Raw genomic sequence first — 115,343 nt, 5'->3', positions numbered from 1 at the left:
ACTGGAAAACCAAAATCATTTAACCAAGTCGTTATTCTTGAGTCAATCGGGATTTCATATTTCGTAAGTCCAAGTGCTTGAAGAAAGTTTCTAGCCTGTTTGGGTCCAAATCCGTCAAAATCATTGGCTAAATTGTCGGCAACCTTTCTCTCATCACTTTTTGAATCTGCGATTTTTAGCTTTTCAAGTTCTTTTATTATGTTCCAATTTCTATTAACAATTTGCCTGTAGTTTGAAGCAAAAAAAGAACCAATCCTGTTCACATATCTTGTCAGACCATTTTGTCGTAAAGTACCCTTTATAAATTCTTCCACATTGCTGGCGGTTGTCAATTTTTCAATCGTTATAGGAAATGGGTCAAGTCTTAGAAATTGTCCAACCGTGGAATTTGGCCCCGAACGTTGTTGTGAAGTCAGAAGGCACATAATCATTATCTTTACGATAGAGTCCTTATCAATCACAATATTTTGCTTTTCAACATTTCTTAATTGTCTGGCTCGTAAAAAGGCGTTTTGGTTGTCCGTTAATACCTTTTTTACTTTATCAATGTCAGCTTGTGATATGTTCCAATTAATGTTCAATGTTGTCTTTTTTTAGCTGCCGCACAACGTTTTGGCTATGCGCAGTATCCCGAAGGGTATTGCGTATAGGTTTTGTTGTAGAGCGTTTTTATAGACTTTAAAATGTATTTCGCCTTACATATTTCCGTTCAATATTACGATTGGTATCGGAAATTCCCACCATCAATAATTCTTTTTCGTTCACCTCTATTCTCCAACTTTCGGCAATTTTTCCTTCTGTATGAGGTAGTAAAGTTATTTCAGACCTATGACCGTGAATGTGCCAATAACCTGTGAAAATCTCACCTTCTGAATTTCGATTGCGATAAATTCTATCCCAACGAATATGTAAATAGTGTTTTCCATTAGGGTCAAACTGATCCAAAATAGATACTCCATCTTTTGTAATTGACTCAATCCCCCAAACTCCCTTTAGAAAATCAGCTGGAGACATAGGTAGCTCATTTACAGGCTTTAAAGTCACTTTTACTGGCATTCCGTCTTCTTCTCTTTCCCAATACATATACTCTTTATCAAAAGACACTTTAAAGGCACCAGCTTCATCCTTTATTCCAAGGGGATCATTACTGCCGAATGTGCTTTTTCCAGCGTCATATTCCCAAGTCCCATCGTAATTTTTTAGCCATCCATTTCCAGATTCGGTTGTTCCGTCTTCTTTGAAGCGAAACCACTTTGCTACTGGAGTCATATTTTCTTCTCCGACATCCACATTTATGGCTTCCCATAGTCCTATCATTCTGGATTTTTGACCATATGATGATTGGGTTAAAAATATTGATGAGATTATAAATAATTGAAGAATGTATTTCATGATTAAATATTTAAAAGATTTACAATTTGTTGTGCTAGTTGTATTTCATCGGTTCTATTACCCACATTGCTCAAAAAACTGATTACGTATTCACCTCTATTGATATTTATGAGCATTGCTTTGTAGCCCTCAGTACTGCCGCCATGGATGATGTAGGGTTTTTTGGTGCCTAAATCGACCATTCTACTTTTATTTTCACCGTCTATTACCACCCAGCCATAACCGTAGCTAAAACTTGCATCTATTTCGGCTTGGTGGTTTTGCTGCATCAAGTTTAAGGACTCTGCTGCTAGCCAACCTGGGTTATCCATTGCTTGCGCCCACCTGTTGAGGTCAGAAGCTGTAGAGAATACTCTCCTGCCAAGGCTCAAATCAATGAATAGATTTTGATGCCACTGTCCAGTTTCGTCTTGGTAGTTGTATGCATTTGCCAGTTTTGATATTACTACCTCGTTTTCACTTTCGGAAACAGTATTTTTCAAACCCAAGGGGAGTGCCAGTTTTTCTTCCAAAATCTTACTGAACGGCTTTTGGTAGGTTTCCTCCAATATGATTGGCAATAAATGATAAGCAAAGTTGCTGTAGTAAAATTGCTGGCCCGGAGTGTTAATAGGCTCAATCTTACTGATGAAGTCAACGTAATCCTCGTTGGTAAATCGCAGACGTTTGAAGGGTAAAAATTGATTAAGCTTCAAATCTTCAGCTACACCCTCATAATCGGGCAAGCCTGAACTATGGCTTAGCATATGATGCAGGGTAATTTCAGGGTGAAAACTTCCTTCGTAAGAAAAACCTGAAAGTAAATCAACCAGATTGTCTTCCAAATTCAGCCTTCCTTCTTCAGCCGCTTTTAAAACAAGTGCGGCAATTATCGATTTATTTACCGAAGCGATATCAAGCTTTACATCTTTATCAAAGGGAATGTTCCAGCCTCTATTTGCTAGTCCAAAATAGTTTTCATAGACCGTCTCACCACTGTGCGTAATGACAACACCACCATGGAACAAATCTTGGCTATGGTGAGCGTTGAATAGGGAATCAAACTTTTGATTGTACAGAGGCGCAATTTCCTTTTTTTTGTTTTGACACCCGTTACTTAGAAATAGAAACATCACTAAGGAAAGTGCCGTTATCATTTTCATCATTAGCTTACTTTTTTGCAAACATAAACCTTCAAAAAGCCTTTTGAGAAGTGCTATAACGGTTTAGGGATGAAAATTCACGATGAGGGATGAAAAGAATAGCTAGTCAAGAAAGTGTTTTTGAAATTGCTTTGATACGGGTAAGCTCGTCCCATTCATTTCTACAAATACTTTTGTTTTGAGTTGCTTTACCGCTTGAATGTTACGGCTATTCAACAAATAACTTCTGTGGATTCGCTTTACTTCAGGATATGCATTTAACTCTTGCTCCAAGACTTTTAATGGCTTGCGAATGAGGTGTTGCATACTCTTACTATTTGAAGTATAGAAAATCGTAATATAGTTTTCAGAAGAATTGGCGTACATAAAGTCCTGCAACCTAACCTTCAATTGGTCTTTATCATTTTCAGATTGAAACAATAAGTATTCTTCCTTAATGATGTTGGGTTTTATAAGTGCTATTAAGACTAAGTAAAAAGATAATGGCAGTGCCATCAAAAGCGGAAATTCTTTCACTATAAGCAGGTAGGCTTCAACGTTCCACTCCTGCCAATTCCAAAAGAAATTGAATAAGAGAAATATAAGTTGGCTGCCGATAATCAATAACCCTATATACCAAATTATTGAATGGCTGAGCCTAGTAATATTCAATTTTGGCTTCATCCAAGTTTCGAAAGCAGTCAGGTACATAAAGGTTAGTACCCCAAAACTTATACTTCTGAAAAGATGGGAATGGCCCGAATATGATATCCCTTTTTGAATACCATAAGCTCCGAAAAAAAATAAAAAGTAGAAAACAGAAAAGCCTGAGATAAGGCCAAGAGCCAAAGGAAATAGTCTGTAGAAATGTTTTTTTGTAAATGTCTTTACCATTGACCTTGAAAACACCTTATCCATTTTAAATCATCTTTTATATTCGGGAGTTTATTCGCTTTTAATGCTCTACAACTCGTATATATACCTGACTGAGTCAGGGTTATGGATCCATATTTGGGTGGATAACCCTTATAAAATCACCTTTTTTATCAGGAGATAATACTACTAAAAATTTCACTAAAAAGCCCAAAAAAGCTACCACTATCCCGTAAAAAACAGGTACGGGCACCCCAAACAAAACCCAGCCAGCAGCCAAACCGTCGTTTTCACAAAAAATTAACCCCCTCGCTTCCCATTCCCTGACCAAATTCGGTATCTTTATTCCACTAATTTGATCACCCTGCGCTCCATGAAACAATTCCTCGTACCGGTAATGATGGCCCTGCTTTTGGGGTTTTCCTGCCGGGAACCCCAGCTGCTCTCGGAAATCCCCGCTTCCCACTCGGGTGTGGATTTCCAAAATACGCTGCGCGAAGACGAGTTTATGAACATCCTTACCTTCGAATATTTCTACAACGGCGCCGGTGTGGCCGTGGCGGATTTTAACGGGGACGGGCTAGACGACCTCTTCTTTACCTCCAATATGGGGAACTCGGAGCTCTATATCAATACAGGGGATTTTACCTTCGAAAATCGCACGGCTTCCTCGGGAATCACTACCCAGGGAAAATGGGCTACCGGCGTCAGCATCGTCGATATCAACCAGGATGGCCTGCGGGACATCTATATTTGTTTTTCGGGGCCCTACGGTTCCCCCCAACGCGCCAACGAATTGTACGTCAATCAGGGCGACCTGACCTTTATCGAAATGGCGGAAAGCTACGGACTGGCGGACCGGGGATTCAGTACGCAAGCGGCCTTTTTTGACTTCGACCGGGACGGGGACCTGGACTTGTACCTGCTCAACAACATGACCGATGAAACGGGTCCCAATATCATCCGCCCAAAACGGCTTCAGGGGGAAATGCTCAACACGGACAAGCTGTACCGCAACAACGGGGACCAAACCTTTACGGATATTTCCACCGAAGCAGGCATCACCATCGAAGGCTACGGACTGGGGGTAGCCATCACGGATAGCAACCGGGACGGATGGCCGGATATCTATGTCAGCAACGACTACCTGTCCAACGACCTGCTCTACCTCAACCAACAAGACGGTACCTTTACAAATGTGGCGGGAAAGGCCTTTCCCCATACCAGCTATTCTTCCATGGGAACGGACGTGGCGGATTTCAACAACGACGGACTCCCCGACATCCTCAGCGTGGACATGCTGCCCCCGGATACCTACCGGCAAAAGCTGATGTTCGGAAAAACCGGCAACGACCGCTACCTGTCCGAACTCAAGACTGGCTACGAACCGCAACTGATGCGCAATACCTTGCAGCTGCACCGGGGCACCACTACGGAAAACCTACCCCTGTTTTCGGACATTGCCCCGATGGCAGGCGTCAGCGCTACCGACTGGAGCTGGGCCCCTTTATGGGTGGACCTGGACAACGATGGATGGAAGGACCTGCTAATCACCAACGGCTATCCCCGCGACATTACCAACCGGGATTTTGTGGACTACCGATCAAATTTTGCGCGGCTTAGCAGCCGGGAAATCAGCGAAGCCCTCAAAAACCTGGAGGGGGCGCATATCCCTAATTTTATCTTCCAAAACCGCCGGGACCTTACCTTCCGGGATGTAGGCGTTGACTGGGGCATGGCACAGCCCTCCTACTCCAGCGGGGCTGCCTATGCCGACCTAAACAATGACGGCGCCCTGGACCTGATCGTTACCAATACCTACGCAAACGCCGCCATTTACCAAAACAATGCCGGGAAAAAGGGCGCTCGCTTTCTGCAGCTCCAGCTAACCGGCAAGCGTCCCAATATCCAGGCGCTTGGAGCAAAGGTGTACCTATGGACGGATTCCCTGCAGCAGTTTCACGAGCAGTATTTAACCCGGGGCTACCAATCCTCGGTGTCCGAAACGATTCATTTTGGCCTGGGAACGGCCGAAACCGTGGATTCCCTACTCGTCGTCTGGCCAAACGGGGAGCACAGCCGGCTGACGGACATTCCCGCCAACCAAACCCTGGAACTGGATCAGGAAGCCGCTACCCCCGCTTCCAAGGAACCCGTCGGACCGCTTGCTGCGACCCCTACCCTTCGCCCGAAATCGGCACCGCAACTCCCGGTGTTTGCCCACGAAGAACGGTACTACGCGGATTTTAATCTGCAGCCCATGCTGCCCCACAAGCATTCCCAACTGGGCCCCGGAGCCGCTGTGGCGGACCTAAATGGGGACGGGTTGGAAGACCTGTATGTCGGAGGTGCCCACGGACAGACCGGGCAGCTTTTTATCCAAACCCCGGAAGGAAGTTTTGACCGCCGCTCCCTGCCGGAAGCGGATGCGGTGTACGAAGACATGGGCGCACTATTCTTCGATGCAGACGGGGACGGCGATCAGGACCTGTACCTGGTTTCGGGGGGAAACGAATTCAAACCCGGATCGCCCTATTACCAGGACCGGCTGTACCTAAACGATGGAAACGGTGAATTCCTCCGTGCGGAGGGATCACTGCCGGAAAATCCGGTAAGCGGTTCCTGTGTGATTGCCGGCGATTTTGACGCCGACGGGGACCTGGACTTGTTTATCGGAGGGCGACTGGCGCCCAATGACTATCCCCTTCCCGGAACCTCTCAATTGCTGCTCAACGAAGGGGGGAAATTCCGGGACGTAACAAAGGAGCGCGCGCCCGGACTGGCATCCATCGGCATGGTTACCGCGGCACTTTGGTCGGATTATAACAACGACGGTTGGCTGGATTTATGGCTAGTGGGGGAATGGATGGAAGTCACGCTTTTTGAAAATCAACAGGGAAAACTGGTTCGCAAACCTGGGGAAAAGGGATTGGCAAACAGCGCCGGCTGGTGGAACAGCATCACTGGGGCCGACTTGAATGGAGACGGACGCACCGATTACATCCTCGGCAACCTGGGACACAATAGCCGCTATCAGGCGCGGGAGGGCGAGCCGCTGCAGATCCACTGGGCGGATTTTGACGCCAATGGCAGTCGGGAGGCGATTATTTCGGAGGTACGGGACGGCAAGCGCGTCCCCCTGCATCCCCGGGACGATTTGTTTCAACAGCTGCCCTCCTTACGAAAAACCTACCCCAGCTACCAGGACTATGCGCGGGCAGATTTGGCCTCCCTGATTGCTGCCACGGGTGTAAGCGAACCGCAGCAGTTGTCCGCTGATCGATTCGCCTCCGGCATCCTCTTGAATACCGAAGAAGGTTTTCACTGGCTGCCGCTGCCAAACGAGGCACAGCTGGCCCCGGTTTATGGAGCCCTGGCTTCGGATTTTGACGGGGATGGACATACGGACCTTTTCTTAACGGGAAACAATCACCAGGCCGAAGCCATCAACGGTCCCTACGATGCCTCCTACGGGCTGCTGCTGCACGGCGACGGCAAGGGGAGCTTTACCTGTCCCCCACAATCGCCCTGGATCTCGGGGGACCACCGGGGATTGACCCATCTGCGGGTAGAGAGCCAGGGGAAAAACCTGGCCGTAGCCCTGAAAAACGATGCCCCCACGACCTGGCTGGATATCTTTCCGGACACACCTTCGGATTTTTCTCCACCAAACGTCGATCGGGCTGCCTATGTGGAGCTTCATTACCGATCGGGAAGGGTACGAAAAAAGGAATGCTACCGGGGAGCCGGGTACCTGACCCAACAACCCACTAGCATTCCCTATGAAAAAGAATTGATTCGCATCGACTACTTTGATCTGCAGGGAAATCGGCTTACCTCCTACCCCGTTCAATCAAATTTAGAGAAATAGCGAATCTCGAATCGATTTTGGTTGCCCCCCTTGAAGAGGGGCTGTTTTTCCGCGCGAAGCACCAGGTGATTCCGGTCCAATGCCAGAATCTCGTAGGTACTACTCGGTACCCCGGCTTCGTCCAGGTAAACTAATTGATTGCCTTCCAGCTCGTAAGCATTGGAAATAAAGGACCCTTGCGCCAGGGTACGGGTTTCTCCGCTTGGGAGAAACTCGTAGATCTCTTCCTGGTGCCAGCCGCCACTGCTGAAACTAAACTGGTTGTAATGGTAATACGCGGAGTCCAACTTCCATTTGCCCAGCAGCTGCTCCCCGGGAGTCCGGGTACAAGCAGCCATTGTTCCCAGGCCAAGGAGGAAGAAAAACGCAATTCGTTCCATCAATACCCGGGGTTTTGGGTCAACACACCGTTACTCAGATCAATTTCCCGTTGCGGAATGGCAAACAGATAATGCTTGGGCCGTTCGAAGGTTCGGGGTGGCTTCAAGGGACCCAGGTCTTTCTGATAGATGGCCACAATGTCCACGATGCCGGCCCGATCCCAGCGGATCAGGTCCTGATGGCGCTGGTTTTCACCGGCTAGTTCCACCCGGCGCTCGTGAATCAGGTGTTCCATGGTGGCATTGGTCAACGGGGCTCTACCGGACCGCTGCCGCACCGCGTTGATCTCGGCATCTCCGTTTTGTCCGGAGCGTATTTTCGCTTCCGCAACGATCAGGTACACGTCTGCCGTACGCAAAATGGGGTTATTGTGACTCATATTTAACCCGCCCTGTGGTCTCCAGGAACTGTATTTTCGAAAGTGGTAACCTGTCGAGGACAGGTCCTCGGTATAGGGTGTCAGCCCCCGGCTACCGCCCAGGTCCACCATGTCTCCGGGTTTGTAGACAGTGTAATCCAAGCGGGGATCCCCCTCTTCAAATTCATCGATCAAATCCTGCACCGGCTCGTGGAAATCCCATCCGCCCCAGGGTCTGGGAGTGGAATAGATCACGTGGTTATTTTCCCGCCAGCCTTGCAAACTTTGCACCGCAAACAGCATCTCGGGGTTGTTCTGAGTTTCCACCCGGAAGTTATCCCCAAAGTCATCGGCCAATGGATACGGACCATCCAGCACCTGCTGCCCGACCTGTATGGCGCCGGCAAAATTCTCCTGATACAGGTACAACTTTGCCAGCAATCCCCGGGCAGAGCCTTTGTGTGCCCGGCCCAAATCATCCGGACCGTGGGATTCCGGCAATAGGTCGGCAGCCGTGCTCAAGTCCGCCGCGATCTGCGCCTGCATTTCTTCCATGGTGGCCTTGGGTTTGTTGTACTCGTTGGCCAGTACATCTGCCTCCAAAATCAAGGGAGTGCCCCCATAAATGACCATCAACCGCCAGTACATAAAGCCGCGCAGAAAGTGTGCCTCGCCTAGTGTACGGTTTTTCAGGCTTTGGTCCATGGATATATCGGGTACGTTGATCAAGACCGCATTGGCGCGGGAAATGACCTCGTACTTGTGCCGCCAGCTGTAGTACAACTGGGGATTTCCTGCATCGAAGGTAAAGGACTCGATGGCCTGATCTTCGCCATGGTCACCGGCGCGAAATTGGTCGTCGGAAGGAATATCGAAGGTATGCTCGGCATGCCCGTAGAAATCATGCGTCACCAGGGGCTCGTACATGGCATTGGCTGCGGCGATGGCATCGTCCGCATTTCTCCAAAACTGGGAAGACGTCGATTGCCCATAAGGCACTGTCTCCAGAATGGAATCGTCACAGGCGCCTAGCAGCACCCCGGAAAGTAGTAGGTATAAAATCGTCTTTTTCATGGCTTGACTTAAAATGTAATGGTGGTACCGATGGTCCAGCTTCTGGCCTGGGGATATTGGGCAAAATCGGCATTCAACTGTAGGTTTCCGTCCGTATAGCCGAGTTCGGGGTCCATGCCGGAATAGCCGGTGAGGATGAATACGTTCTGACCGGTGACGTAAAACCGGGCCCTTGTGACCCCGATACGTGAGGTCAGCATTTCAGGCAAGGTATAGCCCAGCACCATGTTTTTGAGCCGGAAGAAATCGCCCCGCTCAAGGAACATATCCGAGGTGCGGTGATTGAGGTTGTCTCGCTTGGTGGTCATGCGGGGAATTTCATTGGTGCTTCCCTGACCGGTCCATCGATTGATGGTCTCGGCGTACATGTTGAACGGATAGGTGGGATCGATTCCCTGCATGCGGTCGGCATTGTAGATATCAAAACCTGCATTGCCCAGGAAAAACAAACTCAGGTCAAAATTTCCATAGCCCAGTTCGGCGTTCAGCCCGTAGACCACCTTGGGATGCGGATTGCCGATGACTTCCCGGTCGGTTTCGTCGATCAATCCGTCGTTATTCAGGTCGATAAAGCGTACGTCTCCGGGCTGAATCAAGCCGGCGGTCCTTCGGGGATCGTTGGCGATATTCGCATCGCTTTGGATCTCCTCGTTACTTTGATAAATGCCGTCTGCCCGCCAGCCATAAAAGCTGGCAATCGGAAAGCCTTCGTAGGTTCGGGACAACTCCTGGCTGGACCGGCCGTACAGCCGGGAACCGATGAAATTCCCGTCCGCTAGCTGGGTAACTTCGTTTTGGATAAAGGAAGCATTTCCACTAACGGAGTAGAACAACTTGCCCTTGGTTTCCCGGAATAGCAACTCCATTTCCAGACCCTGATTTCGCAGTTCCCCAATGTTTTGGTTGGGAATCTGAGCGGTGCCGATGCTACCAATGGTGGGCGGCGCAATCAGCATGTCCTTGGTGTTTTTGATAAAATAGTTGAAGTTGGCCAATAAGCGATTTTCCAGAAATCCGATATCCAGGCCAAAATTGGTCATTTGAGCGGATTCCCAGGTGATGTTCAGGTTGGGTATTCGGGTTTGGGCGGCACCAACCGTCTGGTTGCCGCCAAAGGAATACCTGCGTCCCGAACTGATGAGGGCCAGGTACTGCAGACCGGGCACGTTTTGGTTACCCAGGCTTCCCCAGCCCCCGGTTACTTTCAAATTGGAAATAAAGCCGATGTTCTGAAAAAAGTCTTCTTCGGATACCCTCCAGCCCAGGGAGAATGCCGGGAAGTACCCCCAGCGGTTGCCCGGTGCAAATTTGGAGGAGCCATCGCTTCGAAAGGTAGCTGTAACCAGGTAGCGCTCGTCGTAATCGTAGGCTACCCGACCAAAATAGGAGGCCAGGGCATCGTACGATTTCCCCCCGTTGATGGAATTCAGGGTTTGCCCCACATCCAAAAACCGCTGATCAAAAGACTCGTCGATAAAGTCCAGTTTGCTGGCGCTGAACCCATCTGAGTTAAAGGTCTGCGTGGTATACCCACCGACAAAATTCACCTTGTGCAGGTCGGCAAACACCTTGTCGTAGGATACAAAGTACTCGGCAAGTACGGAGTAATACTCGTTGTAACTTCTAGAAAGGGAGTTTCGGGGGTTAGCACGTATCTGGTCGTTGACGATGATGTTAAAATTAGAGCCGTCGCTGATGGCCCCTTCCAGGCCAAAATTCGCCCGCACTTTCAAGCCCTCCAGCAATTCGTATTCCGCCTGCACGTTACCGAGCAGCTTGTGGCTGGTATTGTTGTTATCCAGGTTTTCCTGGGTAAAAATGGGGTTGTTGATATCGCCAAACTCGCCGGAAATCTGGGAGGAGCTATAGCTTCCGTCCGGATTCTGAACGGGCAATCCGGGATGAAAGCGAATGGCACTCCACAAAACGCCCGTTTGGGCGGAAAGGGTATTGGGACTGACCTGGTCGATGGAAACCAATTGCAGGTTTTGCCCGATTTTGAACCGGTCGTTTATTTTGTGGTCGGAGTTCAGCCGAAAACTCAACCGCCTGAAATTGGAATTGGTTATCATCCCTTTCTCCTCAAAATAACCTCCGGAAAGCATAAAGGAGGAGTTTTTGTTGCCGCCGGTAAGGGTCAAATCCACGTTTTGCGTGGTTCCCTGTCCCAGCAGCTCTTCCTGCCAATTGGTTTGTTGGGTTTGGTAGGCGGGGTTTTCCCAGATGGGGTTGATGGCCAGGCCGTCGTTGGTATACCGTTCCCGCTTGAGCAAAGCCAAATCGGGGGCTTCCAGCACATCGATGGTCTTGATGGCATTCGATACGCCCGTGTAGCCGTTGAGCTCAAATTTCAGCGGTTGGTCAAAATCACCACGTTTGGTGGTCACGATCACCACGCCGTTGGCAGCCCGGGTACCGTAAATGGCCGAAGCGGAAGCATCTTTCAGAATCTCAATCGATTCGATGTTGTTGGGGTTCACGTCGTTCAGGTTTCCGCCCGGCACGCCGTCAATGATGATCAGGGGATCGGCATTGTTTAAGGTACCCGTCCCCCGGATACGGATGGACCCTTGATTTCCGGGAGCACCACCGTTCCGAACCACGTTCACTCCGGCAGCTCTGCCTTGCAGGGCCTGGGCAGCGCCGGAAACGGGTAAATTCTGAATGGCCGTTCCCTTGACGGACGAAACGGCCCCGGTAACGTCCCGTTTTTCCTGGGTACCGTAGCCCACCACCAGCACTTCGGTCAGGGAGGTCTCGTCAGGGGTCATTTGAATGGTAAATTCGGTTTGGTTTCCCACCTGAATGGTCTGTGTGGCGTAGCCAATAAACGAAACGACCAGGGTCGCATCGTCGGGTACCGTGAGGGAAAAGTTTCCATCGATATCGGAAACGGTACCTGCACTGCTTCCGGTCACCGTCACAGTGGCGCCGGGCAAGGGCTGTCCCGTCTCATCTAAAATGGTGCCCCGTATGGTTACATCGCGGACTGCTTCTCCATTCGCCGCAGAAACGGCGGGCAGGGGAAGACATACCGCAAGCAGAGCTAGCAGCTGAAATGCAAACAGGCAACGTCGCATTGCCCGTTCGATTGGTAGGGTTTTATTCATGTGTTTGTAAGGGTAAAGAACTGAAACATTGGTTTTAGAGAAATTGATTTAGGAAATTAAGTAATTGATACACTGTTTTTTACAGGCTAATCGTCGCGTTTTTGATTTCTTTTACCTGGCGGAAAAATCCCGCAAGGTGGATCCTTGGAGTATTTTCCAGAATGAATACTCTTTATTAGGCCGAATAGACTAAGCTTAATTCATTCGTTGTATTGGCTGCGACGGGCGCAACCTGCCTTCACCACAAACATCTTCATTAATCCCGGCGATTGACCTCAGGCCAGGGATTTTACCTGACCCCAAGGAAGAAACCAGTAACCCTTCTTGCTGGAGAAAACCCTTCTTCTTCCTCCATTGGGCTACAGTCAACCTCCCCTTCTCCTCCCTGCCAGCAACCACCTCACTTCTGCAAAACCTTTGCAATGGAGCGATGAATTTACAATTAAATTTTGTAAAAAAGCCTTCCCAAGCACCTTTAAATTGAAATTTAACGGTTGATTAATTAAAAATATTTATGATAATAATTTATTAAAGTAAAAAATTAGGAGTATTATCGAGAAATTCTAACTACCAGGGAAAGCTGCCCGGCCTACTGAGCCGACCGATCGGAATGGTTGCAGCAGTGCTCCTAAAAATCGCGCAAGTTTTACACGGTGGATAGTGGCGGTTTCGGGTAGTCGCGGCCCGTCCGGGTATTTAGGCGATACTGGATTTGCAGAGGTGTAGTTACCATCGGTAAAGGGCGTCCTATAATGGGCATTTCCCGGCCGACTTTAACGGCGTCGTTTCTTTGCCGCTTTCTTTTTGATGCCGGTTATTTCTTGCGAAATGATTCGGCCGCATCCGCTCCAAGGATTCATTTAGGACGGGGAGTTGTTCCGGTAATTCATAAAAAGTTCTTTCTTTGTAAAAAAACCAAACCCAACATGAACCGCCCTCTCCTTCTTTTCGGTATGCTTCTTTTCGCATCGGCCAGGCTCTCCCCGGCTCAAACTGTTCAGCAAGAGCGGCCCAACATCCTGGTAATCGTCCCGGACGATCTGGGATGGTCCGATGTGGGGTACCAGGGATCGGAAATCCGCACGCCCAACATTGATCGGCTGGCCCGAAACGGGAAGATTCTGGAGCAATTTTACGTCATGCCTACCTGTACCCCTACCCGGGTCAGCCTGATGACCGGAAAATTTCCCAGCCGGTTCGGCGTATTGGCTCCCGCTTACGGAGAAGTGATCGACTTGGGAGCACCCACCCTGCCCTCCCTGCTGCAGGAAGCGGGCTATTCTACCGCCATCGTAGGGAAATGGCACATGGGTTCGCCTCCCTATACCCCGCTGAAATACGGATTTGATCAGTCGTACGGGTACTTTGACGGACAGATTGATCCCTATACCCACGAATACAAAACAGAAACCCAACTAACCGACCGAAAATCCTGGCATCGAAACGACCGGTACCTGGAGGAAGAAGGCCACGTCACGGACTTGTTGACGGCAGAGGCTGTCCGCTTCATCCGGGAAAGGCGGGAAAACCCCTTTTTCCTGTACCTGGCCCATCACGTGCCGCACTATCCTCTGGAAGAACCCGAGGAATACCTCGACCTGTATGCGGATAAACCGACCATGCACCCTTCCCGAAAACTATTTGCAGCCAGCGTCTCCCACCTGGACGAAGGAATCGGCAAAATCCTGCAGGCCCTCGAGGAAACCGGACAACGGGAAAACACGTTGATCTTGTTTCTCAGCGATAATGGGGGACAAAAAAGCTGGAGCAGCACCGAGCAATACCGGGGAAAATATGCGGATAAACCCCATCGCGTTTTGGGAAATAATTTTCCGCTCAGGGGCTGGAAAGGAGACCTCTACGAAGGAGGTATCCGTGTTCCCGGTATTGTTAACTGGCCGGGCCGGCTGCCGGCCGGAAAAATCAGTACCCCCATCCATATGAGTGACTGGCTCCCTACCTTGTTGGAAGTATCCGGCACGGCCCCGCAAGCGGAAAACACTTGGGACGGAGCCTCTGTTTGGAAGTACCTGGCAGGCCTGCTGGAAAAACCGGCAAGCCCCCGTTCCTTTTACTGGAAGATAAAGGGAGCCTCCGCCGTGCGGCAGGGTGATTGGAAATTGATCGTACGGGACAACGGACAGCGGGAATTGTACCAGCTAAAAGACGATTTTCGGGAAGGCCGGGACCTGTCCGGGCAGCATCCGGAAATGGTAACCCTCCTCATGGCCCTGTTGGAAAACTACCGGAAGGACGATCGAAACTAGTCTACGCTACGGATGCAACAGGCCAGCCTGGCCAACCGTTTGTAATTTTTTGCAGCCTGCTTGGTTGATAGCCCATGCCATTGCCAAATCCGGCGTGGAAAAGCGCTCCCCCCCGGCGGGTACGTTGACCGGTTTTCTCCCATGTATAACCCAACCGAGCGTAGCTCCCGGGAGCCCTGGATTTTTCGGGAATAGCGAAAAGAAAGACGCAGCTAAACCGCTTGGAGGGAATGTTTTGCCTACACGTATCCCCACGGATCCGGCTGCCAACCCAACGTTTTTTATACACCCATTAAATATGTATTTTTTATATTTTTATTTACAATATTTTACTAATATAAAAGAATTATATTTGCTATGTTAATAAATCTTATAATTATTATAACGAAGCAACGTCATGAAAAAATCCCCATATTTTCGCCTAGTCATTAGCCTAACGCTCCTGATAGTGACCGTACTGGCGAGTACCAACAGCAGTTCTGCACAGAACAACAACCCCGGGCCCAAGTTTGGTATCAAGGGAGGGTTGAATCTATCCCAACTTTACGTGGAACAACCCGACGTAGAGGATGAAAACATGAAGGCAGGTATACACTTCGGGGTATTTGGTAAAATCCCAATCAACATTTTTGTGGCGGTACAGCCGGAAGTTTTGTACACCAATATGGGGTCCAAGGTTTCTTACGGGGGTTCCGATTTTGAAAACCGATTCGGTATCGAGACCGGTGAGATTCGGTTTAACCAGAATTACATACAGGTACCCATTGCATTGGCAGTAAATGTAGGACCACTGAATATTCACGCGGGTCCGTACCTAAGCTACCTGCTGTCGGCAAATGTCAAGAACTGGAATTCCTCCGAACTGAGCCCAAACGTCGTGCAGCAATTGGATACCAAAGATTTTAACCGAGTAGACTTCGGACTGGTAGTGGGCGTTGGATTTGATATTAAAAACGTCAATGTAGGAGCGCGTTACAATTACGGCCTTAGGGAAGTGGGAAATACCAATTTGGCCGGAAACCTAACCAATAACTCCAAAAATGGCGTAGGGCAGATCTACTTGGGTTTTGGTTTTTAATCGATCCTGACTTTTTCTGTCGACCATGCTTTTCTGAAAAGCATGGTTTTTTTTATGGCTTTACCGCCCGTGAAAAGCGGTCCTGGACCACCTGAAACATAAGCCAGCCAGGTATTTTTCACCCCCTTGATTCCTACAAGTCGGCACGGCAAACTTTCTACAAGGCTATTGCGGCTGATGGCCAAAAAATCCAGGTCTCCAGCAAGGAAAAAAGACCGAGATGATGTACACTAGATGGGATAATACAATCAATTTACAAGACATTCCAACAATTAGATTTTCTTTTTAGCGATTAACTAATATCTCTAGACCTGTAACCAATGGTGCATTTTTTACGATGTATAAAAAAAGCCTATCCGAACGGGACATTTGCACGAAGTTCATCACGCCTGCGCTGAAAAAGGCAGGGTGGGATATTCACAAGCAGGTCCGTGAAGAAGTTTTTTTTACTGATGGCCGAATCATTGCGCAGGGTTCCCTTCATACCCGGGGAACAAGAAAAAGAGCCGATTACATCCTTTATTACAAAAACAACATTACGCTGGCCATCATTGAGGCCAAGATTACAAAAAAGGGGTAGGTTCTGGCATGCAGCAAGCCTTGGAATATGCAGAAATTCTCCAACTGCTGTTTGTCTTTAGCTCGAATGGTGATTTGTTTACTAATTTGAATGTATTATGTGTACATTTTCACAAATTTATATTCAGGTGATATTCGCTGTTAAAGGGCGAACCAGTTTGATTGGTGCGTCGTGGGAGGAAGAATTGTATAAATACATCACCGGAATAATCACCAACAAGGGTCAAAAACTACTTGCAATTAACGGCATGCCGGACCATATTCATATCCTAATCGGAATGAAGCCCGCATGCTGCCTGTCCGATCTTGTGAGGGAGGTTAAAAAGGCATCCAATGCTTTTGTCAAAGAAAAGAAATTTGTGAAGTACAAGTTTGAATGGCAGGAAGATTATGGGGCATTTTCTTATTCCCATTCCGCTTTGTACAATGTAATTGCCTATATCCAAAACCAAAAAGAGCATCACAAGAAAATAACATCCAAGCAAGAGTATATCGGGTTTTTGAAAAAATTTGAAGTAGAATAGGATGAAAAGTATTTGTTTAAATGGATAGATGATGCGTACCATTAATTTGTTTACCGTCATTTACTAATCAAACGGATTAGGTAATAAACCAGACCTCGGAGAGGTCACATGTTTATAGATAGCATTTACGTTCAGCGAAATGCGACCCCGACGGGGTCGAACCAATCGATGCAAAAATTTCTATAAACATGTCATCCCTTCGGGATGAAAAATTCAATCAATATCATTGACTGCCCTTTCATCGTTCGTCTGTCCGTTGATTTCCCTGCCGACATTCTTTTTGTTCTTACCACCCCATTGTCTAAAGAAGAAAGCAACTTGGAATTGTCCGCCGGAAAAAGGAAAGAACACAGACCCGGAATGGGTCAAATGTTTATAAAGAAGAAGTCGGGATAGAACGATACGACCCCCTCGGAGTCGAATAAGGCGACAACTATCATCAAAGAGACGTACCTGGGTCAATATCAAAAAAAAACACCGACCCACGTTTTCCTTACCATCAAAATTTGGCTTTGCGAAAATATATCCGATAAATTGAGTTTTGTGAGAAATACGGTCAATTGATTCCTTTGGTCCATTTATGGACCTCATGACACATGGTCTATTCAACACTGGCTTTATTTTCCTAATAATTATTTGGGACAGGGTGCCGCCACTTCGATATACTCCATTGAGGTCTTGGAAAAAAGAGTTAAAATACGTCAATAAATATGTGATAAGACTATAATTTTAAATATATTTAAACTCCTGTTTTCCAGATTTTAAGAAGGATATTCGCCCGTAAAATGAATCCTAGTTGTTGACCGCAATCAATCCAAACCAATGAAAACTCCTGTACTTGTATTCAGTCTACTTATTCTTTTAGGCTGCTCAGAAAAAAAAAAACCGAGCCAGCGGCCCATGTTGATTTTTTATTGACACAGGATACGGTGGTCATTGATCCACAAGGCAGCATCATCAACCTGAAATACGGTCTTACCCACCCCGAGCTTTCCGCCGATGGTAACTACCTGTATCACTATAACTATGGCGAGGCCAGGTTTGATAAGGTCAATCTGACCGATTTGCTATTGGAGGAGACCCTCCATTATGAAAAGGAAGGCCCCGATGGAATGGGAGGATACATAGGCGGCTATGCATTGACCGGCAACGACCAGGTAATGGTCTGGTCCAATCGACTCAATGCCTTATTTGATCAGGAGGGCAAGAAAGTCAGGGACCTAAAGTTGACCAGAATTGCCTCGGAAATAGAGGGTCCGGAAACATTTCCCATACGCTTGATGGAGCATCCCAGTGATCCGAATACGTTTTATGGCCTGTACGGCAAGTGGCTGGACCACCAATTTTTTCTTATCCGGTTTGACCTAGAAACTGAGTCGTATGAAAAAATACCGTTGCCCGAGACCAGGAAGCTCAACGACTACCGGATGGAAATCGAACACGAGGGAAAACCCGCAGGAGGGTTCAGCCCAAAACCTATAGCACACGCGATCCAGGACAACAAAATCGTGATCACCAACGGCGCATTCAATGAAGCCTATGTGTACGATATCCGGTTGGATTCCCTGTACCTGAAAACCTGGGAAAGTCAGCTTACACCTAACCAAAATGAATACAAACTCCCAAAAACGGTGGAACTGCTGCAGGCGGAAGAACATTACATGAATTTCAATGAGTCGATTTATTTTTTACCTCCTAAATGGGACCCGGTATCTCAGCGTTACATCCGGCTATCGTTCACAACCCAATTTTCCGAAAACCTGGACGAATACGGAGAAGCAATCGAAACCGGCGCAGAAGTTTACCTCACCGTTTTGGACAAGGATTTAACGATGCTCGGTGAGACGTATCTGGAGCATTACCCTAAAAATCCAAGCCAACACTTTTTCACGGATAACAAAATCTGGTTGTACGAAAATATGGATGATGAATTGGGCTTCGTGAGGATTCGTCTAGACTGAAATACCGGATGGTTGTTTTACTTTACAAGATGAGGAGCCCTACATTTTGTAGACCTTTTACTTTTGTGGCTAGTTTTTAGCCATTGCAAATGACCTTTTAACAATTGCGTTGCTGAAGTATGTTCTCAAAATAGAAGGGTGTCGTGGATGCTACGCCCTGCGGGTGGTATCAACGAATGGAGCCCATGTATAGAAATTGCTCATTTAATGCGCATTTGCGGACCATACCAATTTCTGGTCTTAATCGGAAAACTTGCTTAAACAGGTTAAATGGTGTATTTTTACACCAAAATTGACGTAATGGCTAGACAAACAATAACAGTAAATGAGCCAAATGACCGTTGGATGAAGGAAAAAATTCAAGACAACGAATATGCTAGTAAAAGCGAGCTGATCAATGACTTGATCCGAAGGCAAAGAGAACATGAAGAACAACGAAATTGGTTACGTGCTGAACTAATTAAGGGAGAGGAAAGTGGATATTCCTCGAAATCAATGTCAGAGGTGTTGGAAGAGGCCAAGAAGCGAGCTAAAAATCGGCAATGAAGTTTGTACTGACACGTCAGGCTGAAGAAGATCTTATTGAAATTTATTTATATGGATTAAATGAATTCGGACCCATACAAGCTGAAAAATACCACAACTCACTGAAAAAGGCCTTTGAGCGAATCGCCGAAAACCATAAGATGTTTCCCTTGGCACTCAATATTCGTGAAGGATACGGGTACTGTGTCCACATTTCCCACACCATTTTTTTCACAGTGTCAGATCAGGTACGAATAGTAAGAATCATAGGCAGACAGAAATTCCCTTAATTTATTTTGGATTCTTTTTCACCCTCGACGTTGTTTGAGGTGTTAATCAACTATTATCTTAAAAAGACTTCAACCTCGAAGCTTGTTTATAAATCATTCCTCAATTTTTTTTTTCATTGCAAATGACCATTCGACGATTGCGTCACTCAAGTATGTTCTCAAAATAGAAGGGTGTCGTGGATGCAATACCCAGCGGGGATTTCCGTCCGATAATCCCTTGCTTAAACCATCAGACAAAAGGGGAATTGGATACGTGCGGTTTACCGATAACGGTATGCACGAGTAGTTTTTTCATTCCGTTTAAATGGTAGCTATTTTGCATTAATTGGGTAAACGTCTAGTCGATTTACATGCCCTAGTGGACCGCCAGCGTTTTCTGGTAGTGTAACTAAATCCCTCCGCCGCGGCGGAGGGAAAGGGGGATTTTCAGGCACAGATTTTCCAACCCGATTCGGAGCGATTTACCCAGCTCCATCCCTCAACCCTTCAAAAGAATACCAACTGATTCAAGATCACCTGTAAGGTAACTTCGTAAAAAAGCTTTCATTACTGAAAAGGAAAAAACAAATACATGTTGTAAATTGGTTCTCAATAGCCATGCGTATCCCTTGTAAATGGGTGAGTAATAAGCAACGAGGTAACCTTTTCGATTTCCGTGAAAAAAAAGCATCAACCGATCCCCCCTAAACCAAAGCCCTCCAACCGCAGGCGCTTCCTTAAAAGCAGTCTGTATTGCGGAGCGTTCGGAATGCTGAGTGGAAGCAGTTTGCTTCGGTTAGCACCTGAAACGAACGGCACGCCCCTTATCAAAACCAAACTCCGCCCGGTACTGGACGAAGACTGGTGGTTGATTGGTCCTCCCCCGGCACAGGGAAGCCATACAATCCCTGTCAAAATGGGTGATGACGGAAACCTCCTAAACTACGAATCGGTGGATCACCATCTCTTTCAGGCAAACGACGGGCAGTGGCACCTCTGGGGCTGTGTACGCCATACCGGATGGGGAAGAATCCTGTACCATTGGAAAGCCAAAAATCTAACCGACAGCCCTTGGGAAGACACCGGCGAGTTTATCCGGGCAAACGAGGCCTTTGGCGAGAGCATTAACGGATGGGGAAACGAAGAGTGGATCCAATCCCCTTTTTTCGTCAAAGAAAACGGCCTTTATTACATGTTTTATGGCGGCCACAGCACGGGAAGAAACCGGGAAGGCGTTCCGGCCCGGGGAAAAACCCGTAACGAAAGCTTTGACACCGAATGCCAGATTTGCATCATGACTTCCCCCGACGGGCTGCATTGGAGTAGGCATGCTTTTGATGACGGGCTCAGCCGGGCATTTACCGGTCCGGGAGAGGCACGGGATCCCTGCCTAATCAAGATAGACGGTCTTTGGCACCTGTACTATACCGGCCTGGAGGAAGGCGATCCGCGAAAAGGCGGGATGTTTGTGCGTACCTCCCGGGACTTGCTCCACTGGTCCAACTACCAACTGGTGCACCGGGCACATCAATATGGGAGTAACTGGTGGGAAATCGAATGCCCACACGTGGTGTACCGGGAGGGCTATTATTACCTTTTCCGGACCCAAAACTATGTGCAGGCGATTACCCATGTGTTCCGAAGTGACGATCCCCTGGACTTTGGCAGGGAGGATGCCTCTGCCGCGCGTAAATACCTGGGACAAATTCCCTGCGCCGCTCCGGAAATTTACGAGGTAGCTGGGGAGGAGTTCCTTTCCTCTAACCACAACCCCGCCTTGGGCACCCAACTGTGCCGGCTGCGCTGGGAGCCGGAAAGCTAAAGCTGCGAAAATCGTTTGTCAATGAATCTGCGCTGCTCATTGGCTAACTCTTTCGTTTTCTGATTCGTTCATGGCCGATGCAGCTGACTTTTTGCCGATTGAGGTGTTCAAAAAAAGATCTTGATGGAAAGGTGCCGGGTATACTACAGCCAGCGAGGTCTTCACTGCCTATCTGGAATAACTAGTATGACCCAATCTCCAGAAGCGCTATTTTTACAACGCATGTAATCAAGGTTCAACCCCATCCGGGGTTGGAGGTACTTGTTTGTTTCCTTTTCCGTGGGCTGCACCCACGGATAGTATTGTTCAGGCCCTTCAGGCCTGCTTTTACTGAGAGATTCGTCAACAGTCTAAATCAACGTCCATAGAAAATATTCTCCATTTAGCCCAATCCTCTGAAGTGAAGTCCCGCATAAACTTCCCAGAAACAAGCTTCCGTTCGCCTCCGAAGCCTGAAGGGCTTCAATACCAATAACTCCGGGCGAAACCCGGGGATCATGAGCAGGTCTATCCTGCCCGCAACCCCAGAGTGGGTTGAACAAGGTATAATCTTAAAAATTCATCTACTTCAGATTCAACCCCATCCGGGGTTGGAGGTACTTTTTTATTTCCTTTTCCGTGGGCGGCACCCACGGTTATTGGTATTCAGGCCCTACAGGCCTGCTTTTACTGAGAGATTCGTCAATAGTCTAAATCAACGTCCCTAGAAAATATTTTCCATTTAGCCCAATCCGATGAAAGGAAGTCCCGCATAAACTCCCCGGAAACAAGCTTCCCTTCGCCTCCGAAGCCTGAAGGGCTTCAATACCAGTAACCCCGGGCGAAACCCGGGGATCATAAGCCGGTCTATCCTAACCGCAACCCCAGAGTGGGTTGAACAAGGTTTGATCTTAAAAAGTCATCTACTTCAGGTTCAACCCCATCCGGGGTTGGAGGTACTTTTTTATTTCCTTTTCCGTGGGCTGCACCCACGGTTAGTATTGTTCAGGCCCTACAGGCCTGCTTTTTACTGAGTGAATACTTCCCCCAATAAAAAATACCTTTCTCGTGCCAGATTTCATGGATCAGAAATTTTTTCCAACTCCATCCATAGCGGAAAAATACTTCTTCCTTCCGTCACATAGTGGGGAATCAGGTCTACTTCCATTTCGGGCAAATAGACGTTCTCCAACGTAATTTCATCGGTAGGTACTGCTTCTATTTGCTCCTGAATAATTACCGAATTGGTTTCCAGCACCATTTTCCCCTTGGTTTCCAGGGGTTTGATAAATTTGAAGCGAATGTTATACCTGCCCTCCAGGGTCTTGACCTTCCACATGCCAAATACCTCTTCCTGGGTCCAAATGCCGCGCTCCCCACCGGCATCGTTGCGGTTGAGGTAAACCGGGTTTTCCTGCTCGCTGCCGATGATTACCCGCTGGGCCTGGTTGAGGTGGGGAGATTGCGTCAAATCGGCTATCATCGCATCCATTTCGGATTTCAGTGCTCGCGCAACCGGTTTATTCGCTTCCACGATCGAGTTTAATTCGTAGGGATCTTCCTTCAGATCAAATAGGTCAAACTCCCCCACCTCCGCATCAAAATCGGTATTCCCGACCAACTTATACTTTCCCTTTTGCAGGGCCACATTGGTGTACAATTCGGGGTACCTCCGGGTCCAGTAAAAGAACAAGGACCTTTCGTCAAAGCCGACCGCATCCCTTCCCTGAAGCAAGGGAACGAAGCTTTTGCCGTCAATTTTCCGGTCTGTCGGAAGGGACGCCCCGCATAGGTCAGCGAGCGTGGGCAGCACGTCGATATGGGCCAGGCTCGTGGAAATGTCCCTATTGCCTTCCAGTCGATCCGGTAACCGGAGAAAAAACGGTACACGTACCCCTCCCCGGAATACACTTCCTTTTCTACCACGCATCCCCCCCACGTAGCGGGCCTGCTGGGGACCGTTGTCGGTCATAAAGATCACAACCGTATTCTCCGCAATATCCAGTTCTTCCAACTTATTCAGTACCCTTCCCACGTTATCGTCGATATTGGATACCATGGCATAGACTTTTCGGGCAGCTTCTTTGTCCCGTTCGCTCATTTCCGGAAAGGGACGGCCGTCTTCGTCAAATCCGGCCGAGGGATCCAGGTCTTTGTACCGTTCATAATACTTGTCCGGAACCTGCAGGGGGGTGTGGGGAGCATTGAATGAAAGATAGAGGAAAAACGGCTCCGCTGCCTTTTTTTCTATAAAGGTCAAGGCCTCCGTGGTGAAAATATCCGAACAATAGCCCTGAAAGGCCTTTTGCTCCCCGTTGTACCAAAGAACGGGATCGAAATAACTACGGTCTCCTTGAAAATACGTGGTAAAATCTCCCGGCTGCCCCATGCCACCAGAAAGGTGAATCAGGGATTCCTCAAAACCCTGGTCGCCGGGTCGGGAAGGGTAATTATCCCCCAGGTGCCATTTTCCAAAAATACCCGTTCGGTAGCCGGTCGACTGCAGCATCTCGGCAAGGGTTACTTCTTCGGTAGCCATGATGGCTCCGCCGTTATAGGTATCCCGCACACCGGTACGCAGGGAATACCTCCCGGTCATCAGACTGGAGCGCGTAGGCGCGCAAACCGGTGACACGTAAAAGTTGGTCAAGCGCAGACTTTCCCTTCCTAGCTTGTCCAAGACGGGTGTTTGAACATGGGGATTGCCGTGAATACCCAGATCCCCGTAACCTTGGTCATCGGTGATAATCAGAATCACGTTTGGGCGCTCGGGCGCTTGAAATGCCAGCCCCTTATTTTCGTCAGCTAGCACCAATGCGAATGCCGCCAGCAATCGGAAGTAAATCGTTTTCCCCTTCATGTACGTACCTTTTTTTATGGATGATCGACGCATTTTCCCGTTTTCTGCAGATTGTGGGCTATTTTTCCAGTTGATTTTCTACCGGTACGACACCCGCCTTGTGTGCTTCCATGACCGCTCTGATTTCAGCGATGATCTCGGGATGTGCATCGGCTATATTGAAGCGCTCACCGGGGTCTACGTTGACATTGTACAGCAGCGGTGTATCCAATACCGTGGGTGTATTTTCCACAGTTACTTCCGGGCGGGTTACCGGATGTGCCGTAGGATTTCCGTATTCCAACTGCGTAATAAAATGTGCCTTGTAATCCCCTTTACGAACCGCATAAACCTGCTGACCCCGGTAATAAAACACCGTCTCCCGACCGCTTTTACCCGTACCTCGAAGCAACGGACTGAGGTCGTAGCCATCGTACACCCGGTCATCCGGCAATTCGGTGCCGGACAAGGCACAGAAGGTAGGCAGCAAATCCATCGTAGTGGCCATGTCCCGTACGACACCCGGTTTGATGCCTGCCGGCCACCAGAAAACCGTGGGCTCCCGCATCCCCCCTTCAAAGGTGCCTCCTTTTGCTCCTCTCAGCAGCCCGGCCGTACCCCCATGAGTTCGGAAGGTGTGCCAGGGGCCGTTATCAGAGGTAAAGACCACCAGGGTATTCTCGGCCACGCCCGCTTCTTTCAAGGCCTCCAAAATTTGTCCCACCGACCAATCGATTTCCTCGATCACGTCTCCGTAAATGCCAGCCAGGGATTGCTCCCGGAACTCCGCCGAGCGGAACAGCGGAATATGGGGCAGGTTATGCGCCAGGTAGATAAAGAACGGATCCTCTCCGAATTCATTGATTTTAGTCACCGCCTCTTCGGTATACCGGCGGGTGATGCTTCGCTGGTCCGTTGGACGTTCGATTATTTCCTTGTCTCGCAATAAGGGAACATTGTATGCCTGGTAGCGTTCCTGATCGGCCAGCGTATAGTGATCCGTTTTCTCTACCTTGTCCATATCGTTGGAATAGGGGATGCCAAAATAGCTGTCAAAACCATGATCCGTGGGCAAATGAGGAGATGAATGCCCCAAGTGCCATTTTCCGATAGCTGCGGTACGGTAGCCGGTACCCTTTAGAGCCCGGGCAATGGTAATTTCCGATTGGGGCAAGCCTCCTTTCGAATCCGGGAACAACACCCGCCGCCGATCGCTGGCCATGCCGGAGCGAATGGGCAATCTGCCGGTAAGCAACCCGGCCCTGCTGGGCGTACAGACGGGGGCCGCCACGTAAAAGTTGGTCCACTTCTGGCCTTCAAAAGCCATGCGGTCCAGGTTAGGGGTATGGATGGTCGGGTGTCCAAAAACCCCCAAATCCCCGTAGCCCAGGTCGTCGGCAAAGATAACGATGATATTGGGCGGATCGTTTTTTAGCCGGTCGGAAGTTGCCATTGAGGGCACGATGCCGTAAAAAAGGCTTAGCGCAAGGGGTAGTACATTTACTAAAATTGACTTCATGGTATATGTGTTTTTTGGGTTTTAGCTGCTATCCTATCAATCCGGGCGCTGCCAGGGGACTTTTCCACTTTCCTGAATCTGGAGCCGTAGCAATCGGTGCAATTCCTGGTAGACTTCCTGCTCGTCTTCGATGCGATTCGTTTGTTCCAGGGGATCTTCTTTCAGGTGGTACAGTTCCATACCCTGATAGGGGTTATTTTGCAACAGTTTCCAGTCCCCCAGCCGCAGGGCATGGTAGGCTTTCCCACCGTAGCGGGTTCCTCCTTCCCTTCGGACAAAATACAACGGACGATCGCTGGCAGGCATCTGTTTGCCCAGCAGCATTGGCAAGAAACTACGCCCGTCTATCGATTCGGGTAGGCTTGCCTCCACCAGTTCGGCCAGTGTGGGCAATACATCCATGGTCAGGTTTACCTGCGCGGATACCGACCCTGCCTGGATATGCCCCGGCCAGGAAATCAAGGCCGGCACCTTTAATCCCCCTTCGTACATGCTTTGTTTTCCGTCCCGCAAGGGTCCGTTATTTGCCTGACTTGGCAAATGCCCGCCGTTATCGCTGGTGAAGATGATGAGCGTGTTTTCGTACTGTCCGGTTTCCTTAAGCGCCTGCACCACTTGCCCGATTCCCTCGTCCATGTGTTCGATAAAGGCCAGCAGTTCGGCCCGGGTATCGGATAGGCCGGGTTCCCTGCGTTTTACCTTTTCCAGCCATTCTTCGGGGGGCTGTACCGGAAAATGGGGGGCATTGTAGGCCAGGTATAGAAAAAAAGGTGATTCGGCATCCTTCCTTGACTGAATGTAATCGACGGACCATTGGGTAAACAGGTCGGTGGCGTGGCCTTCCGCCTCGATGCTGGATTTGTTGAGCCGCAGGTAATTTCTCCCGTGCCGGCGGTGCGTCCAGTAGTCGTCCATCATGTCTTCCAACCAGCCATGAAAAAAATCAAATCCCCGTTCATTGGGCAGGTTGGGTGTTTCCAGGCCCAGGTTCCATTTGCCCACATGGGCGGTATGGTAGCCTTTTTCCCGTAGCAGCGCCGGGAGAAGTTTGGCCTTGGGGTCCAGGTATCCCCAGGTATTATCCGGAATCGAGCGAATCAGCCCAGGCACTCCCACCCGATCGGGATAGCGGCCCGACATCAGGGAAGCCCGGGTAGGGGCACATACCGGGGAGTTGGTGTAGAAATTATCCAGCCGCATACCGTCTGCACGGAGCGCATCGATATGGGGCGTTCGGATGTCCTTCGTTCCGTAGTAGGACACGTCGTGATACCCCTGATCGTCGGTTAAAATAATAAGAATATTCGGTTTTTCGGAGGGTATGGATTGTCCTGCCAAATGAATGGAGTAAAGAAACGGCAGTACCAGGAAGAATATTTTATAACGCATAGGGGGCCGGGACAGGTCATTTGAGCACGATTCCTAAATTACTGAATAATTTTTCAAATTGCCGTTGTACAACCTGATTTTATGCGAATAGGGCACATTTTCGATCCTGTAGGCGTCGAAAACCTCTTGCAGAGTTGCCGGTAAAAGAAAAAGCCAGGACCGGATGTCTTAGTAAAACCGGCCCTGACTGTTCTTCGATAAAAATTTAGGGATTTTTTTTGACCGAATTATATCACACCTTCCAGCCTTTTCGGTACGTTCTGGAAAGGTACCGATTGGCTTCTGCGGGTTGGCTGATTTTCATTCGGCGGGCATCCCAGGTAAGCAGGGTATTGGGCATGCGAATCGCCACGGTACCCAAAATCACCGTTTCGGACATGGGACCGGAAACGGCGAAATCGCTTTCGGTCTTCACCTTGCCCAGGCAGGCATCTGCAAAATGATGGTAATGGTCGCGTTCTTCGAGATCAGGATTGGCTACCGCTTGAAACTTGCTTTCCGGCAATAACACAGGCATTTTGGTATGGGGAATCAAGAGGGCTCCCTCGGTACCAATCAGCATGGCCGATTCCGCTGGATAGTCTTCCAGTGAATACAACGACCGAACGGCTTCGGGGGGATAAAACTCCCCGTCAAACCATTCTACCGTCAATGTATCGGATGCGGTCATGTCGTTGCCGGGAAACACCCAGGTGATGTGATTGCTCTGTGGCCAGGTATCCGCTCTCCGGGCGGGGGATTGCTCCCAGGATTCCTGCACCCGCGCAGTCACCGAAAGGGGTGCGGTCAATCCCATTCCTTTCCAGACAGCATCCAGAATGTGGCAGCCGATATCCCCCGACCAACCGGTTCCAAAATCCTGCCAGGCCCTCCATTTGGAAGGATGGTAAATTTTGGGTGCATAGGGACGCATGGGGGCTGTTCCGATAAATTGCTCCCAATGCACGTGGGCCGGGGGATTTTCACCGTTCGCCGGGCGGGGTCCTTCAAACCGGTAGGCCTCCGTGGCGCCGGGCCGGTTGGAGCAAAGGTACACCTGCTTTATTTTTCCAATATGCCCTTCCTTGATCCATTGCACAGCGGTGCGGTCTCCCTTACCGGAGGCGTGTTGGGTACCCAGCTGACTGACAATGCCTGCTTTTTTGGCGGCTTCGGTGAGTTTTCGGATTTCGGCCACGTCGTGGCACATGGGCTTCTGGCAATACACGTGCTTGCCTGCCTGTATGGCGCGGTAACTGATCGGAAAATGGTTGTGGTCCGGCACGCTGACATTTATGGAATCGAAATTCCCCATTTCATTAGCAAATAAGGTTCGCCAATCGGTATAGGTTTTTGCCTGCGGCAAGGCCTCCGATGCCCTGGCCAAATGGTTTTCGTCCACGTCACAAATGGCGACGATTTCCACTTCCGGATGGGATTTGAAGCGATTCAGATCGTGCCAGCCCATGCCCCCTACTCCTACACAAACATGCCGGAGTTTTTTCTTTCTCGTAAAAAAATTAGGGTAGTGCGAAAGCAATGGAGGCGTTAATGCCAATAGCGCTGAGCGGTTTAAAAATTTCCTTCGATTGATTTTTGTTAATTTATTCATCGTAAATGGGATTTTGGGTTTATTATGGAATATAATGTAAACTTCCCGAAAAACCGTAGTTTATCGGGAAGCTTTTACTAGTTAAAAACAAGGGGGCCGTTATTAGGGGAATCCCGGGTTTTGGGGTTGTAAATTGGGATTGTTCTGCATTTCAGGCAGAGGGTAGGGCATCAATAAATGCATGCTTTGCAAAGCCTGGTTGGAGCTCAGGTTGACATGGCCGACGAAATCGTCGAAACCGTCTGTCAACTCATTGTACGCTTTGCGCAAGCGCAGCATATCAAACCAGGTAATCTGCTCGTAGCAGAGCTCGTGCCACCTTTCCTTCCAAACAGCCTCTCTGAAAGAAGCAGCGGTAAATTCACCCAAGGAAGGTGTCGCAAGTTCTGCCCTGTCTCGGATCCGCTTCAAGCTTTCATGCGCCAATGCATCGGGGCCACCCACTTCATTTTGTGCCTCTGCATATATCAGCAGTACTTCTGCAAACCGGATCAACGGTACGTTGAGGTTATTCGCACGATTACCGGGCACGCCGGCTGTTCCCAATGCAGCTCGGTTGAAATGTTTGAATATATAAGGAGCTCCTAAATCAAATTCCTCGCCGCTTCCGTTTGTATAATAGGTGGTATAGAAGAAGCCTTCCTGATTTACCGCTCTCTTGTCACCCTCTTCATACGAATTATAGAATTCAATTGTAGGGACGGTGCTTCCAGTGCCAGAAGGACCTTGGAACGTTACAGGCTTAAAGTTCGGAAACATGTTGTTCATGGGATTGCCTGCTACGATCACATTGTATTGGAGCATAAACAAGTGTTCCAGCCGGTTGCCGTTGGTCTCATCGTGCAGGTCACCATACGTCGGGAATAAGTTAATTGAACCTGGATTCGCATTGGCATAATCGATCACCTCTTTGGATTTAGCTGCTGCTAGCTGGTAATGGGACGCACCCTTGCTTAACGGAAAACCCGCCATGGTCAGGTACACTTTGGCCAATTGGGCCTTAACGGCTGCCGCAGAAACCCGACCACTAGGATCCATCCAAGGCAAGCCCGCACTTTCGGCGGCTAACAAATCTTCTAAAATCAATTCATAAACTTGTTCCTGAGGAGCTGGTGAGGGTCTAAAATCCTCTGCACTTGCCGTTTGGGGAACTTTAATCAAGGGAACATTTCCCCAAAGCCGTACCGCATAGAAATACGCCCAAGCTCTAATAAAACGGGCTTCACCCAAAATTTTGGCCTTCTGGGCCTCGTCCATGGGCGTGATGGCCGGAACACGATCCAATACCAGGTTCGCCTGTGCAATCACCTTGTAAAGGCCGTTCCACCAGTTGATGATGTGCCCGGTTCTTCCGTCATAAATCAACCCGTACAGGTTATTCAAATCGGAATTTTGGGCAGTTTCTGTAGTGGAAGTCCCGGTAGTAGCTTCCAGAAGCTGCCAGGTGGAAGAGAAAATTCCCGAACCACCACCATAGAAACGCATGTCTGCATATACCGCAGCAAGTGCCGCTTCCGCATGATCCGGAATCGTGTAAAAGGACTCCGGCGTTAGGTTTGAGGGGTCCTCTTCGCTGAGAAATTCCTCACATCCTGTCGTAAAAATAAGCAGTGCCAGTCCTAGAGAAAGATAGGAATGGGACCATTTTTTTATAGTCAATTTCATTGTTTTTTTCATTTAGGTTATTCCAGATCAATTAAAGGGTTACCTGTAGGCCAAGCATGTACGTAGTAGGCTTGGGATAGGCATGCCAGTTCATGCCTTGAGAAAAGACATTGTTGTTATTACCTCCCCGTATGGGTGCCACTTCCGGATCACCGATAATTTCACTACCCGTGAGCAGGAAAAAATTCTGGACCGTGCTGTACACCCGTAACCTGCTTAACTTAATGCGGTTAGCAACTTCTGTAGGGAACGTGTATCCGATTAGCACGTTTCTACCCCTTAAGAAAGAAGCATCTTTTACCCAACGGGAATCTACGTTCGTTACGTAACCCGCACGGGTATCCCGGATCTCAGCCACCATGGTATTTTGGTTGGTAGGTGTCCAGGCATTCAACACGGTGCGGTAGCTGTTTGCCAGTGCCTGTCGATCTTCGCTGGGGTGCAGGTTCATATCCAGCAGGTCATTGCCGTACATGTATTGTAATTCAAGCGTCAGGTCCCAATTTCTGAACCGCAAGTTGTTGTTCAAGGCTCCCCACATGTTGGGGTTACCGTTTCCAATAATCATCCGGTCGGAATCGTTGATGGCTTTGTCGCCATTCACATCCAGGTACTTGACGTCACCCGGAAGGATCGTCAAGCCGTTTCTATAACTTACGTATTCTGCAGCCTCACTTCGCTCTTCTTCGCTCCAGATTCCCAATCGTACCAATCCCCAAAATGAACCCACAGGTTCTCCCACTCGGATAATATTTGTCGCATTGGTAAAGTTAGGTCCGCCCACGCCAAAAATATCTGCCGGGGTAGCCAGTGACAATACCTTGTTTCTATTGGCAGAAAGATTGAAGGAAGTATTCCAGGTAAAGTCCGCTTTCTCGACATTGACCGTATTAAGCGTAAATTCAATACCCTTATTCTCCATAGAACCCACGTTGCTTCGTATCGTCGCATATCCGCTAGTTCTTGGAACCGGAGCATCTAGAAGCATATCGGTGGTCTTTCGGTAGTAATAATCCATCTCCACCGTAACTCTATTCTGGAACAAGCCCAGTTCCAATCCAATATCACTTTGTGCCGTTTTTTCCCACCTCAAATCGGGATTGGCAAGTCGGTTGATGCCTGTACCTCCAACCTGAGATTCGTTATAGATCGCTGAATAGTTAGAGCTAAGCAAGGCAAGAGAAGAGTAGGGAGGTATTTCTGAATTACCCGTTAATCCATAGCTCGCTCGCAGCTTCAAGTTGGAAATGGTGCTGTTCCCCTTCAGGAAGCCTTCTTCAGATAATCTCCACGCCACCGCGGTGGAAGGGAAAAAGGCGTACTTGTTGTTCTCACCGAATTTAGAAGCACCATCCGCTCTTCCGGTAGCCGTAAAGAGGTATTTGTCATCCAGGATGTAATTGACCCGGGCAAAATAGGAGTTCAGTGAATGGCTATTGGCGCCGGATCCTACACGAGGTAACTGGGAACCTGCTCCCAGGTTATTAAACGTGAAAAAATCGGTAGCAAAATTTTGAATGCTGGCACTCATGGAGGTAAACGTATTTTCCTGCCAGGATACTCCCAATAAGCCGGTAAACGCGTGCCTGTCAGCGAAGACTTTGTTATACGTCAGGTAATTTTCCAAGGACCAAAAATTATCCCGCATCATGCTTTTGGAGGCAGTTCCGTTCTGTGCAATGGCGAGCGTTCGGGTGCTGGATTGGTTGTTTTCCTGGGTCATGATATTCACACCCAAAACCGTTCGCATTTCCAGTCCCTCGGCAAACTTGATGTTTGTATAGGCGCTACCAAGTGTCGTCTGGGTATTGAGCACATACCTTCGTCCATATAGCCGGTGCATGGAGCTCATGGTACCTTCGGCAAAGGGATAATCCCGGTTATTGGCAAAAACGCCATCCTCGTACCGAACAGGTAAGAAGGGGAAATCTTCCACAATTTGGCGGGGAACCGCATCACTAACATCCACCAGGTTTTCTTCCTGGGAGTTATAACTAAGCGTTCCTCCAATGGTCAACCACGATTTCACCTTATCTTCAATGGTAAATCGGGTGGAATAGCGGGTAAGGTACGATGTCTTCAACAAGCCCTGATCATCCCGGTAACCCAAGGATAAGGAGTAGGTCGTTCGTTCGTTTCCACCGGTAAAACCTAACTGATGATTTTGTGAAATTTTATTCTGTGTCGTTTCCTCCAGCCAATTCGTATCGTGCAGCGGGTTTCCCTGACTGTCAAATACCCGGGGGTCTGTACGCCTGAGGGCAGGATTCAGATACGCCCATCGGCCTGCATTCCATCCGACCGGATCGTATTTTTCCATGTTTCTCCAGGCAAGGTCTTCCACAGCCAGGTATTCTTCTGCATTGAGTACCTCCGGCCTGTTGGGCCCAATGGTATTCACACTCATGTCCACGTTATAGGTAAGGGTACCGTCGCCGGATTTTCCTTTCTTGGTGGTCACCAAAATTACCCCATTTGCGCCTCTGGATCCGTAGATTGCCGTAGACGAAGCATCTTTTAGTACTTCTACAGAAACGATATCATTGGGGTTAATATAATCGATTGGATTACTGGCTTGGGTCATCGTGCCCATGGGCAGCATTACCCCATCCACCACATACAAGGGGTTATTCGAGGAATTGATAGAACTGAAGCCACGAATACGCACATTGGTTCTTCCTCCTGGACGTCCAGAGTTGGTATTTACCTGTACACCGGCTACCCTGCCCGCCAAGGCTTGATTGAGCGAAGGGGCAGGACGCTCGCTTAATTCGGTCTCTCCCACTGAACCGACCGAACCGGTTAGGTCGGACTTTCGCTGGGTACCGTAACCGATCACCACCACTTCTTCCAAGGCCGAGGCATCCTGGCTTAAGCGGATGGTCAACTCGGACTGGTTGCTGACTTTGATGGTCTGGGCCTGGTACCCAATAAAGGAAATTACCAGGGTAGACTCCTCCGGTACGGTAATGGAAAATTTTCCATCCAGGTCCGTGACGGTACCCCGGGTGGTTCCTTGTACCGAGACGGTAGCCCCGGGAAGTGCTTCCTCATTTTCGTCCAGCACAGTGCCGGTAATGGTGATATCGGCCTCACTTTCAATCAAGTCGGGGCCTTCAGAGGTGGCAGCTGCAGCCTGAAAGGGCTGAATAAGCAACAGGCAGATCAGTAGGGGAAAAGCCAGAGCAACCCCTGCCCTTTGGAGCAGTGCTAATCCTGCCTTAGGTAATTTATTTTTCATTAGGATATTGGTTTATGAGAAATTGAAACGATCCGGGAAAATCATCAATAGCGCGCCGTGCTTTCCCAACTGATGGGGATTGCCAGACACTGCCGCAGAAAATTACCCAGATTTACTTTTGGGAATCGCCACTAACGGCGATTGAGCCGGGACTCGATCCTTGATGCCATCGTCTTGTTTGCAAGCTTCCCGCTTGGACTAAAGAAGCAGTCAATACTAAATACCGATGAAAAACACGTATCTCGGACCCGGATTGGGTCAAGATTAGGTACTGTTTTCCAGGTTCATTGGAGGGTTTGGTTTTTGTAGGTAGTTGGTTTTTCTTTCCATTGCCCATCTATTGTTGGCTAAAAGAAAGGCCCCAAACTGGGAAACCAGCGTGGAGGGCAAATTGAAAAGCATGTGATCCCAAAAAGAATTCGTTACTTTCCGGAATACCGGCCATTCCCTGAAGCGGAAATTGGACGGACATCCACGTAATGCAGCGGATCCAGTTGACGATTCAAGCCGTATACACCCGCACACAAAAAAGGAACGGGTACCCATTGGAAATTCGAAAAATAAGGAATTTCCAAAAACAAATGCTACCCGGATCAAGCAACAATTCAAGCAAAAAAGGCCGAAAAATGGGGAAAGATACAAGCTGTACGAAAGGAAAGGCTTGCTTTTCGTTCAATTTCAGACCGTAATGGCACAAACCAAGCGGATTTCGGGTTTAAGGCTAATAGGCTCGGGTTCCACTGCCCGGTAGGCCGCTGGCACTTCTGGCAACAGTGCTTCGCTGCAAACCTTTCCTAACTAAAAGAATTGATTGATAGGAAAATGGATTACTATAAAATTTACTTGCGAAATGTATAAATTTTTCAAATTATTCCCTAACTACGATAGATAAAATTAAAATTAATTTTTTGTTAACCATCCAACAATTAAGCAGCCCATACGGTCTCACAACCGAAAAGATTAAGCGGAAAGACAACCAAGAAATGGTCTTTTTTTAACCGAAGGAAAACTGGGAAAAGGGAATGCTTTCCTGCCGACTGGTACTTCGGCAGCATCGCTTAGGTTTTGGTAAGGGTCTCTTCCAGGTTGTACAAGGCCACGATGACCTGCATCAGTGCTGCTGGCCGCTCTGGAGTCTCGTGCACCTGTGAGGGGTATTCACCAGCGGTCAACAATTCGGTAGCGGCCGCTCGGTCATCGCTGTACCGTTCCAGTTCTTCCTGAAAAAATGCCAGCAGCGCCTCTTTTTCCGCTTGATTGGGAAAGCGGCACAAGACACGTACAAAGGCTTCTTCTATGGCATCTTCCGGGGAATCCCCGCTTTGCGTCAGGTTTTCAGCCAGCACACGAGATGCCTCCAATACCATGGGGTCGTTCAGAAGGGCTAGGGCTTGCAAGGGGGTGTTGGTACGGTTGCGGCTCACCTGACAAATGTCCCGGTTGCTGCCGTCAAAGATCAGCAGTGCAGGGGGAGGCAGGGTCAGTTTTATAAACGTATAAATCCCTCTTCGGTAGAGTTTGTTTCCTTTATCCTGCCGGTAGATGTTTAGCTCGCCCCTTCCGGAACTGGACGCTTCCCAAAGCCCTTCCGGCTGGTAGGGCTTCACGCTGGGGCCGCCGATTTCGGGTACCAGTAGTCCGCTGCTGGCGAGCACAAAATCGCGAATCAACTCGGCATGCAGCCGCTTGCGGGGATACCGGGCCAGGTACACGTTTTCCGGATCCTTTTCCAAGTGGTCGGGCGCAATCACGGCGGATTGCCTGTAGGTAGCAGAGGTAACGATGCGTTTGATCAACTGCTTGATATCCCAGCCATTTTCCCGAAAATCCACGGCCAGCCAATCCAGCAGTTCGGGATGGGTTGGCAATTTGCCCTGCATGCCAAAATCACCCGCTGAGGGTACCAGGCCGGCTCCAAAAATCTCCTGCCAGATCAAATTAACAAAAACCCGCGAGGTAAGTGGGTGGTCCGGTGCCAGCGCCCATTGTACCAAACCCAAACGGTTGCGTGGCAAGTCGCCATCAAAAGGCTTGATGACCGCAGGTGTACTTGCCAGGAGCGGCTCACCGGTTGGCGCATCGTACAATCCCCGGTCCAATACACGGGTAGGCCGGATCGAATCCGGGAGGTCCTGCATGATGGAAACCGCCACCCGGGCCGTATCCGGATGATTTACAAAGGACAGGATATCCTGTGTATCCTCTTCTTCTACCCAAATCAAGGGGGTTTTCGCGCGAACCGGCGAACCAGCCCCGCCTTCAAACCCTTTCTCCGGGGTATTGTTAAAAAATGCGTACAGGCTGAAATAGTCCTTCTGGGAAACCGGATCGTATTTGTGATCGTGGCATTGGGCACATTCCATGGTTATACCAAGCGTGACTTTGCTAAAGGTATTGGTTTTATCCAGTACGTATTCCACCCGGTATTCCTCGTGGATAACCCCTTCCTCCTCGGTGATTTTATGGTTGCGGTTAAATGCCGTGGCCAGCAACTGTTCCTTGGTAGGATTGGGCAGCAAATCACCCGCCAACTGCCAGGTCAAAAAGGTGTCGTAGGAAAGATTCTTGTTAAAGGCATGAATCACCCAATCCCGGTAAGGCCATTGGGTACGGATATTGTCGTTTTGGTAGCCAAAGGAATCGGAATACCGGGCGATGTCCAGCCAAAGCAAGGCCATCTTTTCCCCATACGTCGGCTTGCTCAGGTATAAATCCACCATTTCCTCCCAGCTACGCTGCCCCTCCACGAAGCTTCGGACCTCTTCCGGACTGGGGGGTAGCCCGGTAATATCCAGGCTTAGCCGCTTCAACTGATGGGCTTTGTCAGCCTCCGGGTTGGGTTGAAGGCCATTGGCGCGCATTTTAGTAAAAACAAACCGGTCCACGGGATGATCCGACCAGCCCGGATGGCCGTTTTCAGGAGCTGCTTGTTTTTGCGGAGGAACGAAGGCCCAATGGGGCTGGTATTCCGCTCCCTGCTGAATCCATTTCCGGATCAATTGCTTGTCGAAATCGGATAGTTTTAGATTGGATTCCGGTGGCGGCATCATTTCTGATGCCTCTTCGGAAGAGATCCGGGCAAACAGCATCGATTCTCCAGGCTTCCCAGGTACAATGGCATGTTTGTCGGGATTTTCCTTCAGGGCCGCGTAGGCGCCTTCCTCTGTATCCAGCCGTAATCCTGCCTCCCGTTTATTGGCATCCGGCCCGTGGCAGGCAAAACAATTGTCCGACAAAATGGGGCGAATATGAAAGTTAAAGCTAACCTGATCGGGCATTTCTTCCCGCGTATCCACATCTCCGCATCCGTGCATCGTTGCACCAACAAAAAGCAAAAACAAAATGCCTGAATAAGCGTAGAAACGGTTTTTTACTTGCATGGCCATCGTAAATTCAATACGAAGTCAAATTACACGGTATCTTGCAAAATACCAATTCCACGCATAAAAAATACGGCCGCTCGTCATGTTAAACAAATAACGTGCAAGCCGTAGATAATCGTTCGTTACCCCTACCCGACAACCTTATTTTACTCTCCTAACGCCGGATACCGCCACCGGGAATTGGCAGCAGGTACGTGCTCGGCCGCCACAATGGCTTCAATGTCCCGGACAATATCCGGGTATTCGGCGGCCAGGTCCTTCGTTTCAAGTGGATCTGCGGCGAGGTCAAATAGCGCCCATTCGGACTCTCCCGCGTGAATTTCCAGGCGTAGCGCTTTCCAATTACCCATTCGTACCGCCATCTGCCCCCCATAGGATGGGAATTCCCAGTAGAGGAAGGGATGCGCTGCTTGCTTGTTGCCTGTCATCACGGGTAAAAAGCTGATTCCGTCCGAATCGAAGGGGGCTTCTACCCCGGCAATTTCCGCCAGGGTAGGCATCAGGTCGTAAAACACCGCGGCATGATCCGTACTGGAACCCGCGGCAATGGTTCCAGGCCAGGAAGCAATCATGGGTACCCGTATCCCGCCTTCGTATAGAAATCCCTTGCCGTACCCTCGTTCTTCCCGAAACGGGCCACCGCTATTAAACCAGGGAGAATCCGTACCTCCGTTAAACGTGGGGCCGTTATCGGAGGTAAACACAATCAGCGTATTGTCGTAGATGCCCTGCTCTTTGAGTTGCTGCACAAGCTGCCCTACCTGTTCGTCCAAATAGCTGACCATCGCAGCATAGGTAGCCCGGGGATAGCGGGTGGGGAAATAGGAGCGTTCGCCCAGGTACGGTTCTTCGTCGCCAAACTTCTCTACGTAATGATCGATCCATTTCCTGGGTACCTGCAAGGGCACGTGCGGAATCGGCGTGGCCCAATAGAGAAAAAACGGATCGTCCTCCTGCCCGGCAACAAAATCCTGTATCCGATCAAACATCAGTTCGGGAGCGTAATCGGTTAGAAAATAATCGGCATAACTGGCTGGGTCGTAGGGGTCGGCTCCCTCCGGCAGCCGGGTATTGGGAGGAATGGTGTCATTGTCCAGATAGACCCGGCGATCGTTTTCCCAAAGGTGTACCGGATACAGGGTATGTGCCTGCCGTTGGCAATTGTATCCGTAGAAGTAATCAAAGCCCTGCTGATTGGGGACACCTACTGTATGCGGGGCTCCCAGTCCCCATTTGCCTACCATGGCCGTGGTATACCCGGCCCCTTGCAATAAGGTACCCAGGGTGGTGGTACCGGCGGCTATGGGACGCTGCCCTTCCAGGGTACTGTCTGCCAGCATGGCCCGGTAATCCCAAACATCTCCCCGCTCGCCCCACTCGTCATTGCCCCTTACCTGTGACCGGCCGCTGTGCTGTCCGGTAAGCAGCACGGCCCGGGCCGGCGCACATACCGGTGAACCGGAGTAAAACTGCGTAAACAACATCCCCGAAGCGGCCAGCGCATCCAGGTATGGGGTTTCGATCTTTTCCTGCCCATAGGATCCCAGGTCACCGTAGCCCAGATCGTCCGCCAAAATAAAGATTATATTGGGTTTGGACTCCGTAATCGGGGCATCGGAAGAACAGGCAAGGGCTGCACCCAGAAAACAGGCAGCCAGCAGGTAAGCGGGGGTACGTTTCATTCGTTTTTTCTGACGTGACTAGTAAATTTCAATTACGCTTGCAAGGGTTGCGGGATGACCTGCAACTGGTTTTCTTCCAGACGATCCAGTGTCAATCCGGAAAAAACCTGTTCCCTGTTCGCACCATCTTCCCAAACACGCACGATGTGTTTGGCGTCGGAAAAGACCCTGGGACGGAAGTGCTTTTCCCGCACGCGTAGGGAATAGACCAACTCCCCGCTTTCCTCGTCCCTAACCTGAACAATCGGTTGTCGACAGGCGCTTAGGTCCAGTTCCGGTAGGGTACCGACAGCCGCCCTGGCGTAATTGTCCTGCTGGGAAATGGTCATGGGCCAGCCTGCGTACTGTCCATCCGGATTCTCTTCCGGATCTACGTATCGGGGCCAGCATTCCAGGTGCATTTCCTTCTGAACTTTATCAAAGGTGACCAGGCCGTATCCCGTGGCCCGGTCGTAGATCAAGGCAGGTTCCCGGTCCCTCTTTTGAGGATTGGCCACGGCATGAACGGTCATCTTGTTACCAAAGCCGTCTTCAAAATCACCGGTATAGGCTGGTTTTCCCGGTAAAGGCACATGCCCTTCGGGCAATTCCGGCCACCAGCGTCTGGGAAAAAGATTGTTCAATGCCGGTCCGGCAAAGGCATAGCCGGCATCCCCGTGTTCGTCTACCCCGTAGTGCACCACCGAGGCCAGGTGTTGGTCTCCGGCCACGTGAAGGGCGAAAGCTTTTCGTATGATCCGAAGCGCTTCGTCTCTACCTTTTTGGGGCCATCCGTTCGAGTCCATGTCCGTGGTGGGGGCATCGCCGGAGACGTATTCCCCCGGAGGCGGGATGGGCAATTTGGGTACGATGCTATCGATGATGCTGCCTTTTGGTAAGGTGGCCACCGTACAGAAGTTGGTTTGCGACAAAACCGCTTTCATTTCGGCTCCCTGAGTCCAGTCCGTGGACCAGTGCTCCAGAAATTCCAGTTGACGTTCACCCAGTAACTGTGCGTCCACGTCGTAGTGCGCTTTGATATCGAATTCGGGATTTTGAATAAAGCCGTTGAGTACCTTGGCCTCTTCGGGCAGGACATTTTTGGGTGCAGATTTGAACTTTCTATCTTCCAGAATAGCAAAGCTGATGCCACCGTAAAGCCAATCGGTATAATAGGTACCGATTCCTTGCTTTACCGGACGGGGGTCGTAGGGGTCCGGCAGGTGCCCGGTTTGGGTCAACTGCACCATGTTCACCCATTCGGGAGGCATTTTGTAGCCTCCCTGATCTTGTGCCACGTAGCCCCATCCCTCGTCGGTTGGTGCTGATTTTCCGCCTTCACCCCAGACATTACCGTGGTATACGTCGTGGTCATCGGGTATAAAGGCGCTGGGAATATGGCGGAAAATTTCCCGGTAAGACCAGCCAAACAGGTACCATTTGCGCAGGTAATCCAGACTGGATTTTTCCAGGGGCGCTGTTTGGATGCCAAAACCCCCGGTACTTTCGTAAAACTGATCGCCCAGAAACACCGCCAGGTCCGGTTGCTGCTTGCCCACGTTTACAGCCACCTCCTGATCGGGAAACCCGTAGTCGGCATTACAACTAAACAAGGCCATTTTTACTTTTTCTTCGGAAGTAGGTTCCCGGGCAATGGTCCCTTCGTAGGTATAGGGTTTTAGGCCTGATTTCAACGGTAGGTCCAGTTTCACCCGGTAGAGAACGGCTTCTTCGGCGCTCCAGTTTTCCTGACGGAAATGTGCAACCCGGCCGAGGGGATCGGGTTTGCTTTGTTGCACTGTGGTCCATTGACCGTTCTTTTTTACCTGCAAGCTTACCTTCAGGCCGGGAACCTGATCTACAGGGGCCAGCTGAGCGGCCAGTTTCAAGGTGCCCCGGTGCAGCGTGTACTGCGCAAAGCAGATGGGGCCGAATACCTGCTCCGGGCTGCCGACAATTGCGTTGCCGGAAATCTGCCAATCGGAAAAGGCTACCGAAGGATCGCTGTTTCCTTCCAGTGGGAAATGGGCACACAGGCCCAGGTTGCCTTCCCAGTTTGCATTGGGTTGGGTATAGGTCAACATACCCAGCAATTTACCGTTACCGGCATGCAGGGCTTTGAGTTGCAGTTCATTGCCTGTTCCATCGAGGCGCAGGGTTACTTCCGCGTCAAGCGGGATGGGCTGGCTGCCGGTTTTTTCACCGACAAACAGGTAGCCCTGACCGTTGATACCCGCGTCCAGCCCCTGGCCAAAAACGGCCGCCGAGCGGTAATCGTCAAATTTCCCTTTGGCCGCCAGGCGAAATCCGGCATAGGCTTCGGGAAGGCCTTTGGCTGCGGCGTTGAGCCATTCCAGGCTTACTTGCAGGGTAAAATTCCCGGTTTCGGTTCCCAATTGATGGGTAAGGCTGTACAGGGAACGATTTTTATTAGCGATCACACACACGGCTCTCCCCTGTCTGATTTCCCAGTCCTGCAGTCGATTTCCCCAATATTCCGGGCCCACCCAGGGCATATCCGGCCATTGTTGCCAGGTACTGGCAAAAGGCGAAGCGGCCATCGTTCTAAGGGTCTGAGGGCCGGGTTTAGCTGCTGCGGATGCGCCCAAGAGCAAATGAGGAGTAACCGTTCCGAGTGCGATTGCTTTTACTGCGTGTCTTCGTTTCATTTGTTTATATTTTTCTACAAGCGGCCCCATACCCGCCTGGATAACGCCAGTCGGGGGGGCTCGGTTTTATAGGCGATTAATCGGCCAGGTTTGGATTAATGTTCGTTTCAGATTCCGGGATAGGCCATTTATCGTCGACGCCGGGCCGAAAGCTTTTCGAGGTGACGTACCATCTGGATTGCGGGTCCAACTTGATTGAAGTGGTTGGGTACCTTTCCGAATCGGGAAACGGGGCTCCCCAAAAATCACCATTTAAAACGTCATCTCCAATTTCCCATCGGAAAATATCCCATAAGCGGGTCCCTTCAAATGCCAATTCTATCCGTCGCTCGCGTCGGAGGATATCGCGGAAATCATTAAAGAGAGGTAAAACCAAGGCCCAACCTCCAAGCATCTACTTTGAGGTGGGGCTTCTCTAGATTGACCTACCTCAATGTTGCCCCCTGCAGCGACTTTACGCATCCCAATCGAGTTGTTTGAATTGAGATGCGCTCACTTTTTTCGTTACATACCAAAGGGAAACGTATTAATAATAAAGCAAAATATTAGGCTTTCAAAGAAAATTACGGTTTCAAATTATACACCTCACTGCCCCACCAATTATTGCCTGGGTCAAACTCTTTGGACAGGAATTCCATCCGCTGTTTTTCCAAGGCTGGCATTCGAACATTTCTGACCCTTTCCAGGTACTCCTGCTCCTTCGCCGGATCATACTGGGGGTCTTTTTCGGGGTACAACGCGCCAACTTCCTCCAGGTAGTCAAAAAGCTGATTACTCAACTCAGCGGCCAATTCCACATGATCAGCCGCCACATCATGGTCTTCTTCCAAATCCTGATCCAGGTTGTACAATTCTTCCCTGCCATCTTCGTAATAATGAATCAGCTTCCATTCGCCCAAGCGTATAATGGAGGACGGCTCTCCCCCCTGATTGCCATAATGGGGATAATGCCAAATCAGGGACCTTTCATCAATCGTTCCCCCAGTAAGCAGCGGGACCAAGCTCACCCCATCCGTATGCGCTTCAGGTTTTAATTCCTCACCGATCAGTTCCAGTAACGTGGGGTAAAAATCCGTTCCTGTCACTGGGGCATCTGAAGTTTTTCCCGCATTGTCCAAAAAAGGAGTTTTGATAAAGTAAGGCTCCCGTATTCCTCCTTCGTACTGATATCCTTTACCTCCTCGCAAGGGAAGATTCGACGTGGCAAAGGCGTCGCCTGCTGACACACCACCGTTATCAGAGGTAAAGATTACAATGGTATTATCGTCCAAACCCAGCTTATCCAGCGTTTGCAACACATGTCCAACGGCATCGTCCATGGTTTCCACAAGTCCAGCATAGACAGGATTGTCTTGCTCCTGCCGGATCGGAAGAAAGTGCCCCATTTTAAATCCGCTTTTAGCTACTCCTGACTCTTCGGCTTTCTGCCGGTATTTGGACCATTTCTCTTTGGTGGTCTGAATAGGCGAATGAACCGCATAGAATGATAGAAAAGCAAAAAAGGTGGTATCTTGGTTATCGGTAATAAATTTTGCGGTTTCCTTTGCCAATTTCATCGATAAACTCATTCCTATTTCATCTTCATGGTCCTCCATTTTGGGGTTATTGAACGGAGAGAAATATCCCCCTGTATACGGACCTCCTTGTTCAAATCCACCCTGGTTGATATCAAATCCATGGTCTTCCGGGTAGGAACCTTCGCCACCCAGATGCCATTTCCCGGCAAAAAACGTGGTGTACCCCGCTGCTTTTAAGGCTTCAGGAAGAATTGTGTAATTCAAATCCAAATGACCTTTATTTTCCGGGGGAAGTAGTTTATTAAATCTTCCAGCTTCTCTCCAGGTTTCCCCGGTTTTGGCACCTATCCAATCGGTAATTCCATGCCTGGCGGGAAATTTTCCAGACATGAGGCTGGCCCGGGAAGGACTGCAAACCTGACAGGTTGCATACCCATTCGTAAAAACCATTCCCTCCGCTGCGATACGGTCTATATGGGGAGTTTCGTAAAATGAACTTCCCATACAGCTCAGGTCATGATAACCTAAATCATCCGCAAGAATGAATACTACATTTGGCCTTTTTGTGACAAGCGACTGGTCCTTCCCTTGTCGGCAAGAAATCACAAATAAGACCGTTATCAGCGTCAACGTGTTTTTGAAAAGCATAAAGCGGAGACAGTAAGTTTTCTGGTAAAATTGTGAGATTCGAACATATAGTATCACGATGCGTCTTGCTAATACCCAGGATTTTGTTCCAGATTGGGGTTTCGGTCGATTTCATTTTGAGGAATTGGAAATAGAACATGGTAATCAAAGGCATTCTTACCCCGTTCTATTGCTAATTCAATAAATTTTCCGTGCCGTATTAAATCTTGTCGTCGCAATTCTTCGGTGAAAAACTCCCAGCCCCTTTCTTCAAGGATATGATCACGGAGTTCTTCTTTGCTGGAAAAATCAGCCAACATTAGCGCAGGTACTCCTGCAACCTCACGGACCTCATTGACTAGTGAAATTGCTTCCTCAGATGGTCCCGCTATTTCGTTTAAGGCCTCGGCCCTGGATAAAAGAATATCGGCATACCTTAAAATGGGGAAATCGTTTCCCATGTTTGTACCAACTCCACTAGGGTCCTCTCCAAATTTGAAACTTCTGGAATTGTCAGGTCCCAGATCTATTAAATTCCCATTAACGTCAATATACTCTTGGATAATCACCTGCTTTCTTTGGTCATCCGTGTGAAAAGAGTTTACAAATCCATCCAATAATTGGTATTGTGCGGCAAAGTTTCCCCGAGGGGGAAATTTAAACTGATACGAAGGTGGCGCCGCGTGAGCTAAATAACTAGTGCTTAATCCAGGAATTGGTAGGTTTGGACGAATGTAAATAAATTCGTCATTCTCCTCATTTTCTATATCGAAAAGCGCACTCCTGGAGGATCCGTTAAACAAACTATATTTATTTAAATCAATGACTTGCTGGGCTGTCGCCGCTGCTTCCTGCCATTTCTTATTGTTTAAGTAAAACTTCGTCAATAAACTCAGGGCAATGCCTTTATTCGCCCGCCCGTAGTTCCTTGCCTCCACAGGCAAAATTTGGCTTACAGCTTGTAATTCATCTTCAATGAATCCAATCATCTCCTCCCGACTGGCCCGACCAGGCCTTGCCTCTATTTCCAGATCACTATTGGTGATCAAAGGAACAGGACCAAATACATCAAAAAGGTAAAAATAATTACTTGCTCTAATAAATCGGGCCTCTGCAATTATTTGTTGCTTTCTCGCCTCATCCATTTCGATATCGGGAACTATATCAATTATTAGATTCGATCGATAGATAGCTGTGTAGTCCCTACCCCATTGAACATCTAAAAACGGGTGCGTAGAGTCCCAGGTAAAATCCTCAATTAACTGGGCACTCCTTCGAAGGCCTCCTCCTCTTTGTATCAAGAGGTCGGATGTCAATTCGGAGAGCAACAAATAATCCCTACTGCTTCTTCGTTGATCCGATGCATACGCAGAATTAAGTAATGATTCAGCGTCCTCCGCTGTTCGGAAAAAGTTGCTCGGCCCCAATACCGAATAAACTTCTTCCTCCAATAGATCTGCACACCCTTGGATAGAAATGGCTAAAAAAAGGACGGTAAGTATTTTTATATGACTGATTTTCATTTTTTTCACGGTTTAAAGTTCCAAATTGATTCCCAATGTAAACATTCTGGTAAACGGGTACGCATTGTAGTCGGCTCTGACATTGGACGTCCCAAATGAGCTGACTTCAGGATCCATTCCTGAATAATTGGTTAGCGTGACCAGGTTTTGACCGGATAGGTAAATGCTTGCGTTGGAAAAATACTTACTAGATAGGTTTGGAATTCGATAGTTCAGTTGTACGTTCCTTAATCTTACGAAGGAGGCGTCTTCAATAGCCCGGCTGTTGACAGGCCCCCCATAAGCCACGCTTACTGGCTGGCCGTTCGTATTTTCGTTAGTCGGGTTTTCTGGAGTCCATCGATCCGTGTAAGAGACCGCCAAACGGTTTCTTCGGAAAGAAATGGGATTCTCCGACTCTACCCTGTTGAAATTAAATATCTGGCTTCCCTGAACTCCCTGTATAAAGAAGGATAAATCGAAATTCCGGAAACTGAATGAGTTATTGATACCATAAGTGAAATCTGGAAAAGGTGAACCCAATATATCCCTATCAGCGGGACTAATCTGGCCATCGCCATTGACATCCCTGTATTTTAATTCACCTGGCTTGGCGAGTGGTTGAGGTGAATTTTCTATATCGTCATTCTGTTGGAAAATTCCATCCACAACAAAGCCAAAATAAGAGTTTAAAGGAAGTCCTTCTTGTATTATGGATATATTCTGGGTGAATCCTGCACCACCCTGCAAAATGAATGGTAGTCCAGAAATATCCAACACCTTATTTCTTATCACAGAAAAGTTCAAGGAGGTATTCCAGGAAAACTCCCCGACAATGTTCTTTGAGGAAAGCGTGAATTCAAATCCCTGATTCTCCATGCTCCCTACATTTTGTAGCGAACTGTTAAAGCCTGTCGTTCTTGGAATCGGCAGAAACATCAACAAATCATCGGTCTGCTTGTAGAAATAATCCACGGCTCCGTCGATCCTACCGGAAAGGAAACTAAAGTCCAATCCTAAATTGAGTTGTTTGGTCACCTCCCATTTTAGATTTGGGTTCTGTGCCTGGGTAGTGGAAATTCCAACAAATGGATTCCCATCAAATTGCGCCTGTCCTTGTGTACCAAGTAATATGAGCGAATTATAGTTTCCAATTTCCTGGTTACCCGTTAGCCCATAACTTGACCGAAACTTCAATTCAGAGAAAAAATCCTGATCGCTCATGAATGGCTCATCGATGATTCGCCAACCGAGCGCAACCGATGGAAAGTAGCCAAACTTATTGTTCTCCCCAAATCGGGAGGAACCATCTGCTCTGAATGAAACGGTCATTAGGTACTTGTCAGCAAATGAATAATTCGCCCGACCTAAGTAGGATAATAATTGGTTCCTAAATTTATTGGTACCAATTGCAAACGTACCTTGAGACCCCGCATCTAAATTATTTGTAAGGAAAGCATCGGAAGGAAAGTTTTGTCCACTGGACCTAACGAATCTTCCTACAAATTCCTGATAGGTATAGCCAGCTAAAAAATTAATTTTATGATCATTAATTTCTTTGGTATAGTTGGTCGTCAGTTCCAGCAAGTAATTGCTCCTTTCATTGGATCGGACATCGGCAATTCCACCGTTAAATCCCCCTCGTCTTGTTGAAGTCGCTACATAGTTATCCCGTCTGGATGTTTGCCTATCTGACCCCAGGTTTAATTTTATGGAAAATTCATCATTCAAATTGTATTGTCCATAAACATTTCCAAAGGTTCGATTCGTCTCAGCCATGTCGTATACATCGTTGGCAAACGCAACGGGGTTTTCCAAATTGACAATCGGCGACTGAAAATAATTTCCATTTGCATCGAAAATTGGCATTGTGGGATCCTGATAGATCGAAGAATTAATAACGCCCGCATTTTCATTGATTCCAATACCAAACGGCACAAAATTATCTTCAATAAAACTTGTGTTTAAGTTCATTCCGAAGATAAATTTTTCTCCCGAAAGGTGTTCAATATTCATCCTTCCGGTATATCGCTTAATTCCAGAATTTATTACTACCCCATCTTGATCAAAATAATTCAACGAGGCAAAATACCTCGTTTCTTCGTTTCCCCCGGAAAATGAAAGTTGGTGGTTTTGAACAGAGGCCGTTCTGTAAATCTCCCTCTGCCAATCGGTACCACTTCCCACCTCGCTTATTTCGCTTTGAGAAAACTCCGGAGCCTGATTATTCTCTGCTCTTAAATCATTGAGAAGGGACATGTATTGTTGAGCATCCAACATATCTATCCGATTCGCCACTTCCTGGGTTCCATAATACCCGTTATAGTTGACTTTCATTTTACCCTGTTGCCCTTTTTTCGTAGTAATCAGAATCACACCGTTGGCACCTCTGGAACCGTAGATGGCCGTAGCAGAAGCATCTTTGAGTATCTCAATGGATTGAATATCACTTGGATTTAACGCATTCAATGGATTCCGGGGTGTGGGGTTATTAATTACTCCCGAACTTGGCGTAGATGCGCCGTTATCAATGGGTAATCCATCAATCACATACAATGGCTCATTATTGGCATTTATGGAATTAGCTCCTCTAATTCGTATACTTACCCCTCCTCCGGGTTCGGCACTGGCCTGGGTTATTTGAACACCAGCAGCCCTTCCAACAATCAATTGGTCCACTGAAGTGACTACCCCTGGATTAAAACCTTCTTCCCCAATAGATGCGACAGAACCCGTAATATCTCGCTTCTTCTGCGTTCCATATCCCACCACCACCACTTCTTCCAGCGAGGATTGGTCTTCGCGTAAGGTGATGTTTAGGTTGGTTTGGCTGCCTACCGTGATCCGCTGGGATTCGTAGCCGATAAAAGACACCAGCAAAACGGATCCCTCGGCCGCTTCGATGGAAAAATTACCGTCGATGTCGGAAACCGTACCGGTACTGCTCCCTTCGATCAATACGGTGGCTCCGGGAACCGGCTGCCCCTGCTCGTCCACAATCCTTCCCGTGATCTCCACAAATTCAATGGTGATCGATATCTCCCGCTGCTGTGCAGACGAACTGCTTCCACCAACATAGATCGCATTATTGACCTGCCTGAACTTCAACTTGGAAGCCTGGGCCAGTTGTATGAGCACATCGTTCACAGATTGCTTTCCGGCTTTCAACACGACCGGATCCCGGTCGACAAGCAAATCGTCCGGAAAAATGAATACGTAGTCGGTTTTGGACTCCAGGTTTTTAAACACGTCGCTTAAACTCCAGGCTTTATCGGCCATCCGGAGAAAGGTCTCGTCGATGGGCTTCACCTGTGCTTTGGAGTCATTGGCCAACAAGGTGGTCATGAATAGGCACTGGATAATACAGCCGTAAAACAGGTTTTTCGATACCATCTTGATTAGGTATAGTATTTTTCTTTTCATAATTTTAGGTGTTTTATTGAATTGATTTCAGTAAAGCAGCAGGGTAAAATGTTTCATTTGGCGATGGGAATTTTATCCTGCTTTTTGATTTTTATCATAGGCAATCAAAATTTTATTCGAACATTCTTTTTATCAATTTCGTAGTCAAAACCGAGCGAGAAACTCAAACCGGTCAAAATAGCGTCCAGGCTTTCGTTCTTGAAAAGCCCCGTAACTTTTCTGTTCGTATCGCCGCTGCGCTCAAATCGGACACCGTACCAGTGCTCCAGGGATTGCAGGATCTCGCCAAAAGGCTCGCTTTGGAACCGGATCATCCCCTCCTTCCATAACGTTGTCTGCATGGGATCAAACGTCCCTTTGCGTAATGCAGAATGGGCATTCAATTGGACCGAAGCCATCTCGCCCGGCTCTAGCGAAAGCTGTTCGTCCTCCCTGGCAACGGCTACCTTGCCCTCCGTCAGTGAAATCCGAACGACTTCCTCTCTGGCATAGGCATTGAATGCCGTGCCCAAAGCCGTTGTTTTTACCGTACCGGTCTTCACTTCAAAGGGCCTTTCCTTATCCGGTGCAACGGTGAAGAACGCCTCGCCCTCTAACTCGATCTCCCGGGTTCGAACGCCAAAGTCCGAATAAAACGTGATGGTGGAAAGGGAATTGACAATCACCTCGGACTGATCCGGTAAGCGTAGCGTCAACTTTTCTCCGGCCTGCGTATGTTTCTGTATTTTCGTGGGAGGAAGTGCTGCCAGCGGTTCTACGGTGTCTCTTTGAAGGAACGCCTCGTGCAGGTAAAAGGCAGTAAAAGCAACCAATAAAAAGGTGGCCGCCATTCGGCCAAACGTAAAAAAGAATCCAAAAACCTGCGAAGCTGGCCGCTGCCTCTGGTGTTTCACAGTGGCCCGATGGATCTGCTCCAGCAATTGCCGTTGCTTGGACTCGGTCACCTGTGGGAGCGCTTCCGCTTCCCACGTCTTCCGAAGCATGTCGATAAAGCGGTCTTCCGCTCCATTTTCTGCCAGCCACTCGGTGACCTCCCGATTCTCTTCGGGCGAAGTGCGGTTATTCAAAAATCGGATCAACTTTTCTTCTTTCAAAACGCGGGTTGTTTCAAGCAATACACTTGAAACAAACATATTACGTAAAAAAATAAAAAAATTATTCTACCCCAGCATCAACCGGGCAGTTGATGGAAATTAAATTTGGAATTTACAGTATAAATTGTTAGAAAATTTGGTTGTTTTTCAACGCAATGGGACTCGAAAACAACCGGTACTTTACAGAAAAAGAAACAGCAGCGGTCCGTACAGGGAGGTTTTATGCATCAGTTCCCCCTTTAGGAATTTCGTAGCCAGGTAAATGTGGTGTTCAACCGTCCTTCGTGACAGGCACATCCGGGAAGCAATTTCATTGGGGCTCAAACCCTCAATCTTATTCAATACAAAAACCTGCTGCTGGGTTTTGGGCAAATTTCGAATCAGCTCTGTGGCTGCATCTTCCAGTTCTTTGTAGGTCAACTTTTCAAAAACGTTTTCCGTACTTACGCAATACTTTTCCGGAATATCCTCGATGGTACAGTTTTTCTTTTGGTTTCTTAATTTATTGAGCAGCTGATTTTTAACGGATTGGAACAAATAGGCTTTGAAGTTTTTGTTCTCGTCCAGGGATTTTCGTCCCTCCCAAATTTTTATAAATATCACTTGTACGGTCTCCTCCGCCTCCATTTCATCGCTCAGGTACTTGTAGGCAAAACCGAGTAGTTTGGGCAGAAACCGGTGGTACAATTCGTCAAAAGCCTTCATATCCCCTTGCCTAAGGGAACGTACCAACTCCTTTTCACTTTGGTGTATAAGCGGTCTCAATCTCCGGGTTTAAGTTAATCGATGAAATTCCTATCGGGCCCTATGGCTAAAAACCGCATAAGAGCATACCGACAAGTTTTTTCTCAGGGTTTCCCCTATGACAACTAAATGTAAAAAAAATAACTGAATAAACTAATCCTTCGCTTAAAATCCAGGCTTATCGTAGCGAAACCGGGACCTAACTTATTCCGGTAATTCGGTCCGAAACTCGTCCCGGTACAGACCCATTTGGTCGAAGGGTAGGGCCTCAAATCCCTCGATTCGTTTGAATACCTCGGCATGGGGTTTCAGGTTGAAATTCCCGTTTTCGTAATCAACAAATCCCGGATCTTCGTCTGTCCGAAAATTGTTCACCGATTCGAATTGCGCATGTTCCCCACCCATTCGGTGCACCGGGTCTTCAGGCCCACCCACGATAAGGTTTCCTAACAGGACATTTCTACGCGCCCGCATGCCTTCCCATTCCTCGCCTTCAACTATCGGATGCAGGTAATTTCGTAGCCCGGGATACCGCTCTGAATAGGGTGGCTGATCCACAGCGATATTTTCCAACAGGCGCCTTCTCAGGAGACCGGCTTCGCCAAACATGGAAGGGCCTCCGCCACTATACCAGGTGTAATAATGAGCCGATACGACCGCCGTATGGGCTAGGGGCTCGATGACCATATTGTTTTTCATGGTCAAATCCCAGCCACTATTGGTAAAAAGCACACCGTGTTTGGTATTCATCTTATAAAACACGTTGCCGTATACCAGTACATCGGTGGTGGAATCATCGCAGTAAATGCCCATGTTCATGCGCTCGGGGTTGCCGCAATGGTGAAAATAATTGTACCGTAGCACATTGCCGCGGTCACTGGGGTCCCGGCCAATGTACCAGGGAGAGGTATCGTCCGAATTGAGCGTCACGTGGTGGATGTGGTTGTACTCAAAAAGGTGTTCGTTTCCATGCACGTATATTCCCTGCCACTCGGAATCGAATATCTCGCAATGACTGATCCGGTTGCCCACGCCGTCAACATTGATCCCTGCCCACAGAAATTTGTTGCGCCGATTATAGGCGTGCACCTTACAGTTTTCTACATAATTATTACCCGGTATCAGCTTGCGCTTATTTCCCCCGCTTACATAAATCCCGCCGCTACCGGTGTTGTAGACGTCGCAGCTCAGAATTCCGTGATTGGTTCCGGCTTTTCGGTCCCAGTGGGTGTATTTGTAAATATGCCCCTGCAAATTGCCAATTCTACGGGACACCGGCACGCCCTCGTAGTCGTCATGGGTAATGAATGGGAAGGTTTGCATTGCCCCCTGCCCCATAAATATCCCACTGGTACCGACGTTACGAACGGTGCATCCCGCTATTAAATTTCCGGTTCCCCGTTCCAGGTAGATACCAATGCCTCTGCCCACTTCTACCGTCAGGTCCCGAATGACCACATGGCTTGCTCCTTCCAGGCTGATGATGGGGTCTTCCAGCAGGGAGACCATTACGGAACCCTCGGCAATCGAGCTTGGTGGCCAAAAATACACCATACCGGACTGCCTGTCCAGGTACCATTCGCCCGGACGATCGAGTTCCTCAAGAATATTGTAGGCGACGTAGTGCTGAAAATCCCGCCCGCTCCCTACACCGTACAGGGAAGGCATGGCCAGTCTCACCTGTTTCGTTTTTGGGTTGATCGATTCCACTCGTATATTATCGTCCGCAAAGCCGTACATAAAAGTTCCCTGAAACCACACATCGTGCTGACCGACCCAGGCCTCGTGGCGGGGATCGGTGTATTCGAAAACTCCGCCGCGGTTACTGTAGTCCTGATTTCGAGGCACGGAACCGGGGTCAATGACTGTTCCGATTTTCACGTATCCTTCGTTCGGGTACCTTGCCAGGGTCATGGCTTCGGCATTGAAGAACAGCTCCAGGGGCGCAGGAGTAACGGGCATGGCATGGCCGTATTGGCGGATCGCCCCGAAATCGTTCCTACCCAATTCCTTCAAATTGGCCTGAAGTACTGCGTTTCGGGCACCGGTTGAAAGCCGCTGGAGGACGGTGGGGTCCGACACCTTTTTGAATGCTTGCGCGGGAATGATTTTTCCTCCGGTGATGCGTACCTCCTCTCCGGGCATTGCCCGCCATACGATCGGCGCATCCGGCTTTCCGGAATCGTTTTCATTCAGGACCAGGGACTGCGTCTGCGCGTAGTGCCCGCCCGCAATCCAAATCGTTAGTCCTCCCTGGGGCAAGTCGTGGGTTACCGTGTACTGACGAAGCAGGTCGCGTGCTGCCTGCAAGCTGCCCACCGGTTCCTCCCGGGTACCGGGGTTGCTATCCTGCCCCCTACTGGAAACAAAAATATCCTGCCCCTGGGCTGCTACCACCAGATTGAATAAATAGATGAGGCTTGCAGTAATCGATCGTCTCATGGGATGCAAATGGGTTTTCATGGTGTAGTGGGGAGCGGAATTATCACTCCCGGCCTCCGCTTTCTTTTCTTGTTTTAAAACGTCTGCACGATGACTTCGCTCCGCATTTCGGGCGAAACGTGCAGGTAGGTGATTTTTCCGTTTTCCAGCTTTCCTTCCACGGTGGTGTTTTGCGGGGCATGCAACTTAAACGCCACGTCCCAGTGTTTGGGCCAGGCAGGAAACAGGTACAGTTCATCCCCCTCGTATTGCAGCAACATCCGCTGCAGAGCAATCATGGCAACGGAACCGTGGCATTGGTCGGGCGTCCAATCGTAATTTGGGCCCCACATGGTGGGAAAGCGGTAGGCAGTAGTACCGGCGTTGAAATAGGCAGCCATCAGTTCGGCAGCTTCCTCGGTAAGTCCCAGGTAAGCCGCCTTGATGGAATGCTGCTGCCAGCCCCGGTTTTCCCGGGACTCGCGGGCGATAAACGTACGTATGGCCAGGTCCAGGCTGTCTTTCCCAACGCCAAATCGACGGTAGGGAAAAATGGCATACAACTCTGGATTTTCAATATTCTGCTTCCCACTGTAGGCATGTGCCGGAGCCAATCGCTGCTCCCCAGCTATCTCCCGCACGGGAATTTCCGGTAGCTCTCCCAACAATCTGCGGTAGCTGGCTCGTTGGGCTTCGGTCAGGAATGACTCCGGCAATGCGAGTAATTCCGAACAAACCCTGGCGATCCCCACAATTTCCGGCAGGGGATTGACTGCCTGTTGGTAGGTCTCCAGGGCCATGGCCGGGTCAAACAGTATCTTGCCGTTTTCGTCCCGCTCCCAATGCTGATCAAAAAAGCGCATAACGGCGATGACCACGGGAAGAATCAGCGTTTTCAGGGTTTCATCGTCGCTGGTAAAGGCGTAGTAGTCCAATCCCATGAGCGAAAACTCCAGTCCGCTTTGCCAGTAATACCGGATAAAGGTATTAACCGGTGTACCCAGCGGAAGGCTATCGGGACGGTCAAGGCCGTAATTGGCCTCGGCAAATGTGCCCCAGTGCCGCATGGTCTCCAAATAAAAGGCCCCCTCGTGCCCGTAGTAGGTTTTCGTGGCGTATTTTCGGATGTCGAGGATTTCCCGGTATAAGCTGAAAAGCGGCTGCATCAAATCAAAGTCTCCTGCTTCCAGCATGGACCAATACGGGAGGCGGGTGTTTTGCCACCAGTAGGGCCCACCCCACTGACGGTAATCGGCGTCGAATCCTCCGTAGCGGTTGTCCAGGTGCTTGGTATCTACCGTGAAGATGGACCCGTTGAATTTGATCGGGTACCTGCCCCTTCCCGAACAGGCATGCATGTAGCGTTGAAGATTGTAATTCTTTGAGACATTGGCCACTTTTTCCTTTTCCTGTTCCTTTTGGCTGCTCACAAAAATATAGCTTCTGTCCCAAAAGGACTGCCACCAGTCGGCATGGGCTTCTCGGCGTTGTTCGCGGGATCGTGCAGTTACGTTTCGGGCGAGCTCACCGATCGCTTGTTCCCAATCACCCAGACTTTCGGTTTGGGCCGTCAATGCGACTACGGATACCGAGAATTGATTCAAGGCCTCCATTGATTCCAGTTTGCCGGGGGAGGTTTTTCGCAAGGCCTCCGAATGGATGAGCGCTCCAAAAGTCGCGTGTAGCAAAGGATCCTTTCCTTTCGCGATAAACCCTTCCAATCCTTGCATTTTGAGGTTTGCCTCCCATATGGACGCTTCGTTTCGGTGCGCCCAGACCAGGCTTTCCGGATCCCGGTCAAGGAGGCTGTCTTTCGCTACCTGGATGGACTGCAAGCCGTAGGCCGAGTGGATTTCCACCTTATCGGCGATCTCCCGTGGCTCGAGTCTCCAGGGTTCGGTGGTCACCGATGCGCTGATCTCCTTCCGGCTTTTTACGTCCAGTTCTACCACAGGGTGGTTGGCGTCGACCCAGACCTCTATTTCTACCCGGTCTTCTGAATTTCCCGCCTCAATGTGTATGTAGCCGTCCCGCAGGATCAGTTCCTGCGAAAAGGAATTTCCTTCCCGAAACGGGTTGGGAGACAGGGCCAAGCGCACCTTTCCCAACTTCAGCAAACGCGCATTCCCACTCCAGGCATCGGTTTTGGACAGGTAAAACACGACATCTCCATTTTCCTCCACCCAGAAGTTGATGCCGATATCGCCATTTCCGGCCGGCATGGAGCCCAGGGAATTTTTTGAGGGACTATCCCAGCGAACGTTGTAATCGTCCAGCCCGGGAAGGAACGGCTTGCCGGAGGGTTCAGCCGTCTGCGCCTGGGCCAGCTGCCCGGTAAAAAAGAGTAAAAGAACAAAAAGGGTCTGAACATACATGGTTTCGGTACGTTAGCGCGGGGTTATTTTAACACAAAATAGCGGTATCCCCGTGCAGGAATGGTGACTTCCACATTCAGGCTGTAATCGCGGGCTACGGATAGGGTCTTCGGTATTCCCCATTGGTCTTCCAGCTGCACCTGCTCGTGTAGCCCGGTATAGTATACCGGAACCCGAAGGGTTCGGGTGATTTCCTGGTTCAGGGGATTGTACAGCATAAGCAAGCCTTTTTCTTCCCCGCTTGGGTTTACGTGCAGGATACCGTCCCAATTGCGGCCATCCGGCCGCCTCAGGTGGATGAGGTCTGCATCCAGGACCTCCCGGTGTTTTTTATAAAAGCCCACCCATTTCTCAACCAATGCTTTGGTTTCGGGCGCATCGTACAATTGCGGACCACGGTAGCAGGCCTGCACGCCGGCGCCAAAGAGGTTGGCCAGGCGTTGTTCGTAATGCGGCAGGTGCGCTTTTAGTGGTTCGATCGTGGCGGCTTCCCCTCCCCCATGGTATTGTACCAGCGGCACAAACATCCAGCCCATGGAGGGCGTCTTGGTCCAGGTCCCGTCGTAGATATTTTGGCGCTCGATGATTTCCTGCTGGGCCCGGGGCAGGGACCAATTGGTTTCGCGGTAACCCATACCGGTTTTGTTGCTGCCTGTAAGAAAATAGTAATCCGGGACGTTCAGGTAAATCCCCCGGGAACGGGCCCATTGGTAAAATTCCGAAATCCGCCGGTATTGGTTCCATTGGGAATCGGCCAGTCCCTTGTGTCCGGGATGATCCGTTGCCGCACACACATCGCCTGGATACGAACCGTCGTGCTCCAGGATATCGAGTCCGGTAGTGCGGTATAGATTATACAGGGTTTCAAAATAATCGTGGCCCCATTCGCTTTCCAGACAAGGTGAATTGCCAAACCGGGGTGTCATCCCCTCGGGCATTACCACGTCGTTTCCACCTCCAACGCGGCGACTGGCCAATAACGAATACCCGCCCAGGGCGATTCCCTTTGCATGGGCGTAATCGGCCAATCCTTTCAACCTGTCCAGGTTTTCCGGACGGCCATCTTCGGCATTGAATCCACTGCCAAATGTCATGATCACCATTTCAAATCCCACCTCGGCACTCTGGTCAATCGCTTTTTTCACCGCTTCCGTGTCCGCCGAACGGACGTGCATCAGGATGGGGTTTTCGGTCACCCAGGGCGCCAGGGAGCGCATCATGCGCCGGTGCTCCAAGCCTTTTCGTTCGCGGTCCCAGCTATCGTGTAGCAGTTCCCATACCCGATACGATGAAAAGGAGGCCCCCGGGTTCAGCTCCTGCTCCGGCCCGTATTTGGGCGATACCTCCAGCAAAACGGGCATGGTGCGCTCGTAGTTGACCTGAGTTTTGTACAAGGGATCCGGTTTCCAGGCAATGCTGGAGCGCAAGACGTTTTCGGAGGTCATGCCGCCGAAGTTGTAATCGGTTTCGATCGTTACATTGGGAAGCTGCCACTGCTCCCGGCTATCGACGGTACTTTCGGGTTCAGTCACCGCCAGGATTTCACTGGTAAACGAATTGACGGTCACCAACCTGTCGGAGCGATTTTCAACGGTAATCCATTTGCTGAACACCGGGAGGCCGTCGTATAATTCGTAGTGCACGTTTACGGTTATACCCAGCAGGTAGCGGTAGGATGCCAGGCTGGCATCTTTTGCATTGGAAGAAATTTCCCCAAGCATAAAAAATTCGTCGATTTTGCTGCGGCCAATGGCTCCTTTTTCGGAATGGTCGGTATTACCGCCCGATGCATCCATTTTACCAATACGGACCTGTTGTGGCGCCTCCTGCTGTGAAACCGTACCCACTGCCTGCCAGTCCTCTTTGTCGTGGGACCAGCTCGCCTGCAACTGACCCTTGGTCCATTCCATCCGCAACCAAACCGGTTTCCCGCTTTCCGGGCCGGGCAGACGTTGCTCCTGCTGCCCGTTGTAAAACCCGATCGCGTTGTCGCCCGGACGAAGGTTGACTTTGATCACCTTGTCGGAAAACACCAGTCCGAGCCCGGGTCCCCAACTGCTGCTCCGGTCCGTACCCGGATCAATTTTCGCCAGAAAAACCCTGGCTTCCGGAAGCACCGGCTGCTCGGCATACACCGCCGTATGGGCCAAAGCCATGATTTCTCCCGCTTTCCCTTCGTTGATAAAGGAATTTCGTTCGTGGGCAGGTGATTCCATGCGTTTCCAATTTTCGTGCAGGGTAGCGAAAGAGTCTCCGAACAGGATTTTGCGACTTTCGTCCGCGATTGATCGTTCCGAGAGCACCTGTATCGCCTCTTCGTCCAATTGGTAACTAAAGACAAGTTCCTTTCCCGGTGCCGGCCAAGGCATGTCTTTGGGCATCCATTCGGGTCGTTTTTTCCAGGCAAAACGCTCCTTGGTGTTTTCGACGGTATGAGATACCAGTTTGAAGGACCCTGGATCTGCTTTCATGGAAGCGATCCATTCCGGAAGCAAATAATTGTGAATGGGCTGCCCGGTTAGTCCGCCCACGTCAAAAGCGATTCCGTTCAACTGAATGGCTGCTTCGGGACGCACCGAGCGCAAGAAGGACTCCCCGGTCTGCAGGTGTTCCAGTCCGATGGTCGCCCCGTTCGGCGCGGTGGCAAAGGTCCGGCTCACCAGGCCGTTGCGCAGCACCAGGTGACCGTCTTGGGTGGTTTGCACGCTGGCGGGCTGATTGGAGCGATAGAGAAGCCAGTCGCTTTCCGCGGCCAATGGTGCCTTTTGAGCAATGGGTGCTGCCTGCTGTGCCGGGGCAAAGAGAGGGCCTACGCAGCAAATTAGGAAAACAAAAAAGCTAATTTTCATCTGTTTTTACTTTGATTTTCTTAGGTCATACCTTGTTTTGTACCGAAGGTCGGGATGGAATCTCGCTTTCATTATCATCCCTTCCTGTGAAGGGTACGGCAGCCCCGATGTCATGTGCTTATCATGGCTTCTTGCCGGTCACCACTGCCACCGATTCCAGATCGGGAAGACCGCCTACAGATTGTAATCTTCCATAGCCGCCGATGTATCGCATTCGGTAGTAAACCAGGGATGGTGTGCGCCCTTCTTTAGGGCTACTTTTCTCTTGATCCGGTATTTAGGGAAGAATGGTGCCCAGCGGGTCGTTTACCGCCCGCTGTTGATCGGCCAGTAAAACCAACAACTGCCGTTTCACTCCCTCATAGGCCGGGTCGTCCGAACGATCCCGTAATTCTTTTGGGTCTTTTTCCAGGTCAAACACCAGGGTTTTATTCAATTTCGGGTAGAAAATCAATTTGTATCGGTCTGTCCGTACCATCCGTTGCAGGTTGAGGTAGGAACTGTAAATGCTCGGATAGGCGCTTGGCGCATCCTCCTTGATGTAAGGCATCAGGCTGTTGAAAACGGTAGTTTTTGGTTTTTCGATGCCAGCAAGGTCCAGGATGGTGGCACTGACGTCTTGCAGGTACACCTGTTGCTGGTATTTTTTTCCTTTCGGCACACCCGGGCCTACCAGTAGCAGGGGAGCGCGGACGCTGTGGTCAAACATGTTTTGTTTTCCCATCAAGCCGTGATGGCCCACCGCCAGACCGTGATCGGCCGTAAATAAAATGTACGTGTTGTCGGCTTTGCCGGATTGCTCCAGCGCATCCAGTATTTTCCCGATCTGCGCATCCATGTGGCTGATGATGGCGTAGTACTCCTGTATGTTTTTTCGGACCGAATAGGCGGTCCGGGGAAAGGGAGCCAGGGCTTCGTCCCGTAATTTTTCACTCAACCCGATGCTGTCCTTATACGGGTACCTATCCATATGACTGGCTGGTAAGGCAATGCTTTCCACGGGGTACAAATCGACAAATTCCTTCGGCGCCTGCCGGGGATCGTGGGGGGCATTGAATGCCAGGTACATCATAAAGGGCGATGCCCGTTTGCTCGCCTGATCCAGAAAACCCAACGCATCATCCGCCAACACCTCGGACCAGTGCTTACCTCCCTTCCAAAACCCCTCAAAGCGCGTATCCCAGGGTTGCCAGGTGGTATCTGTCTCGCTTTTGGGGCGGCTGTAGCCTTCAGGTGTTTGGTTGGGCATGCCGGGTCTGACGTGTACCACGTTTTGAAAAACGCTTTCTGCATCCGCTTTTACGTGCCATTTTCCCGTCATGTAGGTTTCATAACCTGATTTTTCGAGCAATTGGGGCCAAAACTGACCCGCATCGGCCATTTGCTGAAAGTTTTTTTCCTGCGCCTGCGCATCCCATACCGAAAGGCCGCTGATCATCATGGCCCGGCTGGCCACGCAAACGGCACCGTTCCAGGCGCCCATATTATAGGCATGGGTAAAGGCCGAACCTGCTTTGACCAATCGATCCAGATTAGGTGTAAGCACCTCCGGATGCCCAAGGGCGCCGATCAGGTCGTAGCGTTGGTCATCGGAAAAGATGAAGATAAAATTGGGTTTCTCCTTACCGGATTGCTGCGCTTGTGCTAGTTGCATAAGCGATAAGGTAATCCCTAGAAAGAGTAGTTTGATGTTCATGATTTGGGTTTCTGTTAAATACGTGTAGGAACAGGATCAATAATCTGCTCCGCGATTGCTTTTTTCACAAGAGAGGAGCCAATTTTCCAGTTCCCCGGATAATGCGGCTACTTTTTGAGGATGTGCCGCAGCGATATCGGTTGTTTCACCGGGATCATGGATCAAGTCAAATAAGGCGAAATTTTCTCCATTATCTGCCGAATACAATTTGAATTGGTTATCCATGATGACCTGTTGGTTTTGAAACCGAAAAGCGATGGTGGATGCTCGCGTTTGCTCATTTTCCTGAATTAGTGGAAAAACATCGGCACCGTCCAGGGGCTTCACTCCCTTTTGCTTATCAATGCCCAATATACCCAATAGTGTCGGAAAAATATCACTGGTAGAAATCGGAAGATTGGTTTTCTGTCCCCCGTCAATTTTTGCCGGCCATTCGATCAGGGCGGGAACGCGGATACCGCCTTCGTACAGGCTGCGTTTTCTCCCCCGAAACGGTCCGGCTGATCCCTGAGTCCGGTTGACCGGTTCCGGCCCCTCCGGTCCATTGTCGCTGCAAAACAGAATCAGGGTATTTTCGGCAATTCCCTTCTCCCGGAGAACGCTTCGTAGCCGTCCGATCTGTTCGTCCATGGCCGTTATGCTGCCGTAATAGTGTTGTTGGTCTTCGGACAAACCGGCATACAAATTTCGGTATTCGGGTCCTGCTACCACCGGTAGGTGGGGCGTATGAAACCAGATGACCGATAGAAAGGGTTGGCCCGTTTCCGCAGCCCGGTGGATAAAGGGAATGACCCGATCCATGATGACCCGGGAATCGTCTCCGGAGAGGTTATCCGTAACTTTTTGGTTTTCTCCCGACCAGTAGTAGGTACCAAAATGCTCGCCCGGCACCCGCTTGCCAATATCTCCCGCAGTAGGGCCCGGCGTGACCATGGGGTCCCAAGTGGGTACCTTGGATTCGGTAGAAAAGGAGACGTCGAAGCCGTTTTCCCAGGGCGGTGCATAATGGGCTGCTCCCCGGGGGCCTCCCCGATTGGCATCTTTTTCGGTCACCGTCAAGGTCCCCAAGTGCCACTTCCCAAAATGGCCGGTGGTATACCCTTGTACTTTTACCAGTTCGGCCAGGGTGAGTTCTTCTTTTTTCATGTGTCCGGTATTGGCATGGGTGATGCCGTATCGTTCCGGGTGCCTGCCGGTGAGCACACTTGCCCGCGTGGGCGAGCAAACGGCGGAGGCCGCATAAAAGCGACGCAAGACCAGACCATTTTGAGCCATGGCATCGAGTGCTGGGGTTTGGATCATTTCGTTTCCATTAAACCCCACGTCTCCCCAGCCCAGGTCATCGGCCATGATCAGGATGATGTTGGGGGAATCTGGGGTTTGCCCAAAACCCATGGTCCCCAAAAAACAAAAAGAAACCAGAAATACAAAACTAATTTTTCTTTTATTATTCATGTAGTTATACTTGTTACGTGACGATCACCTGCCTTGCCCAATGTGAAATCAAGAGGATCTCGCCTGTTTCCTCCGATATTTTTCTGGATTCGGCATCTTCAATTTTCCTGGCTGCATAGATTCTGGGTTACCTAAGCCGTCCACAACCAGTGCTTGCTGATGCCCCGTTTTCCGCCTTGGACAGAAACGACGGTCACTTTTCCAACTCACTAACGATCTCCTCAAATAGCGCTATCCGCTCCTTATCCAGACTTGCCAGTTTTTTCCATTCATCCGACCCATACACACCTGCCTTTGAATAGTCAAAAGGCTTGAAGCCAATTTTACGGGCTATGGACGGGGATTTCAGCCGGTAATCGTGGTTCTCCGCGTCAACAAACCCCGGGTCAGCCAGCAGGGAATTATTGTCTTTTTGTTTTTCCCAGTCCGAAAAGGACATGTTTTGGAAAAGTGGCTCCGCAGTACGGGTATCCCAATAGCAATTGTTGCCCATCTTGACGTTTGCCTCTTTCCAATCGCCCAGCAACATCTCACCGGTATGGGTGTAGACTATGTTGTGAGAAAATTCAAAAGACAGATGCGCTTCCACCCGGGTAAATTGCAGCTGCCCCTTCAAATTAGAGGCAAAAATATTGTTTCGTATTCGGTTCTCCTTTCCGTAATGTTGGTGGAAACCGGAATTTTTGCAAGCATAGACCAGGTTGTTCTCCATACGCACCTGCGTGGCCCCCTCGTCGGTATACAGGCCCCAGCCTCCGTAGGTGGCGGAATAGACGTGGTGAATGACATTGTGATGAACCTGCGTCCCGATGGCTTCGGACAGCACGTACACGCCCCCCATGTCGGAAAGCTCCCCCCATCCCAGGTGGTGGATGTGATTGTAGGCGATCTCGTTGCCCGTAGCGGGGCTCTTAAACGGTCCTTCCGTCCATTCCGGATTGCCGTTTTTATCCGGTATCTGGGTCACCACCCCGCTCGCTACATAACCCCACATCCAGCCAACCGAAACTCCGGAATAACTAAAATCCGCAATCTCATTATGGGAAATCTCATTGTCTCGGGAGTGAAAAATAATGACGCCTACGGCGCTTGGAAACAAATGCCCTCCATCCCGGATGATGCTGTTGTGGACAAGATTGTTTGCCGAAACATTCGTGTCTTCTTGATGGTAGAGAAAATCGCCGATCTTCACGCCACCGGCCCCCAAGTCGTGCAAGTAACTATGCCTGATCCGGCTGTTGGTGCATTGCCCCCTGAACCAGATGCCATACAATCCGGTATGCGCCACCTCACAGTTGTCGAACAGGATATTGTCTGCGTAATCGACCGTAATGCTGGCATCCACCGTAGCCGCCGCCTGTAGGGGATCGTGCCCCTGCCCGGGCATGTGATAGCCCGCCACTTTGAAGCGGATGTTTTTAAATGCTTTGTTGCTGACCGGATTCGATGGGTCTCCGCTGATGGTCATAAATTTGTCGGTAACGGGCACATAGGCAGCGATGGACTCCAACGCCTCTCCCTCCCTCGGGATGTAATACAGGTACCCGTCCTCTTTCCAAAGCCATTCACCGGGAGCATCCAATGCAGCCGGTACGTTTTCGATGGTATAGTTCGTACGGGCATCCAGCCGATTCCAGGGCTGCATGCCCTTTCCCCGGATGTATACCAGGGAAGAATCCGCATCAAAATGGTCGATGAATTTTCGGGTGACGTCCCACTTGTGGTACAAGGAAATCACGGCCTGCTGGATGTGCTCGGGATTTTCGTTTTTTAGCAAGGCAAGGTCCTCGGGGTTTAGCCGCAGCTTTTGGATGGCAAACTCCGGCAAACGCCCCTGCCCCTGTTCCAACACCGTTTGTTCGACACCCATCACCTGAAAAAACCCGGTGTTGGGCATCCTGGCCCGAATGGCTCGTTTATCGTTTACAAAGAGCTGCTCTACGGGGAAATTACCTGCATAAGGCGGGGGAACAGCCGCTCGCCACAGTCGGTCGCTTACCTTTTCCCAGCTGCTCACCGCTACGCCCCCATACAGATTGACCGGATCGCCCATTCCTTCAAAAACGATCGGTGCCGCATCGGCAGCGCTGAGCTCCAGGGGAGCCGTCAGGTAATAATCCCCCGGGGCAATTTTAACCCATACGGAATCGGCCGTACCCAGCTTCCGGATAAAATCCCTGGCTCCGGTCAGGGAAGCCAGCGGTTTCTCCAGCGTACCGGGATTGGTATCGGCCCCATGGGGCGCCACGTAAAGGATAGTTGTCCTGGGTACCCCGGAGGCCCACAGCGTAAGGAATAATGCAAGTAACCCGATCAGGTTCATTTTTGCGACTCGTTTCGGTTTGTATGAAAATCCAAACTTTACCTCGTATTACCAAATTTTTTTATCCATTTAACCCAAATCAGGCGGCTCGAACGGGAGCACCGCCCGGGGCTACCGTACTGCTTGATCCAACCATTCTACCAGCACCTCCTGCTGATCTTTTTGAAACCGGCACACATCTTCCGGGGCCAGGAAGGTTAAACCTCCCTGCCCGGTCCAGGCCGTTTGGGCTTCTTTGATTCCCTGGCGGATGTCCTCCGCGTCGGCAAACCGATCGCGTAGGGGCGCATAAACCAGCAGCTTGCGTGGAGCAATCAGCCGAATAAGATCCGGGTAATCGTAGGGAATTTCGGACTCCCTTCCCTGATACAACCCCAACTTGGGCAAGACCTGGTGCCACTGCCACAAACGGCGGATCCCCCCTGTAGCCTTTTCGTCGGTATCCGTTCGCATGGGGGTAAACCCGCTAAACGAAGCCAGACCGGCAATTCGTTGGTCGAGGGCCGTTGCGTACAAACCCACCATTCCTCCATAGGCAAATCCACAGATAAAAATCTTTGCGGGATCCGTTGACGGAATTTCCTCCGCTGCTATCCCTTTGCCCGCCAACAGATAATCGATTACATCGCTCACATCCGATACGGCCCTACCCAGCAGCGATGCGTGCGGGTTATTCGCATAAAAGCCAAAGGCGGCGGTAAGCTGGTCACCAAACCCGAACTGATCGTACCCGACCACCAGGTATCCTTCCCGGGCCAGGCGCCAGTATACGGTGGTTTCCTCCACCCCATACCCTTCGTTGCTTCCGTGGGAATAATTCCAGGGATGCAGCCAGATTACCGTGCCTTTGTAGTCGCTCCGGTTGGGATCAAAATACACATTGCCGTTCCTATTTTGACCAAAGGCAAAAGGTACCCGTTTTAGTCCACCGGGATTCCATCGGTCCCTCGACCAGGCCGGGACACCCAATTCCTCCTCGGTTTTTAACCGGTATGGCGGTTGGCCTGCGGCATCGACCGCATGTTCTCCCAGCATCCAGCGAATTTTTTCAGGCAGGGGTTGGTTGGTTTTTGGGTGTAAGTCGCTTTCCCGTTGTTTTGCTTTCCAGCCTTCAAAATCGAATTGGTGGTGTAGAACCTCCGGGAAGTCTTCGCGGGTGAAGGAATTTCTTCCAAATGTATGATCGAAATAATCAAACATGTGTTGGGTGTGGGCTTCGGTGATCGGATTGTGTTGCCCTTTCCGGTAGCTCAGGTAAATGTTGTCCTCCACGCCCAAAAATGCATACACTTTTTTTGCATTTACGTAATTCCGTTCCACCCCGAACGTTGGGTCACTACCGTCATTGTATGCGGTGTGGAGCATGAGATTGCGAGGAGCGATGGTAGCCAGGAGGGCATTGCCTTCGATGGGCAATTCGTGTTCCCGTCCCAAAAACTCTTTTAATGTGTTTTTTGCCCATACATCCGGAAAGTCATCCACCGATTCCATAAAGGTATGCCGGGAAGAGAATCGATACGAAGTGCCTGTTGGCGAACCGGAACTACGCGCGATTACTGTTTTGATGCGCCGATCGAAGGCCGCTACGTAAATCGCTTGCTTTCCATACCGGGAGTGCCCGGCAATGCCGATCGCACTGGTGTCAATGCGGTATCCTTGGGCCTCGTCCAATAGGTAATCAAGTGCCCTACTGGCCAGCCAGGCCTGAATCCCCAGCGATGAGGCCCAACCTGCCTCGGGATATTCTTCCTGAAACTGCTTCCAGACCGATTGGTAATCCGGATACGCTTCTTCGGAATGGTGGGCGTCTAAACCCGGGTAGAGGCAGACAACATACCCGCGTTTGAGCGCTTCCTCCGCCCAGGGCAGCTGGTAATCTTTGGGTTGGGTCAAAAACAACGGCCTGCCTGTTTGGTGCGCATTGGCAGGTTCCCACAGGGCGATTTCAAAGGATGGTTTGCTGGGTGTATCAAAGGTCAACAACAGGCGTTTTCGGGTGCTGCCATCCGTTTCTTCTGCGATGGTGCGAAGCTCGGCCGACAGCAGTGCCGGAACCTCTTTGGGGTAATGCCCAATAAAATAGGTTTGCCAAAGGTCGTGGATTTCATTTCTCCGTCTTTCCCAATCAGCTCTTGTCTGCACCTGGCTCCCGTCCAGAAATGTCAGGGCATCGGGCAGGTCGGCGTTTGCATAGGTTTGGGCTTGGAGGCTGCCTAGGGAAAGCAGCAAGATGGAAAAAAGAAGGGTGCATTTGTTCATCTGCGGATACATTTCTTTCAGTAGCTGGCGCAGGGGCTAAGGCTGCGCATGCTTAAAAATGCAGAAATTATGCGGATTTCGGTGAATTGTTAGGGATAAAAATGGGGAGATTTGTAATAGAAACAAATTGAAACGCGGACCAAAGTAACCTACTCTTTCGTTACGCCGTGTATACCTTGGCCCGCGCTATTGCTATAGGTGGAATCAGAAGTATCCTGGATTTTGAGTCAAGCCGGCCTCTGTGTTCGTTTCAATTTCTCTGAAAGGAATTGGCCAAAGGTTTTGGTGGTCCAAAATGGTATTGCCTGTTACAGGACTTCAGGTTTTGACTCGATCAACCGATAAACATAATTTGTGTACCGCTAAGAAACGAAACTCCTCCCACGAAAATTCTCTTGCCCTTTCATCAGGAACATAATCACTATTCACTTCACCAGCAGACACATCACTGGCCTTTACTTTTCGTTTTAGAACATTGATATCGGCCACCGACTTTTAAGGTCTCAATTCTGCAAATCACCTACCAAAACAACAAAGGCATTGGCGGTTGGTTGTTTCAAATTCCTTGCTAACAAGACATAGGGCTGGATGCCAGCAGTATCAAGAGTGATATAAACGTTTATTTACTTATTCACAGTTCGTTTGTTAAAAAAGGGCTTGAAAATCGCTATTAAAAAAAACAAACTATTCATTCATCCAATGAAGTTGCTTCCAGGTTTCCGGTCCATCGTTTTTCTGAAGTGCTCCCGGAGTGCTTCTCCCATTTTGTATATAAGCGGTAAGAAGGGACTTCAATTCTTCCATTTTGCCAGGGTGGTTAGTGATTAAATTTTGCTCTTCTCCAGGATCCCTATCAAGATTATACAGCTGCATGGCTGGCAATCCTTCTAATTCTTCAGGGGTTCTCGGAAAACTCCAACCACCAGACCCCGGGCATAATATAAGTTTCCATTCGGCTTTTCTGATCGCAAAACTCCCATCTATGGAATGATGTACAACTGCTTCTCTCAAGGGTTCAGGCTCATCAGTACCGGTCAATAGTGGTAAAAAACTAAAACTGTCTTCCCCTGCCTGTTCTGGTAATTTGTAATTAACAAGTTCAGCAACCGTTGCCATCAAGTCGGTGGTACATATCGTGGCCGATGAGGTTTGGGCATTTTGTGTTTTTTCCGGCCAGTGAACAATAAAAGGAACCCGGTGTCCTCCTTCATATATATCCGCCTTATGGCCACGATAGATATAGCTTGGATCGTGGTTTACCCGTTCGAGTTCCGGAAAACTGGCTTTCGGGGAACAGCCGTTGTCACTGGTAAAAACAAGAATTGTGTTGTCCAGTTCTCCCTGCTCTTCTAAAGCCTGAATTACCTGATCGACAACATCGTCTACCTGTAACATAAAATCTCCATACATATTGGTATTACTTTTTCCCATAAATTCGGTTGTAGGCAGGATAGGAGTATGTGGGGCAGGAAGAGCAAAATACAGAAAAAACGGTTCGGGTGCATTGGACTGAGCTTGGATATATTCCACCGCCTTATGGGTAAGGTGGGGCAACACCTGAACATGATCAAAATTACTCCCGGTTGGGCCTTCTCTCCAAAACCCTTTATCGTCAACATTGACGGTAACCCTATCCGGGACAGCAGTAATCCTGCTGTCTTCTACATATACATAGGGCGGCATATCCAATGAGCCGCTAAACCCATAAGAGTAAGTAAATCCTAGTTCTTTCGGTCCATTTTTTATAGGTTTCGTGTAATCAACTTCGAAGTTATTGGCCAAGTTGTCAATATTGCTGGTGTTTTCCTCAAATGCCCAATCCCATCCCAGATGCCATTTCCCCACAAAAGCCGTATGGTACCCTTTTTCTTGAAGCAACTTTCCCACAGTAAGTCTATCATTGGGTATTAGGGGTTTGGAGTAACCTCCCAAAACACCGTTTTTTAAGGTAGATCGCCAGTTGTATCTGCCGGTAATGATTCCATATCGGGTAGGAGTGCAAACCGCAGAACTTGTATGTGCATCGGTAAATTTCAATCCACCGTTAATCAACCGATCAATGTTTTTTGTATGGATTTTTGAATCAGGGTTGTAGCCAGAAACATCCCCAATTCCCAGGTCATCGGCTAATATGTATACAATATTGGGATAATCTGTCGAATTGGAAGTTTGGGCAAGGGTTTGAAAAGAAACAACCAATAAAACAAACAAAAACAACGTTTGGGGTCTTTCTACAATATACATAGTTGATTAATTTAGTGTTATGATTGTTTTTTATTTTTTTTTAGTTATTCTTTTCCAATAGCAGGATAACCAATTAATTGATTTTTTTTTAATAGGATAAATGATCCATAAACAGCAGCCGAATAAACGCGAACGGAAACATTGATTTTACTTTATACATTTTTCCTATCAGAGTTAAATTTTTCCTGATATAAAGGCTTAGGTGAATCGTGGATATCATTCAACATAAATGATGGAATCAAACCACTCTCCAATCAGCTCCCCGTTTAAGGTGAGATCAAAACTTACTATTCCGACCCCGGTTTCAGCTGCTTCCGTTGCCTCAAGTTCAACCAGAAAAGATTTCTCGCCCAGGTCGGAAATTTTTACCTCAATTACCTCAGGATCTGAAATGATTCCTTTTGGTGTCCTGATGTACACCTTGTAGATTTGTTCATACTCCACGAAATTTCGGATGACCACATTAACTCTTCCTGTTTTTCCTTTGGTCAGTTTTTTCCTGTATGGTTCAGCTTTCACCCAAAAGGGGTCAAACCAAAACCGATAATCGGGAAAAGTACTCAGGCTTTGAAAGGCTTCCCGTAACTCATAGGACCATTGTCGGTATCTCTCTATTAAATCCCGGGGATGATCGATTACCACCGAATGCCCCCCAACAATCCGATCAGGATTAAGCTTTGCTAAATATTCTGCTCCAAAAATATATCCTTCTTCTAAAACGGTACTGTTATGGGCCACAACAGCAGGATTTCCCCTGTTATTGGGGGCAGGACGGATATTGTCTCCAGTGAAAGCTACCAATTTGCCATCAATCATTCCATGCAAACACATGGCAAACTCCGTTTGTCCAGGCATCCAATCCACAGTAAAGGTAAATTCCTCCCATTCGAAGGTTTCTCCAGCTCCAAACTCCCGATCAACCTCTAACGAAAGGAACTCTTTATTGTATCCTGGAATCATTGCTGAATAATTGAAATCAAGCGGTCTTTCGATTTGAGGTACCATCCGATCCAGCGCCCAAACCTCTGCTCCATACTTTTCCTTTATAAATGGGACCTGTAGAAAATGGTCTCCATGCATGTGGGAAATCAAAACTGCGTCAATTTTTATTAATCCCAACTTCTCCTCCATCTGTCGGATTGCGGTTTCTAAAAGTTTTTCATCAATCAATCCGCAATCGACCACCAATGCCCGTCCACTGTCAGCAATGATGATCGTGAAATTGGGGAAGAAGTTGGCATGTCCCTTGAATTTATATACATGCGGGGACACTTGATTCACAAAAGGAATATTGGTAGGAACAGAAACCTCGTCCTCTATGGACGCTGCATAGGTAAATAAGGGATATCCCTGAACCAATAAATTGGCCATATTGGCCAATTTTACCTGGTAATCTTCTAATTGTCTCACTGGATCCTCCACTATCTCACCGTGCGAAGGGAGTAATATATTGGGACTGAACTGTTTGACCATGGCCGCGGAATTGTGCAGCGCATAAATACCAGATGCAAAGCCATAATCCCAGTCAGTATCGAAAAAATTATGCATTCGCCCCCCATCCAACATCAAATCACCGCTGAACACATTCCACCCTTTGTCCGTTTTGAGGAAATAAGACATTGATCCGGGACTGTTACCTTTGGTTTCCATGCACCGAAACTCAAAATTGCGCCAGGTAAACGTGTCCATTTTTGCAAAAGTACGATCCACCTTGATAGGGAATACAGCAGGCCGAACGTAGCTGGCACCCACAACGGAAAAGGGATCATTGTTGGAGGGATCCATTTTTCTAAATAAAGAAGGTTTTTCGAAAAGCGGCCGCTCTTCTTTTGGAACCGCAACCTTTGCTTCCCACTTCTTTAAACGTGGGTATCCCTGGCTCTGCTCTCGGTGATGATGGGTAAACAAGACCCATTCTACTTTTTCTATTCCAATGTCACGTAGATGATCGAGTACAGATCCGTTTCCCAAATCAATTAATAAAGCAGTATTATTATCTTTTATTACGTAAACATTGCTGATATCCCTCCACAGGTAAATATGGTTATCCAATTGCTCAAACTTTCCCTCCGAATACTCGTTTGGGAAAGTTTGAGCCATCATTGCCGTAAATGATGCACAGAAAACAATTAGAGAGGACAAGTAATAAAAGCCGTTATTCATTAAATATTGGAAAGCTTCGGATAATACAATCTATTTAGCTGAGGATCATTTCTTCATTTAAACCAGATTCCCATTCTTTATAGGCACTATTTAATTCCTGATATACTTCTGGGAATTCTTCTTTTACATCCGTTGTTTCCTGAATATCCGTCGAAAGGTCATATAGTTTTTCCTCCCCATCAATTTTCACCAATTTCCAATTGCCTTTTCGCGCCGCACCCTGATTTTTGAATCTCCAGAACACCGTCCTGTCCGCTGTTTCGGCGGCTGACTTTGCTTCATGAAAAATGCCGGACAAATCCTTTCCGGACAAGCCCATTGGCGCCTCTAAATCTAAAAGGCTGGCTATCGTTGGGAATAGGTCCATGGACATTACCAATTGGTCAGAGACTCCGGGTTGTATTTTGTCCTTCCAATAGAAAATGGCCGGCACTCGGTGCCCTCCCTCATACACCTGGCCTTTATACCCACTAAAAGGAGCATTTGAACCCACATTTCTGGTGCCTCCATTGTCTGAACAGAAAATCACAAGCGTATTCTCCGCCAAGTTGTTCTTTTCCAGGTAATCCACTACACCACCTACACTCCTGTCCAGCGCCTCTATCATTTCCTTGTAGGCGTTAACTTTGTCTTCCCGGCTTCCTTGAATCGGAAAATCACCACCTACCGTTCGGTCTGCCTTATCATTTGGACCCTGGTAGGGAGAATGGGGTGCCCCATGGGCTAGATACAAAAAAAATGGATTATCCTTGTTTCTTTCCTCCATGTACTCAAGTGCCTTACCTGTGATCAAATCAGTCAAATAACCAGCTTCTTTTTCCAGCGTTTGATTATTCCACCAATCCTCGTATCCTTCTTGATCTATATGGCTGAAATAATCCACATTGCCACTTACAAATCCTACAAACTGGTCAAACCCTTGCACATTGGGACCAAATTCAGGTTTATAACCCAGATGCCATTTTCCAAATAGCGCTGTAGCATAGCCCGAATCCTTTAAATATTCAGCCAACGTAAAATTTTCCGGGTCCATCCCTCGTTCCCTATGGCTCTTGGCAGTTACAACACCTTCTACACCTGCTTCCTGGGGATAAAGCCCCGTCAAAAGTGAGGCACGTGTGGGACTACAAACTACCCCATTGGAATGGTAGTCGGTAAGCTTCGTACCAAAACGGGCTATACGGTCAATATTCGGTGTTTTTACTGTGCTATTCCCGAAGCAACCGAGGTCATTGTAACCAAGATCATCTGCCATTATAAGAACTACGTTGGGTTGTGCTTTCTGGGAGGCGAGTGTTTCCTCCTTATCTCCCTTGGGGTTACAGCCCAACGTAGCTCCCAATGCCAGTAAGCCAATCAACGAATTAACTTTCTTCATACGCTTGTCTCTTAATAACCTGGATTTTGTTCACCAAGGCGCGCATTGTTCACAAATTCGATGGCGGGGAGTGGATAGAGAAAATAATCCTTTCCTGTGATGGGGTGCGAGATAAGACGCTGTTGGGGAAAATTTAGGCCGGTATAATCCATTTGGCTTTGTACCACATTCTGCACTATTCCGTACCTATTTAGATCAAAATACCTTTTGGTTTCGAAGGCCAATTCGATCCGCCGCTCGTCCCTGAGCTTAAGCCTAAATGCTTCTTGGTTAGGAAGCTCCTCCGAACTAAGGGCAGTAAGTCCAGCATTCAATCTTATTTCATTGAGCAAATCAAAAGCTTCCCCATCAGCTTGGTAGCCCAACTCGTTCAGCGCCTCAGCCCGGTTTAATAAAACTTCAGCATACCTGATCAATGGAAAATTCCAAGTACTCAGTGATCTAGGATCAGAGGTATTATAAAACTTATTGACATAGTTAAGACTTCCGTCGGGCATAGAAGGATCTATAAAATTAGACAGTCCATAATCATCTACTATTACCCCCATTCGGTTATCACCTGCTTCAAATAATTGGACGAGTCCATTTCCTGAAGACAATCCACCACCTTCACCATTCAAATTGTCATCTGTAGGTAATAGGAATGCCGCCCCATTGAGTAAATCAGGTGGAGCGAAAGCAACACTTTTTGAAGTTGTAGTCTGCCCAATTACGCCGCCATACTGCACTTCAAAAAAAGAAGCCTCACTATTTTCCTGGGAACCATTAAAATTAGCAGCGTAATCCGCTAATAAACTACCTTTTCCTACAAGATTACCCGTAACCTGCGCAGCTTCGCTCCATTCTTCCAATTCCAAATGAACAGCAGATAGTAATGCTCTGGCTGAATTTGATGTCGCTCTGCCGGTTTCCATACCTATTCCACCGGGAAAATTTTCCGGTAAAAGGCCAATGGCATCATTCAGATCGGATTTTATCTGTGCATAGATGTTCAATAGGCTTTCACGCGGTAATTCCGCGTTCTCCCGCGTCTCTATCTCGTTGATGATTAACGGCACTTCGCCAAACAATCTGACAAGATTAAAATAATAGAACGCTCGTAGGAATTTTGCTTGACCTTCTACGGCATTTTCCATTATAGGACTAGAAAAATCTTGCACTCTTGAGAGGTTGTCCAAAACTGTATTGGCACGGGTAATTCCTGAATAATGCAAGCTCCAGGTTGTTTGTATATAGCCTAAGGTCGGATCTACGTTGTAAATATCTGGCTCGGTCTCCTTTCTCCAGGTCCACCCATCGTCACTGGCCAAATCCGTGAGTTGAAACATGACGTTTTGATACAAGGGGTGTAAAGGCTGATAGACTCCATTCACTGCAGTGATGAGGTTACTTTCGGTATTGAAAAGGTCCTCCATGGGAACAAGGCCCTCTGGTGCTGGTTCCAGAATAGATTCACAGCTCAAAAACAAAGCAACTAAAACTATTCCTATATACTTGGGTACTTTTAAATTTTTCATGGTTTTCTCGATTTCGGTGTACGACTATCAGAAGGTCACTTGCGCGGATAATGATACCAATCTGGTTTGAGGATAAGGTGTATAGTCTATCCCAGAAGATAACAAACTAGTTCTACTAGATGCTTCAGGATCCAGCCCGGTATAGTTGGTGAATATCAATAAATTTGTACCCGTCAGGGTAAATTTGGTGCTTTGAATGGCTTTCCCAGCAAACCACTGCTGGGGAAGATTGTACGATAAGCTTAGATTCTTTAGACGAATAAAATCAGCTGTTTCCAAAAACCGATCCGACACCATGGTTACGAGTGTTGTTGTATTTCCACCCTGTGAAGGTCTGGGGATTGTTGTACTTGGATTTTCCGGCGTCCAAAACCCATTTACCTCTGCGAAGTTTTGGACAAAAGGAACTCCTCTGGCCAACAGATTTCTCGCCGTATTGTAAACCTGGTAGCCCCCTGCGAAATCAAAGAACACAGAAAGATTGAAGTTCTTATAACTAAATGAATTATCTATACCCCCAAAGTACCTTGGGTGGGGATTACCGACAAAGGTTTTATCTCCTACATCAAAAACTCCATTTCCATTTAGATCTTTATACTTCGGATCGCCGGGAACCGCTCCCGACCAACTTGAGGCTTCATCTTCTTCTCCCAATTGCCAAACACCATCAAACTGCCACATATAGAATGCGCCAACTGGATGTCCAGCCCTTGATAAATTAGCAGGTTGATTGGAGAGCGGTATATTCTGTCCAGGAATTTCGAGCGATTCTCCAATAGAATTTTCACCTATATCCAATACTTCGTTTTTATTAAAAGAAATATTAAAATTGGTACTCCAGGCAATTTTCCCAACCGTATTCCTCGAATTGATCGAAAACTCGAATCCGGAATTCAAAACCGAGCCGAGATTAACGATCGGCTCCTGTGCAACTCCCGCAGTCAATGGGATTGGACTAGCTACCAATAAATCTTGAGAAACACGGTTATAATAGTCCGCTGTGGCATATATTCGGCCATCAATAAAAGACATATCCACGCCAGCATCAAATTGTTTCGTGCTCTCCCACTGCAAAAATGGATTACCGATGTTTTGAGGTGAGTTTCCTATGACCAAACTATTTCCAAAAACGTAGGGAGTGGATGCCGCTCGGGTCAAAAATGCAAAATCTCCGATTTCTTGATTTCCTGTGAGTCCGTAGCTAGTCCTTATTTTTAAATCATCCAAAAAATTTGAAGACTTTAAAAACTCTTCCTCCGATACTCTCCATGCGATGGACCCGGATGGAAAAACACCAAATCTCGTAGAGGGACCGAATTTTGACGAACCGTCTCGACGTACCGTTCCGGTAAGCAATAGTTTATCGTGATAAGAATAGTTTATTCTGAAAAACGAAGAAAGTAATCCGGAACTTACTTTGGTGCCGCTTGCGTTGAAATTAATCTGGTTAGAGAGCTGATTCAACGAATTATTAACCGTTCCTGCCCCGGTAACAGTACTGTTGTTAAATACAAACTGCTGCGCTGAAAATCCGGCCAACAATTTGAAAACATGTTGGTTAAAGGCCTTCTCATAATTCGCAGTTATATCTGAAACCCAGTTGATTTCTTGCCTATTTGGCACAGTTACACTCCCTTCAGGTCGAGTAAAGATACCTATTTGATAAACCGGCATGTAGCTATAGCCACTACCTACTAGTACATCCCCCCCAATGTTTGCAGAAATTGTTAGATCGTCTAGGGGTGTAAAATCAAATTTGGTATTTCCCATCAATCGGGTAACATCTTGCTCCCGGGCTGGCATCAAAAGGTCGATCAACGGATTATTGTTGGCTCCAAAATAGGGGGCAGCTTGATTATCGATCGCCGTCAGGTTACCATTCTCATCGTAGGCGGGTGTGTAGGAATGTTCAAAAGCTAGACTGCGGTACCCTGTCGAGCCCCAATTGTCATTATTTTGAAGGTTTTGTTTTTGATGGCTTCCGGTCATATTGGTAGACACCTTTAACAACTTGTTGATTTCCGAGCTCACATTCAGTCGCAAAAACCAGGTTTTCAAATCGGAGTTTACAAGGGTTCCCTTTCTGTCCAAATAGGAAACCGAACCTGAAAATTGGGTCTTTTCGGACCCCCCGCTGAAACCAAGATTGTAATTTTGCCTAACACCGGTGCGCGTACCCAGTTCTTGCCAGTCGGTGTCCACCTGCCATGCAGGATGATTGGGATCGTCATAAACGGAAATATTCCTATTGGAATTTTTAAATGCTTCAACAAATAATTCCCTTTGTTCCTGTGAGCTCATTAGGTCAAATCTTCTTACAATCTCTTCCACCCCAATATCCGTATTAAACGTAAACTGAGTTTTTCCTGCCTGACCCTTTTTCGTAGTGATAATCACCACCCCGTTGGCAGCCCTTGCACCATAAATAGCGGTTGCAGAAGCATCCTTTAGAATATCTATGGCGGTAATGTCTTTTGGATTAATGGTGGAAAAATCAGAACTGAAAAGAGGTACGCCGTCCACCACGATTAGTGGATCGTTACTACCTGTAACCGACCCAATGCCGCGAATATTTATGGAAAATTTTCCATCCAGATCTCCCCCAGTTTGTCTCACCTGCACACCACTAGCCCTTCCTTGCAACGCATCTTCAAAATTTGCCACCGGCCTGGACTGTAACAACTCCTCAGATACCGAAGCTACGGAACCAGTAATATCTGCCTTCTTCTGCGTTCCATACCCTACCACCACCACTTCCTCCAACGAAGACTGATCCTCCAGCAAGGTAATGGACAAACTACTTTGATTGCCTACCGTAATGCGTTGCGACTGGTAACCGATAAAGGAAATGAGCAAAACCGCTCCCTCGTCGGCGTCCAAACTGAATTTTCCATCAATATCGGTTGCCGTTCCGGTAGACGTACCTTCTACCAGTACCGTAGCCCCCGGAATGGCCTCCCCATTTTCATCGGTGACGGTTCCGGTGATGGGTATACGCACGGCATCTGGCATGACCCGAACTGCTGGTTTACCAGTGGGAACCACGTCAATGGTGTGGTTTATTTGCCTAAAACTCACCTGCAATTGCTGTCCGGCTACTTGGAGACGCTCCTCTACCGTACCCGACTCCGAGTCGAATACCAGCAGCTGCGATTTATCCACTTTTTTATTGTCGTAGGCAAACTTAAAAGGCGTTTTTCGTTCTACTTCGTTAAAAAATTGCCGAACACTGAGTGAAGGGGCGGATAGGCGAATGCTGACTTCGTCGATCCGCTTGTACTGTCCCTTTGCTTGCATGATGCTGGCGAAATTGACCAACAGCATCTGCACAAGTAAGCCGTATAAAAAGCCTTTCGACAACATGAGTATTGCCTTTAGTAAATAATTTTTCATAATTTTGGATGTTTATTGGAAACTGATTTCAATAAGCCTGGTCTCTTGATGGCCCCATTCCCCAATGTACACCATCATCAGACCAGCCAGTAGCCGGTTGGTTTTTTGCCAACCGGTTTTTTTATGGCGCGTGAATGTATATCATACGTCTAAAACTTTAAGTGAACTATTTTTTCTTCTATACTGAATTGGAAGCCCTGTATGTAAGCCATACTACGCAACACCTCCTCCAGGGTCTGCTCCTTGTATTCGCCGGAAAACTCCCAGGCGGTGGGCTTCGAACCCTGTACCCGAAACGCCACCCCGTACCAGTTTTCCAGAGTTTGCAGCACCTCGTTGAGCGAGGCATGGTTAAACCGAATCCATCCTTCCTTCCAGCCCAGCACCACATTCGGATCAAAATTCCTAACGCGTTGCTTTCCTGAAACGGCGTCGTGGTGCAGGGCCTCTCCCGGCTTGAGCCAAACCGGATCGGATGCGGTTTTCTCCGTTACCTTCACGGCACCGGAGACCAGAGAAATAGCGATTGCCGATCCTTCCCGGTTGGCGATATTGAAGGTAGTGCCCAATACCGTGGTCACCAACCCATTGGTTCCTACATGAAAGGGCCGTAAACTGTCTTTTTCTACCTCAAAGTAGGCCTCACCTTCCAGCCGTACGCTGCGCTCCAATGAGTCAAACTTCTCCGGAAAGTAGAGTTTGCTGTTGGCATTCAACCAAATCCGACTACCGTCCCCCAGGGTCAACTGCAATTTCTCACCCGGTTGGGTAACCTTTTCGATCCAGGAAATCTCCTCTGCCAGCGTACCCGAAGAAATGGGCGCGGATGGGGGCGAAAGCCACCAGCCCAAACCAAAAGATAGGAGCAGAATCGCGGCAATGCGGTAAACTTGCCCGACAGCTTTCCAACCAAACGTTAGGACCCTTTTACCCGCAGCTTTTTCAGATTGCTCCTGGGGCTCCGGTTCCCGAAGCAATTGCTGCAGGATGTCCTCCCGGACTCTTTTGGGTGCCGGGTATTCTGAATACCGAACCCGGAGTAGGATTTCCCTGGCTAGTTTCAACTCCCCCACCTGACCGGGATTGGCCGCCATCCAGTTGGACCAATAGCGATCCAGCTGCTCGTTGGGATGCTTTACCCAAGCAATAAATTCTGGATCAGCCAGAAAATCCTCTTTGGTCTTCATGCTAGTTGTCTTCCTTCTTTCCAGTAAATGCGGACCGTATGCAAAACAACACCCAAAAAATTTACTTTTTTTCAAACTATTTTTGAATGGGAAAAATGTCATGTTATGATCGAAGAGTTGATGAAAAAAATGACCTCCCCCCGGCCCCCTCCTGGTTTCAGGAGGGGGAGACAAGGGGGTAAAATTACGTCACATTTAGTGACAAAGAATTGTCAAGCAAACCGAAATGGATATTCCGATTATAGAATCATTCGAATGGATCTAAGTAAGTACGGCTACCGCAGGGTTTCCCGCAAAAAGGCCAGCGCCTTGTACATCAGGTTGCGGGTGGTATGGTTACTATCCAATCCCATTAATTCCCGAATCTCCGCATAGGAAAGACCCTCGTAAAAAAAATAATAAATGATTTCCTTCTTCCTGGGACTTAGTTCGGCAATGGCCCGGTTCAGCTGCTCAATACGCTCCCCATCCAACTGCTGGTCTATCAGGATTTGTTCGTGGGATAACTCAAACCCAAAACCCTCCCGCTCTGCCAGGTCCACGCGACGCTGTTCCCATCCGTCCCTTAGTCGAAACAGCTTTCGTTTCAGGCATTTTAGCAAATAAAACCGGATATGGTTCGTAGGTCCCAGCTTCTTGCGGAGTCGTTTTAAATCGAAAAAAACCTCCTGTATCCCATCCTGGGTCAGGGATTCATCCGACGTCAGACGCATGCCGTAAGCAAAAAGCCGGTCAAAAAATTGCTCATAAACCTGAATAAAAGCCGCATCACTTCCACTCCGAAACTGATCCCAAAGGGCTGCGTCCGGGATTTTATCCACCGACCGGGCGTTCTTTTTTTCGACAGGGAGCCGCTTCGAAGCGTCAAAATGAGGAAGAGGCATGGTAGGGTTTATTGGTAAATACCAGATAAATTTACCAATAACTCGTGTATTTCCTACTATTTACCAACGAATATACCCTACTTTCCCATTTTTTAATCACCTGCTTTCGTCGTCGGGTAGGTCCGATTGTATGTAAACAGCTCCCACTTCTCTGAAAATTCCCAAAAAAATCTCCTTTCCTACCGTAGCCAGACAAACCGTCCCTTTTTCCGCGACTTTTAGTTGCTTCCTCAAGCAGCCTTTCCCCAATACCATCCCATCGCCAAACCGCATCCGGGCAGGCAGTCATCAAAACTCCAGCACATGCCCGCCACTAGTCACCATTAGTCCGGTGTAAGCTCCGGTGGTATTGACCAGGTCCGATGCAGCTACCGGCCTTCCATTTAGCCGGAGGTCATCTACTACCCCCTCTGGCAAACGGATTTCGGCCGATGAATTGCCCGGCACCTCTACTTCCCAACGGATGCGCTCCCCTTCCCGCTTCCAATGGGATCGGATCCAGCCATAGGGCGAGCGGTGACCGGCCTCTACCCAGTCCAGGTCATCGGGAAAAGATGGCTTTAAAAGTATCTGCTTGAATCCTGCTGCTTCCTCCACCGGCTGAATGCCTCCAAGCCCCTGAAAAAAGAAATCCCCAATGGACCCAAACATGATGTGATTTCTGGATTGGGATCCGTCCCAATTCTGAAAAAGCGTGGTGGCTCCCAATTCGTCTACCCAGTATCCCCAACCGGGAAAGGTTCGCTTATTGGCCATGGCATAGAGGACCTCCTGCTGCCCGTACCGCATCAGCACCTGTAGCAGGGCCTTTGTACCCACTACCCCCGCATCGATATGCCCTCCCTTTTCCTGAATGGCTTCCAACAGCTTTGCCAGAACCACCGTTTCCTGATCGTCTTCCACCAGGCCCACAAACAAGGGCACGGCCTGAGCGGCCTGCCCGCCGTGATCGTAGGTACCACCCTGCGGATCAAAATACCGGTCATTGAACGCCTCCCGGATCCTGTCGGCAAGATTGGCATAGGTTTGCTGGTCCTGGGTCTCTCCTGCAATTGCTGCCATTCGGGAGAGCCTATCGCTGAAATAATAGAAAAAGGCGGATGCCAGGAAAGGCCCCTGGGTTTTGTTCTCCAGCTGCTTGTGGTCGTCAATGCCGAAATTCAGGAGGTACCCATCGGCATGTGCTTCAAGGTAATCCACGTAGCGCTTCAGGTCCGGATAATACTTGCGGACAAGGGAACTATCTCCCGTAAACCGGTACAGTTGCCAGGGAACTTCGAGAAAGGCGCCTTCCCACTGGGGGCCGTAGCCGCGTTCGGGATCTGCACTTTGTTTGTAGGTATAGCCCCAGCCGCTTGTGGGGATGATTCCCGGCAGGTCACCGCTCTCCAGTTGTTCGTCCACAAAGTCGTCCAGCCATTTCCGATAGGCTGCGGTCAGGTCGAAATTGTACATTCCCGTCTGGGCCACCAACAGGGCATCTCCGGTCCAGCCCATTTTTTCGCGGTGGGGACAATCCGTGGGATAGCCATGGTAATTGCCCAGAAACGACCAGCGCAGGTTTTCCTGAAGCCGATTGAATAGATCGTTGGAACTTCGAAAATAGCCGTTATCGGCCAGGTCGGTATGGACCACATCGGCCTGTATATCCAGGAGTTCCACCTCGGGATCACTGCGTGTCACTTCCACGTACTGAAATCCCTGGTAGGTAAAGATCGGATGCCAGGATTCCTCTCCCCGACCTTTCAGGTAATACCGGTCGGTCTGGGTATCCCCAGTCCAAATAAAACGGCTGAGTTCCTCCACATCCAGCGTGCTATCTGGATAGATGCGTTCGCCATACCGCAACTTAACACGTGAACCCGCTGGCCCTGCTACCCGTATAGTCGCCCAGCCGGTAAGATTCTGACCAAAATCCATCATGACGGTGCTGTCATTGACCATCCAAGTGCTTTCCGGCGCCCGGCTGCCGGTCACCCGGATGGGCGGCATTACCTGGGCGGAGGGTTTGCCTTCCGGGCCGGAAATTTCAATGGCAGGCTGCCAGGAGTCGTCGGCAAATCCAGGAGCAGCCCAACCCGGCATTTCCTTGCGGGCGTCATAGGTTTCCCCATTGTGTACCCCGTCAAAAATAATTGGTCCTTCCAGACTGAATTTCCACTCTTTGTCTGAAACGATCCAATGGTCCACTCCGTCCGTATCCGTCACCCTTACTTGCAACCGGAGCGCCGGGGAATCCCTCCAGGGTGCCTGATCGAAGTCCCAGGCTTCACGCGTGTGTTGGTTGTACCAGCCATTACCCAAAACAACTCCAAGGACATTCTCGCCCTGTAGCAGCAAGGAGCTTACATCGTGAACCAGGTACTTGACCCGTTTGTCGTACCGTGTCATGGCCGGATCCAGTTCATGGTCTCCCACTTTCTGCCCATTGATGACCGCTTCGTGGTAACCCACACCGGCGATGTACAGCCTGGCGGATTGAATGGGCCCGGGTAGGTCAAAGGTCTTTCGAAAATAAGGAGCCGCGGTTAGGGGGGGAACATCGGTATCCTCCCCCAGGTGTGAAATCCAACTGGCTTTCCAATTCTCTTCCCGCAACAAGCCCATTTCAAACCAGGAAGGCTCGCTAACTGCCGTCCGGCCGGCTTGATCCCAAACCTGCACCTGCCAATACAGCCGCTCTCCTTCTCCGGGCAATGCTCCCGGATAGGCCAGGCCCTGAGATTGACTGGAGAACACTTTCCCGGAATCCCACCTACTTGACTTCCCGGATTCCAGGCTATCTGGATGGGTACCAAGCAAAAGTCGGTAGGCTTCCTGACTGAAACCGTTTGCTGCCTGGATTCGCCAGCCAAAGATCGGGTTTTCTTCCAGGCCCAGGGGGCGGTCCATGTGGTTGGTGGTTAGCGAATGGACCGCAACTTCGGGTTGCTGGCTGCATGCAAACCCGATACTAACGAACAGGGATAAAAGAAGCGAACTGATTTTCATGGATCGGTTTGTTGGGTAGATCGAATGTACCGGTGCTCCCCGGCTATGTGTACAAAGGGTTCGTATTTATTCATCCGCCACAAGGCCTCGTCAGGCATGGGCTGAACCCCGATTCCTTCCACTACCGAAGAACCGGAACCCGATAGGCGCTTCAGGTTGGTAACATAGAACCCAAATCCGGGGCCGTTTCCATCGTTGATGTGCCAGGTGCCCAGGTTGATTACCAAACGATCCAGTCCCGATAGGTCCAGGCCCACCGCTTGGTAATCCTGTAACCAATTGAGTTGGGTACTTCGCCATTGCTCATCGGGAGTCGGCAGCTGGTAATGCAGGAGTGGAACGTCTGCACTATCGGAAAAACGGTCCGATAGCTGGCTGTAGCCCGTCCCCAACCAATAGGCCAGGTTAAGCAGTTTGACGCTACCCTGAAAGCCCTCCAGCCAAACAAACCCACCTGCCCAACCATCCCTTTGCCTGGCGGTTTCCTTTTCGAGGCAATAATCGAACTGAATCAAAAATGGAGTCTCGCCTACATGCAGGGCCTGGCACAGGTGGTTGATGGTCTGGGGAAGCCGGTCTTGTCCGGGAATGTGGTATTTTCGTTTGGAAGAGAACAGGTAAAGCGCCCGGTATCCCTGAAAATCCCGGACTTCCATGCGGTTGGATGGGTTGTCGTCTTCCCTGTACACATACCGGGTATTCCAGGATTCCAGGCCCTGGGAAAAATCTCCGTTTTTAATAGCTGAAGACGCCTCCAGCTGCCATTTGTAGTTGAGCCATAGCGGATAGTTTTGCGCATCAAATGCCGGCAGGTTTTCCGGGTAGGCATATACTTCCTCCGTGACGGTTTTAAAAGAAACTCCGCAATTCTTCCCATCGATAGCTACTACCAAAATACCCTGGGAAGGTCCTCCGTGCATTTCTTCTTCTCCAAACCCCCGGGGACGGTAGCCGGCAGCGGGTAAATTGATCATTCGCATCCCCTTATACTCGGTAGCCGTTTTGAAAGAGGCCCGGATGGGAATGTGTACATGACCGCTAAAGATGTACCGGACATTGCCCTGTCGGGCCAGGGTATCGAGTAGCAGTTGCTTTACCGCCACCGACTCGGCATAATTGATCAGTGGATCGATGCCTATCGGGTGGGAGGGTACGTGTTGAAAAAACAGGGTAGGCCTCTCCTTGTTTCGTTCCAGATCCCGCGCCAGCCAGTCAAAATAATGGGGATGGGTTTCAAAAAAATCACTGCGCAGGGGATCCGGCCACACAATAAAATGCCAATCGCCCAGGTCAAAACTATAGAGCAGCCATTCCATTCCATTCATGGCCTTTTGTGCACCAAAATAGGCATCAAACTCGTCCATCCGATAGCCGGGTGTAAAGGTTGCCTGGTAGCGGGTTTCGTGATTCCCTATCGCGTAAAGAACGGGTGTTTGGATGTCTTTAAGGTAGGCATGCATGGCCTCAAAATGAGACACCTCCCCCTGATTGTCTACGATATCGCCCAAGACCAAGGAAAAGGAGGGTTTAGGAGTCAACTCATTGACGCGGTTCACGCTGTCCCAAATAAAGGCATTGTGGATTTTCATTCGGGTGGGATGCGCCTTTGGGGTCGCCGGATCTCCCCCTTGCGGATCTGCCATGACCACAAAGGAAAACTTTTGCCGATCCGGTACCATGCCGAGGGTAGCCGGATCCAGGACGCCGATTTCCTTATCCAAGAGGTAATTGCAGCGAAGTTGCAGCCCCTCATCCTCCGTAAAGGACAGCTGCTGCTCCTGTACCAGGGTTTCCAGGGTAAATTCACAGCTTTTGCCATTCAGCAGCAGGTGAACCTTCGTCCCGGGTTCCGGGCGATCGATCCAGGCGGCAAAAATAAATGGAAACGCTTTCCCCACGGAAAAGCGAAAGCTGCGCTTGTCTGCACCGCTGGTTGCCGGCTTGTTTGCAAATGGATAGGCGTTTACCCGGTTCAATTGGGCTCCGGGCTTTTTTACCTCCAGGAGCACTTGTTGTGGAACAACCTGTTCCACGGAGCGAATCTCCAGCCGCAATTGGAACTGCCCCTGCTGGTTTAGCACCTCGGAAAAACCGACGGGCTGAGGGTAGGAAAAGGGAGGCAACACAGGGCCTCGCTCTTTTTCCACGGCGGATCCCAACAGAAACAGCGAGGAACTGGCACCCAGCCGGGAAATAAATTTCCTTCGTTTCATGCCCTACCAATTCATATCGTACCCATGGTCCATGGGATCCACCTCCCATTTGGTCAGAAGACCTTTAGCCGCCCGAAGGTCGTAATGACTCCGGTTAAACTCCCCCACCATACCGACCATATCCAAAACGGCCTGTTGGGTAGCCGCTTCGCTATCTTCAATGCTATCGATGGCGTTCAAGGCATGGGTCCGGGCAAATGAGTTAGGGGTTTCCAACACTTCGTACAAGGCCTGTAACCCCTGCCCCGTATTTCCCAACCGGTACATGGCTTCGGCGGCCACCACTTTCACATTGGGAGAAGCATCTGCCAGGGCAGTTTGAAGCGCCTCTTCGGCTTCTTTCGCCTCGGTTCCCAGAATCAACAAGCCCGTGGCTCCCCAATACCGGACGGCTGCTTCTTCGCTGGCCAGCATCTCTTTTAGAAAAGGAATGTCGCCTTTTCTGGGATTTGAGGCCAGATTGGCACCATCTATCAGTGCGTTTAGGTCAATACCGGAGGTTCTCATGTAATCGTAAGCGGTGGTTTCCTGGGTACGATCGATCAACTCCGCCTCAGGAATAAAGCCCGTGTCGTTGATTTCCAACATCCAGTCCCTGGTAGCCGACCGCATGCGTTCCAACACCTCGGCGTATTGCGGATCGTTGGCCAGATTATTCACTTCCCAGGGATCGTTTTCGGTATCGTACAACTCTTCTGCTGGCTTGGTATTCCAAAATCTGGATTGCACCTCGTTGCATTCGCCGGCTTTGTAGGCCGCTTCCCAGGACTGAATGGAAGGGGCCCGCCATAGGTACTCTAAAAATTGCCCATATACCCGATAGGGCATGTAATTTCGAATGTAGCGGTACTTGCTATCCCGCGCGGATCGGCTCATGTCGTAGCGCTCGTCCATCCTGCCCCGAAACATAAAGGCGTATTCCGGGTCGTCCGTTTTTTGCTCTCCCAAAAAGGCATTCCCTTGTAAATAGTCCGGTATTTCCTGACCGGTAAGGCTCAACAAGGTGGGCACCAGGTCCACAAAACTGATCAGCCGGTTTACCTCCGAACCCGGTTTTTCGGCGGGATACAGGTGCTTGTACTTTTCGGGAATACGGACAATAAAGGGCACATGGGTTCCGGACTCGTACACGTAGCGCTTGCTGCGGGCCAGTACACCCCCGTGGTCGCCGTAATAAAATACGATGGTATTTTCTGCTTCGCCACTTTCGTCCAGTTCCCGAAGCAGCTCGCCAATAACCTGGTCCATATCTTCGATTTTGTCGTAATACTGTGCCCAATCATGGCGCATTTCGGGAGTGTCGGGGTGATACGGCGGCAGGGTTACGTCCTCGGGTTTGTGCCGCAGTTCTGCTGTTGGAATGGATTTGTGAATGGAGCTCTCGTGAGAAATGGTGGTATTGAATACCGCAAAAAAGGGCTTGCCTTCGGGCCGGTTTTTGTAATGAGCGGTTTTGCTGGATTCGTCCCAGATATTCTCATTCTGGTCGGGGTTAATGTTGTAATCCTCCTTTACATTATTGGTGCAATAATAACCTGCTTCCCGAAGCATTCGGGGATAAAAGCCCACCTGCTGGGATTTGTCGTAGTAACTACGCATGTGTTGGTGTCCACCCGAGTTGGCATACACGCCGGTTAAAATGGTGTTTCGGGCCGGTGCGCAAACCGGCACATTCGCATAGGCATGGGTGTATAAAAACCCCGACGCTGCCAGCGCGTCCATGTTTGGCGTGGTGGCGAATGCATCTCCGTAGCAACCGGCAAAAGGACTGTTGTCCTCACTCGTAATCCAGAGGATATTCGGCGGCGGAAGGTCCTCTTTAGCAGGTTGACAGGAAACCAGGTACAGGAAAAGAAGGCAATAGGTCAGGTGTTTCATTTTGGGTTGTTTATACGTTTACTGGGAATTTCATAAAATAAATCAATTTATTCGATTTTTGGTAGCAATCAGCTAAAAAGCAGCAAGCGAATCGCAGGAGCCCATCGTAGCCCGGTTCTCACGAAAAACCTGCAGGGGAAGCCTGCTTTAGTACGGAATAAAAAAGAATATTCGAAAAAAAGACAGGTTATACATAGAAAATAAGCTCAATGGATTTCATTCCATCGATAGTATTTTTTATATTGGGTTAAAAATAGCTCCGTCTCTATGTCCACTGTCCACAAAGGCCTTACCGTTACCGTCACACTGGACGAAAAAAAAATCCCTTACGTAAACGGGCTTCTCTCGGAGTACCGCAAAGACCTGAAAATCTATCAGGAAACCTACCGGAAATCCCTTTCCGGTACTTTTTTTATCAGTTGGCTGACCCTCCCGGTGCAGCACTATGCGGGGAAAGAACCCCTTCCCGCGCGTATTCTGTTGCTCAGTAGCTACGTGGGAAGCAAAGCTGCCCATCTCAAAGAGTTGGTAGCATTTCTAGGACCTCAGCTACGACAGGTTTTTGGCCAGAGTCCGGAATTTCCTTCAGGTGAAACCGGCGAGCAGGAGTTAATTCGTTTCTTGCAGCAAAAAAGCATTCCCAATACCTTTTACTCCGGATTCAAATTCATTACTACCAAAGAAGCAGACAAGGAAGCGGCACTGAAAGCGGCCGTATTGGACTACCTGCAGGGCCCGGGCAATCTGGGTTCCGAAACAGCCCCTGCCGAAGTAAAAGAAAAAATCGAACAATTTGTGAAAAACCACCCGAAGTTCCATTGGGCCTCGCGGGGGGTACCGTTTTCTTTTCGGAATAAACTCCAGATGCTAGCTCCTCTAGTCGTTTTTTCCCTGGTGATGGTTGCCTCCATCGTCTCGCTGATTGCTTTGTTTTTTTCAGATGCCGGGGTATTTCAGTGGCTTGCCTGGATTTTCCCGGCATTTGTGCTCACCTTGCTGCTGCTTTTTTTACTCCTGCGCCTCAACGAAAACAATCCCCACGAACCTTCCGATCCCCTACCGGACGAGAAGGTACGTGAGATCGTTGCGTTGGAGACGAATCCGGTAATCAATGAAATGACCGTGATTGCCCCCTTGAAGAAGGGATGGATCCGCCGGGTATTTTTGGCGGTAACCCTAAAACTGGTGGGGCTGGTGGCCTATTTTGCCTACATCCCCACCGTCCATACGGCCCGATGGCTGCAAATGGACCGGGGAAAGCGCCTGGTGTTTATCGCCAATTTTGACAATTTATCCGAAGCCTACGCCCATGATTTTGTCGACAGTGAGCGAAGGTCCATGAACATGGCCGTTATTTTCAGCCATGCCTTTGGCTTCCCCGCCACCCGCTGGCTGGTACACAAGCAATACAACCACCGCAGTGAATACATGAAGGGCGTTCGTGCCCACCAGAAAATTACCCAGTTTTGGTACAGCTACAACCGGGATTTAAGCGTGGAAAACCTGAAACAAAACCGGACCTTTCGGGAAGGCCTTTTTAAAGAATTGGACGATACCGCTATCCGGGAATGGTTACTAAGTATTTAATTATGAACAAACTGGAAAAAGAAGACATACAAGGGTTGTTGGTTCGGGGCTACGGCAATCTTCCTACCGCCCGGTACCTGCTGTATACCGGAACCGACCCGGGAATGACCCTGGCTTTTATCCGGGAAATCCTTCCAAAAATCACACCCGCTTCGGAAAAGCCGGCATCTGAAGCCTTTCAGGTAGCGTTTACCCATCCCGGGCTTGCATTTCTGCAGCTTCCCGATGCGGTGTTGGATTCCTTTTCGAGGGAATTCAAAGAAGGCATGAACGACATACACCGGCAGTTAATCCTGGGAGATACCGGCGAGCATGCCTCCCACCACTGGAACTGGGGCGATGAACCGCTGCATTTCTTACTGTTGGTGTATGCAAAAGACGAGCAGCAGTTGGAAAAAAGCATGGCCTGGCTCGACGGACTGAGCCAGACTCATGGGGTTCAGCTAAAGCAAGCGCTGCCCACAGGCCTGCTTTACGGACAAAAGGAGCATTTTGGCTTCCGTGACGACATCTCCCGGCCCATCATTCGGGAATTGGTCGGTAATACGGAGTTGGATCCGGAGACCAGTTTTCCCGCCGGAGAGTTTATCATGGGCTACAAAAACCTGTACGATGAGTTTGCCCCTGCCCCCACCGTGCCCCAGGCGCTGGATCCCCAAAACAAGCTTCCCCCGCACCCGGATTACGGCGAACAACGGGACCTGGGCAAAAATGGCTGCTACCTGGTATTCCGGCAAATGGAACAACGGGTCTCCGACTTTTGGCAGTACATGAAAACGACTGCGGGCGACGCCGATGCAGCCATAGCGCTGGCCAGTAAAATGGTCGGCAGGTGGCCCGATGGATCGCCGCTAACGCGCTGTCCGACCCAGCCGGACCCTTCCCTATCCGATGCCAATGATTTTGGGTTTTGGGAGGAGGACAAAGCCGGTTTGAAGTGTCCCATCGGTGCGCATATTCGGCGAACCAATCCCCGGGACCACCTGGTGACAGAACGAACGCAAAAGGATTCCCGGGAGATGGCAGCCAAACACCGCATGTTACGAAAAGGAAGGCCCTATGGTCCTCCCCTCAGCCCGGAACTGGACCCGCATGCGATCCTGCAAAGCCCGGACGACGGATCAGAGCGGGGCCTGCATTTTATCTGCCTGGTCACCGATATCCGACGGCAGTTTGAATTCGTCCAAAACAACTGGGTGAACTTCCACAAATTCGGTGGACTGGAAAACGATGCGGACCCCATTATCGGCAACCATTACCAAAACGAACGTAGAAAAACCGATTCCTTTAGCATACCGGAATACCCGGTACGGAAGGTTCTTTCGGGACTACCCAATTTTACAGTACTCAAAGGTGGGGCGTATTTCTTTTTTCCCGGAATCCGGGCCCTGCACTACCTGTCAGCCAATGGATAAGTTGTATACCGAAGCAGAAGAAAAAGACATTCAGGAACTGATTCAGGAAATGAAAACGTTTCTGCAAGCGACCTATCCCGAGGGTACGGTGCTGAGAAACTTCCATCCCAAAATGCACGGATTGCTGAAAGGAACCCTACAGGTGCTACCGGATATTCCTCCCGAACTGCTGCAGGGTTTGTTTAAAGAGCCGAAAAGCTACGATGCCTGGGTGCGGCTGTCCAATGCGCCACCCAAGGTGCAGTCTGACAAGCCGGCTTCCGGCCGGGGACTGGCCATCAAGGTACTTGAGGTAGAAGGCGAAATGCTGGAAGCGGATCCAATCGGCGTTCCCAGTCAAAATTTCCTGCTGACCACCAGTCCCATCCTGTCAGCCTGGAATATCCGTCTGTACAAAAAAGCAATCCGGGCCGTTTTATTTGGATTCTGGGCGCAGCTATGGTTCGCCCTAAACCCCCGGCACTGGCGAAGCATATTTCTCACCCTGACCCATTCTGCCAAACACGACAACCTGCTTTCTCAAACCTATTTTTCGGGAGGTGCCTTTCGGTTCGGACCGGAGCGGTACGTCAAATTTGTGCTCCATCCGCAGGATGCCTCACTGGGCTACACCCTGGACAAACCCAAGTCGGACTCCTTTTTGAAGGAACAACTGATTCATGATCTGGACAAAAATACCCATTCCTTCACGCTGTGCGTGCAAGTCCACGAGAATGAATCCGAACATCCCCTGGAAAACACCTCGAAAGTATGGAAGGCGGCTACCATTCCGCTCGCGACGCTTACCCTGCCCATGCAGAATTTTGATACCCCCGAACGGATCGCCCTGGGTGAAAAAATGGAGTTCTCGCCCTGGATAGGCCTGAAAGACCATACCCCGGTAGGAGGAATCAATCGGGCGCGAAGAAGGGTATACAAAGAGCTTGCGGCGTTTCGGAAGACGCAGTAAATCCGAACACGACCAAAACCCGCGGTTGAAGGCGCAGCACCTATGCTGACCAGAGTCGGGAGGTAATTCTACCTACCCATCCCATGTTTACGTGTACGATTTGATACGATTTTCGTCCGTACCCCCCCAACCACTTTCTGGCGACGATGTGCTGCACCCATCGCTGGGGGATGGCTCACATTCAATGCTGAGAATTGATACGATGCATTAGGAGCCAGACCCAATCGATAATAGGATGTCCCATCTGTTGAGTAGCAACGAATATAAACCCAAGCGCTGAAAGCGCACAACACCTATCCACAGGGCTTCACCCTGTGGATAGGTGTTGACCCCGAAATCCAAGCGCTGAAGGCACGAAATATAGGCGTCAATCCACACGCCAAATGCAGGAAGATATGCGCCCTTGCCTTAAATTCGGAAACCTGTATAACGACCAAGAACCGACCGATACATGAACCCCGATCGTTGACGAACCATTTATACCGTTTAATCATTTTTTTGAACCATAGAAGGCATATAAGAGATGTCGAGAGTGCTTCTATTCCTTCTAAAATTTTTTAGCGCCGTCTGTCTGGTAGCTTATGCTATTTTGTTAGTACCCCTTCTATGTACTTTTATGTCCGTATAAGGTTCCAATTATTTTTTTTAAGCCATTGAAGGATCTTGAATTCCTGGCGCTGAAAGCGCAAAATACCGCACCACAGGGTGTAGCCTTGGATAACAATACGGATCGCAGTATCCCATGCGCTGAAGGCGCGAAATACCAACGTCAATCAAAAAAGAACCATCCCCCGTCAAAAACCAACTTATAGGTACTTCTATGTCCTTATATGGTTCCAACCTTTTATTTGAACCACAGAAGGCATAAAAGAAAATTGAAGCAGCTTGAATTAGGTACGTATATACCCGTATAGGATTCCAACAAATAAACCTTCGAGGTCCCGAAGACGGCAAAGGTTGGATACGAATCCGGGCGCTGAAAGCGCGAAATACCTCAGCAGAGGGCGAAGGCCTGTGCTAGCTAACCGTCTTTCGGATCCGTGAATACCTTTATGATTGAAGAATTCGATCCAAAAACGCATTGCGGAAGGTATCTCCGCCAAAAAACTCCTGCTCCTTTTCCCAATCCGTAAACCGGGGGAATGCTTTTTCTACCATTTCCCGGTACCAAGGCTCCACGGAGAGGCCCCAATGTGGCACGGCGCCTATGGCCAGCAACTCCCGCTCCAGGCGCATAAACAAAGGCAGGCTGCCAGTCACACCCTTGACACTCACCAGCTCAATCATGCACATATCTCCTTGCTGCATCATGGACAAATGCGCCGGACACTGCTTCACAAACCGCAGGGAAAAGGGGGCCGCCAGGAGTTGATCGTAGCGTTGGGATTCCTCGCAAACCGCAATGATCCGGTCCACGGCTTCAAAAACCCGGTCAATGGGAAATCCAAATTCGATGGCGTATCCGTAGAATTTCAATTCCCCCAGTCCTTGGTCCAATACATTTCGGGCCAGGTCCTCGAACCCTCCGCCCGCATCGCCTTTGTGGTCTACCAGCCGTTTGATGGAATTATTCGTCATCCGGGGGATGGACAGGTGGTTTTTGTTAAACACCCAGGGCGAAAGCTTGCCCGAAATGGCAATCCCAGAGATAAAGGTAGAAATGTAATTCCGCTCCCTGCCTGCATGGTGCTTTTCGTGTACTTGCTCGCTGTAGTTGCGGGTCGTTACCAGGCATTTACGTTGTTGCTCCGCTTCTGTAGCGGCTTCCAAATCGCGGTAGGGATTGATCAGCACTTCAAAATGTCGGTGGGCATTGATGTAGGCATAGAGGTCTCCCTGTTGCATTTCGGCCTTTACCTCCTCCCAGTCCCGCATGATCCGCTCTTCCTGCAAGCGGTACTCCGGCTGCGCTTCCAGGATCAGGGAAAAAACAATACCCACAGACCCTATCCCTACCATAACGGCATTGAACTTTTCATCGTCCTGAATCAGGGTAATCCCGTGTTTTTGCACCATTTCATCCTTTTCAAAACAATCCGGATCCGTAATGCCATCGGTAGGTTCTACCCGATACACTTTGCCACCCTTGCCCACCAGCGTCATGGAACGCACAAAGGCAGGTACCGGACCAATGCTTATGCCAGACCCGTGCGTAGACGTAGCAATGGCCCCGGAGATCGACTGAATACTCGAGCCTCCCTGATTGATGAGGGCATAGCCGTGGTAGGTCAGTGCCTGAATCAAGTGCCGGATTTTGGTGCCTCCCCCGGTCTCAAAGAGATAATGCGTTTCGGTCCGCTTCTCGTTGCAATAGTTCACCTCCACCTCAAATCCATCCACGTAGGCCGCCTTGATGCAATCACGGGCCGGTCGCTGGGTCTGGTTCAAGTGCTGGGTGCAGACCAGGTAATCCTCGCATTGGGCCACTTCGGTTAGCGCGTGTCCCGATCCAACCGCCCGTATTTTCTTTCCGTTTGTTTCTGCTTCCTTTACCAAATCCACCACCTCGGCTAACCCCTGGTAATCGTAGCTGCTGCAGGATTCGGCCTCCGGCGAAAAATCTTCGTAGGCGCCGTTGCCCGGAACAAAAAACTGCAGGGGTTCCGAAAAATGGTTGCCGTACCAATTCCCCCACTTTTGGCGCAGGTTTTTGTCTTTGGAAAAAACATCCTCCTGCTTGAGTTCCTTGTCCAGCGATAGGAAGACCCGCTCGTGTTTGGCCATGTTTTTATTCAACCGATTTTCTATCAGTCTCCGAACAAGACGGGGCCCAACCAGAAAATTAATCGTGTTTACCCAACGGCTGCGTTTCTGCCGGGAGCAGTGATCGGTAAGGGTGTCGTCCAACAATTCGATGTGCCGGGGCACGTTCTCTCGATTAAACAGCACCTGAATCAACAGGCGAAATAGCACCCAGGAAACCAGGGTATTTCCTTTTTTCCAGGTTAGAAAGTTCGATACAGCACTCATTGGTTAAGGGGGTTTGTTTCAGTGTATTGCATACAGATCGGAAGTTCTAAATATAACAAAAAATCTTTGCCAATGCCTGAACCTTCTGGAAAAGGTTTACCAACCACAAGCAGCCGATTGGATGATCGGAAAAAATTGCCTATACTTGCACCAAATACATGCACGGGGTGCTTGACAAACGTCAGGCTGAGAACAGACCCGAAACCTGATTTGGATAATGCCAACGTAGGGATGCAAGCCAGCCAATTTCCAGTCTATTAGTTGTCGCTCCATTCCATTGGCCTTTTCAATCGAATGGAATTTTTATTTACAGGCAAATGAACGACATGGAAATCAACCCTTCAGGCACAACAGGCCTGCTACCGCAACACCAACAAAACTGGCAGAACCGACCGGAATGGTTCTTTAACCGGCAGCACACGGATACCTACGAACTTTGGTACGAAGGCCGGTACAAACGGGCAGAGGTCTGGCAGAAAAAAGTCATGGAGCAACTGGTCTCCGAAGACACCCGCATCCAAACCTTACTGGAATTTGGCTGTGGTACCACGCGTTTTACGCGCTGGTGGAAGGAGATCGGGATCGAAGCCTCTGGCGGGGATATTTCTCCGCTGATGTTATCCCAGGCCATTCACCTTTTTGACGGCGATCTGGTCATGGCGGATTCCCACCACATGCCCTTCAAGGACCATACCTTCGATGCCCTGGCGTTCATCACCACCTTTGAATACTACAAGGATCCGGTTCGGGTAATCCGAGAAGCCGCACGGGTAGCCCGATACGGGATCGCCATGGGCATGATGAACCGCAATTCACCCAAGGTGCTGCGAAGACGGGTGCAACAACTGTTTGGGAAAAATCCCTTTTATGTCACCGCCACCTTCTACACCCCGGATCAATTGATCCAAATCATTGAAGAGGCACTCAAGGGACGGAATTACACGATCGAATGGTCCTGCACCGGCCTGCCAAAATGGTTTCCTGTACAACAATGGCGGTTGCCCTTCGGAGATTTTTTTGGATTGTATGTCAAACTACTGGATAAAGGCTAAATGAGTAAACCCATTGGAAAAATAGACGAAGCATTTCTGGAGACCTTTATCGCCTCCCGCTGCGGAAAAGATCGGCCCGAAATACTGGTAAAGCCGGGGTTTGGACGGGATGTCTCCCTGATAGCCCTGCCGGGAAGACAGGTTATGGCCCTGACCAGCGATCCCCTATCCCTGATCCCCGGACTGGGATTGGAAGAATCTGCCTGGCTATCGGTACACCTGATGGCCAATGACATGGCAACCACCGGCTTTGCTCCCCAGTACGGGCAGTTTGTGCTGAACCTCCCGGCGAGTTTTTCCAGAGAAGATTTTAACCGGTACTGGGAATACATCCATTCCTTTTGCCGGAAAATCGGACTGGCCATCACCGGCGGCCACACGGGGTTTATCGAAGGGCAGCATTCCACCATCGCTGGGGGAGGTACCTTTATCAGCATTCTTCCGGAGGACCGGGCGCTCACCGCAACCAAAGCCCGGGCCGGCGATGTACTGCTGGTCAGCAAATCGGCGGCCATCTCCTCCGCAGCGATTCTGGCGATGAGCTTCCCGGAAACCACCCAAAACAAATTGGGAAAAGAAATCTACCAGCAAGCCTGCGCCTCCTTTTACGACACCTCTTCCCTGCAAGATGCCTTGCTGGCGGTGGGGGAAGAAGGCGATGCCTCCGTCACGGCCATGCACGACGTTACGGAAGGCGGCTTGTTGGGAGCCATTTACGAATTGACCAAAGCAGCCGGTTGCGGGGTACTGCTCCACAAAGAGCAACTCCCGGTCGGGCCGGTGCAGGCAGCTGTATGCGGGCTTTTTGAGCTGGATCCCTTGCAAAGCATTGGCGCCGGTTCCATGATCATTGCCTGCAAAGAATCGGGTGCAGCGGCGGTTCAGAGCCGGCTGGAAAGCGCTGGGATCCCCTGCACCCAGGTGGGCAAACTCACCTCGGCCGAGGACGGCACCTACCTGCAACAGGGGGACCGAAAGGAACCGCTGGTCTACCAGCAGACCGATCCGTACTGGGCCGCATACCTTAACGCGTACAACCTGGGAAAAAAATGAAACCACTCAACCTATCCGCTGAAAAAGAAATCTACCTGGTGGTAGACCCTGGTTCAAAACCCGAAGCCGACCTGTTTCAGGCCTTGGAACGGGTGTTCCGGTATCCCCTTGTCGCCTTGCAAATCTGGGACAATTTTTCCGATACGCGACAGAAGCAGCGCTTTATACAAAACCTGTGTTCGCTGGCCGCGCCCTACCCCTTCCCTGTATTGATCAATAATGCCTGGGAATGGGTGGCAACGACCGACCTGGACGGGGTGCATTTTGACCAAATCCCCGAAAAATTTGCGGAAATTACCCGGCAACTACCCAAAAACACCCTGCTGGGGCTGACCTGCACCAACGATCTCTCCGCCATGCGCTGGGCAGAGAAAAACAGATTCGATTACATTTCCTTCTGTTCCGTATTTCCCTCGCCCAGTGCAGGGGCCTGCGAACTGGTCAGCCAGGACACGCTACGCGCAGCGGCGGCGGAAAGCCACTTGCCCTTTTTTCTGGCCGGGGGAATTCGAACCGATAACCTGGACCAATTGGCGGGCATCCCCTACCGGGGCCTGGCGCTGATTTCCGGTATTTTGGGACAGCCCGACCCGGAAGCGGCCATGCATCAATTCACAGACCTACTCCAAACGAATCAGAAAAATGAAACGTGAAACGATTGACAAACTATGTTGTCCCTTTGACCGGTCGGACCTGGAACTGACCCGAATCACCGAAGATCTCGATGGAAAAATTGACGAAGGCTGGCTGCATTGCGACCAATGCAAACGCATCTACCCGATCGTAAAAGGTATTCCCATCATGAATCCGGATGAATACCGGGAATTTAGCCTGGAGCAACCCCTGCTCGACCGCTGGCAGAAACACCTGCAAGGCCGACGGGTGAAGGATTTTCGCCTACTCGACGCGGGAGAGGAAGGGGACACATAATCCGGAAACTCCCGGCAGCATTTCCCGGAGGAAAACGGCTCCGCCCCCTGACGGGTATCTCGCCAACTAAAAACTATGCAATTCTTCGGGGCGGCAACTATCTTTCAAGAGAATGCAGACATGCTTTACCAAAGCGATTCGTGTCTTGCATCCGTATTTCGGTATGTATCGCCCGTTTCCTTTCGTATTTCCCAATGCCCTCCGAAAGGGATTGGTAAATCAAGCGATGCTGAAAAATGACCGGCCTCATCCATTAGTTAGTCGGAGGAATTGCCTATATTGGAAGGGAGACAACCGCCACCTTCTTCTATTCCTGTATGCGCTTTACAAAACTCCGTATTCGGCAAAAAATTTTATTTACCCTCGAACGACAACTGGTAAAGGGCGCACATTACCAGTTGTTGCTGGTGGCCGCTCTGATCGGGATCATTTCCATCCTCGGCGGGCTATTGGTCATGCCCTCCGGTCCACCTACTTCCCGGTTTGGCGAATCGGTGTGGTGGGCCTTTTTGCGACTTTCCGATCCGGGCTACCTGGGCGACGACCAGGGAAGCTGGCGCAGGTTGATTTCCACGCTGATCACCGTGGCCGGCTACGTGGTGTTTTTGGGATCCCTGGTGGCCATTATCACCACCTGGATGAACCGAAAAATCCGGCACCTGGAACAAGGGCTGACCCCAGTTACGGCAAATAACCACCTGCTGATACTAGGCTGGTCGAACCGAACCATACACATTGCTGCCGAGATCTTTCAATCGGTGGGCCGAATCAAACGGTTTCTACTGCGCTTTGGGGCCAACAAGTTGCAGCTAATCATTCTATCGGAAGAGGTCGGGCCCTTTCAAATGCAGGAACTGAAGGACCATCCCATGATCGGGAACCGTGCCAGCGAAATCGTGCTGCGAACGGGATTGGCCATCGACCGGGAGCACCTCCGGCGGGTGGACAGTCTCAATGCTTCCGCCATCATCGTACCCAGCCTGGCATACGGACGACGGGAGCTGATCAATCCGGATATCGAAACCATCAAATGTCTCCTGTCCCTAAATGCGGAAGCCAGCATGCACCCGGGACACAAACTGCCCTATGTGGTGGCGGAAATTCAGGATGAATTCAAAGTTAAGGCGGCCTACCGCTCGTACACGGGCCCACTCGAAGTGGTGGGTAGCAACACGATCCTCAGCAGACTCATGGCCCAAAACATCCGTCACCCGGGCCTCTCGGAGGTTTATAACGAGCTATTGTCTCAAATTGTCAACAACAACCTGTTTTGTCAACAGTTTCCGGAGCTAGTCGGCTATAGCATTGGAAGTCTGAAACGAGCATTTACCCGGGCCGTGATCCTGGGCGTGGTACATTATCCGGAAGGCCAGGCAGTGCCTAATTTGAATCTACCGGACAACCATCTTTTAGCAACGGACGAACGTCTGGTAATTCTGGCCAAAAGTTCTGCCGATTTGGTCTGGAAATCGAATCTGCTATCAAAAAAAGCAACCCAGTCCCTGATGCGGACCCCGCTACCGGTAGAAGATCCCGCTGAAACCATCCGGGTACTGGTCCTGGGATGGAACGAACACGTACCTTCCCTGATTAAAGAACTCTGTTCCTACGAAGAGGAAAGCTATTTCGTCCGCCTGGTGGCTCTGCGGCCCTTGCAGGAGCGGGAAAAGGAATTGCAATTTCTCAACGAGCATCCAAAACGTGTATCCTTGGAGCACGTGGTGGCGGATTACATCCGGGAATCCGAGATCCAAAAGACCGAAGCTGGAAGTTTTGACCACATCGTCATGGTGAGCAGCGACCGAATGGAAGAAGAGGAAGAAGCCGACGCCCGCACCATGGTGGGCTATGTGCTGCTGGAAGAGTTGCTCGAAAAAGCACCCAAAAGACCCTCCGTTTTGCTGGAGTTGGCCGACCCCAGCAACGAATCCCTGATCCGGCGCTTCCAAGCGGAAGTTATCATCAGCCCCATGGTGTTGAGTCACCTGCTGGCGGGAATTGCCCTGCAGCGGGAGCTCAACAGCATCTATACCGAACTATTCACAGTTGGCGGCGCGGAGATTATTTTTAGAGAGCCAAAGGCCTATGGAATCTCCCCGGGGGAAATCGCCTTTCACGAAATCGAAACGCTGGCTGCTTCTCACGGAGAAACCGCCCTTGGTTTGGCACTCGATCCACGGAAGCACAAAAAAAACCACCTGCGTCTCAATCCAGACAAAAAAAGAAAGCAGATGCTTTCGGAAACCGACCACCTGGTGGTCCTCACCACGGTCTACTAAGGCCGTCCATACCGTAAGGCCGTATGCGTATTTTTTCACAAATTAATCCCCACCGTTGGTTTGGGTTCGGGAATTCAAGAATGTCTGAAATTTAACGGTACAAGCAGCAACTAGACAAACAGCCGGTTAGCAACCAGTAAGTTTTTTACAGGTACCCTAAATGAAAATTCTTCCCGGTTCCTGAAAGGCACAATAGCGTTTATCTCTCCTGCTTACCTAGACACGAATAGAATCTATTTTGAAAAAAACTTAGTAGTCCATATACTTTTTTCTTTCTTTTCCCAATTTGAAAAGGTAGTCGCTTAAGTGGGTAATCGACCCGCACTAAAAATCCAACTTTCTACCCGAAAGTCGGCATTTTTTTTGCCAATGCAACATTTTGTACCCTTTATAGACACAAATGACTACCCCTGTTTTCATCCGTTGTCTGTATCTTTACGTTATATAAGCTGGCGAACATAGCAATAGCGCTACTTATCAAATCCTATTTACCTAACCTGGCTACCGGTCTGCTGAATGTCCGGTAGTTTTTGTTTTTTCTCCTTCCGTATGGGTTCAAGATAGGAATGCAAAACCCTTAGGGACTTTCTTACCGAACCGGCATCGCAAATGCCTTTGCGCGTTCTTTACTGACATACGTGCGCGTAAAAGAATCCTACACGCGGAGAATGCCAGACACACGGAGGTGTCCTTCAAATGGTTTTTGGCATTTTCCTAACGAACCGGGATTGCAAATCCCTCGGCGAATTCTTTACCGAAATAATTGGGTAAAGAAAGATGCTACACCTAGTAGAGGCATTCCTTATTTCGTGCGGAGGCGGAGGGTACGTTGGACGTCTTCGCTGATGGCAGTAGCATCCGTTTGGCTGTCTTTGGAAAATGCCGCCTTGGCCATTTTAACTGCTTCCGGGTCAGCCAGCGCGAGTTTTTCCAGCCATGCGCTGCATTCAGGTTCCCATTCCACCTTTCCGAATACCCGATGTACCAGGCCTAGCCGCAAGGCAGCAGCTGCATCCAGGTTTTCTGACAAAAAAACCAACTCGCGGGCCGCAGCATCGCCGATACATCGCTGCAGCCGGTGCATGCCACCCCAGCCCGGCAACCAACCGTGTCGCAGTTCGGGACAGCCCATCACCACCGTCTCCCGGGCAAGCCGAAAGTCACAGGCCAGGGCCAATTCCAATCCCCCGCCCAACACATAGCCTTGCAACAAGGCCACCGTTGGCTTGGGAAAACAAGCCAGGTAATTGAACACCACGTGTCCTTTCCGGATCCAGTCTGCAATGCCTTGATCGTCCAATGCCTTAAATTCTCCAAGGTTGGCTCCCGTGGAAAAAGCCTTCTCCCCTTTGCCCTGAAACGCCACGGCCCGGATTTCCGAATCCGTTTCTGCGTCCATCAGTAGCTGCTCCACGGCTTCCAGTTCCAACATACCAAAACAGTTGTACTTTTCGGGACGATTGAGTACGATAAACAGGGTTGTTCCCTCGGTGTAGTGTTCGATATAGGCCTCACTCATTGGTTAAAATTGGCTAAGTAGGGTTTTGCCGCAGCAAAAACCGCGGCATCCATGGTTTTTAATTGACTGGAAATGCGGGGACGAAAATCCATCGCATCGAGTATATCCGTCTGCAGGTCGGCCCCCGGGGCGATTTCTATCAGTTCCAGGCCTCCGGCCGTCAGGGTAAAGAGTGCCCTTTCGGTCAGGTACAGGATTTCCTGGCCTTTCTCCAGGGCATAGCTGCCACTAAAGGTCACCTGTTCCACCCGGGAAACAAACTTTTTGAATGAGCCAGGATCCGTGATACGAATTCCCTGTTCTCCGGTTTCCACCACCGACCGGGCGGCAAAACCGCCGCAAAAAACCACTTTCTTGCTGTGCTGAGAGATGTCGATAAAGCCACCACAACCGGTAAGCTTGCCCCCAAATTTGCTGGAATTCACGTTTCCGTACTGATCCACCTGGGCAAATCCCAAAAAAGCCAGGTCCAGTCCTCCTCCATGAAAAAAGTCAAATTGGTAGCCATCGTCGAGGATGGCATCCGGCTGATGCATGGCACCAAAATTTAAACCCGTGGTGGGAATGCCTCCCAGCGGGCCCTGCTCAATCAAAAAGGTCAACTGCCCAAATACACCGGCCTGCCTGGCCACAATGGGAACGCCGTCGGACATGCCGTAGCCCAAGTTCACGAAGGCCCCGGGAAACAACTCCAGGGCTGCCCTTCTGCTGATGATGCGCTTGATGCCGGAAAGCTGCAGCTGCTCTTCCGATGCAATGGCCCCCTCTTTGGAAATAAGCGAGGCATCGTAGGGGGTAAGGTAGGTCATGGGCTGCTCCGGTTCCACGACCACGTAATCGATCAGGGCTCCCGGCACCTTTACCTGGATGGCGGGGGTACATCGATCAGGCCGGAGGGCCTGCACCTGTGCAATTACAATGCCCCCGTTGACCCTGGCCGCCTGGGCTTCCGAGAGCATGGCAAAACTGGCCACCTCCCCTTCCATGGACAGGTTGCCGTGCTTGTCCAGGCTGGTTCCACGAATCAAGGCCACGTCCACCGGATGGGTTTTGAAAAAAAGATGGGGCTCTCCAAGGATATCCACCCGGCTGACCAGGTCTTCCACAGCCTTTTCGTTAACCTTCCCACCCTCCAGTTGGGGATCCACAAAGGTATGCAGACCGGTTTTGGTGAGCAGGCCCTTTTCTCCACCGGCAGTGGCTCGCATCAGGTGACTGAGCACCCCCTGCGGAAAATTGTAGGCTTCGATCTGATTGGCTTGGGTCAAGGCCACCATTTTGGGGGCATTTCCAAAAAATCCCCCAATAACCCGCCGAGCCAACCCCGGCTGTGCCAGGTGGTTGAGTCCGAGTTGGTCCGAGTCCCCCAACCCGCAGGGATGCAATATAGTCAGTCCAGCGGGGCTTTGCTCCCGGGCATACCGCTCCCCAATGGCCTTCAGCAACGCGTCGGGAATGGCATGTCCCGCCCCGCCTCCACCAATACAAAGCGTCTGTCCATTGTTGACGAGTGCCGCTGCCTCGCCGGCTGTGATCTGTTGGGGGTATCGATTCATTCGATTGATGCAAATTTTGGCGCCAAGTTAAGGCATCCTCGGGTTCAATTTCAAGGAAAATACTGGATTAATCCTTTTTTTCTTGACCATTTTCTCAAATCGGGCAGGGTACGGCCCTCAGGCCTTTGCAAATTTCCACCGCCCCTTTCGAAAAAACCAGAGAGCAATCAGGGCATGCAGGGAATGGCAAAAGGCGATCGTACTAAAAATCCCCAACGTTCCCAGGTCGAAAGTGACCGCCAGGACATAGGCCATGGGTATTTCCAGCAACCAAAACACCCCCACGTTGATGTAAGCGGGTGTGCGGGTGTCACCGGCCCCATTAAACGCCTGCACCATCACCATACCCACCGCATAAAAGATATAGCCCAAAACGGTTACTTTCAGCCCGGTGGCTGCGATTGTTCGCACTTCTTCCCCCTGTACAAATATGCCCGCCAGGCTATCGGCAAAAAGTAGGTAAATAAGGGTGACGGAGGCCAGAAAAATGAAATTGTACCGGGCCGTCAGGTAAGTGGAAAGTTCCGCCCGAAACGCCTTCCCGGCTCCGAGATTTTGCCCCACCAATGTGGCTGCGGCAGCCGAAAGGCCCCATGCCGGCATCAGGCTAAATAGCAAAATGCGAAAGGCAATGGTATAGCCCGCCACGGAAGCGCTCCCAAATTCTGCGGCAATACGGGTGAGCACAATCCATGCGGCCGAGTCCACCAGAAACTGCCCCATACCGCCGATGGATATGCGAATAATTTTTTTCAGGGTAAGCCAGCGAACCTTCAGGTTTTGCCGACCGATTACCAGGCGGTGCTTGCCGTTGACCAGGTGGTAAACCTGATACAGCACGCCCACGCTTCTGCCGATGGTGGTAGCCCAGGCGGCTCCGACCAGTCCCAGCCCCTCGAAGGAGCCTAAACCAAAAATCAACAGCGGGTCCAGGAAAATATTCAGGCCATTGGAAATCCAAAGTGCCCGCATGGCCAGGTGGGGAGCACCCGCACCCCGGAAGATCCCGTTGATTAAAAACAGCAGCATGATGGCCGTATTGCCGGCAAAAATGATCTCCGTATAGGAGGTACCCTGTTCCAATACACCAGTTTCCGCTCCCATTAGGCCCAGGATTTCCCGGGAATACAGAAAACCTCCCAGGCCCAAAGCCAGCGAGGCTAACAGGCCAACCAGCAGCAATTGGAAGGCAACGGTTCCCGCCCGTTGGTAGTTTTTTTCACCAAAGCGGCGGGCCACCATGGCCGTACCTGCCATGCTGATGCCCACGCCCAGGGAATAAATGATGGTGAGCACGGCCTCGGTCAGGCCCACGGTAGCGACGGCATCTTCGCCTAGCCGGCCCACAAAAAAAATATCCACCACGGCAAAGAGGGATTCCATGATCATTTCCAGGATCATCGGAACCGCCAGAAGTACAATCCCTGTTTTGATCGGAATACGGGTATAGTCCTGCTCCTCTCCCCGAATGGACGCCCCAATCAATTTCCAAAGTGGCATTCGTTTTTTCATTGGAAAAATTCCTTCGTAGGTACCGCCACCGGACTATTCCCGGTAGAGCTCAAAACTGGATTCCCCGCGTTCACCAGGCGTAGTATGGACAAAATTAATGCGGTAAATCCGGTCGCCCCATTTCTGCCCCACCCCTCTATCTTCCGGCTCGGTGAGGGCGATTTTTTCCACGGTCACCTCCATTTTGTCCGGATCGTAGGCAAGCAAAAAAGGTTGCGTTTCACCGGCCGCGTTCTGAAACGGAATGCGCACCTCTCCCGGGCGAACGACCTGAGCCGGAAACACGGTCATCAGGTGCTGGGTAATCGTGGACCCTTCCCCTAACTCGTAGCGATCGCTGACGCGAACCTTCTTACCCCGATCCAAACGCAGCGTACGTTGCCAGGATTGGATACCTGCATCCTCCGGATAGGCACCAGCCAGGTCCATGCTAAGGGTACTGTGATTGTTTCCGGTCCGGTAGTCCAGCTCCTTAGCGCGGTACAAGCTTCCGGGCAACTGCGTCAGGCCGTTGACGGTGGGTAAATTGTGGTAATCGGAGCGGTTGTACCAAATGGTATAACGCTCACCGCTAAACGTTTTCCGCGTGTAAGTACCCCTTCCTACATCGATCAAGAGCGGGAGGCCGTCGTAGTAGACTACGTAATTTCCGATATCGTTGTGGTTGTGGCTCTCGTCGTTATGGCCTCCCTTGGCGGCAAAAAAGAACCCCTCTGTACTGCCCTCCTGGTCCCTGGCCGCCATTACCTGAGTATCCGGAAGCCAAACATCTTTTGGAAGCGGAAGCCCTGTTTCGGCCTGGAGAAACTCCTCCTGCATGAAAAGCTCGAAGAACTTCCTAAAATAATGAAACCGCGGCAATGAGGCCGCTTCTTTCTCCCGGTAATAGGCTCCAAACCGCATCATGTCCGGGTCGTTTATGGCCTTACCGTAGCGGTAAATCATGGAGGCAGCCATGCTGGGCTGGGGATCGGCATCGGCAAAATTGAGGAAATAGTCGGGGCTAATCTGAGCGCGGTAAATGAACTTCCCCATGTTTTTCACCTTTTCGTCGGCATATACGTACTGAAACGCCCCTTCCGTGGCCAGGTCCAGCAGGGAAATCGTGTCAAAAAGGGAGGCTGCAGCCGCTCCCCAGTAGCTGGGCCCCTCGTCACAGCCTCCATCTGCCGGGTAGGGACCGAGAAACTCATCCACTACCTGCATGGCTTTAAAGATCAGTTTTGCCCGCTGATTTTCGTCTTCCTCGAGGAGGAGTGCGGCATTGATCCAGTTGGAGCAAATCCAGGGGTTCCAATTGTTGGGCGGACGACCATTTTCGTTGGCACGCATCCAGGCATGGTGCTGATTCATCAGCGGTTCAAATATCCGTCTATTGGTTTCGTAGCGGATGCGCTTGCGAATTTGCGGCGAAATTTCATCAAACTTCTCCCCAAGAAAATAATCCGCCCAAGCCAGGTAGGTGGCGGTTTCGGCAGCAAATAAATCCACAAAGGGTTTGGACACGTCCATCAATCCCGAGTACTCCTCGGTCTTTGGCAGGTGGGCGGGTACTCCCCAAAAGGACTCCTCACAGATGGACCAGATGCCATTGACGATGGGATCGATAAAACGGCCTTTGTTTTCGGCAATCTCTGCCAAAATCATGCTACCAAGGATTCGCCGCTTTTCGAAGGTAACGGCCTGGTACTCGTCCCGGTCTCCCGTCCGATCGATCAGCAAGGATTTGGTGGCAGGTATATAGGGCCACTGGTAATCCAGGTTTTCTTCGGCATAGTCCAGGTATTGTTTCAAAAGGGCGCGATCGGCCTGTTCCCAGGCAGACCGGTCGTCCAGCCTGGGGAAGGGCTGCCATTCGGAAAGGGGAATCAGTAATTCGGATAGATCGTCTTCGGTGTAGGTTCCGCTGACCAGCCGTTGGGCCTTGGCATACAAGGTAATTCCCAGGGCCAGCAGGGTAATCCAATACGTTTTTGCAGAAATCTTCATCGGGGCTTTTTTTTGTTGGTCAATTGGGTTGTTGCCATACCGCCTATCGGAAGGCCTATTCCCGTTGCACCAGTTCCAGAAATTAGCAGCCACGACCAGGTACCCGGCAGCCATTTTTGGTGTGTTTACGGGGTTTATTTTCTGGGAAAGATACGCATTTCTTTGGTATCGCTGTACCTATTATGTGATACAAATCACTTTTTTCCGGTACCGATAGGGGTAGCTTTGTACAGATAAAATTTACTGTAGTGTGAAAAAATCATCCCAAACCATATTGCCCTTGATCCGGGGACTTTTCGGCTTGTTGCTAGTCGTATTCTTGCTCACCTTGTTTGTTGCCGGTCTGGTCCTCAGTCAGTGGACCCAATCCGGCACTCCAGGCACTGCATCCATGCAACTCAGCCAACCAACAGCCCCTGCGGCACCGGATCCTTCCTTGATTTCAGCGGAAGGAATTTGGCAGGCACCTGACTGGAGCAGGGTGGCCGAAGCCCCCAATGCATCCCAAATCGAATACGGCAGGGAGTTGGTGGCGCATACGGCCGAGTACCTGGGACCGGAGGGGAAGGTGCTGCGCATTTCCAACGGCATGAATTGCCAAAACTGCCATTTGGAGGCGGGCACGGCTCCGTTGGGAAATAATTTTGGCGCGGTAGCGGCCACCTATCCCAAGGTGCGAAACCGCTCGGGACGCTCCGAAGACATCCCCAAGCGGATCAATGATTGTTTTGAACGGAGTCTAAACGGGCGCGGATTGGAAACGGATAGCAAAGAAATGCAGGCCATGGTGGCTTATATGGAATGGTTGGGACAAGACGTACCTAAAGGCCAGAAGCTTCCCGGAGTAGGTATCTACGAGGTCCCCCTGCTGGACCGGGCCGCTGATCCGGTGAAGGGAAAAACCGTGTACGACCGCCAATGTGTGAGTTGCCACGGAGCAGATGGCCTGGGCATGAAAACACCATCGGGAACGGCCTACCTGTACCCACCCCTCTGGGGACCTGCCAGCTACAATCAGGGCGCCGGCTTGTTTCGATTGTCTCGCTTTGCCGGGTACGTAAAAGCCAATATGCCGCTGGGTGCCACCTACAAACGCCCCTTGCTCAGCGACGAAGAGGCCTGGGACCTGGCCGCTTACGTGAATTCCATGGAACGCCCCACCAAGGACCTTTCCGGAGATTGGCCGGATATCTCCAAAAAACCAATGGACCATCCGTTTGGTCCGTATTCAGACCCTTTTTCCGAAGAACAGCACAAGTACGGCCCCTTTCAACCCATTTTGGCGGCAAAAAATGAAACCAAATGAAGAAAATCTGTTTTTCGCTGGTAGCGCTGCTGTGGTGGCTACCCGGCTTCGGTCAGGAAGATTCCACGCGCTGGAAACCGGAGCTGGGCGTCAGTCTGCGGTCCTATTTTATGAGTACTTCCTATTGGGAGGATTTTAAGGACGATTACGCCTGGGGGCAGATGGCACGGGTATCCCTGGGGAGCCGCCTTCCTCTGGGCTTTCAGCTAAAGGCCGATTACCTGGGATTTTTTCGGCTGGCCAGTTCCGATCTGACCCAACTGGATCCCCGCGTCCCCAATCTAAACCGATACGAGGTGGGTTTATTTGACGTAAATCACCTGGAACGGGCTGTTTTTGGGAAAATCGGTAATTTGTACCTGGATTACCGGCATGCCCGATTTCAGGCCCGATTGGGCCGAATGGAGATCAACACCCCCTTTATCAACGCACAGGATGGGCGCTTAAGCCCCACCTTTGTGGAAGGTTTTCGCTGGGAGTTGCAGGCGCATCCGAAATTGGCGGTAAGGCATCAGCTAATTTGGGGCATTTCTCCCCGGTCCACCGGACACTGGTTTGGTTTGGGCGAAAGCATCGGTATGTACCCCGTGGCCCGGGACGAATTTGGGCAGCCCTCTGCTTATTTTGGCAATACGCAGGCGGACCTTGCCCAGGTGCTGGAGCTGGACCTACAGCTACAACCGGGATCCTCCCTGCTACTAAACCATACCCTGGTGCAAAACATTTACAGTACCTACCTGGCACAGTGGGACCAAAGCTGGGAATTGCCCCTTCCACAGGTGCAGGGAATCACGGGACTGCAAGCCACCGTGCAGCACGGCATTGGGGAGGGAGGAAACGAGGAAATAGCCCTCCGTTACAAAAATCCGGAGGATGCCAATTGGATACTAAGCGGAAGGATCGGACTCCAATCCAAAAAAACACAGTGGCATCTCAACTACACCAAAATGCAGGGTAATGGGCGGTATTTGAGCCCCAGGGAATGGGGAAAAGATCCGTTTTACACGTTTATTCCGCGGGAACGAAACGAAGGAATGGAACAGGTAGATGCCGTTAGTACCTATTTTCAACAGGCTTTTCCGGAAAAATCCCTGCAACTATACAGCTACCTGGGCCTGTATTTCCTACCCGACCCGGCGGATGCAAAACGAAACAAATACGCTGTGCCTTCCTACGGGCAGGCAAACCTGGGGCTGCGGTATGCCCCAAAAACCTGGATAAAAGGGCTCAACCTGCATTTAATTTTGATGAGCAAGGTAGCATTGGATCAGGAAGACCTTCGACCTGCCTGGGTATATAACAAAGTCAACCTGTTTCATACCAACCTGATTCTTAATTACACAATGCCGGGAAATTGATCTTCCGGGAAATCTTTTAGCCGGACGGATACGGGCAGCAAACGTAGCTGCGCAGCCTCTGGGGTAAGCAGCGTCCCCTTTGGGAAATAAAAAAACCGTTGAATCCACCACAGGCCTCAACGGTTTTTTTGGGTATTCTACCTATTTCTTTCTCCTCTTACAGTAGGCAGGCATTGCCTCCCTACAAAAAATTCCGATCAGCCAGCATTAAGACCAGTGTGCAGGTCTACTTAGCTGGAGCAGATAAACCAGGGATTGAGCAGGTTTTCTTTGTTGTACAAAAGGGGGCTCTCTTCGTCCGTTTTTTTGACGGTATAGCCAAGCGGCAGCAATACGCCGTGCGCCGCCGCCGTGTCCCATTCCATGGTCGGAGCAAAGCGAGGATAGAGTTGGGCTTTTCCTTCGGCCAGAAGCATAAATTTCAGGGAAGAGCCCATGCTGATCACTTCGGCGTCGGGATACCGGTCGATTACCTCCTGGGTTTCCGGACTCAGGTGAGAGCGGCTGGCCACGATGGAGCGCACCGTTTGGTCCGCCGGTGCTTGCAAAGACCGCGCCTCAGCCTGCCCCTCCTGCTTCCAGGAACCTTCCTGGGCATTGCCCCAGTACATCCAATCCAACACGGGCGCATAGACCACGCCCAATACAGGCGTATCCCGATGAATTAAGGCGATATTGACGGTAAACTCCCCGTTTTTCTTGATAAACTCTTTGGTGCCATCCAAGGGGTCCACCATCCAAAAATAGGTCCAGTTTTTTCGCTCGGTATAGGGAATATCCCTACCTTCCTCCGAAAGAACCGGATAGGGGGTTTCCTTGAGGTGTTGCATGATTACCTCGTGAGCAGCCTTATCGGCGCGTGTCAGGGGAGAATCGTCGCTTTTCATTTCCACCCCAAAATCCGCCGAATGGTATATCTTCAGGATTTCCGCTCCTGCCTCCCTCGAAGCTTCGACGGCAAGTTGCGTTAATTTTGTAAGGTCGATCATCTGTTTCTGTTCAAAAATTTTTGATGAATGGGCACTGTTTTCAGGTGCCGGCTACGCTCGCATAAGCCCGGCGCGTACCCTTCGTCTTAAATCACCATTCCAGCAGCGACGGTTTCGTTGGTATTGGGATCGATCAGGATGATGGAGCCGGTTTGTCGGTTGCGGCGGTAAGGGTCAAAAAACAAGGGTTGGGCCGTACGAATACTGATTCTGGCAATGTCGTTCATTCCAATTTCGCCTACCCCTTCTTCCCGGTGCAGGGTGTTAACGTTTACCCGGTAAAGGATCTGTTTCACCATCACCTGGCACTCTTTGGTGGTATGTCGCAGCAGCAATTTGCTCCTCCCTGCCAGCTTTTGCTGGCTCATCCAGCATATCATCACATCCAGGTCCTGCCCGACGGTGGGTACGTTATTGGGCCGCACCAGCATGTCGCCCCGGCTGATGTCCAATTCGTCCTCCAACGTCATGGTGACGGACATGGGCGAAAAGGCCTCGGCGATGGGTTGTCCATTCAGTTCGATGGTTTTTATTTTGGAGGTAAATCCGGATGGCAATACCTTCACTTCGTCACCGGGTTTAAAGATTCCGCCTTCAATCCGTCCGGCATATCCACGAAAGTCCCGGTGCTCGTGTGTATGGGGTCGAATGACCATCTGTACCGGGAAACGGCAGTCGATGTGATTCAGGTCGGAAGCGATGTGTACGTTTTCCAGCAGGTAAAGCAGGGTAGGCCCTTCGTACCAGTCCATGTTTTTGGAACGATCCACCACATTGTCTCCCTTTAATGCGGAGATGGGTACGAAGTGCACGTCCTTGATTTCCATTTTGCTCGCAAAGGCCTTGTAATCCTTGATAATGGTTTCAAACACGGTTTCATCGTAATCCACCAAATCCATTTTGTTTACGCAAACGATGACATGGGGAATCTTCAACAAGGATGCGATAAAGGAATGGCGATACGTCTGCTCGAGCAGGCCTTTTCTGGCGTCGATCAGGATAATGGCCAGGTTGGCGGTAGAAGCACCGGTGACCATGTTGCGCGTATACTGTATGTGTCCCGGTGTATCGGCGATGATGAATTTCCGCTTGGGCGTGGCAAAATACCGGTAGGCCACGTCAATGGTGATGCCCTGCTCCCGCTCCGATTTCAGCCCATCGGTGAGTAGGGAAAGATCCACGTAGTCAAAGCCTTTCTTCTCACTGGAAGTTTTAACGGCCGCAATCTGGTCTTCAAAAATGGACTTGGAATCAAATAAAAGCCTTCCGATCAGGGTACTTTTCCCATCGTCCACCGATCCGGCAGTGGTAAATCGTAAGAGTTGATTGGTTTCTTGTATGTTCATGCGCGTTGAGTTAGTTCCGCGATCCGCATCGGAACCGATGCGATGTTCGTGGTTGTACGTATCTGGTTGGTATCACTTTCTACAGGTAGCTGAGACATCCGCTGTTTGTATTTCCGTTTGTTTGTATGCGCGGAAGGATTTTAAGTACTTCTGCGGCCTTTCGGCGACTCCTGCCCGAATGAAGCAAGGTCTGGTGTCAGTAGGCCATTTTCTCCAAATCGGGAAAAAGGTTTTCGAACCGCTCCTTTTTTTGAACGCCTAAATCCTTTTCTGCGAAGGGGGCGCTTCTTCCCTGGCTCGACGAAACGTTAAAAGTAGCCGCTTTTCTTGCGGTCTTCCATGGCCGTTTCCCCCCGCTTATCATCGGCCCGGGTACCGCGTTCGGTGGTTCGGGTGGTGGCGACTTCCGCGATGATTTTTTCCAGGGTATCGGCCCCGGATTCCACCGCTCCCGTAATGGGCATGTCGCCGCAGGTACGGTAGCGAACGGTCATGGTACGTATTTCCTCTTCGGGCTTCAGTTGGATAAATTCCGATCGGGCCAGGATCACCCCGTCTCGGACCACACAGTCCCGTTGGTGGGAGAAGTACAGGGAGGGCAGGTCGATGTTTTGGTACTGTATGTACTGCCAGACGTCCATTTCGGTCCAGTTAGAAATTGGGAAAATTCGAAAGTGCTCGCCCATGTGTTTTTTGCCGTTGAATAGGTTCCACAGCTCGGGCCGTTGATTTTTGGGATCCCACTGCCCAAACTCATCCCGGTGGGAGAAAAATCGTTCCTTCGCCCGGGCTTTTTCCTCGTCTCTTCTGGCACCACCCATGGCGGCATCGATCTTGTACTCCTCCAGCGTATCCAGCAGGGTTACCGTTTGCAAGGCATTTCTGCTGGCGTTGGCACCGGTTTCTTCCCGTACCTTGCCGTCGTCGATACTTTTTTGCACGGATCCTACGATCAGCTGTACCCCCAATTTTTCTACCAGTTCATCCCGAAATGCAATGGTTTCGGGAAAATTGTGCCCGGTATCGATATGGATCAGGGGAAAAGGGATTCTGGAAGGATAAAACGCTTTTCGGGAAAGATGCGCCAGCACGATGCTGTCCTTACCGCCAGAAAACAAAAGGGCCGGTTTTTCAAATTGGGAGACCACCTCCCGGATTACAAAAATTGCCTCCGCTTCCAGTTCTTCCAGGTGGGATAAATAGTAATGTGCCATAATCAACGTTTGAGTTTTTTATCTAATGCTTCTACCAGTTGGTGTACCGCCAAATCCAGGGGGACTTCGGCGGTTTTAATGACTCTAAAGGGGGATTCCGGTGTTTCATAGGGCGAATCAATGCCTGTAAAATCCTTGATCAGCCCTTTGCGGGCTTTTTGATACAATCCTTTCACGTCCCGTTCCTCGCAGATTTTAAGGGGGCAATCCACGTGGATTTCCAAAAACCGGCCGGATCCGACCAGTTCACGGATCATTTCCCGATCGGAGCGAAAGGGAGAAATAAAGGCCGAAAGCACGATCAACCCGGCGTCCATCATCAAGTGGGCCACCTCGGCGATCCTGCGGATATTTTCCACCCGGTCTTCCTTGCTGAAGTTCAGGTCCCGGTTTAGACCGGTACGTACATTGTCACCATCCAGCAGGTAGGTGTGGTACCCCTGTCCGTGCAGTGCCTGCTCGGTCGCATTGGCCAGGGTGGACTTGCCAGAACCGGACAATCCGGTGAACCAGATCAGCGCCGGATTTTGCCCCAACGCCTGTTGGCGGAGCTCCTGGGTAATCTTAAATTTCGACGGATGAATGTTTTCCTGCATGGACTTTCGCTTGTTGGAAGCGCTTTTGAATCGGTTACAAATAATACCATTGAATAAATACCATCACCACGGTACCGTAGATCAGGGTCAGGGGAAACCCAATGGCAAAATAATCCCTGAACTTGTAATTTCCCGGCCCCATGACCATCAAATTGGTTTGATACCCAATCGGCGTCATAAAATCTCCGGAAGCCGCAAAAGCGATGGCCACAAAGAAAGGCGTTAAGGGCTGCCCCAATTGCTGCCCCAGCTCCATGGCAATGGGGAACATGATGGACACGGCCGCCGCATTGGTAATCAGGCTGGTCAAAACCAGAGTCACCACAAAAAGCAAGGCCAATGCCCAAACCGGTGCCGCCCCCTGGGTCAGAAAGAGCAATCCCGATGCCAGCATGGTGGCCGCGCCGGAATTGTTTAGAGCCACTCCCAGGGAAAGGGAACACACCAGTATTAACAGCAAATCCAGGTCCACGGCTTTCCGTAAAGTCTGCAAATTTAACACTTTAAATAGATACAGGGTAAGAATTCCGGCAAAAGCTGCCATAAAAAGATCCACCCAGCCGATAATTCCGGTCAACAATAAACCCAATGCAAGTAGGGAAGGCAACCGCCGAAACCGTCCATTTTCGGCGTTGATTTCCCCGCGAAGGGTAATGATAATCAGGTCTTTGAGGTAATCGTTGCGGTTATGATCCTTGCCGGTCAGCATCAGGAACAGGTCCCCGGCCTGCACTTTGGTTTCCCCGATATTTCCTTTTAGTTGCGTTCCGTTCCGGTGTATGGAGATAATCGAGGCCTGGTACCGATTCCGAAAATCACTGTCCTTGATCTTTTCTCCGATCAGCGAGGAACTGGCAGGCACCACGGCTTCGGTAAGTTGAAAAAATCCGTAGTTGGACACGTGCCCCTCCTCCGGAAGGCTCAAACCGTTTTCTTCCTGAATCAGCTGCAGAATGGCATCCGTATTGCCAGTAAAAAAAAGCTTGTCTCCCTCCTGCAGCAGCTCGTTGGGGCCAACGGGAGAAATCTCCTGATTGCCCCGCTTGATCTCGGCCAGAAAGATTTCCCGCAACTTGCGTAGGCCCGCCTCTTTAACCGTTTTGCCGTGCATTTTTGAACCCAGGGGAAGATGGGTTTCTACCAGGTACTCGTTCAGGTGGTCGATGATTTCGCTTTTGTTTTCCTCTCGATCCGGAAGCAAGCGGTTGGAAGCAATGCTGAGGTAAAGTATTCCCGAGAACGCTACCAGCAATCCCAGGTACAAAAAATCCTCGAAACCCAGCAGCGGCAGCCCGTACTGACTAATCAGTCCATTCAATACCAGGTTCGTGGAAGTACCCACCACGGTGATCATTCCGCCCAGGATCGTGGAAAAGGAGAGCGGAATCAGGAATTTCGAAGCAGGAACCTGATTGGTCTTGGTCCATTCCTTTACATACGGAATCATAAATGCCACGACGGGGGTGTTGTTCAGTACCGCCGACAAACTTCCCACGAGCAACATCATGCGCGCCCGGAATATCCCCGGCCGGAGTTTCTGACTGAAAATCCGGAAAAAGAACCCCGTGCCGATATTCTGCTGTATGCCTGCCGTGAGTCCGATCAGGAGGAATATGACCACGATCTGTTTGTTGGCCAGACCCATCAAAAATTCCTCCGGCTGAATGATCTGCAGAAGCAACAATAAAAAAACTGCCCCCAAAAATGCAAAGGACGGTCGCAGCAGGTCCCGGTAAAGTACCAGTACCAATCCCGCTACTATATACAAGGTAATCAGGCTGGGGCTAAACATAACCAGGGTTAAGGACGAAACACAGCTTCGCCCGGTGAGTCCCGAAAAAGACCGAATTTATTCGCCAATCCGGAGCCGGGGGCAAAAAGCGGGCTCCTGAACAATCCATTCCTCGGACGAAGCCAACTTGTTGCGTTTACTCGGGGATTTTTACCGATTGGGTTGCCGGTATCCTGCAGGGTGAAGAACGATCTGCAAGTCACGGCTTTTCAAACGCCCAAAAGTAGTCGGGCAGGCATTTATTTCAAAATTTTCGAACCAATTATACCGGGACCTGCCAGCCCCTTCCAGCGATAATCCCAAACAGATTTGATGGGGGAAATTTTTCAAACACTCTATTTCGTATTTTATAATAAATTAACTGTTGTTAGAATAATTTTTAGCCAGCAGATCCGCTTTTGGAAACAATGAATTTTTTTTCCTGCTTTCCCTATGGGTTAGGTCGACAATTGACAGAATGTGCATTTTATTTAGCAAAATCGATTCCTTCGATTTACATTCGTACCTGTTGAAACAGCCTCCGTAATTTCCAATAGCTAACCGGATGTCGGGTTGCTTTCCGGAGAGTTGCAGCAATACCTGCGATCCCGATAACTGCCAAAGAGATGTGCAAACAAAAACCACCTGCGCGCCTCCCGGAGGAGGCCCAAACCTACCGGCCATTTTCGGCTGCTTTTCCCAACCGGATTTCCCGAAGCCGGCGTTCGAATTCGGCTAGCGGACCCGCCCCCACGGGCCAACAGTTCCCGAGAGGTGTAGCCGGTTTTTCGCAGACAACCCGGTATCGACAGGGGGCCCTGGCCCTGCTCCTTATTGGTTGCCTCCTTGCTGCCTGCGCGCCTCAGGAGCAAAAAATAGTGCGATTTATGGCGATGGGAGACGTTCCCTACCACCTTCCCGAAGATTTCGTGCGGTTTGAACGGATGATTGGGGCCATCAATGCGGCGGCACCGGATTTTTCCCTGCACGTGGGTGATATCAAATCCGGCGGTACGCCCTGTTCGGATGCCTATTTCGAAACCATCAAAAACTATTTCGATGCATTTGAGCAGCCGCTGATTTACACGCCGGGAGACAACGAATGGACGGATTGCCACCGGGAGGCCTGCGGTGGTTACGAGCCGGAGGAACGCCTGGACAAACTCCGGCAGCTTTTTTTTGCCGGGGAGCAAAGTCAGGGCAAACAGCCCATGCCGCTGCAGCGGCAAAACAGCTGGGAGGGGTTTGAGAAATTTCCCGAAAATGCCCGCTGGCAACAGGGAGGAGTGACCTTTGGTACCTTGCATGTAATTGGCTCCAATAATAATTTTAAATTGGATTCAGGTGCGCTAAACGATGAATTTTACGAGCGGGAACTGGCCAATAACTTTTGGCTGGAGCAACTATTTGCGCAGGCAAGGGAAGCGCAAAGTAAGGGTCTGGTGTTGGTACTGCACGCTGGTCTGAATTACCAAACCCGGGACGAGCGCAACGGGCATGCGAGCTTTGTAACCATCCTCCGCAAGGAAGTACTGGATTTTGGGAAGCCGGTCTTGCTGCTCTACGGGGACCGGCACCGATTTATGGTGGACCAGCCGCTTCGGGACAGCAGTGGCCGCACGATGACGAATTTTACGGCCGTACAGGTATTTGGCGATCGGGACATGCACGCGGTACAGGTAGAGATCGACCCGGATAACCCCAACTTATTCTCCATCGATCCTTTTTACGTGGCTGGCAATTAGTCCGTATCCGCGCGCTTCCCAGACAGGCGCAAGGAAGTACGGGAGCGAAGGAGGGCTGGAACGAAGAGAGGCCCTTGGGGTTTATCGGCCTAAACCCAATCACAGACGAAAGCCTGGTGCTCGAATAACACCAAGCGCTGAAAGCGTGGAACACCACAGCACAGGGTGGAGCCCTGTGCTAGTAAAAAGGGTATACCCGGACCTTTGGCGTTTATTGAGCGAATCCCGAATGTGTATGAAAAAAAAGTGCACAAAATAAACCTTCGCAGTCTGGAAGACCTCAAAGCTGATGACCTTTTGGGTGTACTGGTCTTAGCGGAAGGTGCGTGAAAGAAAGGTGCACAAAATATGCTCTTATAGGATTCGACACTTCTTGTTGTGTCGCTATTTTGAACCATTTAAGGCATATAAGAGATCCCGAACTCGCTCCAATACCGTTCACAATTTTTGAAATCCGTCTGGCAGATCGGTTATGCCATTTCGTTCGTACCCCCCCTTCTATGCCCTTAGATGGTTCCGATTTTTGTAACCATACAAGGCGATGACCATTTCCAGCGCTGAAGGCGCCAAACACCAAAGCCCAGGGTGTAGCCCTGTGATAGATCGTCTCGATCCCAGCATCCCAAGCCCTGCAGGGGCGAAATATACCCGTCAATCCACCGCGTCTGGAAAAAGTCTTCCGATTTACAAACGCCTACGTACAAGCTACAGACTGCCGCGGGTGCCAAAGCGTATACTGAAATCCGAATGCCTCAAATTGACTTACGCGTGGGCTGAGCCTGTCGAAGTCCACGCTTACGAACACATCCCCGTGGGCTGAGCCTTCCGAAGTCCACGCTTACGAACACGTCCCCCGTGGCCGCCTCTGCCTCCGCCTCCGCCTTCGACAAGCTCAGGCATCGGCCAGGACGGATACTTACGCGTGGGCTGAGC

General features: G+C 50.0%; 68 protein-coding genes, 1 pseudogene and 1 riboswitch (1 of these 70 cut by a window edge). Of the genes and pseudogenes, 20 read left to right on the top strand and 49 right to left on the bottom strand.

Going from position 1 to position 115,343, the window contains the following annotated elements:
- The 4 genes from BMW71_RS15835 to BMW71_RS15820 all read right to left on the bottom strand — a co-directional run.
- A protein-coding gene (locus tag BMW71_RS15835; protein WP_092176019.1) for a hypothetical protein crosses the window boundary here: on the bottom strand, positions 1-581 show its 5' portion. It extends 166 nt beyond the left edge of the window; only the first 581 of its 747 coding nucleotides appear in the window; it begins with the start codon at positions 579-581; its stop codon lies beyond the left edge, outside the window.
- Between the two features lie 97 nt (positions 582-678).
- The gene (locus tag BMW71_RS15830; RefSeq protein WP_143057642.1) at positions 679-1,392 is read right to left on the bottom strand and encodes a hypothetical protein; all 714 of its coding nucleotides are present in this window, start codon (positions 1,390-1,392) and stop codon (positions 679-681) included.
- A 2-nt stretch (positions 1,393-1,394) separates the two neighbouring features.
- Entirely contained in the window at positions 1,395-2,537 is a 1,143-nt protein-coding gene (locus tag BMW71_RS15825; protein ID WP_092176014.1) for a serine hydrolase domain-containing protein, read from the bottom strand.
- Between the two features lie 99 nt (positions 2,538-2,636).
- Positions 2,637-3,431 carry a LytTR family DNA-binding domain-containing protein gene (locus tag BMW71_RS15820; RefSeq protein WP_092176011.1) on the bottom strand — a complete coding sequence of 265 codons (795 nt, stop codon included), beginning with the start codon at positions 3,429-3,431 and terminating at the stop codon, positions 2,637-2,639.
- Positions 3,432-3,759: 328 nt separating this feature from the next.
- On the opposite strand from BMW71_RS15820, the gene BMW71_RS15815 reads away from it, so the two are divergent.
- Positions 3,760-7,257: a VCBS repeat-containing protein gene (locus BMW71_RS15815; RefSeq protein WP_092176009.1), complete on the top strand. Its 3,498-nt coding sequence runs from the start codon at positions 3,760-3,762 to the stop codon at positions 7,255-7,257.
- Here the strand turns inward: BMW71_RS15815 and BMW71_RS15810 are convergent.
- From BMW71_RS15810 to BMW71_RS15800, 3 genes are read right to left on the bottom strand one after another with little or no spacing between them, the layout of a single operon-like run.
- Positions 7,236-7,637: a hypothetical protein gene (locus tag BMW71_RS15810; protein WP_092176006.1), complete on the bottom strand. Its 402-nt coding sequence runs from the start codon at positions 7,635-7,637 to the stop codon at positions 7,236-7,238. The genes BMW71_RS15815 and BMW71_RS15810 overlap by 22 nt on opposite strands.
- Positions 7,637-9,070, bottom strand: coding sequence for a RagB/SusD family nutrient uptake outer membrane protein (locus tag BMW71_RS15805; protein WP_092176003.1), 1,434 nt, complete (start codon positions 9,068-9,070; stop codon positions 7,637-7,639). The genes BMW71_RS15810 and BMW71_RS15805 overlap by 1 nt, the downstream gene beginning before the upstream one ends.
- Before the next feature lie 8 nt (positions 9,071-9,078).
- Positions 9,079-12,180 (bottom strand): SusC/RagA family TonB-linked outer membrane protein, encoded by a 3,102-nt coding sequence (locus tag BMW71_RS15800; RefSeq protein ID WP_092176001.1) that lies wholly within the window; start codon positions 12,178-12,180, stop codon positions 9,079-9,081.
- Positions 12,181-13,106: 926 nt separating this feature from the next.
- Between BMW71_RS15800 and BMW71_RS15790 the strand changes: the two genes are divergently transcribed.
- The 8 genes and pseudogenes from BMW71_RS15790 to BMW71_RS15735 all read left to right on the top strand — a co-directional run bounded on the left by BMW71_RS15790 (position 13,107) and on the right by BMW71_RS15735 (position 21,205).
- Positions 13,107-14,447 (top strand): sulfatase-like hydrolase/transferase, encoded by a 1,341-nt coding sequence (locus BMW71_RS15790; protein ID WP_177179670.1) that lies wholly within the window; start codon positions 13,107-13,109, stop codon positions 14,445-14,447.
- Between the two features lie 397 nt (positions 14,448-14,844).
- On the top strand, positions 14,845-15,525 hold the full coding sequence (locus BMW71_RS15780) for a porin family protein (protein ID WP_092175989.1): 681 nt from the start codon (positions 14,845-14,847) through the stop codon (positions 15,523-15,525).
- A gap of 337 nt (positions 15,526-15,862) precedes the next feature.
- Positions 15,863-16,185: pseudogene (locus tag BMW71_RS15770) on the top strand (type I restriction endonuclease subunit R); the annotation flags it as partial.
- Between the two features lie 17 nt (positions 16,186-16,202).
- Positions 16,203-16,628 (top strand): IS200/IS605 family transposase, encoded by a 426-nt coding sequence (gene tnpA / locus BMW71_RS15765; RefSeq protein ID WP_394333698.1) that lies wholly within the window; start codon positions 16,203-16,205, stop codon positions 16,626-16,628.
- Positions 16,629-17,542: 914 nt separating this feature from the next.
- The gene (locus BMW71_RS15755; protein ID WP_244891196.1) at positions 17,543-18,589 is read left to right on the top strand and encodes a DUF4221 family protein; all 1,047 of its coding nucleotides are present in this window, start codon (positions 17,543-17,545) and stop codon (positions 18,587-18,589) included.
- A 300-nt stretch (positions 18,590-18,889) separates the two neighbouring features.
- On the top strand, positions 18,890-19,135 hold the full coding sequence (locus BMW71_RS15750) for a ribbon-helix-helix domain-containing protein (protein ID WP_092176156.1): 246 nt from the start codon (positions 18,890-18,892) through the stop codon (positions 19,133-19,135).
- On the top strand, positions 19,132-19,404 hold the full coding sequence (locus BMW71_RS24135; RefSeq protein WP_092175975.1) for a type II toxin-antitoxin system RelE/ParE family toxin: 273 nt from the start codon (positions 19,132-19,134) through the stop codon (positions 19,402-19,404). The genes BMW71_RS15750 and BMW71_RS24135 overlap by 4 nt, the downstream gene beginning before the upstream one ends.
- Before the next feature lie 655 nt (positions 19,405-20,059).
- On the top strand, positions 20,060-21,205 hold the full coding sequence (locus tag BMW71_RS15735) for a glycoside hydrolase family protein (RefSeq protein WP_143057641.1): 1,146 nt from the start codon (positions 20,060-20,062) through the stop codon (positions 21,203-21,205).
- A 1,057-nt stretch (positions 21,206-22,262) separates the two neighbouring features.
- On the opposite strand, the gene BMW71_RS15730 is transcribed toward BMW71_RS15735, so the two are convergent.
- The 32 genes from BMW71_RS15730 to BMW71_RS15570 form a co-directional block, all read right to left on the bottom strand.
- Positions 22,263-24,044 carry an arylsulfatase gene (locus tag BMW71_RS15730; RefSeq protein ID WP_092176153.1) on the bottom strand — a complete coding sequence of 594 codons (1,782 nt, stop codon included), beginning with the start codon at positions 24,042-24,044 and terminating at the stop codon, positions 22,263-22,265.
- A gap of 58 nt (positions 24,045-24,102) precedes the next feature.
- Positions 24,103-25,542, bottom strand: coding sequence for a sulfatase family protein (locus BMW71_RS15725; protein WP_092175967.1), 1,440 nt, complete (start codon positions 25,540-25,542; stop codon positions 24,103-24,105).
- A gap of 36 nt (positions 25,543-25,578) precedes the next feature.
- On the bottom strand, positions 25,579-26,931 hold the full coding sequence (locus tag BMW71_RS15720; RefSeq protein ID WP_092175965.1) for a sulfatase family protein: 1,353 nt from the start codon (positions 26,929-26,931) through the stop codon (positions 25,579-25,581).
- 232 nt (positions 26,932-27,163) lie between these two features.
- Entirely contained in the window at positions 27,164-28,522 is a 1,359-nt protein-coding gene (locus tag BMW71_RS15715) for a Gfo/Idh/MocA family protein (protein WP_092175962.1), read from the bottom strand.
- A gap of 102 nt (positions 28,523-28,624) precedes the next feature.
- Positions 28,625-30,187: a RagB/SusD family nutrient uptake outer membrane protein gene (locus BMW71_RS15710; protein ID WP_092176150.1), complete on the bottom strand. Its 1,563-nt coding sequence runs from the start codon at positions 30,185-30,187 to the stop codon at positions 28,625-28,627.
- Between the two features lie 31 nt (positions 30,188-30,218).
- Positions 30,219-33,428: a SusC/RagA family TonB-linked outer membrane protein gene (locus BMW71_RS15705; protein WP_092175959.1), complete on the bottom strand. Its 3,210-nt coding sequence runs from the start codon at positions 33,426-33,428 to the stop codon at positions 30,219-30,221.
- 1,058 nt (positions 33,429-34,486) lie between these two features.
- A complete protein-coding gene (locus tag BMW71_RS15695) occupies positions 34,487-36,808 on the bottom strand; it encodes a PSD1 and planctomycete cytochrome C domain-containing protein (protein ID WP_394333697.1) in 2,322 nt (773 codons plus the stop codon).
- 149 nt (positions 36,809-36,957) lie between these two features.
- Positions 36,958-38,493: an arylsulfatase gene (locus BMW71_RS15690; protein WP_092175951.1), complete on the bottom strand. Its 1,536-nt coding sequence runs from the start codon at positions 38,491-38,493 to the stop codon at positions 36,958-36,960.
- A gap of 32 nt (positions 38,494-38,525) precedes the next feature.
- Entirely contained in the window at positions 38,526-41,141 is a 2,616-nt protein-coding gene (locus BMW71_RS15685) for an alkaline phosphatase D family protein (protein ID WP_092176147.1), read from the bottom strand.
- 76 nt (positions 41,142-41,217) lie between these two features.
- Positions 41,218-41,535 carry a RagB/SusD family nutrient uptake outer membrane protein gene (locus BMW71_RS15680; protein WP_244891195.1) on the bottom strand — a complete coding sequence of 106 codons (318 nt, stop codon included), beginning with the start codon at positions 41,533-41,535 and terminating at the stop codon, positions 41,218-41,220.
- A gap of 169 nt (positions 41,536-41,704) precedes the next feature.
- Positions 41,705-43,306 (bottom strand): sulfatase, encoded by a 1,602-nt coding sequence (locus BMW71_RS15675; RefSeq protein WP_092175949.1) that lies wholly within the window; start codon positions 43,304-43,306, stop codon positions 41,705-41,707.
- Between the two features lie 68 nt (positions 43,307-43,374).
- Positions 43,375-44,808: a RagB/SusD family nutrient uptake outer membrane protein gene (locus BMW71_RS15670; protein WP_092175946.1), complete on the bottom strand. Its 1,434-nt coding sequence runs from the start codon at positions 44,806-44,808 to the stop codon at positions 43,375-43,377.
- Positions 44,809-44,820: 12 nt separating this feature from the next.
- Positions 44,821-48,210: a SusC/RagA family TonB-linked outer membrane protein gene (locus BMW71_RS15665; RefSeq protein ID WP_092175943.1), complete on the bottom strand. Its 3,390-nt coding sequence runs from the start codon at positions 48,208-48,210 to the stop codon at positions 44,821-44,823.
- Between the two features lie 104 nt (positions 48,211-48,314).
- Complete coding sequence (locus BMW71_RS15660; RefSeq protein WP_177179668.1) at positions 48,315-49,304, bottom strand: FecR family protein; 990 nt, start codon at positions 49,302-49,304, stop codon at positions 48,315-48,317.
- A 180-nt stretch (positions 49,305-49,484) separates the two neighbouring features.
- Positions 49,485-50,069: an RNA polymerase sigma factor gene (locus BMW71_RS15655; RefSeq protein WP_244891193.1), complete on the bottom strand. Its 585-nt coding sequence runs from the start codon at positions 50,067-50,069 to the stop codon at positions 49,485-49,487.
- A gap of 183 nt (positions 50,070-50,252) precedes the next feature.
- Positions 50,253-52,490, bottom strand: coding sequence for a right-handed parallel beta-helix repeat-containing protein (locus BMW71_RS15650; RefSeq protein ID WP_177179667.1), 2,238 nt, complete (start codon positions 52,488-52,490; stop codon positions 50,253-50,255).
- A 74-nt stretch (positions 52,491-52,564) separates the two neighbouring features.
- A complete protein-coding gene (locus tag BMW71_RS15645; protein WP_092175936.1) occupies positions 52,565-54,844 on the bottom strand; it encodes a DUF5703 domain-containing protein in 2,280 nt (759 codons plus the stop codon).
- 23 nt (positions 54,845-54,867) lie between these two features.
- On the bottom strand, positions 54,868-57,693 hold the full coding sequence (locus BMW71_RS15640; protein ID WP_092175933.1) for a hypothetical protein: 2,826 nt from the start codon (positions 57,691-57,693) through the stop codon (positions 54,868-54,870).
- Between the two features lie 277 nt (positions 57,694-57,970).
- Positions 57,971-59,389: a sulfatase family protein gene (locus BMW71_RS15635; RefSeq protein WP_092175930.1), complete on the bottom strand. Its 1,419-nt coding sequence runs from the start codon at positions 59,387-59,389 to the stop codon at positions 57,971-57,973.
- 36 nt (positions 59,390-59,425) lie between these two features.
- A complete protein-coding gene (locus BMW71_RS15630) occupies positions 59,426-60,844 on the bottom strand; it encodes a sulfatase family protein (RefSeq protein WP_244891192.1) in 1,419 nt (472 codons plus the stop codon).
- A gap of 193 nt (positions 60,845-61,037) precedes the next feature.
- Positions 61,038-63,167, bottom strand: a complete 2,130-nt coding sequence (locus tag BMW71_RS15625) for a right-handed parallel beta-helix repeat-containing protein (protein WP_092175928.1) — start codon at positions 63,165-63,167, stop codon at positions 61,038-61,040.
- Between the two features lie 111 nt (positions 63,168-63,278).
- Positions 63,279-65,426: a glucuronyl esterase domain-containing protein gene (locus BMW71_RS15620; RefSeq protein ID WP_177179666.1), complete on the bottom strand. Its 2,148-nt coding sequence runs from the start codon at positions 65,424-65,426 to the stop codon at positions 63,279-63,281.
- A 684-nt stretch (positions 65,427-66,110) separates the two neighbouring features.
- Positions 66,111-67,670 carry a sulfatase family protein gene (locus tag BMW71_RS15615; protein ID WP_092175923.1) on the bottom strand — a complete coding sequence of 520 codons (1,560 nt, stop codon included), beginning with the start codon at positions 67,668-67,670 and terminating at the stop codon, positions 66,111-66,113.
- 216 nt (positions 67,671-67,886) lie between these two features.
- Complete coding sequence (locus BMW71_RS15610; RefSeq protein ID WP_177179665.1) at positions 67,887-69,773, bottom strand: MBL fold metallo-hydrolase; 1,887 nt, start codon at positions 69,771-69,773, stop codon at positions 67,887-67,889.
- Between the two features lie 94 nt (positions 69,774-69,867).
- Entirely contained in the window at positions 69,868-71,211 is a 1,344-nt protein-coding gene (locus BMW71_RS15605) for a sulfatase-like hydrolase/transferase (RefSeq protein WP_092175918.1), read from the bottom strand.
- Between the two features lie 11 nt (positions 71,212-71,222).
- Complete coding sequence (locus BMW71_RS15600) at positions 71,223-72,728, bottom strand: RagB/SusD family nutrient uptake outer membrane protein (protein ID WP_092175916.1); 1,506 nt, start codon at positions 72,726-72,728, stop codon at positions 71,223-71,225.
- Between the two features lie 27 nt (positions 72,729-72,755).
- The gene (locus tag BMW71_RS15595; protein ID WP_244891198.1) at positions 72,756-75,740 is read right to left on the bottom strand and encodes a SusC/RagA family TonB-linked outer membrane protein; all 2,985 of its coding nucleotides are present in this window, start codon (positions 75,738-75,740) and stop codon (positions 72,756-72,758) included.
- Positions 75,741-76,270: 530 nt separating this feature from the next.
- Complete coding sequence (locus BMW71_RS15590) at positions 76,271-77,308, bottom strand: FecR family protein (protein ID WP_177179664.1); 1,038 nt, start codon at positions 77,306-77,308, stop codon at positions 76,271-76,273.
- 275 nt (positions 77,309-77,583) lie between these two features.
- Complete coding sequence (locus BMW71_RS15585) at positions 77,584-78,192, bottom strand: RNA polymerase sigma factor (protein WP_092175908.1); 609 nt, start codon at positions 78,190-78,192, stop codon at positions 77,584-77,586.
- Positions 78,193-78,480: 288 nt separating this feature from the next.
- Positions 78,481-81,183 (bottom strand): glycoside hydrolase family 78 protein, encoded by a 2,703-nt coding sequence (locus tag BMW71_RS15580; protein ID WP_092175905.1) that lies wholly within the window; start codon positions 81,181-81,183, stop codon positions 78,481-78,483.
- Positions 81,180-83,396, bottom strand: coding sequence for a metallophosphoesterase family protein (locus BMW71_RS15575; RefSeq protein ID WP_092175902.1), 2,217 nt, complete (start codon positions 83,394-83,396; stop codon positions 81,180-81,182). Before BMW71_RS15575 ends, BMW71_RS15580 begins: the two co-directional genes overlap by 4 nt.
- A gap of 3 nt (positions 83,397-83,399) precedes the next feature.
- On the bottom strand, positions 83,400-85,274 hold the full coding sequence (locus BMW71_RS15570; protein ID WP_092175899.1) for a sulfatase-like hydrolase/transferase: 1,875 nt from the start codon (positions 85,272-85,274) through the stop codon (positions 83,400-83,402).
- A 267-nt stretch (positions 85,275-85,541) separates the two neighbouring features.
- Here BMW71_RS15570 and BMW71_RS15565 point away from each other — a divergent pair, with 267 nt between their 5' ends.
- Genes BMW71_RS15565 through BMW71_RS15555 form a run of 3 tightly spaced genes read left to right on the top strand, consistent with a single transcriptional unit; the run spans position 85,542 to position 89,225 of the window.
- On the top strand, positions 85,542-86,861 hold the full coding sequence (locus BMW71_RS15565) for a peroxidase (protein WP_092175897.1): 1,320 nt from the start codon (positions 85,542-85,544) through the stop codon (positions 86,859-86,861).
- Positions 86,862-86,863: 2 nt separating this feature from the next.
- Positions 86,864-88,276, top strand: coding sequence for a Dyp-type peroxidase (locus BMW71_RS15560; protein ID WP_092175894.1), 1,413 nt, complete (start codon positions 86,864-86,866; stop codon positions 88,274-88,276).
- Positions 88,269-89,225, top strand: a complete 957-nt coding sequence (locus BMW71_RS15555; protein WP_092175891.1) for a catalase family protein — start codon at positions 88,269-88,271, stop codon at positions 89,223-89,225. Before BMW71_RS15560 ends, BMW71_RS15555 begins: the two co-directional genes overlap by 8 nt.
- A gap of 1,050 nt (positions 89,226-90,275) precedes the next feature.
- Here BMW71_RS15555 and BMW71_RS15550 read toward each other — a convergent pair.
- A complete protein-coding gene (locus tag BMW71_RS15550) occupies positions 90,276-92,195 on the bottom strand; it encodes an FAD-binding protein (protein WP_092175889.1) in 1,920 nt (639 codons plus the stop codon).
- 153 nt (positions 92,196-92,348) lie between these two features.
- Positions 92,349-92,444, top strand: a riboswitch (TPP riboswitch).
- Between the two features lie 77 nt (positions 92,445-92,521).
- On the opposite strand from BMW71_RS15550, the gene BMW71_RS15545 reads away from it, so the two are divergent.
- The 5 genes from BMW71_RS15545 (at position 92,522) to BMW71_RS15525 (ending at position 97,509) form a co-directional block, all read left to right on the top strand.
- Entirely contained in the window at positions 92,522-93,247 is a 726-nt protein-coding gene (locus BMW71_RS15545; RefSeq protein ID WP_394333700.1) for a class I SAM-dependent methyltransferase, read from the top strand.
- Positions 93,248-94,300 (top strand): AIR synthase-related protein, encoded by a 1,053-nt coding sequence (locus tag BMW71_RS15540; protein ID WP_092175884.1) that lies wholly within the window; start codon positions 93,248-93,250, stop codon positions 94,298-94,300.
- Entirely contained in the window at positions 94,297-94,953 is a 657-nt protein-coding gene (locus BMW71_RS15535) for a thiamine phosphate synthase (protein WP_092175881.1), read from the top strand. Before BMW71_RS15540 ends, BMW71_RS15535 begins: the two co-directional genes overlap by 4 nt.
- Positions 94,943-95,230 carry a Trm112 family protein gene (locus tag BMW71_RS15530; RefSeq protein WP_092175878.1) on the top strand — a complete coding sequence of 96 codons (288 nt, stop codon included), beginning with the start codon at positions 94,943-94,945 and terminating at the stop codon, positions 95,228-95,230. The genes BMW71_RS15535 and BMW71_RS15530 overlap by 11 nt, the downstream gene beginning before the upstream one ends.
- Before the next feature lie 317 nt (positions 95,231-95,547).
- Positions 95,548-97,509 carry a CASTOR/POLLUX-related putative ion channel gene (locus BMW71_RS15525; protein WP_092175875.1) on the top strand — a complete coding sequence of 654 codons (1,962 nt, stop codon included), beginning with the start codon at positions 95,548-95,550 and terminating at the stop codon, positions 97,507-97,509.
- A gap of 802 nt (positions 97,510-98,311) precedes the next feature.
- Here the strand turns inward: BMW71_RS15525 and BMW71_RS15520 are convergent.
- The 4 genes from BMW71_RS15520 to BMW71_RS15505 form a co-directional block, all read right to left on the bottom strand.
- A complete protein-coding gene (locus tag BMW71_RS15520; protein ID WP_092175873.1) occupies positions 98,312-99,028 on the bottom strand; it encodes an enoyl-CoA hydratase/isomerase family protein in 717 nt (238 codons plus the stop codon).
- Entirely contained in the window at positions 99,025-100,584 is a 1,560-nt protein-coding gene (locus BMW71_RS15515; RefSeq protein ID WP_092175870.1) for an acyl CoA:acetate/3-ketoacid CoA transferase, read from the bottom strand. Before BMW71_RS15515 ends, BMW71_RS15520 begins: the two co-directional genes overlap by 4 nt.
- 117 nt (positions 100,585-100,701) lie before the next feature.
- Positions 100,702-102,084, bottom strand: coding sequence for an MATE family efflux transporter (locus tag BMW71_RS15510; protein WP_244891191.1), 1,383 nt, complete (start codon positions 102,082-102,084; stop codon positions 100,702-100,704).
- Positions 102,085-102,129: 45 nt separating this feature from the next.
- The gene (locus BMW71_RS15505) at positions 102,130-104,085 is read right to left on the bottom strand and encodes a heparinase II/III domain-containing protein (RefSeq protein WP_092176140.1); all 1,956 of its coding nucleotides are present in this window, start codon (positions 104,083-104,085) and stop codon (positions 102,130-102,132) included.
- 250 nt (positions 104,086-104,335) lie between these two features.
- Here BMW71_RS15505 and BMW71_RS15500 point away from each other — a divergent pair, with 250 nt between their 5' ends.
- Together BMW71_RS15500 and BMW71_RS15495 are read left to right on the top strand one after the other, a co-directional pair.
- The gene (locus tag BMW71_RS15500; RefSeq protein WP_218145592.1) at positions 104,336-105,391 is read left to right on the top strand and encodes a c-type cytochrome; all 1,056 of its coding nucleotides are present in this window, start codon (positions 104,336-104,338) and stop codon (positions 105,389-105,391) included.
- Positions 105,388-106,749, top strand: a complete 1,362-nt coding sequence (locus BMW71_RS15495) for a hypothetical protein (protein WP_092175864.1) — start codon at positions 105,388-105,390, stop codon at positions 106,747-106,749. The genes BMW71_RS15500 and BMW71_RS15495 overlap by 4 nt, the downstream gene beginning before the upstream one ends.
- A gap of 230 nt (positions 106,750-106,979) precedes the next feature.
- On the opposite strand, the gene cysQ is transcribed toward BMW71_RS15495, so the two are convergent.
- From cysQ to BMW71_RS15470, 5 genes are all read right to left on the bottom strand, one after another.
- Positions 106,980-107,738: a 3'(2'),5'-bisphosphate nucleotidase CysQ gene (cysQ, locus tag BMW71_RS15490; RefSeq protein WP_174238250.1), complete on the bottom strand. Its 759-nt coding sequence runs from the start codon at positions 107,736-107,738 to the stop codon at positions 106,980-106,982.
- Positions 107,739-107,824: 86 nt separating this feature from the next.
- Positions 107,825-109,084, bottom strand: coding sequence for a sulfate adenylyltransferase subunit CysN (gene cysN, locus BMW71_RS15485; RefSeq protein ID WP_092175862.1), 1,260 nt, complete (start codon positions 109,082-109,084; stop codon positions 107,825-107,827).
- 308 nt (positions 109,085-109,392) lie between these two features.
- Entirely contained in the window at positions 109,393-110,298 is a 906-nt protein-coding gene (gene cysD / locus BMW71_RS15480; protein ID WP_092175859.1) for a sulfate adenylyltransferase subunit CysD, read from the bottom strand.
- A 2-nt stretch (positions 110,299-110,300) separates the two neighbouring features.
- Positions 110,301-110,894, bottom strand: coding sequence for an adenylyl-sulfate kinase (gene cysC / locus BMW71_RS15475; protein WP_092175856.1), 594 nt, complete (start codon positions 110,892-110,894; stop codon positions 110,301-110,303).
- 34 nt (positions 110,895-110,928) lie between these two features.
- The gene (locus BMW71_RS15470; RefSeq protein ID WP_092175854.1) at positions 110,929-112,686 is read right to left on the bottom strand and encodes an SLC13 family permease; all 1,758 of its coding nucleotides are present in this window, start codon (positions 112,684-112,686) and stop codon (positions 110,929-110,931) included.
- A 605-nt stretch (positions 112,687-113,291) separates the two neighbouring features.
- Here BMW71_RS15470 and BMW71_RS15460 point away from each other — a divergent pair.
- Positions 113,292-114,410, top strand: a complete 1,119-nt coding sequence (locus tag BMW71_RS15460; protein ID WP_244891190.1) for a metallophosphoesterase — start codon at positions 113,292-113,294, stop codon at positions 114,408-114,410.
- Positions 114,411-115,343 lie beyond the last annotated feature (933 nt).

It is taken from the genome of Cyclobacterium xiamenense (assembly GCF_900109255.1).
Lineage (GTDB): Bacteria > Bacteroidota > Bacteroidia > Cytophagales > Cyclobacteriaceae > Cyclobacterium > Cyclobacterium xiamenense.
The sequence above is the reverse complement of the archived record's forward strand: the minus strand, read 5'-3'. Positions and strand labels throughout refer to the sequence as shown.

Excerpts from the sequence above, each read along its gene's own strand:
- BMW71_RS15645 (WP_092175936.1), bottom strand. The coding sequence starts at position 54,844 with ATGTATGTTCAGACCCTTTTTGTTCTTTTACTCTTTTTTACCGGGCAG.
- BMW71_RS15650 (WP_177179667.1), bottom strand. The coding sequence starts at position 52,490 with ATGAGACGATCGATTACTGCAAGCCTCATCTATTTATTCAATCTGGTG.
- BMW71_RS15710 (WP_092176150.1), bottom strand. The coding sequence starts at position 30,187 with ATGAAATTGACTATAAAAAAATGGTCCCATTCCTATCTTTCTCTAGGA.
- BMW71_RS15615 (WP_092175923.1), bottom strand. The coding sequence starts at position 67,670 with ATGTATATTGTAGAAAGACCCCAAACGTTGTTTTTGTTTGTTTTATTG.
- BMW71_RS15730 (WP_092176153.1), bottom strand. The coding sequence starts at position 24,044 with ATGAAGGGGAAAACGATTTACTTCCGATTGCTGGCGGCATTCGCATTG.
- BMW71_RS15715 (WP_092175962.1), bottom strand. The coding sequence starts at position 28,522 with ATGAATAAATTAACAAAAATCAATCGAAGGAAATTTTTAAACCGCTCA.
- BMW71_RS15610 (WP_177179665.1), bottom strand. The coding sequence starts at position 69,773 with ATGATGGCTCAAACTTTCCCAAACGAGTATTCGGAGGGAAAGTTTGAG.
- BMW71_RS15525 (WP_092175875.1), top strand. The coding sequence starts at position 95,548 with ATGCGCTTTACAAAACTCCGTATTCGGCAAAAAATTTTATTTACCCTC.
- BMW71_RS15790 (WP_177179670.1), top strand. The coding sequence starts at position 13,107 with ATGAACCGCCCTCTCCTTCTTTTCGGTATGCTTCTTTTCGCATCGGCC.
- BMW71_RS15690 (WP_092175951.1), bottom strand. The coding sequence starts at position 38,493 with ATGAAACGTACCCCCGCTTACCTGCTGGCTGCCTGTTTTCTGGGTGCA.
- BMW71_RS15510 (WP_244891191.1), bottom strand. The coding sequence starts at position 102,084 with ATGCCACTTTGGAAATTGATTGGGGCGTCCATTCGGGGAGAGGAGCAG.
- BMW71_RS15810 (WP_092176006.1), bottom strand. The coding sequence starts at position 7,637 with ATGGAACGAATTGCGTTTTTCTTCCTCCTTGGCCTGGGAACAATGGCT.
- BMW71_RS15685 (WP_092176147.1), bottom strand. The coding sequence starts at position 41,141 with ATGAAACGAAGACACGCAGTAAAAGCAATCGCACTCGGAACGGTTACT.
- BMW71_RS15680 (WP_244891195.1), bottom strand. The coding sequence starts at position 41,535 with ATGCTTGGAGGTTGGGCCTTGGTTTTACCTCTCTTTAATGATTTCCGC.
- cysQ (WP_174238250.1), bottom strand. The coding sequence starts at position 107,738 with ATGATCGACCTTACAAAATTAACGCAACTTGCCGTCGAAGCTTCGAGG.
- BMW71_RS15720 (WP_092175965.1), bottom strand. The coding sequence starts at position 26,931 with ATGCGTTATAAAATATTCTTCCTGGTACTGCCGTTTCTTTACTCCATT.
- BMW71_RS15560 (WP_092175894.1), top strand. The coding sequence starts at position 86,864 with ATGAACAAACTGGAAAAAGAAGACATACAAGGGTTGTTGGTTCGGGGC.
- BMW71_RS15580 (WP_092175905.1), bottom strand. The coding sequence starts at position 81,183 with ATGAAAATCAGTTCGCTTCTTTTATCCCTGTTCGTTAGTATCGGGTTT.
- cysD (WP_092175859.1), bottom strand. The coding sequence starts at position 110,298 with ATGGCACATTACTATTTATCCCACCTGGAAGAACTGGAAGCGGAGGCA.
- BMW71_RS15825 (WP_092176014.1), bottom strand. The coding sequence starts at position 2,537 with ATGATGAAAATGATAACGGCACTTTCCTTAGTGATGTTTCTATTTCTA.
- BMW71_RS15515 (WP_092175870.1), bottom strand. The coding sequence starts at position 100,584 with ATGAATCGATACCCCCAACAGATCACAGCCGGCGAGGCAGCGGCACTC.
- BMW71_RS15550 (WP_092175889.1), bottom strand. The coding sequence starts at position 92,195 with ATGAGTGCTGTATCGAACTTTCTAACCTGGAAAAAAGGAAATACCCTG.
- BMW71_RS15665 (WP_092175943.1), bottom strand. The coding sequence starts at position 48,210 with ATGAAAAGAAAAATACTATACCTAATCAAGATGGTATCGAAAAACCTG.
- BMW71_RS15540 (WP_092175884.1), top strand. The coding sequence starts at position 93,248 with ATGAGTAAACCCATTGGAAAAATAGACGAAGCATTTCTGGAGACCTTT.
- BMW71_RS15460 (WP_244891190.1), top strand. The coding sequence starts at position 113,292 with ATGTGCAAACAAAAACCACCTGCGCGCCTCCCGGAGGAGGCCCAAACC.
- BMW71_RS15565 (WP_092175897.1), top strand. The coding sequence starts at position 85,542 with ATGTCCACTGTCCACAAAGGCCTTACCGTTACCGTCACACTGGACGAA.
- BMW71_RS15555 (WP_092175891.1), top strand. The coding sequence starts at position 88,269 with ATGGATAAGTTGTATACCGAAGCAGAAGAAAAAGACATTCAGGAACTG.
- BMW71_RS15780 (WP_092175989.1), top strand. The coding sequence starts at position 14,845 with ATGAAAAAATCCCCATATTTTCGCCTAGTCATTAGCCTAACGCTCCTG.
- BMW71_RS15620 (WP_177179666.1), bottom strand. The coding sequence starts at position 65,426 with ATGAACAAATGCACCCTTCTTTTTTCCATCTTGCTGCTTTCCCTAGGC.
- BMW71_RS24135 (WP_092175975.1), top strand. The coding sequence starts at position 19,132 with ATGAAGTTTGTACTGACACGTCAGGCTGAAGAAGATCTTATTGAAATT.
- BMW71_RS15520 (WP_092175873.1), bottom strand. The coding sequence starts at position 99,028 with ATGAGTGAGGCCTATATCGAACACTACACCGAGGGAACAACCCTGTTT.
- BMW71_RS15675 (WP_092175949.1), bottom strand. The coding sequence starts at position 43,306 with ATGCTTTTCAAAAACACGTTGACGCTGATAACGGTCTTATTTGTGATT.
- BMW71_RS15670 (WP_092175946.1), bottom strand. The coding sequence starts at position 44,808 with ATGAAAATCAGTCATATAAAAATACTTACCGTCCTTTTTTTAGCCATT.
- BMW71_RS15815 (WP_092176009.1), top strand. The coding sequence starts at position 3,760 with ATGAAACAATTCCTCGTACCGGTAATGATGGCCCTGCTTTTGGGGTTT.
- BMW71_RS15495 (WP_092175864.1), top strand. The coding sequence starts at position 105,388 with ATGAAGAAAATCTGTTTTTCGCTGGTAGCGCTGCTGTGGTGGCTACCC.
- BMW71_RS15530 (WP_092175878.1), top strand. The coding sequence starts at position 94,943 with ATGAAACGTGAAACGATTGACAAACTATGTTGTCCCTTTGACCGGTCG.
- BMW71_RS15470 (WP_092175854.1), bottom strand. The coding sequence starts at position 112,686 with ATGTTTAGCCCCAGCCTGATTACCTTGTATATAGTAGCGGGATTGGTA.
- BMW71_RS15830 (WP_143057642.1), bottom strand. The coding sequence starts at position 1,392 with ATGAAATACATTCTTCAATTATTTATAATCTCATCAATATTTTTAACC.
- tnpA (WP_394333698.1), top strand. The coding sequence starts at position 16,203 with ATGTGTACATTTTCACAAATTTATATTCAGGTGATATTCGCTGTTAAA.
- BMW71_RS15575 (WP_092175902.1), bottom strand. The coding sequence starts at position 83,396 with ATGAAACGAAGGAAATTTATTTCCCGGCTGGGTGCCAGTTCCTCGCTG.
- BMW71_RS15640 (WP_092175933.1), bottom strand. The coding sequence starts at position 57,693 with ATGAAAATTAGCTTTTTTGTTTTCCTAATTTGCTGCGTAGGCCCTCTC.
- BMW71_RS15820 (WP_092176011.1), bottom strand. The coding sequence starts at position 3,431 with ATGGATAAGGTGTTTTCAAGGTCAATGGTAAAGACATTTACAAAAAAA.
- BMW71_RS15805 (WP_092176003.1), bottom strand. The coding sequence starts at position 9,070 with ATGAAAAAGACGATTTTATACCTACTACTTTCCGGGGTGCTGCTAGGC.
- BMW71_RS15750 (WP_092176156.1), top strand. The coding sequence starts at position 18,890 with ATGGCTAGACAAACAATAACAGTAAATGAGCCAAATGACCGTTGGATG.
- BMW71_RS15635 (WP_092175930.1), bottom strand. The coding sequence starts at position 59,389 with ATGAACATCAAACTACTCTTTCTAGGGATTACCTTATCGCTTATGCAA.
- cysC (WP_092175856.1), bottom strand. The coding sequence starts at position 110,894 with ATGCAGGAAAACATTCATCCGTCGAAATTTAAGATTACCCAGGAGCTC.
- BMW71_RS15705 (WP_092175959.1), bottom strand. The coding sequence starts at position 33,428 with ATGAAAAATAAATTACCTAAGGCAGGATTAGCACTGCTCCAAAGGGCA.
- BMW71_RS15585 (WP_092175908.1), bottom strand. The coding sequence starts at position 78,192 with ATGCCTCTTCCTCATTTTGACGCTTCGAAGCGGCTCCCTGTCGAAAAA.
- cysN (WP_092175862.1), bottom strand. The coding sequence starts at position 109,084 with ATGAACATACAAGAAACCAATCAACTCTTACGATTTACCACTGCCGGA.
- BMW71_RS15535 (WP_092175881.1), top strand. The coding sequence starts at position 94,297 with ATGAAACCACTCAACCTATCCGCTGAAAAAGAAATCTACCTGGTGGTA.
- BMW71_RS15545 (WP_394333700.1), top strand. The coding sequence starts at position 92,522 with ATGGAAATCAACCCTTCAGGCACAACAGGCCTGCTACCGCAACACCAA.
- BMW71_RS15570 (WP_092175899.1), bottom strand. The coding sequence starts at position 85,274 with ATGAAACACCTGACCTATTGCCTTCTTTTCCTGTACCTGGTTTCCTGT.
- BMW71_RS15630 (WP_244891192.1), bottom strand. The coding sequence starts at position 60,844 with ATGAATAATAAAAGAAAAATTAGTTTTGTATTTCTGGTTTCTTTTTGT.
- BMW71_RS15695 (WP_394333697.1), bottom strand. The coding sequence starts at position 36,808 with ATGCAAGTAAAAAACCGTTTCTACGCTTATTCAGGCATTTTGTTTTTG.
- BMW71_RS15595 (WP_244891198.1), bottom strand. The coding sequence starts at position 75,740 with ATGCCAGATGCCGTGCGTATACCCATCACCGGAACCGTCACCGATGAA.
- BMW71_RS15605 (WP_092175918.1), bottom strand. The coding sequence starts at position 71,211 with ATGAAGAAAGTTAATTCGTTGATTGGCTTACTGGCATTGGGAGCTACG.
- BMW71_RS15600 (WP_092175916.1), bottom strand. The coding sequence starts at position 72,728 with ATGAAAAATTTAAAAGTACCCAAGTATATAGGAATAGTTTTAGTTGCT.
- BMW71_RS15725 (WP_092175967.1), bottom strand. The coding sequence starts at position 25,542 with ATGAAGTCAATTTTAGTAAATGTACTACCCCTTGCGCTAAGCCTTTTT.
- BMW71_RS15590 (WP_177179664.1), bottom strand. The coding sequence starts at position 77,308 with ATGAAGACCAAAGAGGATTTTCTGGCTGATCCAGAATTTATTGCTTGG.
- BMW71_RS15625 (WP_092175928.1), bottom strand. The coding sequence starts at position 63,167 with ATGAACCTGATCGGGTTACTTGCATTATTCCTTACGCTGTGGGCCTCC.
- BMW71_RS15505 (WP_092176140.1), bottom strand. The coding sequence starts at position 104,085 with ATGAAGATTTCTGCAAAAACGTATTGGATTACCCTGCTGGCCCTGGGA.
- BMW71_RS15800 (WP_092176001.1), bottom strand. The coding sequence starts at position 12,180 with ATGAATAAAACCCTACCAATCGAACGGGCAATGCGACGTTGCCTGTTT.